Below are 112,854 nucleotides of genomic sequence, written 5' to 3' on the forward strand. Positions count from 1 at the left end.
TCCGGGCGGGCCTCGGCGATCTCGGTCGCGGCCTCGATGCCGGTGAGGCCGCCGCCGACCACGACCACGGACTCCCCGCCCGCCAGACGGGCGAGACGCTCGCGCAGCCGCAGCGCGCCGGGGCGGCTAGCGATCTGATGGGCGTGCTCGGCGGCGCCGGGGACGCCCTGGTCGTTCCAGGCGCTGCCGAGGGCGTACACGAGAGTGTCGTACGACAGCTGCTGCCCGGCGCCGTCGCCATCGACGACGGCGACGGTCCTGCGATCGGCGTCGACCGCGGTGACCTGCGCGAACTTCAGCTCGACGCCGGTGCCCGCGAACATCTCGGCGAAGGGCCGGGGCCTGAGGTCCTGGCCGGCCGCGAGCTGGTGCATCCGGACCCGCTCGACGAAGTCGGGCTCGGCGTTGACGAGGGTGATGGCGACGTCTTCGCGCCGCAGCCGCTTGGCGAGCCGTCCGGCGGCGATGGCTCCGCTGTATCCGGCTCCGAGGACGATGATGCGGTGCTGCATGTCCCTGCTCCTGTCTCGCACGGTTTCGCCCCTTGAACCGGGCAGCCCGCCGTTTCCTGACAGGAAGGTGATGTGAGCCGGCTCACAGCCGGGTCAGAAGGCCGTGAACAGGGGCTCTCCGTGTTCGCGGGCCGCCCACCGCTCGGTGGCCCGTCCGAGCTTGTCGGGGTTGACCTGGTTGCGGACGGCGGCGATGCCCTCGGAAGTGACCTCCAGGCACATGACGCCGACGATCCGGCCGTCGACGACCGCCACGACGGCGGGGCCGCCGTTGGCGGTGGCGGCGTAGACCTCGGCCGAGCCGCCGATCAGGTCACGCTTGGCCTTGCCGGGCTTGAACAGCCCCCGCAGGAACTTCGCGACCGCGACAGCACCCTCGAAGGCCTTCGCGCGGGCCGGGATCTTCCCGCCGCCGTCACCGACCGAGATGGCGTCCTGGGTGAGGAGCCGTACGAGCGGCTCGGTCCGGCCGCTGGTGGCGGCCGCGAGGAACTCGTCCACGATCCGCCGTGCGGCCGCCTCGTCGATCTCGGTACGGGTTTTGCCCTCGGCGATGTGCTTCTTGGCTCGGTGGAAGATCTGCTGGGCGGAGGCCTCGCTGATGTCGAGGATCTCGGCGATCTCCCGGTGCGCGTACGCGAACGCCTCCCGCAGCACGTACACGGCCCGCTCGTTGGGGGAGAGGCGCTCAAGCAGCGCGAGGACGGCGTACGACACGGACTCCCGCTGCTCGGCGGTGTCGGCGGGCCCGAGCATCGGGTCCCCTTCGAGCAACGGCTCGGGAAGCCACTGCCCCACATAGGTCTCGCGCCGCGCGCGGGCGGAGGTGAGCTGGTTGAGGCACAGGTTGGTGAGCACCTTCGTCAACCAGGCCTCGGGCACCTCGATCCGCCCGACGTCACCGGCCTGCCACCGCAGAAACGTCTCCTGCACAGCATCCTCGGCCTCGCCGGCGGAGCCGAGCATCCGATAGGCAATGGCCTCAAGCCGCGGCCTGGCCGCCTCGAACCGGTCGACGTCATCCATGGTCAGGGCCATGGGGGGAGCTTAGCTCGGGTGGGTGTGGGTGTGGGTGTGGGTGTGGGTGTGGGTGTGGGTGTGGGTGTGGGGTTGTGGGTGTGCGGTGCTCGGCCGTACGGAGCGAGCCCCGAGGTGGCTCACCGGCTTGCTCCCCGCAGCGGCAATCGCCTGGAACAGGGAACGGGCGCTCCAGGTCAGTCCTCGATGACCGGCCGGCACGGTGACAGGAACGGATCGAACTGGTCCTGGACCTCGCCCCTGGCCATGAGCCGGACCCGGAAGGCGCCCGGACTCGGCGGGTGCTCCAGGTCGGCGGAGCGTTCGTGGAGGAGTCCCCAGGATCCGGGGAAGCGGCGGGCGACGAAGTGGACCAGAGTGTCCAACCCCTCTGCCTCGTGCGGCGCCGGTTGACCAGGCCGTCGGTGCCGCGCCGTGACGCGATGGCGGGAACCTGCCAGGCGCCCTCAGTCCATCAACTCCGGCGCGAAGTAGTCCCGCAGCCGGGCGATCTTCCCGTCGCGGATGCGGAAGATCTGTACGAGCGAGACGCACACGTCGCCGTCGTCTCCGTCTTCCTCTCCGTCGAAGACCGTGTCGATTTCGGCGATGAACACGTCGGGGTCGGCGGTGGTGTGCAGGACGTAGCCGGACTTCTCGAGGTTCGGGGTGCGGCCGTCCTTGCCCTGCTGCTCGTAGTACGCGGCCATCGCACTACGGATCTCCTCGCGACCCGCCAGCCTCCTGGGGAAGGTGGCGCCGTCGGGCATGAGGGGCGCCTCGAAGACGCCGTCCGGGGTGAAGAGCTCGGCGAGGGCATCGGCATTCCGGGTCATGGCACCGGCGTAGACGCAACTCTGGAAGATCTCCTGGGCTGTTCGGGACACGGCGGGCTCCCTTGACTCGGGCACGGAAGACCACATCATCACAGTGCTGCTTCCGGGGATGCGGTTTTCGGGAACGATCACGTTCTGTCGGGTCAACTGCCCCGAGGATCGCTTCAGTTGAGGGACTCGTCGATGCGCATGGCGTGGATGACGTAGAAGGCGTGGAAAATGCCGAGCCGTTCCGCGGCGGACCCAGGCAGGATTCCTGCCATGAACCATCTCCTCCTCGGGCTCGCCGCCAATTCCGCCCTGCCCTCCGAGCTGGTCGATCGCCTGATCGGGATCGCCGACGCCGAGCTAGCTTCCGCCCTGGCCGGGCGCGCGGACCTCAGTCGGGCACAGGCGGTCGCGTTGGCCTCCCGATGCGGGGTGACTTCCCAACAGCTCGTGTATGAAGGGAAGTTGAGCGCCACCGACGTCGATCCCGTGACGCAGCCGGATGCCGCTCTCGCCCTGCTCGATGCGGGGGGCGGCCTGGAGGAGTGGGCGCTCCTCCTCGTAGCCGATCCGGATCATCGGCGCCGGGAGAAGCTGACCGGCTGCCGCGGGCTCCCGGCCGATGTGGTGGAGAGGCTGGCCTCGGACCCGGACGTCCGCGTCGTCGCGGAACTCGCCCTGTGGGCCACCCCTGAAGTGGCGGCCGGGCTCGCGTCGCACCCGCACGCCGAGGTCCGTCGCGCGGTGGCCGGCAACGAGGCGACGCCTCCGGCCGTACTGGCGGCGCTGCTCACCGGTGAGGGGGTGCCTCCCGCCGCGCGGTGTCTGGTCTGCGACCGCGAGGAGACGCCGTTCGTGCACGATTCGCAGTGCCAGAGGGTTGGCTGCGAAATGCTGCCCGGCGCTTCTTGCGACGGCTCACACGAGTCCACCCTGCACGACACGTGGCAGGCGGTTCTTCGGAACCCGGCCACGCCGACCGATGCCGTGGTCCCCTTCGCGCACCATCCTTCGGTGCTGCTGCGCTGGGCGCTCGCCGACCGCCCGGATCTGCCCCCGGAGGTGTGCGCGCTGCTCGCCGTGGACGCCACCCCCGGCATCCGGGCCGACCTCGCCGGGAATCCAGCGATCGACGACGACGTGATCCGTGTGCTGGCGGGCGACCGTGGCCACGACGTACAGCGCAAGCTGGCGCACAACCCGCGAGTGCCGCTCGACGTGCTCATCCGCCTGGTCGGCGTCGCCAAGATCGGCGCCACGTTGCTGCCACGGATCGCCGCGGCCTCTCCCCTGGAAGTCGAGCAGCTGGCAGAGTCGCCGAACGCAGCCGTACGGATGCTCCTGGCCCGGCGACGCGACCTGCCTCCCGGGTTTCGCGACGCGTTGGCTGCCGACCCGGACGCCAAAGTGGTCAAGGCCGTCGCCTCGCACCCGGGCCTCTCCGAGGCGCAGCTGCGGGCGATGGTCGAGCGGCACGGGGCTCAGGTCGTCGCCGCGGTCGCCGCCAACCCGGGTGCGACGGGGCCACTCCTTGAGGATCTGACCCGGCGCGAACCGTCCGTACGGAAGGTGTTCCGCGAGGTGGCCCGGCACCGCAACGCCACCGCCCCGGCGCTGCTCGCCTGCCTGGTGGACGACCGGGTGAGGCCGGTGGCCGCCGGTCATTCCGCGCTTCCGCCGCAGGCCGTCGCGGAGTTGCTCGCCGACGCCGACGGGGAGGTGGTCGAAGCGGCGGCCGCCAACCCGGCGCTGCCGGTCGCGGTGATGGCGGAGTTGGTGCCCTGACGGAGGGTTCCTCGCCAACGGAGACGGCTGGCCCATGATGTGGCTCGGTGGTGCCGGGCAGACGCGTCAACCGCTCGCCTCGATCCCCCAAGCCACCGCCCGCGCCGCGGCCGCCGCCCGGTTGGGGAGGTCCAGTTTCGCCAGGATGTGTTCTATGTGGGTGCCCACTGTGCGCGGGGTGATGTACAGGCGCTCTGCTATCTCGCGGTTGGTGCGGCCCGTCGTCAGTTCGGTCAGGACTTGGAGTTCCCGGGGGGAGAGCCCGCCGGGGCGGTTCTCGGCCGGGCGCGGGGTGACCGTCGCCGCCAGGGACTCCGTGAGCAGGGTGACCACCGCGCGGGCCGGGTCGGGGGTGTGCCGTGGCCGGCGGGTGCTGATGTTCAGCATGCCGACGTACCGGCCGTCCGTGGCGAACAGGCACTGGGCCACCCCGCCCTCGATGCCCAGGGGAGACAGGACCTCCTGGAAACCCGGCGATGCCGCCAGGAGCTGCGGCGGCACGTCCTGGAGCCAGAGGCCGTCCCGGGCCGGGCCGCGGAGCACGGGGAACACCGGGTCGTGGTGGAGGCGGGTCTCGATGTAGGCCGTGGCGTCGTCCGGGTAGCTCCCGGCCAGGGTGGTGTGGCGTCGGCGCAGTGGATCCCACCTGGTCAGGGAGGCGTGGTCGTAGTCCAGTACCTCCGACAGTGCCGCCAGGACCGTGTCGACGCCGGCCGCGCCGCTCGCCGCGTTCCTGGCAGCCTCCCGGACGTGGACCGCCGCGTCCAGGATGTCTGCCGTGCTCCGGTGCGCTGCCATCCGACAAGGATGATCATGAGCCCGGAATGCGTCAATCGCTCAGGGTGTCGTGCACGATCCGGCCGTCCATGACAGTGAGCACGACGGGCATGGACGGGATGTCGTGCGGGTCGGCGCCGAGCAGGTCCCCGCCCAGTACACACAGGTCGGCGACCTTGCCCGGCTCCAGGGAGCCCTTCCAGCCGTCGGCGAAGTCCTGCCAGGCCGCGTCGATCGTGTACGTACGGATCGCCTCGGCCAGCCCGATGCGCTGCTCGGGGCCGCTGACCCGGCCGGCCGCCTTCGACTCGCGCAGCACCATGGTGGCGACGCCCTGGCGCCAGTCCGGATACGTGACGGGGGCGTCGGACCCGCTCGCGACCCGTACGCCCGCGTCGATCGCGTCGCGGTAGGGCCACGCGTACGCGGCCCGCCCGGCGCCGACGAACTCCTCCTCCATGTCGGCTACGGTCCACTTGATGGTGGGGTTCATGTTGACGCCGAACCCGTGCGCGGCAAGGACCTTCATGCTGTGCGCGGTGAGGAAGTCGCCGTGGATGACGTAGTGGCGGGCGTCGGGCCGCGGGTGCTCGGCCACGGCCGCGGCGAAGGCGTCCGCGACGGTGTCGCAGGCGCGGTCGCCGGTGACGTGGACGCCCAGCTGGTGCCCGGCGGCGTGGGCCTGTCCGATCATGGCCTGGATCTCGGCGATCCGCTCGGCGTCGTTCTCGCCGCCGACACACAGCGAGCCGCAGCCGCCGCCGACGTACGGCTCGTGCATCCAGGCGGTCTTGTTGGGGACGATGCCGTCGGCGAAGATCTTGACCCCGTGGATCGCGAGCCGGCGCGGATCGGCGTCGCCGCACTCGTCCAGCCCGGTGAGCGTACGGGCGAACTCTTCGGCGGTGCTCGCCATTCCGGTGGGCAGGAGCAACACGCCTATGCGGGCGGTGAGTTCGTCGTCGGCGAGGAGGCGGCGGTACACGTCGAGGGTCTCGGCGCCGAGCGCGCCCCGCATGATGCCGTCGCCGCCGGGGCCGAGGCCGGGCTCGGTGTAGCTGGTCACGCCGAGCCGGGCGAGCGTGGCGAGGGTCGAGCGGACGGCGTCGGTCCGCTCCTGCCGGCCGAGCGGCGGCAGCGCGTTCTGGACCAGGGCCTGGGCCCCTTCGTGGAGCAGCCCGGTCGGCTCCCCGGCCGCGTCCACGACGATGGCCCCGCCGGGCGGCGCGACGGCGTGCCGGTCGATCCCGATGAGCTCCAGCGCCTTGGAATTGACCCAAGTGGCGTGCCCGGAGAAGGAGTACAGGACGACGGGGTGGTCCGGGCTCACGGCGTCGAGGTCGTGTCGCGAGGGCTGCCGCGACGGATCGGCCACGCACTCCTCCAGGTAACCGGTGTCCCAGCCGTGCCCCGTCACCCACTGCCCGTCCGGCACCCGCCCGACGGCCTCCGCCACCGCCGACGCCACGTCAGCCAGGGACGACACGGCGGGATGGCCGACGTCGAGCGAGAGCGGCGGCGTCGCCATCCCGAAGGCGCAGCCGTGCAGATGGGAATCGTTGATCCCGGGCAGCAGCGTCGCCCCGTCAAGGTCGACGACGCGGGTGCCGGGGCCGACGAGCGGCTCGACGTCGTCCCGCCCGCCGACGGCCGTGATGACGCCGCCGGTCACCGCCAGGGCCGAGGCGACCGAGAACTCCGCGTCGACCGTGACCACGTGCCCGCCGACCAACACCAGATCCGCATACGCGTCCACAGAGGATCCCTTCCAGAACCGGGCGCCCCCATGGCGACCCGCGAACGATCTCCGTGGACTATGGCCGGGCCGCCACCCCGCGCACATCGGTCGTTCCACCGATACGGGTGCCCGCGGTGGCCCGTCGGCGGCTCACGGCGGTCCGGGCCGCGCCCCGAGCGGGCCCGGACTCCGCGTCAGGACCCGCCCAGGACGCAACTCGTGGCCCTCGGGCGTCGCCACGCACGTCCACGAGACGTCGCCCCGGCCGAGGTCCACGTCGGTGGCGCCGAGGGCCCGCAGCCGGGCCACCTCCGCCTCCTGATCGCCGCCCGGGTACGGCAGCAGGTCGACATGGACGCGGTCCGGCACGGTGTGCCCGTCGCGCGCGGGCGGGTCCGGCCAGACGAAGCCGCCGCCGGGTTCGACGCTGGTCACGCCGGGTGCCTCGCTGGAAAGGCCCCGGCCGAGCGCTTGCGCCCGGAACCGGCCGACCGCCGTGTCATCAACGGCCTTGATGTTCACCTGAACAGGTCGCAGTGCCCTGCCGGCGACCCTGTGCACCGCGCAGTGGCATCCGCACCCCGGTTGTGACCGACCGGCCGCGCCGTGCGGTGGCCCGGTTCAGGAGGCGCTCGCTCCCACCTTTGCCGCTGCGGCCAGGTAGGCCAGGACCAGGGGCCGCGCGTCGTCCCGGCGGGCGGCGACCGCCAGTCGGGACGGGGAGATGCCCCGGACCGGCACGGCGATCACCTCGTCGCGGACGACCAGCGGGGCGTTGCCCGTGGCGAGCAGTGCCACGCCCTGGCCGTTGGCGACCGCCTCGTACGTCTCCTCGGCGCTGCCCACCACCCCGCCGATCCGCGGCGCGACACCGTCCCGGGCGTCCAGGGCCAGCCAGTGGTCGCGCAGCGGCCCGGCCTCGGAAGGGAGGGCGAGGATCGGCTCGTCCAGGAGGTCGGCGAAGTCGACCGCGCCCTCGTCGTCTGCCGCGGCCCGAGCGGCCAGGGGGTGCCCCTGCGGCAGTGCGACAAGGCGTGGCTCCTGGGCCACCACCGCGTACCGGTAGCGGTCGCCGTCCGGCAGCGGCAGCCACACGAAGGCGACATCGCTGGACCGGTCCGCCAGCCCGGCGCTTGGATCGGCCCAGTTGACCTGCCGCAGGACGGGCCGTGCGTGTGGATACCCGGAGATCAGCCGGGCGCGCAGGGCGGGCAGAAGCCCGCGGCCCGGGCTGGTGGACATGCCGATCACCAGGGTGTGCAGCTCGGCGGCCCGCGCCTCCTCCACCGCCGCCTCGGCGGCCTCCCACGCGGCAAGGATGCCGAGGGCGTGCGGCAGCAGGGCTTTCCCTGCCGCGGTCAGCCGCACCGCCCGCCGGTCCCGGTCGAACAGCCGCACCCCGACCTGCTTCTCCAGCATCCGTATCTGCTTGCTGAGCGCGGGCTGGGAGACGAAGAGCCGCTCGGCCGCCCGGGTGAAGTTCAGCTCTTCGGCGACCGCGGCGAAGTAGCGCAGATCGCGTCCATGGACGTCCATAACCCATGGCTATCACGACAGGTCTTGGACGTGATCCCGGATCCGGATGAAGGATGGGATCCGTCGACGGGCCCGTCCCGTACGGCAGTTGACCAAGGAGATGAAGAGATGACCGAGAACGGCAAGGTCTGGCTGGTCACGGGTGCGAGCAGCGGTTTCGGGCGGGCCATCGCCGAGGCCGCGGTCGCCGCGGGTGACACGGTGATCGGCACGGCCCGGCGGCCCGAGGCGCTGGCCGACCTGGTCGCCGCGCACCCCGACCGGGTGGAGGCGATCGTCCTGGACGTCACCGACGGCGGGCGGATCGACGCGGTGGCCGCCGACGTCCTGGCCCGCTACGGCCGGGTGGACGTGCTGGTGAACAATGCCGGGCGTACGCAGGTCGGGGCGTTCGAGGAGACCACGGACCGGGAGCTGCGCGATCTGTTCGAGCTGCATGTCTTCGGCCCGGCGCGGCTGACCCGGGCGCTGCTTCCGCAGATGCGGGAGCGGGGCAGCGGATCGATCGTGAACATGAGCAGCTTCGGCGGCCAGCTGTCCTTCGCCGGGTTCTCCGCGTACAGCGCGACCAAGGCGGCGCTCGAGCAGTTGTCGGAGGGGCTCGCCGACGAAGTGGCGCCGTTCGGCATCAAGGTGCTGATCGTGGAGCCCGGCGCGTTCCGCACCAACCTGTTCGGCAAGGGCGCGGCCCACCTCTCCCAGGAGCATCCGGCATACGCGGAGAAGGTCGGCGCCACCCGCAAAGCGGTGCAGGGCGGCGACGGCACCCAGCCCGGGGACCCGGCGAAGGCGGCGGCGGCGATCCGGCTTGCCCTGGACGCCGAGAACACCCCGCTGCGGCTCGCCCTCGGCAGCGACGCGGTGGACTCCCTCGTCGGGCACCTGGACTCGGTGCGGGCCGAGCTCGCCGCGTGGGAGAAGGTCTCGCGAGGAACGGACTTCGACCGATGACACCCCCGCCCGAGCCCTCAGCCGCATCCGAAGCGCGTGGACGGCCCTGGGGATCCACCGTGCAGTGAGTCGTGGACGGATGCGCCGAGAGCCGATGGACCGGCCCTTGCGCGCAGGGCCGCGTTTGACCTTGACACGGTGACAAGCCCTTCACTGCGTGCCAAGGAGGTGGTCTCGATGATGATCACGAGGCAGGACACGAATGCGGCCCGGGTGCTCCAAGGGCTGGAGGACGGCCGTCCGTCCGTGCGGCTGCGAGCCGCACTGGCGGTCGGCACGACGCCCGACCCGCGCTTCGTCGACGAGCTCGTCGAGCGATGCGCGGTCGAGCCCGAGTTCCTCGTCCGCGACATGCTGACCTGGGCCCTCACGCGCCACCCGGTGGCTGTGACCCTGCCCGCGCTGATCCGCGAAGTCCGCTCGGAGGGTGCGCAGGCTCGGAGCCAGGCGCTGCACACGCTGTCCAAGATCGGGGACCGGCGGGCGTGGCCGGCGATCACGCGGACGCTGTTGTCCGACGCCGACGACGAGGTCGCCCGGAGTGCCTGGCGGGCCGCGGTCATACTCGTACCGGAAGGCGAGGAGGCCACGCTGGCCGCGGTGTTGGCGACGCAGCTCGGGCGCGGTGAGCGGGAGACGCAGCTGAGTCTCAGCCGGGCACTGGTCGCGCTGGGGGATGTGATCGCGCCGGCTCTGCTCGCTGCGACGACGGCCCCCGACCCGCGCGTGCGCGCGCACGCACGCGCCACACGGCGGCTGCTGTGCGACCCGGACGCCGGATTCGAGTTCGCGATCGAGGAGGCGAAGCGGGTCGTGGCTCTCGGCGGGGGCGGCCAGGAGGGACGATGAGGCGTGTTGATCGGTGAGGTGGCGCGGCGGTCCGGGGTCAGTGCCCGCATGCTCCGGCATTACGAGTCGCTCGGTCTGGTGCGGCCCTCGGGCCGTACCGGCTCCGGCTACCGGGAGTACTCCGAGCAGGACATCCGGCGGATCTTCCACATCGAGAGCCTGCGGTCGCTGGGTCTGTCGCTGCGCGAGATCGGACGCGCGCTCGACGACCCCCACTTCACGCCCTCGGCGCTCGTCGACGACCTCATCGGCCGGACACGCGAACGCATCGCCGCCGAGTCCGAGCTGCTCACGCGGCTGTGCCGGATCGATGCCGCCGGCCCCGCCGGCTGGGAGGACGTCCTCCAAGTCGTCGCACTCCTCCAGGCCCTGGGGTCGAAGAGCGCCGACGTGCGCCAGCGCGCGGCCCTTTCCTCGGCCGACGAGGTGCCGGTGGACGCCCTGGTCGAGGCGGCACTGAACGAGACGGACCCGAACGTCGCCGGGGCCCTTCGATGGGCGCTGGCGCGATCGGGCGACGACGGCCCGGCCCTGCTGGCCCGAGGCCTCGGCTCACCAGTGCCCGCGGTGCGCGAACGCGCCGTTCGGTCCCTCGCCGAGATGCCCGAAGGAGAGGCCGGCCCGCACCTGCGCGATGCCCTCGCGAACTCCGACGCCGTGGTCCGCGGGTACGCGGCTCTGGCGCTCGGCACGCGTGGGGCGGCCGACGCGGTCCCGACGCTCATCGACATGATCGTCGAAGGCAGGAACGACACCGACGCCGCCGACGCACTGAGCATCCTGGCGAGCGACACCACGACGGCCGACCGGATCGCGACCGGGCTCGTCGACCGCATCGCCCGCGACACCACGCGAGCACCCGCACGCGGACGGCTGACCCAGGCACTCGCGGGCATCCCGGGCACCCGAGCCTCCCGCGCCCTCCTGGAGCTGTCGCACGACACGGACCGTGCCGTAGCGCTGACTGCGACGTACCTTCTTCACCTGCGCGACGCCCGGTGACGATCACCCCCCTCCGATGCGGTGGCCCGTCCTCTCCGCCGGAGCGTTCGGGGCTGCCGGATGATCACGCGCCGACGGCGGCGGCCGGGGCGCTGCCGGGGGCGAAGCCGGAGGCCATAAACCGGAGGGCATAAGGGGCAGCTCGGCCGCTCGGTCACGCTGCGATCCCCGGCGCCCCGAGTCATTGCATAAAACTGCATCACTGCGTATAGTCATGCCATCACCGAGGAGGAACGATGGCGGCGGTACGTGCGGCAGTGGCAGGGGCCAGTGGGTATGCGGGCGGGGAGCTTCTGCGCCTGCTGCTCGGGCATCCTGGGGTCGAGATCGGGGCACTGACCGCGAACTCCAACGCCGGGCAGCTGCTCGGTTCGCTTCAGCCGCATCTTGTTCCGCTGGCCGGGCGCACGCTTGAGCCGACCACCACCGAGGTGCTCGCCGGGCACGATGTCGTCTTTCTGGCGCTGCCGCACGGGCAGTCCGCGGCCGTGGCCGAGCAGCTCGGGCCGGACGTCCTCGTCGTCGACATGGGGGCCGACTTCCGGCTCCGGAACGCCGCCGACTGGGAGAAGTTCTACGGCTCGGCGCACGCCGGGTCCTGGCCCTACGGGCTGCCCGAACTGCCGGGCGCGCGGGCGGCGTTGGAGTCGACGCGGCGGATCGCCGTGCCGGGCTGCTACCCGACCGCCGTCTCCCTCGCGCTGTTCCCGGCGTACCAGAACGGCCTCGTGGAGCGCGACGCCGTGATCGTCGCCGCCACCGGCACCTCCGGCGCGGGCAAGGCGCTCAAGCCGCACCTGCTCGGCAGCGAGGTGATGGGCTCGATGTCCCCGTACGGGGTCGGCGGCGGCCACCGGCACACCCCCGAGATGATCCAGAACCTGAGCGCCGTGGCGGGCCAGGACGTCACCGTGTCCTTCACGCCCACCCTCGCGCCCATGTCCCGCGGCATCCTCGCCACCTGTTCCGCCAAGGCGAAGGACGGCGTCACCGCGGAGAGCGTACGGGCCGCGTACGAGAAGGCCTTCGCGGACGAGCCGTTCGTGCACCTGCTCCCCGCGGGGCAGTGGCCGGCCACCGCCTCCGTGTACGGATCCAACTCCGTTCAGGTGCAGGTGGCGTACGACGAGAGCGCCGGGCGGGTCATCGCCATCAGTGCCATCGACAATCTCACGAAGGGCACCGCCGGCGGCGCGGTGCAGAGCATGAACATCGCCCTCGGGCTCGACGAGTCGACGGGCCTTTCCACGATTGGAGTTGCGCCGTGAGCGTGACCGCAGCGCAGGGATTCACGGCGGCGGGCATCGCCGCCGGGATCAAGCAGAACGGCAACCCGGACCTGGCCCTCGTGGTCAACACCGGGCCCCGCCGCGCCGCCGCGGGCGTCTTCACCTCCAACCGCGTCAAGGCCGCCCCGGTCCTGTGGTCCGAGCAGGTTCTCAAGGGCGGCGAGGTGAGCGCCGTGATTCTCAACTCCGGTGGCGCCAACGCCTGCACGGGCCCCAAGGGCTTCCAGGACACCCACGCCACGGCCGAGAAGGTCGCCGAGGTACTCGACGGGCACAGCGCGGGCGAGGTCGCCGTCGCGTCCACCGGGCTCATCGGCGTGCTGCTCCCGATGGACAAGCTCCTGCCCGGCATCGAGCGGGCGGCCGCCGAACTCTCCCCGCACGGCGGCGAGAAGGCCGCCATCGCCATCAAGACCACCGACACCGTGCACAAGACCAGCGTGGTCACCAAGGACGGCTGGACCGTCGGCGGCATGGCCAAGGGCGCGGGCATGCTCGCACCCGGGCTCGCCACCATGCTCGTCGTACTCACCACCGACGCCGACCTCGACGCCGCCACCCTCGACAAGGCGCTGCGCGACGCGACGCGGCAGACCTTCGACCGGGTCGACTCCGACGGCTGTATGTCCACCAACGACACCGTGCTGCTGCTCGCCTCCGGTGCTTCTGAACTCGTCCCGGAATACGGGGACTTCGCCGAGGCCGTGCGGACCGTCTGCGACGATCTCGCACGCCAGCTCATCGGGGACGCCGAGGGCGCCTCCAAGGACATCCGCATCGAGGTCGTCAACGCCGCGAGCGAGGACGACGCCGTCGAGGTCGGGCGGTCCATCGCGCGGAACAACCTGCTCAAGTGCGCCATCCACGGCGAGGACCCCAACTGGGGCCGGGTGCTCTCCGCGATCGGCACCACGAAGGCCGCCTTCGACCCCGACCGGCTGAACGTCGCCATCAACGGCGTCTGGGTCTGCAAGAACGGCTCGGTCGGCGAGGACCGCGACCTCGTCGACATGCGCTACCGGGAGGTCAGGATCACCGCCGACCTCGCGGCCGGCGCGGCCGAGCCCGTCGTCATCTGGGCCAACGACCTCACCGCCGACTACGTCCACGAGAACAGCGCGTACAGCTCATGAGCGCCCACCCGTCTCCCACCACCACCCTTCCAAGGAATGGGCTGCGCCCATGAGTACCCGTAAACACACCGCACTGCCCAAGGCGCAGACCCTCATCGAGGCGCTGCCCTGGCTGACCCGTCACCACGGCAAGACCGTCGTGATCAAGTTCGGCGGCAACGCCATGGTCGACGAGGAACTGAAGGCCGCCTTCGCGCAGGACGTGGTGTTCCTGCGGCAGTCCGGCCTCAAGCCCGTCGTCGTGCACGGCGGCGGACCGCAGATCAGCGCCCAGCTCGACAAGCAGGGCCTGGTCAGCGAGTTCAAGGCGGGCCTCAGGGTCACCACGCCCGAGGCCATGGACGTCGTCCGGATGGTGCTCGCCGGGCAGGTGCAGCGCGAGCTCGTCGGGCTGCTCAACCAGCACGGGCCGCTCGCCGTCGGCATGACCGGCGAGGACGCCCACACCATCACCGCCACCCAGCACCGCCCCGAGATCGACGGCGAACTGGTCGACATCGGACGGGTCGGCCAGATCACCGCGATCGACCCGGGCGCCATCCAGGCGCTCCTGGACGACGGCCGGATCCCGGTCATCTCCTCGATCGCCCGCTCCCAGGACGACGGACATGTCTACAACGTCAATGCTGATACGGCGGCTGCGGCACTCGCTGCTGCGCTGGGCGCCGAGACCCTGATGGTCCTCACCGATGTCGAGGGCCTGTACGAGGACTGGCCCAACAGCGACGACGTCATCAGCAAACTGACGGCCAGTCAGCTGGAGAAGCTGCTTCCCGAGCTCTCCAGCGGCATGGTCCCCAAGATGGAGGGCTGCCTGTTCGCGGTGCGCAACGGGGTCAACACCGCGCGCGTGATCGACGGACGGGTCCAGCACTCCATCCTGCTGGAGATCTTCACCGACGAAGGCATCGGCACCATGGTCGTGCCCGACGGACAGGACGTAACGCACACACAAGGGGGAGTGCGGTGACCAACCAGGAGCTCGCACAGCGCTGGCAGCACGTCATGGCGGACAACTACGGCACGCCGAAGCTCTCGCTGGTACGCGGCGCGGGCGCGACGGTGTGGGACGCGGACGGCACCGCGTACGCCGACTTCGTGGGCGGCATCGCGGTCAACGCGCTCGGCCACGCCCACCCGGCCGTCGTGCAGGCCGTGACCCAGCAGATCGCCTCGCTCGGCCACGTCTCGAACCTGTTCGTGGCGGAGCCGCCAGTGGCGCTCGCCGAACGCCTCATCCAGCTCTTCGGCCGGCCCGGCCGCGTGTACTTCTGCAATTCGGGTGCCGAGGCCAACGAAGCCGCGTTCAAGATCGGCCGCCTTACCGGACGCACCCACATGGTCGCCACCCACGGCGGCTTCCACGGCCGGACCATGGGCGCGCTCGCGCTCACCGGCCAGCCCGGCAAGCAGGAGCCGTTCCGGCCGCTTCCCGGCGATGTCACCCACGTACCGTACGGAGACGTCGAGGCGCTGCGGGCGGCCGTCACCGAGGAGACCGCCCTCGTCGTCATCGAGCCCATCCAGGGCGAGAACGGCGTGGTCGTGCCGCCGGCCGGCTACCTCAAGGCCGCACGGGAGATCACCCGCGCCACCGGAACGCTGCTCGTCCTGGACGAGGTGCAGACCGGCATCGGGCGGACCGGCAGCTGGTTCGAGTACCAGCGGCACGAGGGCGTCGACCCGGACATCGTGACGCTGGCCAAGGGCCTCGGCGGCGGCCTGCCCATCGGCGCGACGGTCGCCTTCGGCGCCGCGGCCGAGCTGCTCAAGCCCGGGATGCACGGCACCACGTTCGGCGGGAACCCGGTCGCCTGCGCCGCCGGACTCGCCGTCATCGACACGCTGGCGGCCGACGGGGCGCTCGACCGGGTCAAGCGGACCGGCGAGAAGCTGCACGCTGGAATCGAGGCGCTGGGGCACCCGTTGGTCTCCCATGTCCGTGGTGCGGGGCTGCTGCTGGGTATCGTGCTCAACGAGCCCCTCGCGCCTCAGGTGCAGCAGGCGGCTCAGGATGCCGGCTTCCTGGTCAACGCGCCCGCCCCCGATGTCGTACGGCTCATGCCGCCGCTGATCATCGGTGACGCGGAGGCGGACGCGTTCCTCCAGGCCCTGCCCGGCGTTCTCGACACAGTCAACGGGGACGGACGATCCGGAGAATGAGACGACGATGACCGACGAGGCGCAGGACTTCGAGCCGGGCGGCCCCGCCGTACCGCAGACCCGCACCGCCCGCCACCGCCGGATCGTGGACATCCTCAACCGGCAGCCGGTGCGGTCCCAGAGCCAGCTCGCCAAGCTCCTCGCGGACGACGGGCTGAGCGTCACCCAGGCGACGCTCTCCCGCGACCTCGACGAGCTCGGCGCGGTGAAGATCCGCAATACCGGCGGCGAGCTGATCTACGCGGTGCCCAGCGAGGGCGGCTTCCGCACGCCGAAGGCGCCGCTCGGCGAGTCGGCGAAGGAGGAGCGGATGCGCAGGCTCTCCGCGGAACTCCTCATCTCCGCCGAGGCCTCCGCCAACCTGGTCGTGCTGCGCACCCCGCCCGGTGCCGCCCAGTTCCTCGCCTCGGCCATCGACCAGGCCGAACTGCACGACATCCTCGGCACGATCGCGGGCGACGACACGCTCATGCTGATCAGCCGCGACCCCTCGGGCGGCCAGGCCCTCGCGGACCATCTGCTGCGGCTCGCCCAGAACGACCACCGCTGAGGGGACCCAACTGCCGCGTGCGGCAAGCAGGTTCAGTACCGGGTGATCGCGGTCGGCCCGCTCGTCGTGCCGATCGCGATGTGCGGGCGCCGCAGGGGATGCACCCACATCAGCACCCGGTCCATCGCCTCGGCGGACACCGACACACAACCGGCCGTCGCGCCGCGCCCGTTGACGTGCAGGAAGATCCCGGCGCCCCGGCCGCGCACCGGCCGCCCGTAGTTGAAGCCGATGACGAGCGCCCGGGCGTACTGGCTCGCGTACGCCGTCAGATGCTCCGACTCGCCCGCCCGGCAGTCCCGGGGCAGGCCCTCCACCCAGCGGTTGTACCTGCGGGACTCGTTGTCCTGGCACCACCAGGACTGATCTGTCGCGCGCCGGTAGGGGTAGTGGATGCCGTGCGGCGCGGGCGCGACCCCGAAGGCGTACGGCAGCGTGAACAGGCCGGTCGGTGTGGTGTCGGTGCCCTGGACGCGCGATTCGCCCTCGGCCAGGCCCTTCGCGCCGAACCTGGCGGGCGCCGAGCCCGCCGCCACCCAGCGCCCGCCCCGCCGGTCCCACCAGGTGAGCGTGCCCGTGGTGGCCCCGGGGGAGGGCGCCTCGGCGGTGATCAGCTGGCTTCCGCCACCGGTGTACGCCATCCGCCCGGGCAGCGGCTGCCCGGGGTGCGCGGGCACGGCGAGCGGGACGAGCAGGGACGCGAGGAGCAGGGCAGCGATGCGCATGCTCCGGACCGTATGCTCAGCCGCCGCGCCCGGCCGCCCGAACCGGCGCGGGTTGCTCCGTACGCGCGATCCGGGTGACGCGTCGGACTGCGCGCCCCGGCAGCGGAAGCGGCAGCCCCGGCAGGCCGTCGACGCTGGTCGCGATGTGGTCCTTCTTCTCGAAGTACGCGCTCAGGCTGTCGTCGTCCTCGCGCGCGAACCGCTTGGCGTGCAGGTCGCGGTCCTCGTCGTACGTCATGTTCGGCACCGCGCATCCGCAGGTGTCGCCGAAGACCGGCTCGCCCCTGCCGTGCACGCGAAGGATCCCGGAAGGTCCTGAGGCGTCCGTCCATGCGTTCGTAGGTCCTGCCCACGGGCCGGATTGTCCGCCGCCAAGAGCGGGGGCGGCAGGGCATTTCAGCCCGTGGGATGCGGATGGGCCATGCAGTGCGTTGACAGAACATACGGAGCACTGCATAGTTATGCCTATCACCGAGATCGCCGCCAGGCGCGACTTCATGTGAGCGTGACCCGTTATACGGCCGCCTCCCCGTTCCTCCGCGGCGGGGAGGCGGTGGCACATCCATCCCTTCTGAGGAGCTTGAGCTGTGAGCAGCAACAACGGTGACGTCCGGCTCTGGGGCGCCCGGTTCGCCGACGGTCCCGCCGAGGCGCTGGCGAACCTGTCCGCGTCGGTCCACTTCGACTGGCGGCTCGCCCCGTACGACCTGGCGGGCTCGCGCGCGCATGCCCGAGTGCTCCACAAGGCGGGCCTGCTCACCGCCGACGAGCTCCAGCGGATGATCGCCGGCCTGGACCAGCTCGAAGCCGACGTCGCCGACGGCTCCTTCGTCGGCACCATCGCCGACGAGGACTGCCACACCGCCCTGGAGCGCGGTCTCCTGGAGCGCCTCGGCCCCGACCTCGGCGGCAAACTGCGCGCCGGCCGGTCCCGCAACGACCAGATCGCCACGCTCTTCCGGATGTACCTGCGCGACCACGCCCGCATCATCGGCGGCCTGATCGCCGAGCTCCAGGACGCCCTGGTCGGCCTCGCCGAGGCGCACGCGGACGTCGCCATGCCCGGCCGTACGCACCTCCAGCACGCCCAGCCCGTCCTCTTCGCCCACCACATGCTCGCCCACGTCCAGTCGCTGTCCCGGGACGCCGAGCGGCTGCGCCAGTGGGACACCCGTACGGCTGTATCGCCCTACGGATCGGGAGCGTTGGCCGGCTCCTCGCTCGGCCTCGACCCGGAGGCGGTCGCCGCCGACCTCGGCTTCGAGCGCGGCTCGGTGGGCAACTCCATCGACGGCACGGCCTCGCGGGACTTCGTCGCCGAGTTCGCCTTCATCACCGCGATGATCGGCGTGAACCTGTCGCGGATCGCGGAGGAGATCATCATCTGGAACACGAAGGAGTTCTCCTTCGTGACCCTGCACGACGCCTTCTCGACCGGCTCGTCGATCATGCCGCAGAAGAAGAACCCGGACATCGCCGAGCTGGCGCGCGGCAAGTCGGGCCGCCTCATCGGCAACCTCACGGGCCTGATGGCCACGCTGAAGGCGCTGCCGCTCGCGTACAACCGGGACCTCCAGGAGGACAAGGAGCCGGTCTTCGACTCCTGCGACCAGCTGGAGGTGCTGCTGCCCGCCTTCACCGGGATGATGGCCACGCTCACCGTCAACCGGGAGCGGATGGAGGAGCTCGCCCCGGCAGGCTTCTCGCTCGCCACCGACATCGCCGAGTGGCTGGTCAAGCAGGGTGTGCCGTTCCGGGTCGCGCACGAGGTCGCGGGCGGGTGCGTCAAGGAGTGCGAGGCGCACGGGATCGAGCTCGACCAGCTCACGGACGAGCAGTTCGCCAAGATCTCCGAGCACCTCGGGCCCGAGGTGCGTACGGTCCTCGACGTCAAGGGCGCGCTCGCCTCCCGCAACGGCCGCGGCGGTACGGCCCCCTCGGCGGTGGCCGCTCAACTCGCCGAGGTCAAGGCCGACTTGACCGTCCAGCACGACTGGGCGAACGCGAAGAAGTAGGTCCGTCGGGGGCGGCTGAATCGACAGCCCGAGTGAGACGTTTGTGTCTCACTCGGGCTATGGTTGTCTCATGACCGTGGATCGAGACCAGGTGCTCCGCACCGCCGCCGCCCTCCTCACCCGTAAAGCCACCGCCACCATGGACGAGGTGGCGCGCGCGGCCGGAATCGGCCGGGCCACCCTCCATCGCCACTTCGCCGGACGGGAAGCCCTGGTCAGAGCCCTCGAAGAGCTCGGCATCCGGGAGCTGGAGGGCGCCCTGGACAAGGCCCGGCTCGACGAGGGCGACGCCTCGGATGCGCTGCGTCGCATGGTCGCCGAGGTCGAGCCCGTCGCGGGCCTCCTCGCCTTCCTCGTCACCGAGAACCAGCTCTTCGAGGGCGAGCAGATGAACGCGGGCTGGGCCCGCATCGACGCCCGCGTCTCCGTACTCTTCAAGCGCGGCCAGGAGCGGGGCGAGTTCCGCATCGACCTCACCCCGGCCTGGCTCACCGAGGCCCTGTACGGGCTGATCGGCGCGGGCGCCTGGGCCGTGCAGGACGGCCGGGTCGCCGCCAAGGACTTCCAGTACATGATCGCCGAGTTGCTGCTCGGCGGCGTACGGCGGAGCGTGGAGAAGTGACCGCAACCGAACCGCGGGAGCACCACGCCGTCGGCCGGATGGGCCGCTGGCTCGCGCTCGCGGTGCTCGTCCTCGCCGTGCTGCTCGTGGCCGTCGACGCCACCGTGCTCGGCCTCGCCACGCCCTTCCTCAGCGAGGACCTCAAACCGTCCGGCACCCAGCTGCTGTGGATCGGCGACGTCTACTCGTTCATCATCGCCGGACTGCTCGTCTCGATGGGCAGCCTCGGCGACCGGATCGGCCGCAAGAAACTGCTGCTCCTGGGCGCCGTGGCGTTCGGTGCGGTGTCCGTGCTCAACGCGTACGCATCGAGCCCGGAGATGATGATCCTGGCGCGGGCGCTGCTCGGCGTCGCGGGCGCGACCCTGATGCCGTCCACGCTCGCCCTGATCCGCAACATCTTCCACGACCCCCGGGAGCGCAGCCTCGCCGTGGGCATCTGGGGCGCCGCCGCCTCCGCGGGCGCGGCGGTCGGCCCGGTCGTCGGCGGGTTCCTCCTGGAGAACTTCTGGTGGGGCTCGGTCTTCCTCATCAACCTGCCGGTGATGGCCGTCCTGGTCCTGGTCGGCATCAAGCTGCTCCCCGAGTCGCGCGACCCGAATCCCGGTCCCTGGGACCTCATCAGCGTCGGGCTCTCGATGGTCGGCATGGTCGCCGTGGTGTACGCGGTGAAGGAGGCCGCGGTCAACGGGTTCCGCTGGGACATCGCGGTGTCGGCCGTGCTCGGCATCGCGGCCCTCGTCTGGTTCGTACGCCGTCAGCGCACCCTGGATTCGCCGCTCCTGGACATCCGGCTCTTCCACCACCGGGGGTTCTCCGGGGCCGTACTGGCCGACCTGCTGACCATCCTCGGCCTGTCGGGGCTGGTGTTCTTCCTCTCCCAGTTCCTCCAGCTGGTCCAGGGGCGCTCGCCGTTGGAGGCCGGGCTCATCGAACTGCCCGCCGCCGTCGGCGCGGTGGGTGCGGGGCTCGCGGCCGGCACGATCGCCCGGCGGGCCTCCGTGCGCAGCGCGGTCTCCGGCGGCCTCACGGCGGTCGCCCTGGCGCTGGCCGCCTGTGTGGCGCTCGGCGCGGACACGCGGGTGGTGTCCCTGGGCATCGCCCTGTTCGTGGGCGGGCTCGGCGCGGGCCTCGCCTTCACGGTGACGGCCGACGTCATCCTCTCCAGCGTCCCCAAGGAGCAGGCGGGCGCGGCATCGGCGGTCTCCGAGACCGCGTACGAACTCGGTGCGGCTCTCGGGATCGCGCTGCTGGGTTCGGTGGTGACCGGCATCTACCGGGGCTTCGAGACCCCGCCGGGCGTCCCCGCGGACGTCGCCACCCAGGCCCACGACTCGCTCGGCGGCGCGGTGGAAGCGGCGGTACACCTCCCACCCGCACAGGCGTCGGCGATGCTGTCCGCGGCGCGGGACGCGTTCACGTCCGGCTTCCAGACGGCTGCGGCGGTGGGTTCGGTGGTCCTGTTCGCCACGGCGATCGCAGCGTGGTTCCTTCTGCGCGGCCAGAAACTCGCCGACGGAATCGAACACTGAGCCTGCCGGGTGCTGCTGGGGGTGCGTCCTGACCCCCCTGATCCAGCAGGGGGCGGGCAGAGCATCTTGCCGAGGGGCGCTCTCCAACTCGCCCGAACCCACCGGGGCGTGGGGCCGCCCCTGGCGGGGCCGGCCCCCAACTCCCCGTAAGGTCAAGGGAGTTCAGGGGGCACCCTGAGGTTCAGCCCCCGGAAAGCGGGGCTAGGCCGCCTTGGCCTTGGTGGCGTACATGTCTACGTACTCCTGCCCGGACAGCCGCATGACCTCCGCCATCACCGAGTCCGTCACCGCCCGCAGCACGTACCGGTCTCGGTCCATGCCCTCGTAGCGGGAGAACTCCATCGGCTCGCCGAAGCGGACCGTCACCTTGCCGGGACGCGGCATGCCCGCACCGCCCGGCTGGAGCTTGTCCGTGCCGACCACCGCGAAGGGCACGACGGGCGCGCCCGTCATCAGGGTGAGCCGTGCGACGCCCGTGCGGCCCCGGTACAGGCGGCCGTCGGGGGAGCGGGTGCCCTCCGGGTAGATGCCGAACATCTGCCCGGACTCCAGGACGCGGCGGCCCGTCATCAGCGCGGCCACACCGCCGTTGGCGCCGTCCCGGTCGACCGGGATCATGCCGACGCCGGTGAAGAACCAGGCCATGAGGCGGCCCTTGAACCCCTTGCCCGTGACGTACTCGTCCTTGCCGATGAAGGACACCTGCCGGTCGCACACGATGGGCAGCACGATCGAGTCGATGAACGTCACGTGGTTGCCGGCGAGGATCACTGGACCGGTGCCCGGGATGTTCTCGGCGCCTTCCACCTGTGGGCGGAACATCAGGCGCATGATCGGTCCGAGCACTGCCTTGATGAGCGCGAAGCGGGACAACGGGCCCTCCGGAGTCGTCTGGGTGGGGGTGGGATGTCTGTGCAGGTGAGGACGATACTCGCGGGCCGCCGCTGATCGCACATCGGGTTCACGAAGTGGATACGCACTGTTGACATGTGTTTGCGCCAGGTTCGGCCCGCCTTCGTCCCCGTGTACCCCCAAAGCATCCCGCTTTTCAGCTCGGTCCGCCTACGCTCGTCTCCTCGCTTTGACAGGTGCGGGACATATGCACAACACCAGTGGGAACAGACGACCGAGGAGTGTTCATGACTGACGGCGAGCGGATGAGCCCCGGACGGCGCACCGTGCTCGGGGCGGCGGGCGCGGCCGTCCTCGGCACCGCGGCCACCGGGCTCGCGGGGGCGCCGGCTTCGGCCGCCCAGCGCCACGGCGGCGGCCCGGCCGCCTACCGAGACCTGCCCGTTCCGTACGTCATCGGACACCGCGGCACCGCCGGTTACCGGCCCGAGCACACGCTCGGCTCCTACCAGCACGCCCTCGACCTCGGTGCCCATGTCATCGAGCAGGACCTGGTGCCCACCAAGGACGGCCACCTGGTGTGCCGCCACGAGAACGACATCTCGGCCACGACGAACGTCTCCGACCACCCCGAGTTCGCGTCCCGCAGGACGACCAAGACCGTCGACGGCACAGCCATCACCGGCTGGTTCACGGAGGACTTCACGCTCGCCGAGCTGAAGACCCTGCGCGCCAAGGAGCGCATACCGGGCAACCGCCAGCACAACACCCTGTACGACGGCCGCTGGGACGTGCCCACCTTCGAAGAGGTCCTGCGCTGGGCGCAGGAGCAGGGCCGCCGCCTCGGCCGCCGGATCTGGCTGCACTCCGAGACCAAGCACCCCACCTACTTCCGCGGCATCGGACTGCCCCTGGAGGACCGGGTCGCCGCCCTCCTGCGCCGCTACGGCCGCCACCGCGCCGACTCCCCGCAGTTCCTCGAATCCTTCGAGCCCAGCAGCATCCAGCGCCTGGCGAAGCTGGTCGGCACGCCTTCGGTGGTGCTGCTCTCCAACGCGGGCACCAAGCCCTGGGACTTCGTGGTCAGCGGCGACCCCCGCACCGTCGACGACCTGGTCGAGCCCGCCGGCCTGAAGTGGATCGCCTCGTACGCCCAGGGCATCGGCCCCACCCTGGACCTGATCATCCCCAAGGACGCGTCGGGCCGGCTGACCAAGCCCACCAGCCTCGTCCACGACGCTCACGCGCAGGGGCTGATCCTGCACCCGTACACGATGCGCAACGAGAACACCTTCCTGCCCGCCGACTTCCGGCGCGGCACCGACCCCAACGCCTACGGGGACGCTTTCGGGGCATTCAAGACGTACTTCGCGACCGGTATCGACGCGGTGTTCTCCGACAACGCGGACACCGCGCTGCTCGCCGCCGCCGACTTCCGCAAGCGCTGACGTTCCAACCCTCTTCACCCACGTACGAGTGAGAAGTGCCCGCCGCGGAAACCGGCTTCCGCGGCGGGTGCGTCCCGCCCGGCATGGATCTCGTCACAGAGCTCAGCCCGCTCGTCGCCGCCGAGGCCGCGGCCGAGGCGCCCGGCACCGGGATGGATGCCGCCGACCTCGAACAGGCCGTCTGGCTAAGGCTGTTGGAGCAGCACCCGGCGGACCCGGTGCACTGGGTCCGCACCGCCGTACGGGCCGAGGCGCGCCGCGCCCGCCGGCTGCGGCGCCAGGAACGGCCGTACGGCAGCGCCCCCGCCGCCGACCCGGACCCCGGGCCCGAACTCGCCGCCATCACCGCCGAGCGGCGCCGCATCCTGCACGCGGCGATCGGCCGCACTCCGGGCAACTGCCCCCGTCTGCTGGCCGCGCTGCTCTCGCCCGAGGACCCCACCTACCGGGAAATCGCAGGGGAGTTGGATATCTCACAGGGCAGCCTGGGGCCGATGCGTTCCCGTTGCCTGGGATGCCTGCGCAGAATGCTGGCGGCGGAGGTTGCCGCTCCTGAACTCGGGGGAAAGGAGCGGTAGACAACCGGGGACCAGTTGAGCGAGAGGCATGCACACATGGGCATGAGCGTGACCATCTCTGCGGCCGGCGCACAGGATGCCGAGCAGATACTGAAGCTGCAGTACCTCTGCTACCAGAGCGAGGCCGAGCTCTACGGCGACTACTCGATCGAACCCCTCACCCAGACCCTCGAAGGCCTTCGGGCCGAACTCTCCACGGGATACGCCCTGGTGGCGCGGCTCGGCGACGAGGTCGTCGCCTCGGTGCGGGGTTCTGTCGACGAGTCCGGCACCGGTCGCATCGACAAGCTGATCGTTCATCCCCGGATGCAGGGGCACGGGCTCGGCGGGCGCCTTCTCAACGCCATCGAGGCCCACTTCGCGGCTGAGTTCGCAGCGAAGCGGTTCCGGTTGTTCACCGGTCATCGCAGCGAGTCGAATCTGCGGCTGTACCTTCGGCACGGGTACGCGGCTGTCGGCAGGGAGCAGGTCAGCGCGCGGCTTTCCCTCATCACCCTTGAGAAGGATGCGGCGGCCCAGGAGTTCGCCGCGAGCGCCTAGCGCTTGGCGCGCCTCAGCCACAGCATCCCGAGGACCGGCAGGATCACCGGGATGAAGAGGTAGCCCATTCCGTAGTCCGACCACACCGTCGCGTCCGGGAAGGCCGAGGCGTCCGCCAGGGTCCAGGTGCCGACGATCAGGACGAAGAGGAGCTCCGCCGCGCAGCACACCAGCGCTGCCCGGCGGGCCTTCTCGCCGCCGCGCACCAGCGAGTACGTGATGAAGCCGTACACGCAGGCCGCGATCGCGGACAGGACGTACGCCAGGGGTGCCTTGCCGAAGTCCAGGACCGTCTGGACGATCGAGCGGGACGCGGCGGCCACGGTGAACACCCCGTAGAACCAGACAAGCACCCGGCCGGGCCCGGAGCCGAGCTTGTGGTCGGGCGTGGTGTCAGTGGCGGACTCGGTCACGGTCAGCCTCCCCAGATGTCGTAGAGACGCACTTCGAGCACCGCGAGGACCACCGCGCCGGCCGAGACCGTCACCGAGCCCCACTTGGTGCGCTCGGAGAGCGAGAGGAACCCGGCGGCCGGTACGGCCGCGAACGCGCCCGCCAGATAGGCGATGAAGATCGCGACGCCCTGCTCGGGCTTCTCGCCGCGTCCGAGTTGCACGAGCCCGACCACCAGCTGCGCAAGGGCGAGGACGGTGACCACGGCCATGCCGATGAAGTGCCAGTCCTTGGTGGGCTGGTCCCGGTAGGCGGCGAATCCGCACCAGGCTGCGAGGACGAGGGCCGCGGCGGCGACCGCGACCGTCAGGGCGTCGAGCATGGGGTCGAGGGTATTACGGGCCGAAAGGCCCGATGCGCCGACCCCCACCCCCGCACGTGGGGTCGGTCGGCATGAAGATCCATGCCGAAGCCCTCCTGTTCGACAATGACGGAACCCTCGTCTCCTCCATGGCGTCCGTCACCCGCTGCTGGACGACCTGGGCCCAGGAGTACGGGATCACCGCCGAGGACTTCGGGCGTGTGGAACTCCACGGCCGTCCGGCCGTCGAGATCGTGGCCGGTCTGCTGCCCGCCGACGTCGTACCCGAGGCGCTCGCCCGCATCGAGCAGCTGGAGGTCGAGGACGTCGCCGGGGGAGCGGTGCTGCTGCCCTGTACCGCCGCGCTGCTCGCCTCGCCTCCCTCCCCCAAGTTCTCGGCCTCGCTCGAACAGGGAGGTGCCCCCATCCGCTGGGCCGTGGTCACCTCGGCCACCCGCAGGCTGGGCGAGGCCCGGCTCACCGAGGCCGGCATCCGGCCCCAGAACCTGATATCCGCCGACGCCATCACCCGGGGCAAGCCCGACCCCGAGCCGTTCCTGCTCGCGGCGGCCCGGCTCGGCGTGGATCCGGCGCGCTGCGTGGTGTTCGAGGACGCCCCGGCCGGGCTCGCGGCCGGGCGCGCGGCGGGCATGACGACCGTGGCCTTGACCACAACGCACCGGGCCGAGGAGCTCGTCGCCGACGTGGTCGTGAAGGATCTCTCGGCGGTGTCCGCGCAGGCCACGGCCGGTGGCGTGGAGATCACCACGGCGGAGTGAGCCCGTCCGTATGGCAGTCCAGGGATGTCCGGTATTCGGACATCCCTGATCTGTTTCTGATCGCTTCTGCTTTACTTGCCCGCATGACCACGACGAGCAGCCGCACCCTTGCGACCGAGGCGAAGATGACGCCCGGTGCTCGTTGTATGTGTCGAATGTGCGCCTTCTGAGGGCCCCCGCCTGAGCCTCGCGCCCCGAAGCGAGACCATGTCGGCCGCGTCCGAATCCGTAGCACGACCTACGCATTCGGCCTGCCCCGCGCACACCGAGCCCCCGGTATCCACCGATGAGGCCGAGCCGCGCCCCGACGTTTGCCCCGTGCCCGGCATACCCCGCGCCGTGCACTCGACAGTGACGGAACTCCCTGTGATCACCACAACGGGCCTGACCAAGGTCTACCAGTCGCGCGGACGAGATATCACCGCGCTCGACGGCGTCGACCTGCACGTCCGCGAGGGCGAGGTGTACGGCGTCATCGGCCAGAGCGGCGCCGGCAAGTCCTCCCTCATCCGCTGCGTCAACCTCCTCGAGCGCCCTACCACCGGCACGGTGACCGTCGACGGCGTCGACCTCACCGCGCTCGCCGGGCGCGGCCGCCGGGCCGGCAAGGACCTGCGCCGGGCCCGCTCCCGCATCGGCATGGTCTTCCAGCACTTCAACCTGCTGTCCTCGCGCACCGTGCAGGACAACATCGAGCTGCCCCTGGAGATCCTCGGCGTCTCCGGCCAGGAGCGCTCCCGCAAGGCCCTCGAACTGCTCGACCTGGTCGGCCTCGCCGACAAGGCCAAGGCCTACCCCGCCCAGCTCTCCGGCGGCCAGAAGCAGCGCGTCGGCATCGCCCGCGCCCTGGCCGGCGACCCCAAGGTGCTGCTCTCCGACGAGGCCACCAGCGCACTCGACCCGGAGACGACCCGCTCGATCCTCCAGCTCCTGCGCGACCTCAACCAGCAGCTCGGCCTCACCGTCCTGCTCATCACGCACGAGATGGACGTCGTCAAGACGATCTGCGACTCCGCCGCGCTGATGAAGAAGGGGCGCATCGTCGAGTCCGGCACCGTCAGCGAACTGCTCGCCACGCCCGGCTCCGAGCTCGCCGCCGAACTGTTCCCGGTGACCGGCGAGGCCACCGGCCCCGAGCGCACCGTCATCGACGTCACCTTCCACGGTGAGGCCGCCACCCAGCCGGTCATCTCCCAGCTGGCGCGCACCTACAACATCGACATCTCGATCCTGGGCGCCGCCATGGACACCGTCGCCGGCAAGCAGATCGGCCGGATGCGGATCGAACTGCCCGGCGCGTACGAGGAGAACGTCGTCCCGGTCGGCTTCCTGCGCGAGCAGGGCCTCCAGGTGGACGTGGTGGACGACGTGGACGACAGCCAGGTGCTCGACCTGGTCGAGGAAGGTGCCAAGTGAGCTGGTCGGAAATGCAGCCGCTTTTGTCGCAGGGAACGTACGACAGCTTCTACATGGTGCTGTGGGCGACCGTCGTCACCATCGGGCTCGGCCTGCCGCTCGGTGTGCTGCTCGTGCTCACCGACAAGGGCGGCCTGCTGCAGAATCGCCCGGTCAACAAGGTCATCGGCGTGATCGTGAACATCGGCCGCTCGCTGCCCTTCATCATCCTGCTGATCGCCCTGATCCCCTTCACCACCTGGGCCGTCGGCACCTTCATCGGCCCCAGCGCCATGATCGTGCCGCTCTCCATCGGCGCCATCCCGTTCTTCGCGCGGCTGGTCGAGACGTCCGTCCGCGAGGTCGACCACGGGCTCGTCGAGGCCGTCCAGTCCATGGGCGGCGGCATCCCCACCATCGTGTGGAAGGTACTGCTCCCGCAGGCGCTGCCCTCCCTGGTCTCCGCGATCACCACCACCGTGATCACCCTGGTCAGCTACTCCGCGCTGGCCGGCGCGGTCGGCGGCGGCGGCCTCGGATCGGTCGCCATCACCTATGGCTACCAGCGCTTCGAGACCAACTTCATGCTCATCACGGTGGCCGTACTGATCGCCATCGTCACCGTGATCCAGCTGCTCGGCGACGGCGTCGTGCGCCTGCTCGCGCGCCGCGGCCGGACCTCCTGAACTTCTCTCCCCAGGGCCCGAACTCCTTGTCCGGGCGTCACACCGCACCACCGGAAAGAGGCACTTTTCGTGCGTAAGAACATCAAGATCACCGCTGCCGCCCTCGCCACCGCCGCGCTCGCCGTCGGCCTCACCGCCTGCGGCTCCTCCTCCGACCCGAAGCCGGCCGGAGCCAAGGCCGACGAGTCCAAGGCGCTGGTCGTCGCCGCGTCCCCGACGCCGCACGCCGACATCCTCAAGTTCGTCAAGGACAACCTGGCGGCCAAGGCCGGACTCAAGCTGGAGGTGAAGGAGTTCACGGACTACGTCCTGCCCAACACCGCCACCGAGCAGGGCCAGGTCGACGCCAACTTCTTCCAGCACAAGCCCTACCTGGACGACTTCAACAAGAAGAACGGCACCCACGTCGTGCCCGTCGTCGACGTGGAGCTGGAGCCGCTCGGCGTCTACTCCCACAAGGTCAAGTCGCTCAAGGACATCGCGTCCGGCCAGACCGTCGCCGTCCCCAACGACACCACCAACGAGGGCCGCGCCCTCCAGCTCCTCGCCTCCAACGGCCTGATCACGCTGAAGGACGGCGTGGGCGCCGGCGCCAAGCTCTCCGACATCAAGGACAGCAAGGGCCTGAAGTTCAAGGAGCTGGAGGCCGCCACGCTGCCCCGCGCCCTGAACGACGTCGACGCCGCGGTCATCAACGGCAACTACGCCATCGAGGCCGACCTCAAGCCCGCCAAGGACGCCCTCGCCCTGGAGAAGGCGGACGGCAACCCGTACGCCAACTTCCTCGCCGTCAAGCAGGGCAACGAGAACGACCCGCGCATCCAGAAGCTCGCGAAGCTCCTGAACTCCGACGAGGTCAAGAAGTTCATCAACGACAAGTACGCGGGCTCCGTCATCCCCGCGTTCGGACCCGCCAAGTAGCCCTTGCGGCACGGCAGTACGAAGGTCCCGGACACACCGTCAGGTGTCCGGGGCCTTCGTCGTAAACGCCCACCCGGCCATGCGCGCCGACGGCCCGATGCTGCATGCTGTGCCTTTACGGTCCTTATAGGTTGACGGGCCACGGAGGTTCCAGGGCCTTCGCGGCCCCCACGGCGGTCCACGGCATGGAGCGGCACATGACTACCCCCTTTCCGGTGTTCCCGGACATCTCCATCAGCACGGACCGCCTGGTGCTGCGCCCCTTCGAGGATGCCGACGGCCCCGCGCTCATCGAGATGATGAACGACGAGCAGGTCGTCGCCTGGACCGCGGTGCCCCACCCCTACACCGCCCGCGACGCCGAGGACTGGGTCCGCCACCTCGCCCCGCGCGAACGCACTGAGGGCCGAGGAATCGTTCTGGCGGTCACCGAATTCCTCACCCAGCGCCTCGTCGGCATCGTCCACCTCCAGAACACCAACTGGCGCACCCTGGCCACCGAGGTCGGCTACGTCGTGGCGCCCTGGGCGCGCGGCGAGGGCTACGCCACCGAGGCCGTGCTCGCCGCCGCCCAATGGCTGTTCAGGGACCAGCGGTTCGAGCGCCTCGAACTGCGCACCGCCGCCGACAACACCGCCTCCCAGCAGGTCGCCCAGAAGATCGGCTGCATCAGCGAGGGCGTGCTGCGCAACGCCTGGATAGCGCGGACCCAGACGGAGGACGGCGGCTGGGCGGACATCCGCACCGACCTCATCGTGTGGAGCCTGCTCCCCGAGGACCTCGACGGCGTCGCCGACCAGCTCGCGGACGCCGGATACGCCTCCTTCACCGACTGGAACTGATCCACGGCCAACGGCCGCACCGGAATTCCGGGGCTACCCTCACTGGTACCGGCATCTGCGCCGGACCGCCCCGAGCTGCGACAACACTGGAGACTGACGAAGATGGCCGACCGCGTCACGGTGATCGGCTGGGACGGCTCGCCCCTCACCCCCGCGGCCACCTCCGCCCTCTCCGCGGCCACCCTGGTGGCCGGCGCCGCCCACCACCTCGCACTCCCCGAAGTGCCGGCGGGCGCCGAGCGCATCCGGCTCGGCAGCGTGAGCCTGGCCGCCCGCCGCATCGCCGGGCACCGAGGCAGCGCGGTCGTCCTCGCCGACGGCGACCCCGGCTTCTTCGGCGTCGTCCGCACCCTCAGGGCTCCCGAGCACGGCCTGGAGGTCGAGGTCGTGCCCGCCGTCTCCGCGGTCGCGGCCGCCTTCGCGCAAGCCGGGATGCCGTGGGACGACGCCCAGGTCGTCGTCGCCCACCCCCGCACCCTGCGCCGCGCCGTCAACGTCTGCCGCGCCCACCCCAAGGTCGCCGTCCTCACCTCGCCCGGCGCCGGACCGGCCGAACTCGCACTGCTCCTCGACGGCGTCCACCGCACCTTCGTCATCTGCGAGGAGCTCGGCAGCGACCGCGAGCGGGTCACCGTCCTCACCTCCGAGAACGCCGCCGACCACGCCTGGCGCGACCCCAACGTCGTCGTCGTCCTCGGCGGCGGCCCCGCGACCGAGGGCGACGGCTGGCTCGCCGGGCCCCCGCCCGGCTACCCGTCCGCGCCACGCGGCTGGGCGCTGCCCGCCCGGGAGTACGGCGCGGGCCTCGGCCCCGGTGAGTCCACCGAGCTGCGCGCCGCCCAACTCGCCCGGCTCGGCCCGCGCATCGGCGACCTCGTCTGGGACATCGGCTGCGGCAGCGGCGCCCTCTCCGCGGAGGCGGCCCGGTTCGGCGCCGCCGTGATCGCCGTCGACGCGGACGCGGACGCCTGCTCGCGCACCGAAGCCACCGCCCGCCGCTTCGGAGTCCAGGTCCAGGTCGTCCGAGGCCGGGCCCCGCACGTCCTGGAGACGCTGCCCGAACCCGATGTCGTACGCGTCGGAGGCGGCGGCGCGGGCGTCGTCGAGGCATGCGCCGATCGCAGGCCGGAGCGCATCGTGGCGCACGCGGCCACCCGGGACGATGCGGAGGCCGTGGGCGCCGCATTGAGCGCCGGCGGTTACGAGGTCGAGTGCGCGCTCATCCAATCGGTCGACCTCGACACGAGCGCCTGGTCGGAGCGCGAACGCTCGGTCGCCTTCCTGCTCTCCGGAAGGCGGAAAGAGAGATCCCTGTGACCCTTCCGGCGCGCCGCTGGGGGTAGGCTGGCCGATCGTTGTACCGCTCCCGGCCGTTCGGCATTCCGCTCGCCAAGGGCCGGAAAAGGGGACCGTTTTGGGATCCGGTCGCGGTACGGCACATCCGGGGGATGCGCAACGTGGCGCAGCCCACACGGTCCGTGGCCGAGACTGACCGCCACGGCCGCGAAGGCCCGCGACAATGCATGGTGTCGTTGATGCCTGCGGGCCGTTCGCAACCGCGCGGCGCACACGTTCTGAGCGACGGTGCCTCACGCGTCCAGCGTGTGCGGCCCCGGGCGCAGGCCGAAGGAGCACTACAGATGGGCGAGGGGTACGCATGACTGACACCGGCCAGGTCCCGGGCGAGGGACTGCCGGAGAACGCAGGCATGGTGGAACAGCCGGGCGTTCCCGCTCCCGGTGCCTACACCTTCCTCGACCCCTCCGAGAACGCTGCGGACGACGACGATCTGCTGCTGATGCCGGGTGCCCAGGGCGCCTGGATCGACCCGCAGTCCGCGCCCGCCCCCACTCCCGTCGTGGCCCAGGCGCCCCCCGCGCCCGGCCAGGCCGAGCCCGGCGCGCACGAGGCCGGCGGCCGCGACTCCGGCTCCGTCGACCTCGGCGCCGTACGCGCCGCGGCCGCGCCCCCGCCGCCCCGCCGCCCGCTCCACCTCGGCCCGCAGGTGCCGGACGCCTCCGCCGGAGTCGTACGCTCCCTCGCCGACCGGGGTCCGGCCGGCGCCCCCGTGAATCCGGCGCCGGTGCGCACTCAGGGCCCGCCGACCACCGGACCCGAGTACCTGGACGTCCCGAGCGAGGAGCCCGTGGCGCAGGCCGCGGGACCGCAGCACGGGGAGTTCCCGCCGCAGTCCGGTATGGCATGGACGCCTCAGCAGCGAACGGCGCCCCACGAGTCACTCAACACACCCATGCCCCCTGCAGAAACGGTCGTCCCGGAACCGGCCGCTGCGGAATCGCCCGCTGCGGAATCGGTCGCCCCGGAGGAGTTCGCGGTCCAGGGGTCGGTTCCGGCCGCTCAGCCGCAGCCCGCCAAGGACGCGGCCCGGCCCGTGGCGCAGCCGGTCGCGCAGCCCGCCCTGCTCGTGGACCAGCTCGTCGCCCAGCAGGCCGTTCCGCAGGCGGCCCAGCAGGCGCAGCAGCCCGGACTGCCGCAGCCGGTGGGCCAGTTCGTGCCCGTCCAGGGCTCGGTCCCGACCGGCCCCCGCCTCGCGCCCGCGCCGGTGCCGGCCCAGGCCGTTCAGGAAGCGTCCGTTCCGCAGGCGCCCCGTGCGCAGGAGGTGCCGCAGCCCGCACCGGAGCCTGTTGCTCCGGTCGCGCAGCCGGTGGCCCCGGCCGCCGCCCAGCCGGAGCCGGCCGAGCCCGCTGCCCCGATCGCCGTCGAGCCCGTGGCCGCCGCGGCCCCGGCACCCGAGCCGGTCGTCGCGGAGCAGGCCCCGGCCGCGCCGGTCGCCGCCGAACCGGTCGCCGTCGGGCCCGTGGTGGCCGAGCCCCCCGTGGCCGAGCCCGCTCCCGCCGAGCCGGGTCCCCTGGCCGAGCCGGTCGCCGAGACCCCGCAGCCGGCCACCGAGATTCCGCAGCCCGTTGCCGAGGCCTCGCAGCCTGTTCCCGCGGCCCCGCAGCCCGTCGCCGTCGACCCCGCCGTGCCCGCTCCGGCCGCCGCGCCCGAGGCCCAGCCGGCCGTCGTGGCGCAGGGCGGGGCGACCACGCACGTCGCCGTCCCCGTGCCGCAGGCCGCTCCCGAGGAGCAGCCGGTGACCGTGCCCGAACCCGCCGCCGAGGCACCGGCAGCCGTCGCCGCCGAGCCGGTCCAGGCGCCCGTGCTCGTACCGCAGCAGGAGCAGCCCCCGGCGGCCGAACCGGTTGAGGAAGCGGTTGCGACGGCTGCCCCGGCCGAGGCTCCCGAGGCCGCCGCCGAAGAGCCGCTCGAAGTGATCAGCGCGCCGCGGCCCGCCGCCGTACCGGAAGCCGTCGCGGAGCCGGAAGCCGCCGCCGGGCCGGAGGCGCCCGCCGGGGCCGAGGAGCTCGCCGAGGTCCCCGAGGACCCGGAGCAGGCGCCCGCCGCCCCCGGCTACGCCGACGCCGAGCGCGAGGCCGTGCTCCGCGTCATGCGCGAGCGCCGCGACATCCGCAACGGCTTCCGCGGCGACCCGATCCCGCACGAGGTGCTGCTCCGCGTCCTGGAGGCGGCCCACACCGCGCCCTCCGTCGGCCACTCGCAGCCCTGGGACTTCGTGGTCATCCGGTCCGCCGAGACCCGCCGCACCATGCACGAACTCGCCCAGCGCCAGCGCGAGGCGTACGCCAAGTCGCTGCCCAAGGGCCGGGCCAAGCAGTTCAAGGAACTGAAGATCGAGGCCATCCTCGAAACCCCGGTGAACATCGTGGTCACCGCGGACCCGACCCGCGGCGGCCGCCACACCCTCGGCCGCTACACGCAGCCGCAGATGGCCCCGTACTCCTCGGCGCTCGCCGTCGAGAACCTGTGGCTCGCCGCGCGCGCCGAAGGCCTCGGCGTCGGCTGGGTCTCCTTCTTCGACGAGCGCGAGATGGTCCGCGCCCTCGGCCTGCCCGAGCACCTCGAAGTCGTCGCCTACCTCTGTGTCGGCTACGTCGACGAGTTCCCGGAGGAGCCCGAGCTGATGCAGGCGGGCTGGTCCAAGCGCCGCCCGCTCTCCTGGGTCGTCCACGAGGAGACGTACGGCCGCCGCGCGCTGCCCGGCGAGGACCCGCACGACCTCCTCGAGGAGACCGTCTCCAACATCCGCCCGCTTGACGCCAAGGCGCTCGGCGAGGCGTGGGAGCGCCAGAAGCGGATGACCAAGCCCGCGGGCGCGCTCGGCATGCTGGAGATCATCTCCGCGCAGCTGTCCGGCCTCTCGCGCAAGTGTCCGCCGCCCATCCCGGAGCCGGCCGCCGTCGCGATCTTCGCCGGCGACCACGGCGTGCACGCCCAGGGCGTCACCCCCTGGCCCCAGGAAGTCACCGGCCAGATGGTCGCCAACTTCCTCGGCGGCGGCGCGGTCTGCAACGCCTTCGCCAACCAGGTCGGCGCCGAGGTCTGCGTCATCGACGTGGGCGTCGCCTCCGAACTCCCGGCCACGCCCGGCCTGTTGCCCCGCAAGGTGCGCGCCGGCACGGCCGACATGACGGCCGGCCCCGCGATGACCCGCGAGGAGGCGGTCGCCGCCATCGAGGTCGGCATCGAGACCGCCCGCGACCTGGTGGCGGCCGGCAACAAGGCGCTCCTGACCGGCGAGATGGGCATCGCCAACACCACCGTGTCGGCCGCCCTGATCTCCCTCTACACGGGCGTCGACCCGGCCGAGGTCACCGGCCGCGGCACCGGCATCAACGACGAGACGCACGCCCGCAAGGTCGACGTCGTACGCCGCGCCCTCGAACTGCACCAGCCGGACCCGGCGGACCCGATCGGCGTCCTCGCCGCGGTCGGCGGCCTGGAGCACGCGGCCCTGGTGGGCTTCTTGCTCGGCGGTGCCTCGCTGCGTACGCCGGTGATCCTCGACGGCGTCAGCACCGGAGCCGCCGCCCTGGTCGCCCGCGCGATCGCCCCCGAGGTGCTCTCCGCATGCATCGCGGGCCACCGCAGCGCCGAGCCCGGCCACGTGGCCGCCCTCAACAAGCTGGGCCTGCGCCCCCTGGTCGACCTGGACCTGCGCCTCGGCGAGGGCACCGGTGCCCTGCTCGCCCTCCCGGTGGTGCAGAGCGCGGCCCGCGCGATGCACGAGGTGGCGACGTTCGACTCGGCGGGCGTCACCGAGAAGTAGCCCGTACGCACGAGCGGGGGCCGGGGTCACTGACCCCGGCCCCCGCTCGTGCCACAGCGCCCGCCCGCCCCTTAGGCTGTCCGCGGGACCGCAAACCCCCTCCCACCAGCCGCTTCACCGCAGCAGCGGCACACCGCACGTCACTCCGCCCGAGGAGCACCGCCGCCATGGTCGAACACCCCGCGTACCCCGTAGGCCTCCGCCTCACCGGCCGCCGCGTCGTCGTCGTCGGCGGTGGCCAGGTCGCCCAGCGCCGCCTGCCCGCCCTCATCGCCGCCGGGGCCGACGTCACCCTGGTCTCCCCGAGCGCCACCCCCTCCGTCGAGGCCATGGCGGACGCGGGCGAGATCCGCTGGGAGCGGCGCCGCTTCCAGGACGGCGACCTGGCCGACGCCTGGTACGCGCTGGTCGCGACCGCCGACACCGAGGCCAACGAGCGCATCTCCGCCGAGGCCGAGCGCTCCCGCGTCTGGTGCGTACGCTCCGACGACGCCGGCGCCGCCACCGCCTGGACCCCGGCCACCGGCCGCTCCGAGGGCGTCACGGTCGCCGTCCTCACCACCGACACCCCGGACCCGCGCCGCTCCGCCGCGATCCGCGACGCCGTCGTCGAGGGCCTGCGCGACGGCACGCTCGTCGCCCCCCAGCAGCGCACCCGCACCCCCGGCGTCGCACTGGTCGGCGGCGGCCCCGGCGACCCGGACCTGATCACCGTGCGCGGCCGCAGGCTGCTCGCCGAGGCGGACGTGGTCATCGCCGACCGGCTCGGCCCCCGCGACCTCCTCGACGAGCTCCCGCCGCACGTCGAGGTCATCGACGCCGCGAAGATCCCGTACGGCCGCTTCATGGCGCAGGAGGCCATCAACAACGCGTTGATCGAGCACGCGAAGGCCGGCAAGGCGGTCGTGCGGCTCAAGGGCGGCGACCCGTACGTCTTCGGGCGCGGCATGGAGGAGCTCCAGGCGCTCGCCGAGGCCGGCATCACCTGCACGGTGGTGCCCGGCATCTCCAGCTCCATCTCGGTGCCGAGCGCGGCCGGGATCCCGGTCACGCACCGGGGCGTGGCCCATGAGTTCACGGTGGTCAGCGGGCACGTGGCGCCCGACGACCCGCGCTCGCTCGTCGACTGGAAGTCGCTTGCGCAACTGCGCGGCACCCTGGTGATCCTGATGGGCGTCGACAAGATCGGCGCGATCGCGCAGGCGCTCGTCACGCACGGCAAGAACCCCGGGACCCCGGTCGCCCTCGTCCAGGAAGGCACCACCGCGGCCCAGCGCCGCGTCGACGCAACCTTGGGAAGCGTCGGCGAGGTGGCCAGGGCCGAGGACGTGAAGCCCCCGGCCGTGATCGTCATCGGCGACGTGGTGACGGTGAACTCCCGCGCATGACCCCACGCCCGTAACCGGCGCCCGAAGTCGTCACCCCTCCCCGTAACCACCGGTAACGGATCTCCGTCCCAGCCGTTGGCACCTCACCCAGGACAAGGCAGTATCACCCTGTGGCCGATCTCATCACCGTCGAAGACCCCGACGACCCCCGCCTGCGCGACTACACGGGCCTGACCGACGTGGAGCTGCGGCGCCGCCGCGAGCCCGCCGAAGGCCTCTTCATCGCCGAGGGCGAGAAGGTCATCAGACGGGCCAAGGACGCCGGCTACGAGATGCGCTCGATGCTGCTCTCGGCCAAGTGGGTGGACGTCATGCGGGACGTCATCGACGAGCTTCCGGCGCCCGTGTACGCGGTCAGCCCGGACCTCGCCGAACGTGTCACCGGCTACCACGTGCACCGGGGGGCGCTCGCCTCGATGCAGCGCAAGCCGCTGCCGTCCGCCGACGAACTCCTCACCACCGCCCGCCGGGTGGTGGTCATGGAGGCGGTCAACGACCACACCAACATCGGCGCGATCTTCCGCAGCGCCGCCGCGCTCGGCATGGACGCGGTCCTGCTCTCGCCGGACTGCGCGGACCCGCTGTACCGGCGCTCGGTGAAGGTGTCGATGGGCGCGGTCTTCTCGGTCCCGTACGCCCGCCTGGAGTCGTGGCCCAAGGGTCTGGAGTCGGTCCGCGAGGCGGGCTACAGGCTGCTGGCCCTCACCCCCGACGAAAAGGCCTCCAACATCGAGGACGCCGCCCCGCACAAGCTCGACAAGGTGGCCCTGATGCTGGGCGCGGAGGGCGACGGCCTCTCGACCCAGGCCCTGGTGGCCGCGGACGAGTGGGTACGCATCCCGATGGCCCACGGAGTCGACTCCCTGAACGTGGGCGCGGCAGCGGCAGTGGCGTTCTACGCGGTGGCCACGGGACGGCCGACGGCCTGACCCCCGAGCGTCATAGGGGTGGCCGCCCTCGAAGGGGCGCGGGGGCTGTGACATGGTGCGGCTCCGCCGCGATGGGGGTCCCCTGTTCGGGCGAAACCGAGAACTTGGGGGAGCCCCCAGCGGCACACCCTGAGGGCGCGGGGAACGGCGCGACCGGCCACAGCCGACCGGCAAGTCGAACAACAGCCCCAGCGGAGTGGGCTCAGCCCGACAGCCGAGCTCGGCAGCACTCCCTGGGGGCGCGGGGAACGGCGCGACCGGCCACGACGGCCCGCGGCCGAAGAACAATCCTCCCCCCCGGCACCCTCAGAACTGCTTAACCGCGGCAATCCCCAGCAGCACAATCAACGTAACCAGCACAAACACAGTGAGCCGCTGCCGCAGCAGCCGGGGGTTGGCGGGCCGCAGCCCGCCGGAGGTGCGGGGCCCGGGCCGAGTGCCCGGCCGCCCTCCGGGACGGGAGGCGGCGTTGCTGCGCGGCCCACCGGGACGCGAGCCCCCCGTGCGCGGCGCGGGCCGAGCCGCAGAGGCCCCCGTGGCCCGCCCGGCCTCGGTGTAGCGCTGGGTCCGGTCGTCGAGCCGCCCCGTGGGCCGGTCCAGCTCGACGCGCTCGCGCTGAGCCGGTGGCCGGGCCTCCGGAGCCTGCCCGTGCAGCCCGCCCTGGGCCTCCCGCGCGGCGATCTCCTTGAGCCGCATGGAGAGCTGGAGCGTGCTGGGCCGTTCCTCGGGGTCCTTCGCGAGGCAGGCCCGGACCAGCGGGGCCAGCGCGTCCGGCACGCCGCGCAGCTGCGCCTCCTCGTGCACCACGCGGTAGAGCATCACCTCGGAACTGCCGTGCCCGAAGGGCGAGTCGCCCATGGCGGCGTAAGCCAGCGTCGCGCCGAGCGAGAAGACGTCGGTGGCCGGGGTGACCGCGGCGCCGCGCACCTGCTCGGGGGCGAGGAAGCCGGGGGAGCCGACGGCCGTGCCGACATGGGTCAGCGTCGAGGCGCCGGTGGCCCACGCGATGCCGAAGTCGATGATCCTGGGCCCCTTCGGGGACAGCAGGATGTTGGACGGCTTGAGGTCCCGGTGGACGACGCCTGCCTCGTGCACCGCGACGAGCCCCTCGGACAGCGCGGCCCCGATCGCGGCGGCCTCCGCGGCCGTCAGCGGGCCCTCCTCGGCGACCTTGTCGTGCAGCGAGGGCCCGGGTACGTACTGGGTGGCGAACCAGGGCCGCTCCGCTTCCAGGTCGGCGGCGACGAGCCGGGCCGTGCAGCCGCCGCGGATCCGCCGCGCGGCCGAGACCTCGCGCGCGAACCGGGACCTGAACTCCTGGTCCTCGGCGAGGTCGGGCCGGATCACCTTCAGGGCCACCCGCTGCCCGCGCCGGTCGGAGCCCAGGTACACGACCCCCATGCCGCCCGCGCCGAGACGCCGGTGGAGCCTGAACGAGCCGACGACACGCGGGTCCTCGCGCCGGAGCCGCATCATCGCCATTTTCATCCCCGCTGCCAGTCCTGTTGACGTGGCACAGCTTACGTACCCGCCGCCCGGTGTGCTCATAGGCCGCGCCCTCGCGACCCGGACGATTGTCAGTGCCGGGTGGGAAACTTGAAGAGTGGTCAGCAACCCGTGGATCCAGGGCCGCTGACCCGTGCGAGATCTCAACGGTCCGTCGCAGAAGGGGGTTTGGATCTATGAAGGGTGACCGCGTGGAGATAGTGGTGGACGCGGGAGACACGACCCGGACGTACGAAGTGGTGGCAAGCCGGGCGGGGCGCAGGGTCGAGACGGCGGTCCGGCGCGGGGTGGTGGAAGTGAGCGAAGTCACGCGCAGCGGGACGGTCGTGCGCACGGCCCGCTTCATGGCGACACGGGTGCTCGCCCTGGTGGAGCAACCGGTCCCCAGGGAGGACGCGGGGTAGGCGGAGGCCCGCGCGCAGAGCCGACCCCTCCGGGAAGACCCCAGGGAGTAGGGGGTCCGTCTCCACCCAGGGGAGTACTCCCGGGGGTGACGGCTCATCCCCTGGGAGGCCAGCAGATAGGTACGAGGGCATGACGTCCGGCGCCGCGCGGCTCCCTACTGTTGAAGACAAGCGGCGGGTGGTGCACTCGTCCCCCGAGGTCAGACACCCGCCGCTGCCAACCACATCAAGGAACGAACAGGAGAGGACCATGGCGGACACGGCTGCGCGGACGATCATCCGCACGCAGGGACGCAGGGCGTACAGCGCCGCGTTCGGTGCCCGCCGATCCGGCCCGCGCCACCCCTTGGTGGCGACGGCCATGGTCCTTCCCCTGGCGGCCCTGCTCACAGTCGTCTTCGGCGGCTGGGACGCGGTGGTCACACAGGCGTCGTCCGTGGGCGTGATGCTGGGGCGCTGAGCGGCGCCCCGGACCCGGTAGAGCGGACCGGGTCGGGGACATCCGGCCATTACAGCCCCGTGGGGACGGGGGTGCGGCGGACGGCAGTGAAAGGCGTTGCCCGATCGGCTGGGGAGCCGATCGGGCAACGCCTTTTGCACACCCGGCCACCGCCCTCGCCCACCGGCCCGTACCCTCGCGCCCAGACGTACGCACCCCGGGGGAGAAGTGGCCGCATCCGTCGTCGACGCGCTGGCCGAGGCCGCCCGCCGGGCCCGGCCCTGCCGCGCCTGCGGGGCGGTGCCCGCGCACGACGCCGTGCTGGCGGACCGGCCCGACGCCACCGTCGTACGCCACGGGCCGGTGGTGGCCAAGGCGCACGACGGGCGCACCGACCCGGAGGCCCTCGCGGTCCGGCTCGCCGTAGCCGCGCATCCGCTGCTCGACGGCGTCCTCCTGGCGCCCCTGGACCGCCCCGCCCGCACCGTGCACGGCCGCCCCGTGACGCTCTGGCCGTACGGCAGCCCCGTCGCCCCGGACGGAGGGGAGGAAGCCGTGCCCTGGGAGGAGGCGGGCCGGCTGCTCGCGCGGCTGTGCCGTATACAACCGGCGGCCCTGCCCGGGCCGTTGCCCCCGGCGCGCGGCCCCGCGAAGGCCGCCTGCGCGCTGGCCCGGATGCGGGCGGCGGCCGTCGGGCCGGGAGCCGCCCCTGTGCTGCGTGCCTGAGCCCGGCTCCCGGCCTGGGCCCGCGCGGAAGCCCCCGCACCCGGCCCCGCCCGGCTCACTCACGGCGACTTCCACCTCGGGCAGCTCGTCCGGCATCCCGCCGGCACGGGCCCCTGGGCCCTGATCGACATCGACGACCTCGGACTCGGCGCCCCCCGCCTGGGACTTGGCCCGCCCGGCCGCCTGGTTCGCCGCCGGCCTGCTCGCCCCCGACACCTGGGCCCGCTTCCTCGCCGCATACCGAGAAGGGGGCGGCCCGGCAGTGCCGACGGAAGGAGACCCCTGGCCCCAACTGGACGTCCCGGCGCGGACGTTGACCGTACGGACCGGCGCCCTGGCGCTCGCCAAATGCGCCGAGCGGAGCCGTCTCCCGGACGAGGCGGAGCGCGCGATGCTGGAGGGCTGCACCCGAATCGCCGCAGTCCAGGACCAGTTGGGCACGTCCCCGACGTCGGGTGCTGAGGCCAGACCGGACCAGCGGCGAGGAGCTGAGCCGACGATGCAGTGTCCCGAGTGCCACGCGCCGATGCGCACGTACAACCGCAACGGCGTCCAGATCGAGCAGTGCAGCGGCTGCCGGGGGATATTCCTCGACTGCGGGGAGCTGGAGTCGCTGACGCGGCTCGATGGGCAGTGGTTTCAGCAGGGCTCGCCCCCGGGGCCCTACCCGCAGCAGGGCTACCCCGCCCCCGCCCCCCCGCCCCGTCCTGGGGCGCCCCGCAGCCCCACCACGGCGGACATCACGGCGGACACGACGAGTACTACGGCTACGACGACTACGGGCACCGGCGGCACAAGAGCTTCGGCCCCATGCTCTTCTCCTCCTGAACCTCACCTCGTCCTGAACCCCGCAAGGGGCCACGGACGACGGAACCCCCGGCCTTCGAGAAGGCCGGGGGTTCCGGGTGGTGCGCGATACTGGGATTGAACCAGTGACCTCTTCCGTGTCAGGGAAGCGCTCTCCCGCTGAGCTAATCGCGCGGGACGGTCCCAACCCTACGGGACCGGTTACTTCGTGTTACTGCGTGCGCGATACTGGGATTGAACCAGTGACCTCTTCCGTGTCAGGGAAGCGCTCTCCCGCTGAGCTAATCGCGCGGGACGGTCCCAACCTTACCGGACCGGTTACTTCGTGTTACTGCGTGCGCGATACTGGGATTGAACCAGTGACCTCTTCCGTGTCAGGGAAGCGCTCTCCCGCTGAGCTAATCGCGCTTGGAGGTGGAGACGGGATTTGAACCCGTGTAGACGGCTTTGCAGGCCGTTGCCTCGCCTCTCGGCCACTCCACCAGGAGTGCATATGAGGGTTCGGGAAGATCCCCCACATCGAGCGGACGACGAGATTCGAACTCGCGACCCTCACCTTGGCAAGGTGATGCTCTACCAACTGAGCCACGTCCGCTTGTCGTTTCCGTTTCGCTTGCGCGTCCCGGCGACGTGTTGAACTCTAGCGGATTCCGGGGCCAGTACAAAAACGCGTTTGTGCAGCGTGCTGCGTTGCGCCTGGTCGGGACCCCTGCCGGGGTCCGGGCGGGTGTTCGCTTCCAGGTCACTCAGGGGCACCCCACCTGCCCCGGCCCTAGACTCGCAACCGTGCACGACCTCGCTCCTCTGGCCCGCTTCGGCCACCTCGTCGCCTCGGACCTGCGTGATGTCACCAGTGACCCCGAGGCCCTCGACTCCTCCGGCTTCTGGGCCGTCTCCGCCGACTTCGAGGGCCGCCTCGTGTGCGCCCGCTTCGCGGACGTCCGCACTCAGCCGGTCCCCGAGCCCGTGCCCGGCGCCTGGCGCGGGCCCGCCACCGGCGACTGGACGTCCTCCCTGGACCGCGCCGCCTATACGGCCGGAGTGCGCCGCATTCGCGAGCACATCGCGGCCGGCGAGGTCTACCAGGCGAACCTCTGCCGCGTGCTGAGCGCGCCGCTGCCCGACCCCGCGGCGGCCGACGTGGACGCGCTCACCGCACTGCTCGCGCGCGGCAACCCCGCGCCCTATGCAGGAACGATCCGGCTGCCCGCGCACGGGGTCGAGATCGCGACCGCCTCGCCCGAACTGTTCCTCCGGCGTACGGGACGGGTCGTGGAGTCCGGACCCATCAAGGGGACCGGACGGACCGCGGCGGACCTGTTGGAGAAGGACCACGCCGAGAACGTGATGATCGTGGACCTCGTCCGCAACGACATGGGACGGGTCTGCGCCACCGGCTCGGTGACCGTGCCCGCGCTGTGCGCCGTCGAGGAGCACCCCGGCCTCGTCCACCTCGTCTCCACCGTGCGCGGCGAGCTGCGCGAGGGCGCGGGGTGGCGCGAGCTGCTCGACGCCACGTTCCCGCCGGGCTCGGTCACCGGGGCGCCCAAGTCCAGCGCGCTGCGGATCATCGAGGCGCTGGAGACCGCGCCCCGCGGCCCCTACTGCGGCGGCATCGGCTGGGTCGACGCCGACCGGGGCACCGCCGAGCTCGCCGTCGGCATACGTACCTTCTGGGTCGACCGGCCGCACGGCGTGCTGCGCTTCGGCACCGGGGCGGGCATCACCTGGGGCTCGGATCCCGAGCGGGAGTGGGAGGAGACCGAGCTGAAGGCCTCGCGTCTCCTGACGGTAGCGTCGGGCGCGTATGCCCACAGCGGGCACAGTGGAAGGACCGCGTAAATGCAGATCTGGGTCAACGGCGCACTGCGGGACGCCGACGCCGCGCAGGTGTCCGTCCTCGACCACGGGCTCACCGTGGGCGACGGCGTCTTCGAGACGGTGAAGGCGACCGGCCGGAGCACCTTCGCGCTCACCCGCCATCTCGACCGGCTGACCCGCTCGGCCCGCGGCCTCGGCCTGCCCGACCCGGACCTCGACGAGGTGCGGCGCGCCTGCGCGGCCGTCCTGGACGCGAACCCCATGGCGCTCGGCCGGCTGCGGATCACCTACACCGGCGGGCTCTCGCCGCTCGGCTCCGACCGGGGCGACGCGGGCCCGACCCTGGTCGTCGCGCTCGGCGAGAGCAGGCGCAGGCCCGACACCACCGCCGTGATCACCGTCCCGTGGACCCGCAACGAGCACAGCGCGGTGGCGGGCCTGAAGACCACGTCGTACGCCGAGAACGTCGTCGCGCTCGCCAAGGCGCACGGGGCGGGCGCCTCCGAGGCCCTCTTCGCGAACACCGCGGGGCAGCTCTGCGAGGGCACCGGCTCCAATGTCTTCGTGGTCCTCGACGGGCGCCTGCACACCCCGCCGCTCGCCTCCGGCTGCCTCGGCGGGATCACCCGCGCGCTGACCGTCGAATGGACCGGCGCGTACGAGACCGAGCTCTCGATGGACGTCCTGGAGAGCGCCGAGGAGATCTTCCTGACCTCCACGCTGCGCGACGTCCAGGCCGTAATCCGCGTCGACGGGCGGCAGTTGGCCGCCGCGCCCGGTCCGGTCACGGCCAAGGCCATGCGGATCTTCGACGAGCGGGCCGGATCGGATCTGGACCCGTAAAAGCTGATGACGGGCGGCGCCGGGGCAGGTACAACGGCCTTGATGACCACCACCATTCGGCCGACCGAGCCGCTCCAGCAGGGCGCCGACGGCGCCAAGTCGCGTACGTACGACGTGTGTGTGAACAGCCGACGCGTCGGACGAATCAAGATCGCCACCGATACGTCCTTCGGGCCCCGCATGGGCCGGATCGAAGAACTCCGGATCGACGAGGCGGACCGGGGCCGGGGTCGTGGCACCGTCGCGGCCCTGGCCGCCGAGGAGGTGCTGCGGGGCTGGGGCTGCGGCCAGGTCCGCCTCTCCGTCGCGGCCGGCGCCGATGCCGCGCTGCGGATGGCCGGCGCCCTCGGCTACGTGGAGCGCAGCCGCAACATGGCCAAGCAACTCCCGCCCGTGGAACCGGAGTTGCCCGCCGGGGTGACCGGCCGGCCGATGAGCGCGGAGGAGTTCGAGGGCTGGCTGCGCGACGAGGTCGAGAGCTACGCGCGCAGCTGGATCGAGCGGGGCGTGCCCGCGGCGGAGGCCCGTGCCAGGTCCGCGGCGGAGCATCGCACCCTGCTTCCGGACGGCGTCGCCACCGCCGGGGCGCACTTCCTGGTCCTCGAGGACCGGGGGAGCACGGTCGGGAGCGTGTGGGTGGCCCGGCGCGCAGAACCCGAGGAGTGCGCGTACGTCTACGACGTCGGGGTCGCCGAGGAGCACCGGGGCCGGGGCCACGGCCGCTCACTCATGCTGCTCGCGGAGCGGGTGGCGCTGGCCGACGGCATGGACACCATCGGGCTGCACGTCTTCGCGGACAACATCCCGGCGGTGCGCCTGTACGAGTCCCTCGGCTACCGGGTCACCGACTACAACCTCTACAAGCAGCTGCTCTGAGCCCCCCCGGAGCTGCTCGGCTACTCGGCGAGCAGCCGGTCCGCGATCGCCTCGATGCGCTCGCGCAGCCCCTCCTGGCTCTTGCCGCCGTCCAGGCGCTCGTCGCCGATGACATATGTCGGGGTGCCGGTCACGCCGATCGCCTTGCCCTCGGCCTGGTCGGCGTCGACGATCAGGATGTGCCGCCCGTCGATGAGGGCTGTCTCGAACTCGTCGGTGTCCAGGGCGAGTTCACCCGCCGCCTCGATGAGCGCGGGCTCGCCCTGTTCGGCGAGGTGCTCGGTGCGGGCGAGCACGGCCTCCACGTACGGCCAGCCGTGGCCCTGCTCGAAGGCCTCCTCGGCGGCCTGGGCCGCGGCGAAGGCGTGCTTGTGCTTCTCCAGCGGGAAGTGCCGCAGCCGGATGTCGAGGCGGTCGCCGTAGCGGGCGCGCAGCGCGCGGATGTCGTCGAGGGCGCTGCGGCAGTCGGGGCACTGCAGCTCGCACCAGACGTCGAGGACGACGGGGCCTGCGGTGCTCGAGGGGGTGGTGTCGCTCATGGGGTCCAGTCTCCCAGCAACCGGGACCTGGGGAGGATCCCGCCCCGGAGATCTCCCTGAGGTCGCGGCCGACCGTGGCCCGCGGGGCGGGTTCCGGTGCAGGATGGAAGAAGCCATACCCCCCATGCCTGGAGGAACCGGATGCTTGCCGAGACCGTCTGCTCCGCCGTTTCCGCGGCCGGACTGGGCATCGCTGCCGTCACGGCGTACCGCAAGCGCTTCCTCGCGGCTACGCGCATCGCCGCCTACTCCCTTGTCCCGGTCGGCCTCGTCATGACCGGCGTGGTGCAGTGGGTGTCCGGCATCGTCTTCAAGCCGAGCGTGTGGCTGGGCTTCGGGCTGCTCGGGGTCGCCTGGCTGCTGTTCATGACGACCCGGGCCATCGAGCGGCGCGGCGGCGGCACCCGCAGGGAACGCAAGGTCGCCGCGGCCGCCGCCCAGCGTGAGGCGGTGGCTCCCGCGGCGTCCGCCCCCTCGCTCGGCGCGGGCCGCACACCGGCCGCCCAGCCCGTACCGAAGGCGAAGGCCAAACCCGCCGCGAGCGAGGACTTCAGCGACATCGAGGCCATCCTGAAGAAGCACGGCATCTGACGTCACAAGCACGGCATCCGGCGTTCGCCGGGCGCGCGGGGGCGCGGGGGCGCGTCGCCCGCGCGCGTCGCTGCCTCCGCGCGCTGCAAGATCGGGTCCGCGCGTTACAAGATCGGGCGAACTCCCGCTTCCTATGGGCGTGTTGGTATACCCATGCGGTGCGACTGGGTCATCATCGCCCCGAGATGCTGGACACTTCCCAGGGCTCCACCCCTGCACCGACCGACAAGCCGAGCGCGCCCGACCCGCAGGCGCGGGGCTGTCTCTTCGCGCTCTCCCAACCGCCCCTGATGATTTTCCTGGGGGTGATCGGCTGCCTGCTGCTCATGGCGGCCGTGCACGACCTCTTCCTGCTCTGAGCGTTCGTGCTCCGAGAGCCGCTTCCCGCGGGTGCTCAGCCCGCGGCCTCCTTGCGCCGGGCCCGGTACGCGGCCACGTGCAGGCGGTTTCCGCAGGTGCGGCTGTCGCAGTAGCGGCGGGAGCGGTTGCGTGAGAGGTCCACGAAGGCCCGTCCGCAGTCCGGCGCCTCACATCTGCGAAGACGTTCCTGCTCACCGGTCACCACGATGAAGGCGAGCGCCATGCCGCCGTCGGCGGCCAGGTGGTCGGCCACCGAGGCGCCGGGCGCGAAGTAGTGCACGTGCCAGTCGTAGCCGTCGTGGTCGGTCAGCTGCGGGGTGGTGCCGGCCGCCGCGACCAGCTGGTTGACGAGCTCGGCGGCAGTGTGGGCGTCGGGCGCCGCGAAGATCTCGGCGAACCTGCTGCGGACGGCCTGGACGCCCAGGAGGTCACCGTTGGAGAGACGCTCCACACCGCTCACGCTGTGGTCCTGGACGAAGCCGTACAGCGCGTCCACGTCCGCGAGACGGTCGGTGTCCTCGCTCTCCGGCGCGGTGTTCACCAGATCGACCACCATGTCGAGCGCGATCCGGGTGTCGTGAGGGATCAGCACGATTCGCTCCCTGGCCTGCGGCGGGCGGGCGCCCGTCGATGCTGGCCGACTCTAGCGGCTCGCGTCACCAGCGCACCGGCGCCGTCCCCCACGACGGCTTTCGTGGGGGACGGCGCCGATGACTGCCGTTATGTGGTTGTCCGCGCGGCGCCGTCGCCCCGAGTCGGACGGCGCCGTGCGGCTCTCTGCCTGGCCTCAGTTGTTCTCGGCCAGGATGTGCGAGAGTTCCGTGTCGAGATCGAAGTGACGGTGCTCGGTGCCGGGCGGCACCGCGGCGTCAGTCCGTTTCAGGAACGACTCCAGGGCCCGCGCCGGGGCTTCGAGCAGGGCTTCTCCTTCCGGCGAGCTCAGGGCGATACAGACGACACCCTGGCCGTGGCTGCGTGACGGCCAGACTCTGACGTCGCCGGTTCCGGTGGGCCGGTGCAGGCCCTCGGCGAGGAGGTCGCGAGCGAAGACCCACTCGACGGTTTCCTCGGCTCCGGTGTGGAAGGTGGCGTGCACGGCATAAGGATCGGCCGTGTCATACCGCAGGCCCGCGGGTACAGGCAGTGAGGACTCGCTCGACACAACGAGGCGCAGGTGCAGCTCGCAGCTGACCGTGGTGTTCATAAGCGCCAGGGCCTTTCGCTCAGTGTGCGCTCGGGGATTCGCACGTCGGCGAAATCGACATGCCACCTACGGTGCCGTTGTAAACCCCTCTGACCGTTTTGCAGGCGTTCACGTAGCTCGTACGGCGGACTATTACTTTGCGTTATAGGTCCATTTCGGTGAACCCGTTTCAAGACACCCGTCCGGTAGGTTGGGGTGCATGGATACGGGGAGTGACGAACAGGCCGCCGCGGCCCTCGGCTCGCGGGCGCCGGCGTTCATCAAGGCGTCCAGGCCGCTGCATCTGAGCTGGCAGGTGGGCGTTTTCCTGGTGGGCCTCGCGGTCGTGGCCGCGGGCATCGTGATGCTGCCGCTGCCGGGCCCCGGCTGGCTGGTGATCTTCGGCGGCATGGCGATCTGGGCGACCGAATTCGTATGGGCCCAGCTGGTGCTCCGCTGGACGAAGCGGAAGGTCACGGAGGCTGCGCAGAAGGCACTCGACCCCAAGGTGCGGCGCCGCAACATCATCCTGACCACGGTCGGCCTGGTGATCGTCGCCACCCTCGTCGGCGTATACCTGTGGAAGTTCGGCATCGTCGTGCCGTGGAAGATCAACGAGTGACCACGCGTGGTCAAAGGCCCCGCTGACATGCGGTAATGTTTGCGGTGCGCCCGGGCGATTAGCTCAGTGGGAGAGCGCTTCGTTCACACCGAAGAGGTCACTGGTTCGAACCCAGTATCGCCCACCCGGACCGAAGGCCCGGAGATCATCTCGATCTCCGGGCCTTCGGCGTTTCCTGCCCGGCCGTCCAGCAGACTGGGGGCATGGACTGGTGCCGCTACCGCTTCCGCAGCGTCTGGGATCTGCCCGAGGCGCCCGCCGCCGTGTACGCGGTCCTGGAGCGCGCCGAGGACTACCCGCGCTGGTGGCCCGAGGTCCGCGAGGTCACGCCCCTCGACGGGCGCACCGCCACCGCCCGGCTCCGCTCGCTCGTCCCGTACGACCTGTTCGTCACCGCCCGCGAGAGCCGGCGCGATCCGGGGGGACGGGTTTTGGAGGTCGCGCTCAGCGGAGACCTCGAAGGGTGGGCGCGCTGGACGCTGTCCGCCCGCGACGGTGGAACGCGGGCCGTCTACGAGCAGGAGGTCGAGGTGCGCAAGCCGCTCATGCGGCGGCTCGCGGTGCCGGGCCGCCCGGTGTTCCGGGCCAATCACGCGCTGATGATGCGGTCCGGGAAGCGAGGTCTCGGGCGATGGCTGGATGCGGTTTGAAAGCTGGGCCCGGGGGACTGTATTGTTCAGTGCGTTCCCGGGCGATTAGCTCAGTGGGAGAGCGCTTCGTTCACACCGAAGAGGTCACTGGTTCGAACCCAGTATCGCCCACCGGGAAAGGCCGGTCCGTCCATGACGGACCGGCCTTTTTGCTGTCAACCATCAAGCCGCCGCCGGGAGTTCGGGCCGCAGTGGCCACGCCGTGTCCACCACCTCCGGGGTGCCCTGCCGGGTGAACCAGGCCTGCAGGCCGCGCGCCTGAGCCGCGTGCCAGGTCGCCTGGAGCGTGTGCAACTCGGTCGGCGTCAGCCGTTCCAGGCGGGACGCGTACCTGCGTCCCACGGCCCGGACGACCTCCAGGGCGGCCAGCGCGTCGGCCGCCGCGTCGTGCGCGCCCTCCAGCGTCACGCCGTAGTGCTCGCACAGATCGGTCAGCGTGCGGCGGCCCTTGCGGTAGCGGTCCAGGTGCTTGTCCAGGACCCGGGGATCGAGCACGCGCAGCGGGTTCTGGCCCAGGTAGTGGGACAGCGAGGCCGCGCGGTGGCGCTTCAACTCGCGGTCGAGCAGCGTCAGATCGAACGGCGCGTTCATGATGACCAGCGGCCGGCCCGCCGCACACTGCTCGGCCAGCGACCTCGCGACCTCCTCCATCACGGGGGCCGGCCAGCGCCCGTTCAGCTGGAGGTGCTCATCGGTCAGACCGTGGACCGCGGTGGCGCCCGCCGGGACGGGTACGCCCGGGTTGACCAGCCAGCGCGTGGAGCGCGGCCGGGCGTCCGGGCCGTCCTGGATCACCAGCGCGGCCGAAACTATCCGGTCCCCCTCGACGTCCACCCCGGTGGTCTCGGTGTCGAACGCCGCCAGGGGACCCTCGTACCAGCACGTCATGTCTACTCAACTCCTCGCACACTCCTGGCAGATGGCGTGCTTCCCCTGCCCGATTCCGTGATACCCGGGCCGTTTGCGACATACGCCGTTTGCGGGGACCCGAGTACGGAGACAACACTGGTGACGGGACTGGAGTTTGACGGGCCGTCACGGGGAAAGTTCGGCACAGTTCCGGAAGGCATACGACAGCCATGGCGCTCGCGCAGCCCGATCCGGCCGCGCCCGGGCACGGTCTGCTGCCCGAGCGGATCGCACCGCTGCGCGGCTCGCTCGCCACCACCGCCTGCATGGAGACCCTTCAGGTGGGCTACCTGCACGCGGTGGCGGCGGCAGCGGGGTGTTCGCTGTCGCAGCCCTTTCCGGACAACGGGATCGACTGGCACGTGAGCCACAGCGCTCCCGGGCACACGGTCGACGACGAAGTGACGATCAAGGTGCAGCTCAAGTGCACGTACCAGATACCGCCGCATCCGCCGGGCGGGGCCTTCTCCTTCACGCTGGACAACGCGCACCTGGTGAAGCTGGCCCGCACGCCCGTGTCGGTGCACAAGATCCTGGTCGTGATGCTGGTGCCGAGGAGTCAGGACGAGTGGCTGCGCGCGGGCCACGACCGCCTGGCGCTGCGGCACTGCTGCTACTGGACCAATCTGGCCGGACACCCGGTGACCGGCCGGCGCAGGACCACGGTGCGAATACCGACCTCGCGGATCTTCGACGACCGCGCGCTCTGCGAGATCATGACGCGGGTCGGGGTGGGAGGGAGGCCCTGATGCGCTGGTCCGACGATGAGCTCGGCGGGATTCTGCCGGGTCCCGGCCAGGTCGATCCGGCAGTGCTCGGGGTGCTGCTCCACCGGCACGGCTGGCAACGGCGCGGGGGAGCGGCGGGGCGCTACGCGCGCTGGACGCCGCCCGGGGCGATCGGCTCCGGCATGAGCCTCCTCGTCCCGGAGAGCCGGGCCTACCCCGACAGCGAGGACCTGCTCGGCGAGGCGCTCACCGCGCTCGCCCGCAGCGCCGCGCCCTCCGCACGCGAGGTGCTCGTCTCGCTCGCGGTGCCCAGCGACGAGGTGCGCTGGTGGCGCGAGGTGCCCGAGGGGCCGGCCGGCGCCGCCTCCTGGAGCGAGCAGGAACAACTGCGCGGCGCCGCCCACCGGATGCTGCTCGCGGGCGCGCTCGCCGTGCGCGGACCGGCCGGGTACTACGGGGCCCGCCACCGCAGGCAGGCCCTCGCCTCCCTGGAAGGCGTCCTCGTCGAGCCCGGCCCGGGCGGCGGGCTCACCGCGTTCGTACCGGTGGTGTCGGGGCGGCCCGCGGTGGTGTGCCTCTACGCGGCGCTCAACGCGGTGCGGGACGCGGTCGACTACCAGCGCACCACCGGCGGGATGGAGGCCTTCGACGCGGCCGTGCGCGCGGGCGTCAGCAGAGAGCTGACCGAGTCCGTGGTCGCCCTGGTGCGCGGTACCGAAGGCGTGCGCGTCGCCCTCGAATGGGCGCCGGCGGCCGGGGTGCCCGCCGGGTGTGCGGCCCGGCCCGAGCCCGTCGACTTCTCGCCCGGCGACCTGCCCGCCCTGCGCGAGGCCGGCGCCCGCTACCTCAGCGACGAGCCGTCCCTGCCGGTGCGGATCACCGGCGCCGTGGTGCGGCTGCGCCGCTCGGGACCGCGCGGCTCCGGCGTCGTACGGCTGCGGGTCCTTGCCGGGGCGGAGGTGCCCCACGTACGCATGGAGCTCGACGAGGAGGCGTACCGCATCGCCGGGCACGCGCATCTGGTCGGGCTGCCGATCCGGGTCGTGGGGCGCCTGGAGAGCCGGGGCGGATTCCGGCGCCTGTCCGCCGCCCGCGAGGTGACCCCGGTACAGGTGGACGACGCCGAGCGGGACCGCCTGATGAAGTCCCTCCAGGAGAACCTCGACTTCTTCGAGGAGGCCTGCGGAGCGGATGCCGACCCGGCGGCCGACTGAGTCGCCGTATCCGTTTCGCGGCGTACCCCACCGGCTCGGTAGGATCGTCTCGCGTACGCGACACGCTGCGCGCCCCCCTACGGCAGGAGAAGTCCGGTGTCAGACGTCCGTGTGATCATCCAACGCGATTCCGAGCGGGAAGAGCGCGTGGTGACGACGGGCACTACGGCCGCCGAGCTCTTCGCCGGTGAGCGCACCATCGTCGCGGCCCGCGTGGCCGGCGAGCTCAAGGACCTCGCGTACGAGGTGAAGGACGGCGAGGAGGTCGAGCCCGTCGAGATCTCCTCCGAGGACGGCCTCAACATCCTGCGCCACTCCACCGCGCACGTCATGGCCCAGGCCGTCCAGGAGCTCCACCCCGAGGCCAAGCTCGGCATCGGCCCGCCGGTCCGGGACGGCTTCTACTACGACTTCGACGTCGAGAAGCCGTTCACGCCCGAGGACCTCAAGGCCATCGAGAAGAAGATGCAGGAGATCCAGAAGCGCGGCCAGCGCTTCTCTCGCCGCGTCACCACCGATGAGGCCGCCCGGGTCGAGCTCGCCGACGAGCCGTACAAGCTGGAGCTCATCGGTCTGAAGGGCAACGCCGCGCAGGCCGCCGACGGCGCGGACGCGGAGGTCGGCTCCGGCGAGCTGACCATCTACGACAACCTCGACGCCAAGACCGGCGAGCTGTGCTGGAAGGACCTGTGCCGCGGTCCGCACCTGCCGACCACCCGCAACATCCCGGCGTTCAAGCTGATGCGCTCGGGCGGCGCGTACTGGCGCGGCAGCGAGAAGAACCCGATGCTGCAGCGCATCTACGGCACCGCCTGGCCGACCAAGGACGAGCTGAAGGCGCACCTCGACTTCCTCGCCGAGGCCGAGAAGCGCGACCACCGCAAGCTCGGTGCCGAGCTCGACCTGTTCTCCATCCCGGAGGAGCTGGGCTCCGGCCTCGCGGTCTTCCACCCCAAGGGCGGCATCGTCCGGCGGGAGATGGAGGCGTACTCGCGCAAGAAGCACGAGGACGCGGACTACGAGTTCGTGAACACCCCGCACATCTCGAAGGAAGAGCTCTTCGTCACCTCGGGGCACCTGCCGCACTACGGCGACGGCATGTTCCCGCCGGTGGAGTTCGACGGGCAGAACTACCGCCTCAAGGCGATGAACTGCCCCATGCACAACCTGATCTTCAAGGCGCGCGGCCGCTCCTACCGTGAACTGCCGCTGCGGCTCTTCGAGTTCGGCACGGTGTACCGGTACGAGAAGTCGGGTGTGGTGCACGGTCTGACCCGTGCGCGCGGCTTCACCCAGGACGACTCGCACATCTACTGCACCAAGGAGCAGATGCCCCAGGAGCTCGACTCGCTCCTGACCTTCGTGCTCGACCTGCTGCGCGACTACGGCCTGGACGACTTCGAGCTGGAGCTGTCCACCCGCGACCCGGAGTCGGACAAGTTCATCGGCTCCGACGAGGCCTGGGAGGAGGCCACCGACGCGCTGCGCCTGGCGGCCGAGAAGCAGGGCCTCCCGCTGGTCCCGGACCCGGGCGGCGCCGCGTTCTACGGGCCGAAGATCTCGGTGCAGGCCAAGGACGCGATCGGGCGGTCCTGGCAGATGTCGACCATCCAGGTCGACTTCAACCAGCCCGAGCGGTTCGGCCTGGAGTACACCTCGACCGACGGGTCGAAGCAGCAGCCGGTCATGATCCACCGCGCCCTGTTCGGCTCCATCGAGCGCTTCTTCGCCGTGCTCCTGGAGCACTACGCGGGCGCGTTCCCGGCGTGGCTGGCCCCGGTCCAGGCGGTCGGCATCCCGATCGGCGACGCCCACATCCCGTACCTCCAGGAGTTCGCCGCCGAGGCGAAGGCGAAGGGGCTGCGGGTCGAGGTCGACGCGTCCTCGGACCGGATGCAGAAGAAGATCAGGAACCAGCAGAAGCAGAAGGTTCCGTTCATGATCATCGTCGGTGACGACGACATGAACGCGGGCACGGTCTCCTTCCGTTACCGCGACGGGTCGCAGGAGAACGGCATTCCGCGCGACGAGGCGATCGCGAAGATCGTCGATGTGGTGGAGCGCCGCGTGCAGGTGTGACCCGCTCCCCGCACACGCGGGGGTGGTCCGCACCCGCCGACCGCGTTGTCCCCGCCGCCGCGGGGGTCGGCCCCCGGGGAGTGATCACTTCCCGGGGGCCTTTCTCGTCCCCGTACGCGAAGTCATATGCTTCCCACCATGACGAGTGAGCCGGAACAGCAGATCGGGGTCGGTGTCCAGGACGCGTTCCAGCGTCTGTGGACGCCCCACCGGATGGCATATATCCAGGGTGAGAACAAGCCGACCGGCCCGGACGGCGGTGACGGCTGTCCCTTCTGCTCGATTCCGGCCAAGTCCGACGAGGACGGGCTGGTCGTGGCCCGTGGCGAGCACGTGTACGCGGTGCTCAACCTGTACCCGTACAACGGCGGGCACCTCATGGTCGTCCCCTACCGGCACGTCGCCGACTACACCGAGCTGGACGCCACCGAGACCACCGAGCTGGCGGAGCTCACCAAGCAGGCGATGACGGCGTTGCGGACCGCTTCCGGGGCGCACGGATTCAATCTGGGCATGAACCAGGGCACCGTCGCCGGTGCCGGGATCGCCGCCCATCTGCACCAGCACATCGTGCCGCGCTGGGGCGGCGACACCAACTTCATGCCGGTCGTCGGCCACACCAAGGTGCTGCCCCAACTCCTCGCGGACACCCGCAAGATGCTGGCCGACGCCTGGCCGCAGGACTAGTCCTACGCGTCGTACAGGTCCGCCTTCCTCGGGGCCGCGTCCTGGACCATGCCGCTGAGGATCATCGAGCGGTTGGTGAAGCGGTCGGTGTTCACTCCGTGCTCGTCCAGCACCTTCATGGCGGCGGAGTGCACCACCCGCAGCACGGGGGTGGCGGCCCGCATCGCGTCGTCGGCCATGAAGCGGTGGCGCCAGGGCTTGTCGGCCCAGGCGTGCCGGAGGCCGAACGGCTCGGGCAGCGCTATCTTGCCGCCCAGGTAGTCGAGCAGCGGCGGGTACCAGGTCAGCGGAGCCCGCGCGGCCAGGCGCACCACTTCGGTGGCGTCGACCAGGGGGAGCGGGATCGTCTTCTTCTCCCAGAACTTGAAGGTCTTGTCGACCTCCTTGGTCTTGGGCGCCGGCTTGGTGGTGAACAGGGCGTGGACCGGGCCGAGCGCATGCCCGGTCACCTCGATCCGCAGCGTCTCGTGCAGCACGGTGACGGTGACCATCATGGTGATGACCAACTGGCCGTCCCAGAGCGTGAACTGGACGCCGAGGTAGTGCCGGTTGCCGCTGGAGAACTGCTGCTCGTTGCAGATCCGCTGGATCTCGTGGGCGCGTACCTGGAAGTTGTCGATGTCCTGGCCGCTGGGCCGTGACACCTCCTTGGCGCCCTCGCCGATGGGTGAGACCACCCAGTTCTTGATGGACGGGGTGGGGAAGCCGCCGGTGTGCAGGGGGCCGCGCTCCAGGAGCTGGAGGCGGTCCTGGATGGCCCGTATGACGTCCCAGCTGCGGAAGCCGTGGATTTCCTTGCCGGCTTCCTTGGGCTCCAGTTCCTCGGCGAGCTGCCAGCTGCCCCAGCGGGTGCCCATGCCCAGTATTCCCTTGGGCCCCGCGTAGAAGACGATGTTGCTCTGGTCCTCGGCGGCCAGCTTGACCAGGGACTGGCGCAGCTGTTCCGCGGAGCCCGCCGCCGAGCTCTTGGGCACCGCCTCGGGGATCTTGGCGCCGATGCCGCCGCCGCCCAGGAGGCTGTCCCAGCGCGAGCGCAGGTCCCGCGCGGTCTTCTCGCAGATGAGCTTCGACCAGTACCAGCCGACGATCGGGGCCACGATCATCGCGCGCAGGTAGAGGGCGAGGAAGCCGTGGAAGGGCAGTTTGATCAGGAAGATCACGGCGAGGATGCCGGCCGCCGCGAGCAGGATGGTGCCGAGCGCGCCGGCCCGCCGGTCCTTGGCCCCGGCCAGTGTGCGGCGCAGCTGGAAGAGGCCGAGCCAGAGCAGCAGGCCGGGCAGGAAGAGCAGCCCGAACACGACCATGACCAGGGTGAGTCTGGTGTCCCGCTCCTTGCGGATGCGGATCGAGGCCAGACAGTGCTCGACGATGGTCCCGGGCTCGGTGCCGAAGGACTGGATGATGCCCTTGCGGGTGGCGCCGAGCATCCGGGACTGCACGGCGCGCGAGAAGGCCTCGCCGAGGTTGGGTTCGAAGAGTGACAGCTTGCCCTTCTTCACCTCTGACTCGTGCCATTCGCTGTTGGCCTTGAGTATGTCCTCGACCGGGCTGTCCCGGTACGCGGCCGAGGCGAGCGCCTGGGTCGCGGCCGTCTGGCCGGCGGAGCCCTGGAGCGGCACCTGTGGCCTGGGCAAGAAGTCGAAGAATGGCTCTTCCGTCGTCACTGCCGCCCCCATCGCCGCACACCGTCGCTCTGCGACACGTTCCCGACTGCCGTACCCCGCACACCTGCTGAGCTGGGACCACAGCGTATCGGGGTCACAGGCTGCCCGTCAGGGGACGTCGGAATGCCGCCCACCGCAAGGAGATTGTGGTGGGCGGCATTCTGATGCTCTGTCAATTATCGCCCTTCTTCTGCCTGTTCGCGAATTTTGTCGGCGAGCTGGGGCGGCATCGGCTCGTGCCGGGCGTAGCTCCGGCTGAACCGTCCGGTGCCGTGGGAGAGGGACCTGAGGTCGAGCGCGTACCGGCCGATCTCGATCTCCGGGATCTCGGCGCGGACCAGCGTGCGGCCCGGGCCGGCCTGTTCGGTGCCGACCACCCGGCCGCGGCGGCCGGACAGGTCGCTCATCACGGGGCCCACGTAGTCGTCGGAGACCAGGACCTGGACCTCGGCGACCGGTTCGAGCAGATGGATACGGGCCTCGGCGGCCGCCTCCCGCAGGGCGAGCGCGCCGGCGGTCTGGAACGCCGCGTCGGAGGAGTCCACCGAGTGCGCCTTGCCGTCCAGGAGCGTGATCCGCACGTCGACCAGCGGATACCCCGCGGCCACGCCCTTGGCCGCCTGGGCCCGTACGCCCTTCTCCACGGACGGGATGAACTGGCGCGGGACCGAGCCGCCGACCACCTTGTCCACGAACTCGATGCCGCTGCCCGGAGGCAGCGGCTCCACGTCGATCTCGCAGATCGCGAACTGGCCGTGGCCGCCGGACTGCTTGACGTGCCGGCCGCGCCCCGCCGCCTTCGCGCCGAACGTCTCGCGCAGCGACACCTTGTGCGGCACGACGTCGACCTGGACGCCGTACCTGCTGCGCAGCCGCTCCAGGGCGACCTCCTTGTGGGCCTCGCCCAGGCACCACAGGACCAGCTGGTGGGTGTGCGGGTTCTGTTCGAGCCGCATCGTCGGGTCCTCGGCGACGAGGCGCGACAGGCCCTGCGAGAGCTTGTCCTCGTCGGCCTTGCTGTGCGCCTCGATGGCCAGCGGGAGGAGCGGGTCGGGCATGTCCCAGGGGGCCATCAGGAGCGGGTCGTCCTTGCCGGACAGGGTGTCGCCGGTCTCGGCCCGGGACAGCTTGGCCACACACGCGAGGTCGCCCGCGACGCACTTGGTGAGCGTGCGCTGCTGCTTGCCGAAGGGCGAGGACAGCGCGCCGATCCGCTCGTCGACGTCGTGGTCCTCGTGGCCGCGGTCCTCCATGCCGTGGCCGGACACGTGCACCGTCTCGTCGGGGCGCAGGGTGCCGGAGAAGACCCGTACCAGGCTGATCCGGCCCACGTACGGGTCGGACGAGGTCTTGATCACCTCGGCGACCAGCGGGCCCTCGACCGCGCACGAGGGCGTCGGGCGCGGCTTGCCCTGCGGGGTCGTGATCTCGGGGGCCGCCCGCTCCAGGGGGGAGGGGAAGCCGCCCGTGATGAGTTCGAGGAGTTCGATCGTGCCGAGGCCCTGCTTGGCACCCTCGGCGGCCGGAGCTGCGGCCAGGACCGGGTGGAAGGTGCCGCGCGCCACCGCCCGCTCCAGGTCCGCGACCAACGTCTTGAAATCGATGTCCTCGCCGCCGAGGTAGCGGTCCATGAGGGTCTCGTCCTCGCTCTCCGCGATGATCCCCTCGATGAGCCGGTTGCGGGCCTCCTCGATCAGCGGGAGCTGGGCCGCGTCCGGCTGGGTCTCCTTGCGCTCGCCGGACTCGTAGTCGAAGACCCGCTGCGAGAGCAGCCCGGTCAGGCCGGTCACCGGCGCGTGCCCGTCGGGGCCGGCCGGGCCGTGCACCGGGAGGTACAGCGGGAGCACCGCGTCGGGGTCGTCGCCGCCGAAGGCCTCGGCGCAGATCCCGGTCATCGCGTCGAAGTCGGCGCGGGCCGCCTCCAGGTGCGTGACCACGATCGCGCGCGGCATCCCGACGGCCGCGCACTCGTCCCAGACCATCCGGGTGGAGCCGTCCACGCCGTCGGCCGCCGAGACGACGAAGAGCGCCGCGTCCGCCGCTCGCAGACCGGCCCTGAGTTCCCCGACGAAGTCGGCGTATCCGGGGGTGTCCAAGATATTGATCTTGAAACCGCCCCATTCGACCGGAACCAGCGACAGCTGTACGGAGCGCTGCTGCCGGTGCTCGATCTCGTCGTAGTCGGAGACGGTCCCGCCGTCCTCGACCCGGCCCGCGCGGTTGACGGCCCCCGCCGCCAGCGCGAGCGCTTCCACCAACGTGGTCTTCCCGGATCCGGTGTGGCCGACCAGCACCACGTTCCGTACGGATGAGGGGTGGTCGGCCGCTGTAGCCCTGCCGGCGGCCCCGGGGTGTGCGTTTGCCTTGTCGCCCATGTCCGTTCCTCCCGGTTTCGTGCGCGGTGAGGTGGTGAGGGGGGCGCGGACACGCGGACTCCGCGTGCGGAGGCGGCATCTGCGACGCCCGCGGTAATTCGAGCTTTCCACTCCGGTCACTGTGCGTCCATACGTCGTACGGGATCGCACGCGGACAGTGGCCCGCCGGTCACGCGGCGGGTGCCCGGCGGTGCGGCCGCGCAGTCGTGGCTACGATGGGTCGGCCGGTGGCCAGCAGGGGCCGCGCGGCCACACCGACCCCTCGGGAAGGCCATGCTGAACAAGTACGCGCGTGCATTCTTCACGCGTGTCCTCACGCCGTTCGCCGCATTTCTGCTCCGCCGCGGAGTCAGCCCCGACGCGGTGACCCTCATCGGTACGGCCGGAGTGATGGCGGGTGCGCTGGTCTTCTTCCCCCGTGGAGAGTTCTTCTGGGGCACCATCGTCATCACCCTCTTCGTCTTCTCCGACCTGGTCGACGGCAACATGGCGCGCCAGGCCGGGATCTCCAGCCGCTGGGGCGCCTTCCTCGACTCGACGCTCGACCGGGTCGCCGACGGCGCGATCTTCGGCGGCTTCGCCCTCTGGTACGCCGGGCAGGGCGACGACAACGCGCTGTGCGCGGTGGCCATCTTCTGCCTGGCCAGCGGCCAGGTGGTGTCGTACACCAAGGCGCGCGGCGAGGCGATCGGGCTGCCGGTCGCGGTCAACGGCCTGGTGGAGCGGGCCGAGCGGCTCGTGATCTCGCTGGTCGCCGCGGGCCTGGCCGGACTGCACGCGTTCGGTGTGCCGGGCATCCAGGTGCTGCTGCCCATCGCGCTGTGGATCGTGGCCGTGGGCAGCCTCGTCACGCTGATCCAGCGCGTGGTGACGGTCCGCCGGGAGTCCGCCGAGGCCGACGCGCAGGCGGCCGGTGAGGCGGGCGCATGAAGGACAGGCTGACCGACGCGCTGTACGGCCTGGGCTGGGCCACCGTCAAAAAGCTGCCGGAACCCGTCGCCAACGGGCTCGGCCGGCGCATCGCCGACCAGGTGTGGAAGCGGCGCGGCAAGAGCGTGTTGCGCCTGGAGTCCAACCTGGCGCGCGTCGTTCCCGACGCCACCCCGCAGCGGCTCGCGGCCCTCTCGCAGGCCGGCATGCGCTCCTACATGCGGTACTGGATGGAGTCCTTCCGGCTGCCGTCGTGGAGCAAGGACCGGATGGCGAGCGGCTTCGAGCCCGAGGACGTCCACCACCTCGTGGACGGCCTCGCGTCCGGACGCGGAGTCGTCCTCGCCCTGCCCCACATGGGCAACTACGACCTCGCGGGCGCCTGGGTCACCACCAAGCTGGACACCCCGTTCACCACGGTCGCCGAGCGCCTCAAGCCCGAGACGCTGTACGACCGCTTCGTCGCCTACCGCGAGAGCCTCGGCATGGAGGTCCTGCCGCACGTCGGCGGCTCCGCCTTCGGCACGCTGGCCCGGCGGCTGCGCGCGGGCGGCCTGGTCTGCCTGGTCGCCGACCGCGACCTGTCGGCGTCCGGCGTCGAGGTCAAGTTCTTCGGCGAGACGACCCGGATGCCCGCCGGACCGGCCATGCTGGCCCAGCAGACCGGCGCGCTGCTGCTTCCGGTGACGCTCTGGTACGACGACTCGCCCATCATGAAGGGCCGGGTCCACCCGCCCATCGAGGTGCCCGAGACAGGTGACCGGGCCTCCAAGACGTCCTCGATGACACAGGCGCTGGCCGATGCCTTCGCCACCGGAATCGCCGACCACCCGGAGGACTGGCACATGCTGCAACGGCTGTGGCTCGCCGACCTCGAGGAGCGACGGCCGTGAAGATCGGCATCGTCTGCCCGTACTCGTGGGACGTCCCCGGCGGCGTCCAGTTCCACATCAGGGACCTCGCCGAGCACCTCATTCGCCTCGGCCACGAGGTCTCGGTGCTCGCCCCCGCCGACGACGAGACCCCGCTGCCGCCCTATGTCGTCTCGGCGGGCCGGGCCGTCCCGGTCCCGTACAACGGCTCGGTGGCGCGGCTCAACTTCGGGTTCCTGTCGGCCGCGCGGGTGCGGCGCTGGCTGCACGACGGCACCTTCGACGTCATCCACATCCACGAGCCGGCCTCGCCCTCGCTCGGGCTGCTCTCGTGCTGGGCGGCGCAGGGTCCCATCGTGGCGACGTTCCACACCTCCAACCCCCGATCGCGCGCGATGATCGCGGCGTACCCGATCCTGCAGCCCGCCCTGGAGAAGATCAGCGCGCGCATCGCGGTCAGCGAGTACGCGCGGCGCACCCTGGTGGAACACCTCGGCGGCGACGCGGTGGTGATCCCCAACGGCGTCGACGTCGACTTCTTCGCGAAGGCCGAGCCGAAGAAGGAGTGGCAGGGCCAGACCCTCGGCTTCATAGGGCGCATCGACGAGCCCCGCAAGGGCCTGCCGGTCCTCATGAAGGCGCTCCCCAAGATCCTCGCCGAGCGCCCGGAGACCCGGCTGCTCGTCGCGGGCCGGGGCGACGAGGAGGAGGCGGTCGCCTCCCTGCCGCCCGAGATGCGCTCGCGGGTCGAGTTCCTGGGCATGGTCAGCGACGAGGACAAGGCGCGGCTGCTGCGCAGCGTGGACGTGTACGTCGCGCCCAACACCGGCGGCGAGAGCTTCGGGATCATCCTGGTCGAGGCGCTGTCGGCGGGTGCCGCGGTCCTCGCCAGCGACCTGGACGCCTTCGCGCAGGTCCTGGACCAGGGCGCGGCGGGCGACCTCTTCGCCAACGAGGACGCCGACGCGCTCGCCTCGGCGGCCGTACGCCTGCTCGCCGACCCGGCGCGCCGCGCGGGCCTGAGCGAACGCGGTTCGGCCCATGTGCGGCGGTTCGACTGGGCGACGGTCGGCGCGGACATTCTCGCCGTGTACGAGACGGTGACGCACGGGGCGGCGGCGGTGGCCACGGACGAACGCACCGGATTCCGGGCGCGGTTCGGGCTGGCCAGGGACTGAACTCCGGCCGGATTGGGGGAGTGAGGCCCCGGGGCGCATCGCCGCCGGGTGCTGTCGGGCCGGGTCCGGGCCCGCCGTGTCAGGCCGGGGTCAGCAGCGGCCACACGTCGGCTGCGGCCGCGGTGCCCCACACCGGGTCGCCGTGTCCGTAGCCCGCCACCACGCGGAAACCGACCCGGTCGCTGCCGCCGGCCCGGATCAGCTCGGCGCCCCGGGGGTGGTCGCCCCGGCCGAGTTCCATGTTGACCCAGACCACCTCGGCCCGGATCGCCGCCCAGTCGATGACGTACCCCGTGCCGTCGGCGGCCCACACCGACATCAGGTCGCGGAGCAGCGCGTTCGGCACGAGCCCGCTGCCCAGCGCGGCGGTCGCCCCGGCCCAGACCCCCAGCGGGGTGCGGTCGAGCGCGAACCGGTCCTCGGCGGGGCTCGCCCCGAACGCGTACGTCCCCGCGCTGAAGCCCTGCCGGTAGATCCAGTTGGTGAGCCCGGGCAGTGAACTCGTGCGGATCAGCGCGAAGTGCGCGAGCCCCGCGTTGGTGAACCGGGCCGAGGGGCCGGGCGGCCACGGCACCGCGCTCGCTCCGCCGGGATCGGCCACGGCACGCCCCAACAGCCCTTTCAGGCCAGGGTCGTTGACGTAGGCGCCCTGGTCGATGAGCCCCTGGAGCGCGGTGCGCGACTGTGCGGCGCGTACCGCGAGATCACCTGTGTACGGGCCCGTCGTGTCGAGGGCGACCACCCGGCGCAGCCGGTGCGAGGTGTCCGTGGACGCCAGGTCCAGGGCGAGCACGGCCCCGGCCGAGTGGCCCACGAACTGGTGGGGGAGCGGAAGGACCCCGGTCACGGCGTCGATCACCGAGCGGGCGTCGCGGGCGTGTGCGGCGAGGCCCCGGTCGGCCGTGATGTCCGCGGCCGGGGCCAGGTCCTCGCGCGGGGAGATCCCCACCACCAGCCGGCCCGTGCCCCGCAGGTGGTGGGCGAGGTTGTGGTCGCGCGGAGTGAAGAAGTTCGCGGCGAAATTGAGCCCGCCACCGGGCAGCAGGAAGGCGATGCCGGTCGGCGGACGGCGGGTGTCGGCCACCACGTCGACGCCGAGCGGCACGCCCTGGCCGCCGGTCGTGAACCGGGTGTGCGCCCAGCCGTCCCCGTGCTCGACCCGCGCGTCCCGGCCGCCGAGCACCTCGGCGATCCGCCGTGCCGCGTCGCGCGGGACCGCAGCTCCCGCCATACTCCCGGTCACCAACTGGCGTGCTTTCACAGCCCGTTCCCCCTGCCTGTCCGATCGGCCCGTATCAAGGGATCCAGCCTTCCCTACGGCACCCCGCCTTCCAAGAGCGGGCCCGTCCCCCGGGCGGGACGGCCGCCCCCGGCGCCCCGGTAGCCTTGCGGCCCGTGACCGTAACCCTCATCTGGATCGTCGTCGCCCTCGTCGCGATCGGCCTCTATCTCAGCTGGACCGCCGGCCGGCTCGACCGGCTGCACACCCGCATCGACGCGGCCCGCGCCGCCCTGGACGCCCAACTGCTGCGCCGCGCCTCGGTCACCCAGGAACTGGCCACGAGCGGGGTGCTCGACCCGGCCGCCTCGATCGTCCTGTACGAGGCCGCGCACGCGGCACGGCAGGCGGAGGAGGAGCACCGGGAGGTCGCCGAGAGCGAGCTCAGCCAGGCGCTGCGGGCGGTCTTCGGGGAGCCCGCGCAGATGGAGGCCGTACGGGAGGCGCCGGGCGGTGTGGAGGCCGCCGAGGAGCTGGCGCAGGCGGTGCGCAGGGTGCCGATGGCGCGGCGCTTCCACAATGACGCCGTACGGGCGGCGAGGGCGCTGCGCAGGCACCGTACGGTGCGCTGGTTCCGCCTTGCGGGCCATGCTCCGTTCCCGCTGGCCTTCGAAATGGACGACGAGCCGCCGACGGCACTGGCCGACCGGCCGGGGACGTGATCCTGAGGCACCTTTGGAACGGCTGACCGGGGAAAACGATCCACCGGGTATGCATTGGCCCTTGATGTGGACTGGTTGTCCAGGGTTCTCTCGGGGCAGCAGAATCCCTTCTTCACTCAGTGAGGTCGCTCCGTGTCCAGCACGCCTTCCAGCACCCCCCAGTCCGACAGCCCCGCCCTCGGCACCGCCCGCGTCAAGCGCGGCATGGCCGAGCAGCTCAAGGGCGGCGTGATCATGGACGTGGTCAACGCCGAGCAGGCGAAGATCGCCGAGGACGCGGGCGCCGTCGCCGTCATGGCCCTGGAGCGGGTTCCGGCCGACATCCGCAAGGACGGCGGCGTGGCCCGGATGTCCGACCCGAACATGATCGAGGAGATCATCGGCGCGGTCTCCATCCCGGTGATGGCCAAGTCCCGGATCGGCCACTTCGTCGAGGCCCAGGTCCTGCAGTCGCTCGGCGTCGACTACATCGACGAGTCCGAGGTCCTCACCCCGGCCGACGAGGTCAACCACAGCGACAAGTTCGCCTTCACGACGCCGTTCGTGTGTGGTGCCACCAACCTGGGCGAGGCCCTGCGCCGCATCGCCGAGGGCGCGGCCATGATCCGCTCCAAGGGCGAGGCCGGCACCGGCAACGTCGTCGAGGCCGTCCGCCACCTGCGCCAGATCAAGAACGAGATCGCCAAGCTGCGCGGCTTCGACAACAACGAGCTGTACGCCGCCGCCAAGGAGCTGCGCGCCCCGTACGAGCTGGTCAAGGAAGTCTCCGAGCTCGGCAAGCTTCCCGTCGTGCTGTTCTCCGCCGGTGGCGTGGCCACCCCCGCCGACGCCGCGCTGATGCGCCAGCTCGGCGCCGAGGGCGTCTTCGTCGGCTCCGGCATCTTCAAGTCCGGCGACCCGGCCAAGCGCGCCGCCGCCATCGTGAAGGCCACCACCTTCTACGACGACCCGAAGATCATCGCGGACGCCTCCCGCAACCTGGGCGAGGCCATGGTCGGCATCAACTGCGACACCCTGCCCGAGACCGAGCGCTACGCCAACCGCGGCTGGTAGTCCCATCATGAACACCCCCGTGATCGGTGTCCTGGCCCTCCAGGGCGACGTACGGGAGCACCTCATCGCCCTGGCCGCGGCGGACGCCGTGGCCAGGCCGGTCAGGCGCCCCGAGGAGCTCGCCGAGGTGGACGGCCTGGTCATACCCGGCGGCGAGTCCACCACCATCTCCAAGCTGGCCGTGCTGTTCGGCATGCTGGAGCCGCTGCGCGAGCGGGTCCGCGCGGGCATGCCCGTGTACGGCACCTGCGCCGGGCTGATCATGCTCGCCGACAAGATCCTCGACCCGCGTTCGGGCCAGGAGACCATCGGCGGCATCGAGATGATCGTCCGCCGCAACGCCTTCGGCCGCCAGAACGAGTCGTTCGAGGCGACCGTGGAGGTTTTGGGCGTCGGCCCCGTAGAAGGCGTGTTCATCCGCGCGCCCTGGGTCGAGTCCGTCGGCGCCGAGACCGAAGTGCTCGCCGAGCACGGCGGCCACATCGTCGCCGTACGCCAGGGCAACGCGCTGGCGACCTCGTTCCACCCCGAGCTCACGGGCGACCACCGTATGCACGCGCTGTTCGTGGACATGGTGCGCGCCGCAGTGTGACTCGGTCCCGGTAGGATCTCTGCCGAACGACGCAGAATGGGTTACGCGAAGGAGACAGGCAGATGTCCGGCCACTCTAAATGGGCTACGACGAAGCACAAGAAGGCCGTGATCGATGCCAAGCGCGGCAAGCTCTTCGCGAAGCTGATCAAGAACATCGAGGTCGCGGCCCGCACCGGCGGCGCCGACATCGACGGCAACCCGACGCTCTTCGACGCCGTACAGAAGGCCAAGAAGCAGTCGGTGCCCAACAAGAACATCGACTCCGCGCTCAAGCGCGGTGCCGGTCTCGAGGCGGGCGGCGCCGACTACGAGACGATCATGTACGAGGGTTACGGCCCGAACGGTGTCGCGGTGCTCATCGAGTGCCTCACCGACAACCGCAACCGTGCCGCATCCGACGTACGTGTCGCGATGACCCGCAACGGCGGCAACATGGCCGACCCGGGCTCCGTTTCGTACCTCTTCAACCGCAAGGGCGTCATCGTCCTGCCCAAGGCCGGGCTCTCCGAGGACGACGTCCTGGACGCCGTCCTGGAAGCGGGTGCGGAGGAAGTCAACGACCTCGGTGAGTCCTTCGAGATCATCTCCGAGGCAACCGACCTGGTCGCGGTCCGCACCGCGCTCCAGGAGGCCGGCATCGACTACGACTCGGCCGACTCCAACTTCGTCCCGACCATGCAGGTCGAGCTGGACGAAGAGGGCGCGCGGAAGATCTTCAAGCTGATCGACGCGCTGGAGGACAGCGACGACGTGCAGAACGTCTTCGCCAACTTCGACGTCTCCGACGAGGTCATGGAGAAGGTCGACGCGTAGCACCGCCACGATGTGAGCGGTTCCGGCGGGCCGATGGGACACGTCCCATCGGCCCGCCGCCGTTGTCAGTGACAGCGGATAGCCTGGCAGCAGGTCAAAGATCACCGAGGGGAGGGGCCGTGCGCGTACTGGGGGTGGACCCAGGGCTGACCCGGTGTGGCGTCGGCGTGGTCGAAGGGGTCGCGGGCCGGCCCCTGACGATGCTCGGCGTCGGCGTCGTACGGACCCCGGCGGACGCCGAGTTGGGCCACCGCCTCGTCGCCATCGAGCGCGGCATCGAGGAGTGGCTCGATGCCCACCGGCCCGAATTCGTCGCCGTGGAGCGGGTGTTCAGCCAGCACAACGTGCGTACGGTGATGGGCACCGCCCAGGCCAGTGCGGTTGCCATGCTGTGCGCATCCCGGCGCGGCATCCCCGTCGCCCTGCACACGCCCAGCGAGGTCAAGGCCGCCGTCACCGGCAGCGGCCGGGCCGACAAGGCGCAGGTCGGCGCCATGGTGACGCGGCTCCTCCGGCTCGACGCCCCGCCCAAACCGGCCGACGCCGCCGATGCGCTCGCCCTCGCGATCTGCCACATCTGGCGCGCCCCCGCGCTCAACCGGCTCCAACAGGCCCACGCCCAGCACTCCGTACGGAAGGTCACCCGATGATCGCCTTCGTCAGCGGCCCGGTCGCCGCCCTCGCTCCCGACACCGCGGTGGTCGAGGTCGGCGGCATCGGCATGGCCCTCCAGTGCACGCCCAACACCCTGGCCGAACTGCGCGTCGGCCAGCACGCCAAACTCGCCACGTCGCTGGTCGTGCGGGAGGACTCGCTGACCCTGTACGGCTTCGCGGACGACGACGAGAAGCAGGTCTTCGAGCTGCTCCAGACCGCCAACGGCGTCGGCCCCCGGCTCGCCCAGGCCGTGCTTTCCGTGCACACCCCGGACGCGCTGCGCCGCGCGTTCGCCACCGGCGACGAGAAGGCGCTCACCGCGGTGCCCGGCATCGGCAAGAAGGGCGCCCAGAAGCTCCTGATCGAGCTGAAGGACCGGCTCGGCGCGCCCGTCGGCAACGCCCCGGCGGTCGGCGCGCCGGTCACCTCGGGCTGGCGCGACCAGCTGCACGCGGCCCTCATCGGCCTCGGCTACGCGACCCGCGAGGCCGACGAGGCGGTCACCGCCGTGGCCCCGCAGGCAGAGGCCTCGGACCAGCCGAACATCGGGGCCCTGCTCAAGGCCGCCCTGCAGACCCTGAACCGCGCCCGCTGAGCCCGGGAGGTCCTGGCCGACCGGACACCCGTACCACCCGCACCATCCATCGCGACCACGATCCGAGGCACACGTCATGAACTGGGAAGACAGCTCCGACACGGCGGATCTGTCCGCGACGGCCGGTGACCGCCTCGTCGGGGCCGACGCCGACGGCGAGGACACCGCCGTCGAAGCCGCCCTGCGCCCCAAGGACCTGGACGAATTCGTCGGCCAGGAGAAGGTCCGCGAGCAGCTCGACCTGGTCCTGCGCGCGGCCCGCGCCCGCGGCGCCACCGCCGACCACGTGCTGCTCTCGGGCGCCCCCGGCCTCGGCAAGACCACCCTCTCGATGATCATCGCGGCCGAGATGGGCGCCCCGATCCGCATCACCAGCGGCCCCGCCATCCAGCACGCCGGCGACCTCGCCGCGATCCTCTCCTCCCTCCAGGAGGGCGAGGTCCTCTTCCTCGACGAGATCCACCGGATGTCGCGGCCCGCGGAGGAAATGCTCTACATGGCGATGGAGGACTTCCGGGTCGACGTCATCGTCGGCAAGGGCCCCGGCGCCACCGCCATCCCGCTGGAGCTGCCGCCCTTCACCCTGGTCGGCGCCACGACCAGGGCCGGCCTGCTGCCGCCCCCGCTGCGCGACCGGTTCGGCTTCACCGGGCACATGGAGTTCTACGAGCCCTCCGAGCTGGAGCGGGTCATCCACCGCTCGGCCCGCCTGCTCGACGTGGAGATCGACACCGGCGGCGCCGCCGAGATCGCGGGCCGCTCGCGGGGCACCCCGCGCATCGCCAACCGCCTCCTGCGCCGCGTCCGCGACTACGCCCAGGTCAAGGCGGACGGCGTCATCACCCCGGAGATCGCCTCGGTGGCACTCGGTGTGTACGAGGTTGACGCCCGCGGCCTGGACCGCCTGGACCGGGCCGTCCTCCAGGCCCTCCTGAAGCTGTTCGGCGGGGGCCCGGTGGGCCTGTCCACACTGGCGGTCGCGGTGGGGGAGGAGCGCGAAACGGTGGAGGAGGTGGCCGAGCCCTTCCTGGTCCGCGAGGGCCTGCTCGCCCGCACCCCGCGCGGCCGGGTGGCCACGCCCGCCGCATGGGCCCACCTCGGCCTCGTACCGCCGCAGCAGGGCGGTGGCGCGGCAGGAAGCGGACAACAGGGTCTCTTCGGGGCGTGACGGCGCGGAGGGTCGCACCCCGAGGAACCCCGGTGGGATGCTGGGCGTTGTTCCATCTGTGCGGACTCGCTTAGACTCCGCCGATGCCGCCCTTCCAGGTTGGCGTACCCACCCCCGAAGATCAGGCCGCGATCCGTCGCGGTCGTGCGAAGGAAGTTCCCCCCGTGAGTCTCGTGACCCTCCTCCCCTTCATCGTGCTCATCGGGGCCATGTTCCTGATGACGCGGTCGGCGAAGAAGAAGCAGCAAGCGGCCGCGGCCATGCGCAACGAAATGCAGCCCGGCACCGGTGTCCGCACCATTGGGGGCATGTACGCGACCGTCAAGGAAGTCGGTGACGAGACCGTACTTCTGGAGGTGGCGCCCGGCGTTCACGCCGTCTACGCGAAGAACGCCATCGGCGCGGTCCTGGACGACGCGGAGTACAACCGCATCGTGCACGGCGACACCGAGGAGGAGCTCCCGGCGGTGCCGGACGACGCCTCTTCGCTGACCGAGGCCACCGAGGCCGCCGAGGCCGACGCCGAGGCTGCCGGCATCAAGGACGGCAAGGACGCCAAGATCGACCTGGGCAAGAAGGACGAGGCGGAGGACGCCGCCGAGCCCAAGGACGGCAAGGACGGCAAGGCCGACGGCGGGGCCGACGCGAAGTAGTCACGCACCGGGACCGCACGGCGCCCGACCGGCGCGGGCGGTCCCCGGAGCGCGCCCACTTCCGCGGGGGACGTCCCCACAACACTTCGTGGCCGCCCACGCGCATACCCGGCGCAGGGTGGTTGGACAGGGAGAAACGACAAGGTGGCAGCACCGAACAAGGGCCGAAGGCCGGCGGCGGGGGGTCAGAGCAAGCCGGGCCGTGCCCTGGCCTTGATCCTCATCGCCATGGTCGCGCTCACCGGTGGGATGTTCATTTCCCACAACACCACTCCGAGGCTGGGGATCGACCTCGCGGGTGGTACGAGCATCACGCTCAAGGCCAAGCCGGAGCCCGGCCAGGCGTCGGCGATCAACAAGAAGAACATGGACACGGCGGTCTCCATCATGGAGCGGCGTGTCAACGGCCTTGGTGTGACGGAGTCCGAGGTTCAGACCCAGGGCAGCGACAACATCATTGTCAACATCCCCAAGGGTACGAACTCCGAGCAGGCCCGCCAGCAGGTCGGCCAGACCGCCAAGCTGTACTTCCGGCCGGTCCTGACCGCCCAGCCCACCGCGGCTCCCACCCCGAGCGCTTCCCCGAGCGCCTCGACCAGCGGCAAGCCCACCCCCTCGGGCGCCCCCAGCGCCTCCGGCAAGGGCACGCCGTCCGGCGCGCCGAGCGCCTCCGGCTCGCCCAAGGGCCGTGCGCTCTCCGACGCGCTGAAGGCCTCGCCCACGCCCGGCGCGAGCAAGCCGGGCAGCCCCACGCCGAACCCGTCTGCCTCCTCCGGTGACGCGGCGGCCGCGGCCAAGCTCCAGGCCCAGTTCGCCGCGCTCGACTGCTCCACCAGGGAAGCCCGCTCCAAGGCCGGCGAGGGCGCCAAGTCCACCGAGCCGACCGTGGCGTGCGACAAGGACGGCGCGGAGAAGTTCATCCTCGGCCCGGCCGAGGTCGACGGCACGGACGTCTCCAAGGCGCAGGCCGTGATCAACCAGCAGAACGGTCAGTGGATCGTTCAGATGGACTTCACCGGCGGCGGCTCCAAGAAGTTCGCGGCCATCACCGGCAAGCTGTCGCAGCAGCAGTACCCGAACAACCGCTTCGCGATCGCGCTGGACAACCAGGTCGTCTCGGCCCCCACCGTGAGCACCACGCTCAGCGGTTCCGCCGAGATCTCCGGCAACTTCAACCAGACGACCGCGCAGGACCTGGCGAACGTGCTCTCCTACGGTGCGCTGCCGCTCACCTTCCAGGAGCAGAGCGTCACCACGGTGACCGCGGCCCTCGGCGCCGACCAGCTGCACGCCGGTCTGATCGCCGGTGCCATCGGTCTCGCGCTGGTCATCATCTACCTGGTCGCCTACTACCGCGGCCTCGCCCTGATCGCCATCCTCAGCCTCGTCGTCTCGGCGATCCTGACCTACACGATCATGGCGCTGCTCGGCCCGGGCATCGGCTTCGCGCTGAACCTGCCCGCGGTCTGCGGTGCGATCGTCGCCATCGGCATCACCGCGGACTCGTTCATCGTGTACTTCGAACGCATCCGGGACGAGATCCGCGAGGGCCGCACCCTGCGTCCCGCCGTCGAGCGGGCCTGGCCGCGCGCCCGGCGCACCATCCTGGTCTCCGACTTCGTGTCGTTCCTGGCCGCGGCGGTGCTGTTCATCGTCACCGTCGGCAAGGTCCAGGGCTTCGCGTTCACGCTGGGCCTGACCACCCTGCTCGACGTGGTCGTGGTGTTCCTCTTCACCAAGCCGGTGATGACGATCCTCGCCCGCAGGAAGTTCTTCGCGAGCGGCCACCCCTGGTCCGGTCTGGACCCGAAGCGGCTCGGCGCCAAGCCCCCGCTGCGCCGCGCCCGCCGCACCACCTCCGCCCCCGTCGACACCCCGAAGGAGGCGTGAGATGTCGAAGCTCGGCACTCTCGGCGCCAGGCTGTACCGCGGTGAGGTCGGTTACGACTTCGTCGGCAAGCGGAAGATCTGGTACGGCATCTCGATCCTGATCACCATCACGGCCATCGTCGGCCTGGCGGTACGGGGTCTGACGATGGGCATCGAGTTCCAGGGCGGCGCGGTCTTCACCACGCCCAAGACCTCGGTCTCCGCCTCGCAGGCGGAGGGCGCGGCCAAGGCCGCGTCCGGACACGACGCCATCGCCCAGAAGCTCGGCGACGGCACGATCCGCATCACCATCGGCGGGGTCGACACCGCCAAGTCCGACCAGATCAAGACGCAGCTCGCCAAGGACCTGAAGGTCAACGCGAACGACATCAACGCCGATCTGGTAGGCCCGAGTTGGGGTGAGACGATCGCCAACAAGGCCTGGACCGGCCTGATCGTCTTCATGATCCTGGTGGTGATCTACCTCGCCATCGCCTTCGAGTGGCGCATGGCGCTCGCGGCCCTGGTCGCCCTGATCCACGACCTCACGATCACGGTCGGCATCTACGCCCTGGTCGGCTTCGAGGTCACCCCGGGCACGGTGATCGGTCTGCTCACGATCCTCGGTTACTCCCTCTACGACACCGTCGTCGTCTTCGACGGACTCAAGGAGGGCCAGAAGGGGATCACCAAGCAGACCCGCGTCACCTACAGCGAGATGGCGAACAAGAGCCTCAACGGCACCCTGGTCCGCTCCATCAACACCACGGTCGTGGCGCTGCTCCCGGTCGCGGGCCTGCTGTTCATCGGTGGCGGCGTCCTCGGCGCCGGCATGCTGAACGACATCTCGCTCTCGCTGTTCGTCGGCCTCGCGGCCGGTGCGTACTCCTCGATCTTCATCGCCACTCCGCTGGTCGCCGACCTGAAGGAGACCATGCCGGAGATGAAGGCCCTCAAGAAGCGGGTGCTCGCCAAGCGCGCCGCGGCCGCCGCCAAGGGCGAGAGCGCGGAGCCGCAGGACGAGGCGCCGTTCGAGGACGCGGATGACGACGACGCGGCGCCCGCCGGTGCGGTCGTCGGCCAGCGCCGCCAGCCGAACCGCAACAACCGGGGGAAGCGCCGATGACCAGCGTTTCCACCGAGACCGTGGGGCTGCTGCTCAGCCGCATCCGTGACGTGCCGGACTATCCGAAGCCGGGCGTGATGTTCAAGGACATCACCCCGCTCCTGGCGGACCCGGAGGCGTTCACGGCCCTCACCGACGCGCTCGCCGCGCTGTGCGTCCAGCACGGCGCGACGAAGATCGTCGGCCTGGAGGCGCGCGGCTTCATCCTGGCGGCCCCCGTCTCGGTCCGCGCCGGGATCGGCTTCATCCCCGTACGCAAGGCGGGCAAGCTCCCCGGAGCGACGCTCAAGCAGGCGTACGAGCTGGAGTACGGCACCGCGGAGATCGAGGTGCACGCCGAGGACCTCAGCGCGGGCGACCGCGTCATGGTCATCGACGACGTGCTCGCCACCGGCGGCACCGCCGAGGCCTCCCTGGAGCTGATCCGCCGGGCCGGAGCCGAGGTCGCGGGTGTCGCGGTCCTGATGGAGCTCAGCTTCCTCAGCGGCCGGGAGCGCCTGGAGAGCGCCTTGCGCGGCGCCCCGCTGGACGCCCTGATCACGGTCTGAGCAGGCAGCAGAACACCGCCGAGGCGGGCCCGGAGGAATCCGGTGCCCGCCTCCGGTGTTTCTCCAGGCAGAGCCGTCACACCGGCCGAGGGCGAGCGGAGGCTCTTGGCTCGATACCATGGGTACTTCCGGGCCTGACCGGGGGACCCGGACCCTCCCCCAGACCCCGTCCGGGGGGACCCCCAGAGGAGCGCTTTTGCCAGACGAGGCCCAGCCACTCTCCGCCGCGCAGCCCGACCAGGAGCAGGCCGCACAGCCCGCGGCGGCCCCGGCCACGCCCCCCGAGCCCGCGGCGAAGCCGAAGCCCGCGGCGCCCGAGGGCGCGCCGGCCAAGGCACCGGCCAAAACACCCGCCCCGGCGCCGGTCGCCAAGCCCGTGGTGCCGGCCGGCTCCGTGTCGCGCTCCGGCGGCGGCTCCTCCAACCGGGTGCGTGCCCGCCTCGCCCGGCTTGGCGTACAGCGCTCCTCCGCGTACAACCCGGTGCTCGAACCGCTGCTGCGGATAGTGCGCAGCAACGACCCCAAGATCGAGACGGCGACGCTGCGCCAGGTCGAGCGTGCCTACCAGGTCGCCGAGCGCTGGCACCGCGGCCAGAAGCGCAAGAGCGGCGACCCGTACATCACGCACCCCCTCGCGGTGACGACGATCCTCGCCGAGCTCGGCATGGATCCGGCCACCCTGATGGCGGGCCTGCTGCACGACACCGTCGAGGACACCGAGTACGGCCTGGACACCCTGCGCCGTGACTTCGGCGACCAGGTGGCGCTGCTCGTCGACGGCGTCACCAAGCTCGACCGGGTGCAGTTCGGCGACGCCGCGCAGGCCGAGACCGTACGCAAGATGGTCGTCGCCATGGCCAAGGACCCCCGCGTCCTGGTCATCAAGCTCGCCGACCGCCTGCACAACATGCGCACCATGCGGTATCTCAAGCGCGAGAAGCAGGAGAAGAAGGCGCGCGAGACCCTGGAGATCTACGCGCCGCTCGCCCACCGCCTGGGCATGAACACGATCAAGTGGGAGCTGGAGGACCTCGCCTTCGCGATCCTCTACCCCAAGATGTACGACGAGATCGTGCGCCTGGTCGCCGAGCGCGCCCCCAAGCGCGACGAGTACCTCGCCATAGTGACCGACGAGGTCCAGTCCGACCTGCGCGCGGCCCGCATCAAGGCGACCGTCACCGGCCGCCCGAAGCACTACTACTCCGTCTACCAGAAGATGATCGTCCGCGGCCGTGACTTCGCGGAGATCTACGACCTGGTGGGCATCCGGGTCCTTGTCGACACGGTCCGCGACTGCTACGCGGCCCTCGGCACGGTCCACGCGCGATGGAATCCGGTCCCCGGCCGGTTCAAGGACTACATCGCGATGCCCAAGTTCAACATGTACCAGTCGCTGCACACGACGGTAATCGGCCCCAACGGCAAGCCGGTCGAGCTCCAGATCCGTACGTTCGACATGCACCGGCGCGCCGAGTACGGCATCGCCGCGCACTGGAAATACAAGCAGGAGGCCGTCGCCGGCGCCTCCAAGGTGCGCACCGACGTGCCGCGCAAGACCGGCAAGGACGACCACCTCAACGACATGGCGTGGCTGCGCCAGCTGCTCGACTGGCAGAAGGAGACCGAGGACCCCAGCGAGTTCCTGGAGTCCCTGCGCTTCGACCTGTCGCGCAACGAGGTCTTCGTCTTCACGCCCAAGGGCGACGTCATCGCGCTCCCGGCCGGCTCGACCCCGGTCGACTTCTCGTACGCCGTGCACACCGAGGTCGGCCACCGGACCATAGGCGCACGGGTCAACGGACGCCTGGTCCCGCTTGAATCGACCCTGGACAACGGCGACCTGGTGGAGGTCTTCACCTCCAAGGCGGCCGGTGCGGGCCCCTCGCGGGACTGGCTCGGCTTCGTCAAGTCGCCGCGCGCCCGCAACAAGATCCGCGCCTGGTTCTCCAAGGAGCGCCGCGACGAGGCGATCGAGCAGGGCAAGGACGCCATCGCGCGCGCCATGCGCAAGCAGAACCTGCCGATCCAGCGGATCCTCACCGGCGACTCGCTGGTCACCCTCGCCCACGAGATGCGCTACCCCGACATCTCCTCGCTGTACGCGGCGATCGGCGAGGGTCATGTGGCCGCCCAGGGCGTCGTCCAGAAGCTGGTGCAGGCGCTCGGCGGCGAGGAGGCCGCCAACGAGGACATCGCCGAGTCGGCGCCGCCCTCGCGGGGCCGCAGCAAGCGCCGCAAGAACGCGGATCCGGGCGTGGTCGTCAAGGGCGTCGACGACGTCTGGGTCAAGCTCGCCCGCTGCTGTACGCCCGTCCCCGGCGACCCCATCATCGGCTTCGTCACCCGGGGCAGCGGCGTCTCGGTGCACCGGGCGGACTGCGTGAACGTGGACTCGCTGTCCCAGCAGCCCGAGCGGATTCTCGAAGTGGAGTGGGCGCCGACCCAGTCCTCGGTCTTCCTGGTCGCCATCCAGGTCGAGGCCCTGGACCGCTCGCGCCTCCTCTCCGACGTCACCCGCGTCCTGTCCGACCAGCACGTCAACATCCTCTCGGCCGCCGTACAGACCTCCCGCGACCGCGTCGCCACGTCCCGCTTCACCTTCGAGATGGGCGACCCCAAGCACCTCGGTCACGTACTGAAGGCGGTCCGGGGCGTGGAGGGCGTGTACGACGTGTACCGCGTGACCTCGGCGCGCCGACCGTGAACTAGCCTTTCCCCAGGGCGAGTTCACGGGGGAGATGTCATGGCGCGGGGCGATCTGGTCGAAGGGCGCTACCGGTTGGTGGGACTCCTGGGCCGCGGTGGCATGGGCGAGGTCTACGAGGCCGAGGACATGCAGCTGGGCCGGCGGGTCGCGGTGAAGCTCCTGACCGCCGTCGGCGGAATGGAACCGGTCGGCGAGGAGGTCGACCGGTTCCGGCGGGAAGCGCGCGCGATGGCGAGGATCGAGCACCCCGGTGTCGTCACGCTGTACGACAGCGGGGTCCACCGGGGGGTCGCGTATCTGGTGATGCAGATCCTCGACGGGCGCAACCTCGCCCACCTGGTCGGCTCCACGGGCCAGTTGCCGGTCCGGGCCGCGTGCTGGATCGCTCTGGGCATGGCGGAGGCGCTCTCCGCCGCGCACCGGGCCGGGGTGATGCACCGGGACATCAAGCCCTCGAACGTCGGCCTCACCCGCGACGGCCGCGTCGTGCTGCACGACTTCGGTCTCGCCCGTCTCGCGGGCGAACGGGCGATCACGGCTACCGGCGTGGTGCTCGGCTCTCCGCAGTTCATGGCGCCGGAGGCCATGAAGGGCGGGCTCGCCGACACAGCGGCCGACCTGTACGGACTGGGGGCCTGCATGTACTTCATGCTCACGGGAGAGAGCCCGCTCGGCCCCGCCGTCGACGTCGGGGCCGTCGTGGAGCGGGCGCTGGGTCCCGGCATCCCCCGCCTCGCGGGGCGCACGCTGGGGCCACCCGCTGAACTGGCCCGTCTGGTCGACCGGTTGTGCGCGCAGGACGCGGCCGAGCGGCCGCGCGGCACGGCCGAGGTGGTGGAGGCGCTCGTGCCGCTGTCCGCCGGCGGCCAGGAGGTGGTGACCGATCTGCTCGGCAGGCTCCTGCGGGACCAGGCCGTACGGACGGCCCGGGGCGTGCGACTGCAGAAGGGGCCCGAGTACACATGGGACGAGGCCGTGGCGCCCGCCCTTCCACCCGAGAACCCCGTGTGGGCGGTGGAGCCCGCCCCGGCCCTCTCCCTCGGTGCGGGGCCCCCGACGCTCAGCGACAACACCCGGCGCATGGTGCTCGGCAGCATGACCCGCGAGACGGCTCTGTCCCGGCAGCGGGAGGCGGTCACCCTCGTCCAGCGAGGCGAACTCGAGTCGGCCGCCCGGATGCTGGCGACCGTCGTGCCGGTATGTGTCGCCCATCTCGGCCCCGACCATCCGACCACGCTGACAAGCCAGTACTGGCAAGCTGTATGCCTGGCCAGGCTGGACGCGGGGCGAGAGGCTCTGGAGCTCCTTGCCCGGGTGAACAAGTATGTCGACCGTCGCAAAGGAGCGGTAAGTGACTGACGTCTGCGTGGAGTTGGCGTCGGCGGACCGAGGTGCGGACGCCGAGAACGCCCTGCGGTCCCTGCGGCGCTGGCTGCACGAGGACGAGACGCTCGCCGGTGCGGTACGCGGCCGGTTCGCCGACCCTGCGGATCCGGTCGCGGAACACATGGGCGCCGGAGGCTTTGACATCCTTCAACTCGCCCTGGGCAGTGGTCTGTCCACCGCGTCGTTCGTCGTCTCCGTGCTCCAGTGGCAGCTCGCCCGCAACCGTGCGCCGGCCCTCGTCCTCAGCCGCGGGGAACTGCGCGTGGAGGTGTCCCCGGAAAGTGCCGGTGATGCCGAGACGCTGCGCAGGGTGGTGGAACTCCTCGACCGGCAACCGCCCGTCATAGACCAGGACGGGGAGCCCGATGGCGGCGGCGCTGCCTGACCCGAGTCTCTCGCGTGCCGTCCTGATCGGCACGGCCTCCTACCGGCACCTTGCCCAGCTCGCTGCGGTCGAGACGAACCTGGTGGACCTGGGGCGCGAGCTGTGCGACGCCACCGTCTGGGGCCTGCCCGTGCAGCACTGTGTCGTCGTCGCGGATCCACCGAGCGTGGCCGCCATGCTCGACCCCGTGCACCAGGCGGCCGGCGAGGCCACGGACACCCTGCTCGTGTACTACGCGGGGCACGGCATGCGCGACGCCGAGTCCGCCGATCTGTATCTGGCCCTCGGCGACTCCCGGGAGAACATGGGCTACACCGCCGTTGCCTACCAGCACCTGCGCGCGGTCCTGCGGGCCTCCCGGGCCCGCCGCAAGATCGTCATCCTGGACTGCTGCTTCAGCGGCCGGGCCGCACGTGCCCTGGGCGGCGACGACGTACTGGCCGCACAGGCGGCCGTCGACGGCGCGTACGTACTGACGGCCTCGCCGCGCGACCGGGTGGCGCTGGCCCCCGACGGCGAGCGGCACACCGCCTTCACCGGGGAACTCCTCGGGATTCTGCGCGACGGCGTACCGGACGGCCCCGAACTCATCGATCTGGAGACGCTGTACCGCGTCCTCGACGAGCGGCTGCGCGCCAAGAACCGCCCCCTGCCGCAGCGTTCGCAGGAGAACGGGGTCGGCCGGCTGCCCCTGGCCCGCAATCGAGCCCGCTCCGCCCGGAGCGTCCCGGCCGGGCCCGTCCTGCAGGCCGACGTGCGTGCCGCGATGGTCGCCACCGGCCTCAATCTGGCCCGGCTGCTGCGGGCGGAGGGCACGATCAAGGACGCGCTGCCGGTGCTGCGCCTCGCCCTGGAGGAGCAGACCACCAAGGGATCCGGTGAACTCCTCGCCGTACAGCTCGAGTTGTCGGAACTGCTCGCAGAGACCGGACAGAACAAGGAAGCCATCGAGATCCTGGAGTCCGCCTTCCAGCGCGTGCACAAGATGTACGGGCCAGAGGCCGTGCTCGTCTGCCGCCGGCTGGCCGAACTGCTCCAGGAATCCGGCAATCACATCGAGGCCTGTGAAGTCCTCAGGCACGCCCTGGACATCGCCGAGCACGAGGGCGCCGCCATCCGGTAGACGCGAAACGGCCCGGACCGCACGGATGCGGTCCGGGCCGTGACGTGTCCACGGCGGGTCAGCCGCCGAACTCCTCCAGGCCCTTCAGGGCCTGGTCGAGGAGGGCCTGGCGGCCTTCAAGCTCGCGGCCGAGCTTGTCGGCCTTCGCGTCGTTGCCGGCCGCGCGGGCCGCGTCGATCTGCTTCTGCAGCTTGTCGACGGCGTCCTGGAGCTGGCCCGTGAGGCCCGCGGCACGCGCCCGCGCCTCCGGGTTCGTACGACGCCAGTCGGCCTCCTCGGCCTCCTGGATCGCCCGCTCCACGGCGTGCATCCGGCCCTCGACCTTGGGACGCGCGTCCCTGGGTACGTGGCCGATGGCCTCCCAGCGCTCGTTGACCGAGCGGAACGCGGCGCGGGCCGCCTTCAGGTCGGTCACCGGGAGGATCTTCTCGGCCTCGACGGCCAGCTCCTCCTTGAGCTTCAGATTCTCGGTCTGCTCGGCGTCACGCTCCGCGAACACCTCGCTGCGCGCCGCGAAGAAGACGTCCTGGGCGCCGCGGAAGCGGTTCCACAGCTCGTCCTCGGCCTCGCGCTGGGCGCGGCCCGCCGCCTTCCAGTCCGCCATCAGATCGCGGTAGCGCGCCGCCGTCGTACCCCAGTCCGTGGACCCGGACAGGGCCTCGGCCTCGACGACCAGCTTCTCCTTGACCTTGCGGGCGTCCTCGCGCTGCGCGTCGAGCGACGCGAAGTGCGCCTTGCGGCGCTTGGAGAACGCCGAGCGGGCGTGCGAGAAGCGGTGCCACAGCTCGTCGTCGGACTTGCGGTCCAGGCGCGGCAGACCCTTCCAGGTGTCCACCAGGGCCCGCAGCCGCTCGCCCGCCGAGCGCCACTGCTCGCTCTGCGCCAGCTCCTCGGCCTCGGCGACCAGCGCCTCCTTGGCGTGCTTGGCCTCGTCGGTCTGCTTGGCCTTCTGGACCTTGCGCTCCTCGCGGCGCGACTCGACGGTCTGCACGAGCTTGTCGAGGCGTCCCCGCAACGCGTCGAGGTCACCGACGGCGTGATGCTCGTCCACCTGCGAACGCAGATGGGCGATCGCGGTCTGCGCGTCCTTCGCCGACAGGTCGGTGGTCTTCACCCGCCGTTCGAGGAGGCCGATCTCGACAACCAGGCCCTCGTACTTGCGCTCGAAGTAGGCCAGGGCCTCCTCTGGAGAGCCCGCCTGCCACGATCCGACGACCACTTCGCCCTCGGCTGTACGCACATACACGGTGCCCGTCTCGTCGACGCGGCCCCACGGGTCGCTGCTCACAGCGCCTCCTCCACATGATGCCTGCGCGGGGGGTTCGTCCCCCGGGGCATCGTCCACAGTTTCCCGGCGGGTCTCGCCCGCCCTCCACAGCGCGTACGAGCCCGCGCTGCACAACGCCAATCTAGGCGACCGGCCGCCCGGCTGTCCGCACTCAGCGCGGCCGAATTCAGCGGTTCACGCTCGGTGCCGGGCGCCCGGGGGCATCACTCTTTGGTGACGGCGGCCTTCTCGACGGTGACGGCCTTCTTGGGCGCCCCGTCGCCCGAACCGCCCTCGACACCCTCCTTGGCGACGTCCTCGACGGCCTTGAGGCCGGCCGCGTCCATCATGCCGAACGGCGTGTAGCTGGGCGGCAGCTTGGTGTCCTTGTAGACCAGGAAGAACTGGCTGCCGCCGGAGTGAGGCTGGCCGGTATTGGCCATCGCGACGGTGCCCGCCGGGAACGTCACGGAGCCGTCCGCGCCCGCCTTGCCGAGTGCGGTCAGGTTCTCGTCGGGGATCGTGTAGCCGGGGCCGCCCTGGCCGGTGCCCTGCGGGTCGCCGCACTGGAGCACGTAGATGTTCTGCGTGGTCAGCCGGTGGCACTTGGTGTTGTTGAAGAAGCCCTTGTCGGCGAGGTACTTGAACGAGTTCACGGTGTGCGGGGTCTTGGCCGCGTCCATCGCGATCTTGATCTCGCCGTCGTTGGTCTTCAGCGACATGTCGTACTTGGCCTTCGCGTCGACGGCCATCTTCGGCTCGGGCGACGCGCTGGGCTGCGCGGACGGGCTGTCCGAGGGGGAAGCGGCGTCCGGCTTCTTGTCGCCGTCGCCGGAGAAGGCGCCCGTGGCGAAGGCCGCGCCGCCCGCCGCCACGACCACCGCGAGAGCGGCCGCGATGACGGTGTTACGGCGCCTGGCCTTGCGCCGTGCTGCCTCCCGGCGCTGCTGCTGCCGCTCGAACTTCTCGCGCGCGAGCTGGCGCCGACGCTGTTCGCTGCTGACCACCGGTCGTCTCCTTGTGCGGTCTCAGGGGATACGGGTACGTGCGTACGAGCTGACTGTGCCCCGTACCGTATATGGGTTCGCTGTGACCGGAGCAGCGCCGGTAGGCTCTGAGCAGCCGTAATCACCCGCCGCGCAAGAAATCGAGGACGATCGTGCTGATTGCCGGGTTCCCCGCCGGGGCCTGGGGGACCAACTGCTACCTGGTCGCCCCCGCCGCAGGCGAGGAATGCGTGATCATCGACCCCGGCCACCAGGCCGCCCAGGGCGTCGAGGAAACGCTGAAGAAGCATCGGCTCAAGCCCGTCGCCGTCGTCCTCACCCACGGCCACATCGACCACTGCGCCTCGGTCGTCCCGGTCTGCGGAGCCCACGACGTACCCGCCTGGATCCACCCCGACGACCGCTACATGATGAGCGACCCCGAGAAGGCCCTGGGCCGGGCCATCGGCGCGCAGCTCATGGGCGAGCTCACGGTGGGGGAGCCGGACGACGTCAAGGAGCTCACCGACGGCGCCAAGCTGGCGCTCGCGGGCATGGAGCTCACCGTGTCGCATGCGCCCGGCCATACCAAGGGGTCGGTGACGTTCGGGCTGCCCGAGGCGGAGGACATCCCTCCGATCCTGTTCTCGGGCGACCTGCTCTTCGCCGGCTCCGTCGGACGCACCGACCTGCCCGGCGGCAGCCACGCCGAGCTCCTCGAGTCGCTGGGCCGTGTGTGCCTGCCGCTCGACGACTCGACCGTGGTGCTGTCCGGCCACGGCTCCCAGACGACCATCGGCCAGGAGCGCGCCACCAACCCGTATCTGCGGCAGGTGGCCGCCGGCCAGGGAGAGGGCATCGCCTCTCCCCGACGAGGAATGTGACGAGAAGTCTTCCCATGAGTACTTTCCAGGCCCCCAAGGGCACGTACGACCTGCTCCCGCCGGACTCGGCGCGCTTCCTCGCCGTGCGCGAGGCCATCGCGGCGCCCCTGAAGCGGTCGGGTTACGGCTACATCGAGACCCCGGGCTTCGAGAACGTCGAGCTCTTCGCGCGCGGTGTCGGCGAGTCCACCGACATCGTCACGAAGGAGATGTACGCCTTCACGACCAAGGGCAACGACAAGCTCGCGCTGCGCCCCGAAGGCACCGCGTCCGTGCTGCGCGCGGCCCTGGAGGCCAACCTGCACAAGGCGGGCAACCTCCCTGTCAAGCTCTGGTACTCGGGCTCGTACTACCGCTACGAGCGCCCGCAGAAGGGCCGTTACCGGCACTTCTCGCAGGTCGGCGCCGAGGCGATCGGCGCGGAGGACCCGGCGCTCGACGCCGAGCTGATCATCCTGGCGAACGACGCGTACCGCTCGCTGGGTCTGCGCAACTTCCGCATCCTGCTGAACTCGCTCGGCGACAAGGAGTGCCGTCCGGTCTATCGCGACGCCCTCCAGGACTTCCTGCGCGGGCTCGACCTGGACGAGGACACGCTGCGCCGGGCCGAGATCAACCCGCTGCGGGTGCTCGACGACAAGCGGGACGCGGTCCAGAAGCAGCTGACGGGTGCCCCGCTCCTGCGCGACTACCTCTGCGACGCCTGCAAGGCGTACCACGAGGAGGTGCGCGAGCTCCTGACGGCGGAGGGTGTCGTGTACGAGGACGACGCGCGGCTCGTGCGCGGCCTCGACTACTACACCCGCACGACGTTCGAGTTCGTCCACGACGGTCTGGGCTCGCAGTCCGCGGTCGGCGGCGGCGGTCGCTACGACGGCCTCTCCGAGATGATCGGCGGCCCCTCGCTGCCGTCGGTGGGCTGGGCGCTGGGCGTCGACCGTACGGTCCTTGCCCTGGAGGCCGAGGGCGTGACCCTCGAACTCCCCTCCACGACCAGCGTGTTCGCGGTTCCCCTCGGCGAGGAGGCCCGCCGCGTCCTCTTCACCAAGGTGACGGAGCTGCGCCGGGCGGGCATCGCGACGGACTTCAGCTTCGGAGCGAAGGGCCTGAAGGGCGCGATGAAGTCGGCGAACCGCTCTGGCGCGCGCTTCACGCTGGTCGCGGGAGAGCGGGACCTGGCGGAGGGCGTGGCCCAGCTGAAGGACATGGAATCGGGCGAGCAGACCCCCGTGCCGCTGGACTCGATCCTGGAAGCGGTACGTTCCCGCCTGGGCTGAAGGGGGGCAGAACTCCAGCCTGTCATGGGGGTCTTCCCTGGCCCTCAAGGCCTTGGGGGAGTTCGAGGACGAGCGCCCTCGAGGCGCGAACGGGGTCCGGGGCGGAGCCCCGAAGGGGGTGCGGGGGGCAGAGCCCCCGGCACCCCCTGACCTCAGCCCCCACCCACCCCCGGAGGGTCCAGGGAAGGGGCGGGGTGGGGGCTACAACAGGTCCAGGGCCATCGCTCGCGTAACCGCCGCCGTGCGGTCATCCACCCCCAGCTTCCCGAAGATCCGCACCACATGCGTCTTCACCGTCGACTCCGCGACGAACAACCGCCGCCCGATCTCGGCATTCGTGCACCCCTCGGCCACCAGCCGCAGCACGGAAACCTCCCGCTCGGACAGCCGCGGCCGCTCGGGCCGAGCACGGAGCTGGTCGACGAGCCGCCCCGCGACGGAGGGCGCGAGCACCGTCTCGCCCCGCGCGGCAGCCCGCACCGCCTGCGCCAGCTCCCCCCGCGCGAGGTCCTTGAGCAGATACCCCGCCGCCCCCGCCTCGACGGCCCGCAGAATGTCCCGGTCCGTTTCGTACGTGGTCAACACGATCACCCGGCACGGCAGCCCCGAGGCGGTGAGGCGGCCGATCGACTCGACCCCGTCGCCGCCCGGCATCCGCAGGTCCATCAGCACGATGTCCGGCCGCAGCTCCGCGCACAGCGCCTCGGCCTGCGGGCCGTTGGCGGCGTCGGCCACCACCTCCAGGTCGGGCTCGGCCGCGAGCATCCCACGCAGGCCCTCCCGTACCACCGGATGGTCGTCGGCGAGCAGGATGCGGATCACGGCGAACTCCTCAAGTGCGCTGTGGGGACGGGTAGTCGGACGGTGACCGAGGTGCCCGCGCCCGGCGCGCTGCGGATCTCGGCGGTGCCGCCCACCTCGGCGGCCCGGGCCCGGAGACCGGCGAGGCCGTACCCCGTGCGCGGCGCCGAGAGGTCGAAGCCGTCGCCCTCGTCCCGTACGGACACGGTCAACGAGGCCTCACCGTATGCGAGCGTGAGCCGCACCGGCGCCCCGGGGCCCGCGTGCTTGCGGGCGTTGGACAACGCCTCCTGGCAGGACCGCAGGGCGACCACTTCGATCCCGGCGGGCAACTCCCGTACGGTGCCCCTCACTTCGAGCCCGGCCGGTGCCTCGTGCCGGTCGGCGAGGCGGCGTACCGCATCGGGCAGGGAGCCGCCGTCCAGATCCGCGGGGGCGCCGCCGGCGACCAGGGCCCGGGCCTCCGCCAGGTTCTGGCGGGCGGTGGACTCCATGAGGTCGAGATGGCGCCGGGCCAGCGGAACGTCGTGGTCCAGTTCCGTCTGGACGGCCTGCACCAGCATCAACACGCTGGTGAAGCCCTGCGCGAGGGTGTCGTGGATCTCCCGCGACATCCGCTCCCGCTCGGTGAGCGCGCCGCGCTCCGCCGAGAGCCGGGCCACCTCCTCGCGGCTCGCCTCCAGCTCGCCGATCAGGGAGGCCCGTTCCTTGCTCTGCTCGATGATCCGGATGACCCAGACGCCGAAGAAGCCGGAGAAGGCGAGCGTGGCCACCGCGAAGACGGAGTTGAAGAAGACCACCTGGGACTCGGGCCGCCAGATCAGCGCCCAGCCCGCCACGGGCACGACGTTCACGACACCCATCGTGATCATCGCCTTGCGCACCGGCAGGAGCATGAAGCAGGGCGGCGCGAGCGCGAACGTGATCAGCCGGGTCTCGCCGACCAGGAACGCGGGCGGCAGGAAGATCACCACCGAGGCCACGACGTAGCGCAGGGACTGCCGCTCGTCCGCGCCGCCGTCCAGCATCGCCGGCCGCCCGGCCCGCAGGTACCAGGGGATGAGCAGCGACATCAGCGCCACCGCGGTGATCCGGTACGGCAACGACGGCAGGTCGGCGCCGAGCACGAACACCGCCGTGGCCAGCCACACCACCGCGAAGTAGGCGTCCCATGGCAGGAACGAGCGGTCCCACACATGGGTGTCGCGCGCTCCGGCCGCGGCCGCGAACTCCGTCAGCCGTCGCGGCGGCTCTTCCACCTGAACGTCAGCAGACACAGGACCAATCCTCCGATGCACCACGCGCCGAGCACCAGCGCGATCCGTCCGAACTCCCAGTCGCCCGCCTGCTCCAGCACGGCGGCGGACTGCGGCAGGAACACCCCGCGGAAGCCCTGGCACATCCACTTCAGCGGGAAGAACGCGCTGATGTCGAGCAGCCAGTCCGGCAGCGTACCCACCGGAATGTAGACACCGGAGATGAACTGGAGCACCAGGAAGGGCAGTACGACCACCGAGCTCGCGCTCTTGCCCGACTTCGGCAGGCTGCTGATCGCGATGCCGAGCAGGGCGCAGCCGGTGATGCCGAGGACGAAGATCCACGAGAACTCCAGCCACTTCGTCGCCGTCGTCGGCAGGTCGAGGTCGAACAGGGTCGCCCCGAAGAGCAGCAGTACGGCCGTCTCGGCGATGCCCGTGGCGAGCACCAGCCAGACCTTGCCGAGGAAGTACGCGGCGGGTGGCATCGGCGTACCGCGGAGCCGGCGCAGCACCTTCTCGTCCCGCTCGATGGCGATCGAGATGCCGAGCGACTGGAAGCTGACCGACATGATGCCCGCCGCGATCATGCCCGCGGCGTACAGCTGCGAGGCCGTGATCCCGGCGTTCTCGACCTGGCCGCTGAAGATCGACGCGAACAGGGCGAGGAAGACGACCGGGAAGGCGAAGGTGAAGATCACCTGGTCCCGCCGGCGGACGAACTGCTTGATCTCCAGTGCGCCGCGGCGCAGGCCGAGGGACCAGGTGCCGGGCAGTCGGGGAGCCCCCGCACGGGAGGAAACGAGGGTGTCGGTGGTGGTGGTCATCGTGCTTCCTCCCCCTGCGGGTCCAGCTGGCCGGTGAGCCGCAGGTAGACGTCCTCAAGGGTGGGCCGGCCGATCCTGAGGCCGGGGATCTCGCCGTCGAAGCGGTGCATCAGCTCGGCGACGGTGCGGGTCGGCGTCTCGGTGCGCAGGGTGCGCGGCGAGCCGTCGACCTCGGTCCACTCGACGGTGGCGCCGGTGCCGAGGCTCTGCCGCAGCGCGGCGGGCTCGCCCTCGGCGACGACCTTGCCGCCCGCGATCACCGCGAGCCGGTCGGCGAGGGCTTCGGCCTCCTCCAGGTAGTGCGTGGTCAGGACGATGGTGGTGCCCTCGCGCGCGAGCAGCCGGATCAGCTCCCAGAACTGGCGCCGGGCCGCCGGGTCGAAGCCGGTCGTGGGTTCGTCCAGGAGCAGCAGTTCGGGTCCGCCGATCACGCCGAGCGCGACATCGAGGCGCCGCCGCTGGCCGCCCGAGAGGCCCTTGATCCGGGCCGACGCCTTCTTCTCCAGGCCGACCAGGGCGATGACCTGCTCCGGGTCGCGCGGGTTCGGGTAGTAGCGGGCGAAGTGGTGCACGGTCTCGCGGACCGTGAGCTCGGCGGGAGCCGACTCGTCCTGCCACACGATGCCGACCCGCGAGCGCCAGGCGCGCCCGGCACTCGCCGGGTCGGCCCCGAGGACCGACACCTCGCCGCCGTCCCTGCCGCGGTGGCCCTGCAGGATCTCCACCGTGGTGCTCTTGCCGGCCCCGTTGGGGCCGAGGATGCCGAAGACCTCTCCGTGCCGGATGCCGAGGTCCAGTCCGTCGACCGCGGTGACCTCGCCGTACTGCTTGCGAAGTCCGCGTACATCAACCGCCAGTTGTGTCATGGCAAAGAGCGTCCCGCGCAACCGTCGGCCCGGGCACCCTCGTGCGGACCTCCTTATGTCCATCGAACGGTGGACAGCGTGCTCCGTGCGGCAGAATGAGGCGGCGGCAGGACAGGCAACCACGATGACGGGATGACGGAACGGCGCTATGACCACAACACTTGACGACGTCTCCTCCGACTCCGGCCATCAGGAGGTGAGCAGCAAGGGGGCGATCGGCGGCAGCCGCGCCTTCGCCTGGCTGCTCGTGATCACCGGCGCGGCCGGACTCGTGGCGGCCTGGGTCATCACGCTCGACAAGTTCAAGCTCCTCGAGAACCCGAACTTCGTGCCGGGCTGCAGCCTCAACCCGGTCGTGTCCTGCGGCAACATCATGAAGAGCGACCAGGCGGCCGCGTTCGGCTTCCCGAATCCGATGCTGGGTCTGGTCGCGTACGGCATCGTCATCTGCGTCGGCATGAGCATCCTGGCGGGCGGCCGGTTCCGCCGCTGGTACTGGCTGACCTTCAACGCGGGCACGCTGTTCGGCGTCGGATTCGTCAGCTGGCTCCAGTTCGAATCGCTGTACCGCATCAACTCGCTGTGCCTGTGGTGCTGCCTGGCGTGGGTCGCCACGATCTTCATGTTCTGGTACGTGACGTCCTTCAACATCCGCAGGGGCCTGCTGCCCGCGCCGGACTGGGCGAAGAAGTTCCTGTCCGAGTTCACCTGGGTGCTGCCGGTCCTGCACATCGGGATCATCGGCATGCTGATCCTGACCCGCTGGTGGGACTTCTGGACCAGCTGACCGGCATCGCCGCAGCTCGGCGGCGTTGTCAGTGGCGTGTCATAGGCTCGTTGACGTGGAACCCGATCTCTTCACCGCAGCCGCAGAGGACCGCCAGGAGAAAGACCCGGCGGGCAGCCCTCTGGCCGTACGGATGCGCCCGCGCGTCCTCGACGAGGTGGTCGGCCAGCAGCACCTCCTGAAGCAGGGCTCGCCGCTGCGGCGCCTGGTGGGGGAGGGCGCCGGCGGCCCGGCCGGACCGTCCTCGGTGATCCTGTGGGGCCCGCCGGGCACGGGCAAGACGACGCTCGCGTACGTCGTCTCCAAGGCGACCAACAAGCGATTCGTCGAGCTCTCGGCGATCACGGCCGGGGTGAAGGAGGTCCGCGCGGTCATCGACGGCGCGCGCCGCGCCATCGGCGGCTTCGGCAAGGAGACCGTCCTCTTCCTCGACGAGATCCACCGCTTCTCCAAGGCCCAGCAGGACTCGCTGCTCCCCGCGGTCGAGAACCGCTGGGTCACCTTGATCGCGGCGACCACGGAGAACCCGTACTTCTCGGTGATCTCCCCCCTCCTGTCGCGCTCCCTCCTGCTCACCCTCGAACCGCTCACCGACGACGACCTGAAGGCGCTCGTCCGGCGGGCGCTCACCGAGGAGCGCGGTCTGGGCGGCGCGGTCACCCTGCCCCCGGACGCCGAGGCCCACCTGCTGCGCATCGCGGGCGGCGACGCACGCCGGGCACTGACCGCCCTGGAGGCGGCGGCCGGCTCCGCGCTCGCCAAGTCGGAGCAGGAGATCACGCTCCAGACGCTTGAGGAGACGGTCGACCGGGCGGCGGTGAAGTACGACAAGGGCGGTGACCAGCACTACGACGTGGCGAGCGCCCTGATCAAGTCGATCCGCGGCTCCGACGTCGACGCGGCGCTGCACTATCTGGCCCGGATGATCGAAGCGGGCGAGGACCCCCGCTTCATCGCCAGGCGCCTGATCATCTCCGCGAGCGAGGACATCGGCCTCGCCGATCCGACCGCGCTGCCCACGGCGGTGGCGGCAGCCCAGGCGGTGGCCCTCATCGGCTTCCCCGAGGCGGCCCTGACCCTGAGCCACGCCACGATCGCGCTGGCGCTCGCCCCGAAGTCCAACTCCGCGACGACGGCCATCGCGGCGGCGATGGAGGACGTCCGGGGCGGCCTGGCGGGGCCCGTCCCGCCGCACCTCCGCGACGGCCACTACAAGGGCGCGGCCAAGCTGGGGCACGCGCAGGGCTATGTCTACCCGCACGACGTGCCGGGCGCGATCGCCTCCCAGCAGTACGCGCCGGACGCGGTGGCGGACCGGCGCTACTACGAGCCGACGCGGTACGGGGCGGAGGCGCGGTATGCGGATGTGGTGGAGCGGGTGCGGGAGCGTCTGGGCAGGACCGAGGACTAGCTCCCACCCCGCCCTGGGGTTCGGCTTGAGGTCCGTTGCCCGGGGCGCTGCCCTCCGGCCCCGCTCCTCAAAGGCCGGAGGGGCTTCACCATGTGGCTCGTCGGGTGCGGACCGTGCGTGGCCGGTCGCGCAGTTCCCCGCGCCCCTGGCAGCCGGCACCGCACCTTCAGCCCAGCGGGCTAGCGGGCTGCCGCCTCGAAGAGCTGGTGCATGGCTCGGCGCAGGGCCGTGATGTCCTCGACCGGGTCGGGGAAGTCGAAGCGCGCGTCGAAGGTGTGGCCGTCGGCCCGGCGGAAACGTACCCGCAGACCGAACCGGTCGAGCGCCAGCGGGGTGACCCCGACGACACCGTCCCGCTCCACGAGCCCGCACAGCAGCCGCACCCGCTCGCCGTGGGCGGAGTCGAGATGCTGGAGGAGCTCGGTCTCGTGCCGGACGAGGGGATCGGGGGTGGCCCGCGCGAAGTCCTCGGGGTCCACCGCGCTCGCGCCCCACAGGTCGTCCACGTACGCCTCGCCCACTTCGAGGCGGAGCATCATGCGGCCGGGCGCAGCCTGCCCCGGCACCAGGGTCAGCCAGCCGGAGACCCAGGCGCGGCCCCGGATGCGGTGGGGGACGGAGACCGGAGCCACGTCCGTGATCTCAAGGACGGCCCGGACCTCGTCGTCCTGGGCGTGGGTGGCGGCCCGTACGACCGGGGAGTCGGCGGGGAAGACCAGGAACAGGTCGCCGTCGGGACCGACGCTGCGGACGTCGGCGATCAGCTGCTCCGGGCGGGCCGACACAAGGCCCGGTACGAGCAGCACCGCCGAGCAGGTACTATGTACGAGAGTTCGTGTGCGCTCGGCTGCTGACGGCATCCGCGCGATTTCAAGTCCGCTGGGACGCGGCTGACCACGATCTGATCGGACCTCCGTCACGTGCCCGGCTCCAGGGGAGTCGGGAGAGTCGGCCTCCCGTGAAAGCGGCGTTTGGCCGGCCTTCTTCGTGCTGTCCGTGATGTGACTGGTGTTCCCCGGACGAGACATGCGATCTCCTTGAGTAAGGTGAGCCTAACCTAACCCAACCATGGAGGTTTGGAGAACGTGCCTAACCAGTCGCGTCCCAAGGTCAAGAAGTCTCGTGCGCTCGGCATCGCGCTGACGCCGAAGGCCGTCAAGTACTTCGAGGCCCGCCCCTACCCGCCGGGCGAGCACGGCCGTGGCCGCAAGCAGAACTCGGACTACAAGGTCCGTCTGCTCGAGAAGCAGCGTCTGCGCGCCCAGTACGACATCAGCGAGCGCCAGATGGCGCGTGCCTACGACCGCGCCAAGAAGGCCGAGGGCAAGACGGGCGAGGCGCTGGTCGTCGAGCTCGAGCGCCGCCTCGACGCCCTGGTTCTGCGTTCGGGCATCGCCCGCACCATCTACCAGGCCCGCCAGATGGTCGTGCACGGTCACATCCAGGTCAACGGTGGCAAGGTCGACAAGCCGTCGTTCCGCGTCCGTCCGGACGACGTCGTGACCGTCCGCGAGCGCAGCCGCGAGAAGGTCCCCTTCCAGGTTGCCCGCGAGGGTGGCTACGCCGGCGAGGGCGAGACCCCGCGCTACCTCCAGGTGAACCTGAAGGCCCTGGCCTTCCGCCTGGACCGCGACCCGAACCGCAAGGAAATCCCGGTCATCTGCGACGAGCAGCTCGTCGTCGAGTACTACGCCCGCTGATCCAGGCGTAACACCGGAGCCTCAGCGCTTCAGCCCGCCGTCCCCCCGCTCCGCACGGAGCGGGAGGCGGCGGGCTTTCGCGTGTGCGCCCCCTCGTGCGGCTGACCCTCGCGCCCGTGCGCCGACTCCCGCACGCCGTCGGCCACTTGACCCCGCGCCCGGGCCACCATGGCGGGGCAGCGCCCCGCGCCCGCCCCCGGTGAGCAGCCGGAACCGGTCGTCCAGGCGGCGCAGCAACTGCTCCACCGAGAGCGTGCCGAGCCGGCCGGCCGCCAGCTCCAGGGCCAGCGGGATCCCGTCGAGCCGACGGCACAGCCCGGCGGCGGCCACTTCGTGCCCCTCGACCGACCGCTCGCCGGCCCGGACGCCGGCCGCGCGCTCCGTGAAGAGCCGCAGCGCGTCCTCGTCGCCCATCGGAGCCAGCGGGAAGACCCGCTCGCCGTCGATCCTGAGCGGCAGCCGCCCGGCGGCGAGGACCCGAAGGTCCGGGCAGGCCCGCAGCAGCTCCCGCAAGAGCTCGGCGCAGGAGTCCACCAGCTGCTCGAAACCGTCGACCACCAGCAGGATCCGGCGTTCGGCGAGGTGGTCGAGCAGCAGCCTGCGCGGCGGTCTCGCCGTGTGATCGGTCAGGCCGAGCGCCTCGACGAACGCGTGGCCGAGCAGGCCAGGATCGTCCAGAGCGGACAGCTCGACCAGCCGGACCCCGTCGCAGTACCGTTCCTGCTCCGCCGCGGCGGCCGCGGCCCGCAGTGCGATACGTGTCTTGCCGACCCCGTCCACGCCGGTCACGGTGACCATGCGCGCCTCGCGGAGCCGGCGGGCCAGGCGTTCCAGTTCTCGGTCTCGCCCGACGAAGCGGTTCAACTCTGCGGGCAGACGGGAGCGCATGGAACACGCGGCGTACTCAAGTGTATGCAATGCGTACAATCGGGTTGCGTCCCTCCGTTTGTGACGGCCCGGAATGCGGTACGGGGAGCCATCCCCGGCGCGATAGGGTCGGAGGACTACCTTTTTCGAGGTTTTCGAGTTCCGACGGGTTGCGGGGAGCGGTGCAAGTGTCCGGTGGAGAGGTGGCCGGGATCCTGGTGGCCGTCTTCTGGGCGATCCTGGTGTCCTTCCTCGCGGTCGTTCTCGTGAGGCTGGCCCAGACGCTGAAGGCGACGACCAAGCTGGTCGCGGACGTCACCGACCAGGCCGTCCCCCTGCTCGCGGACGCCTCCACCGCGGTGCGCTCCGCCCAGACCCAGCTGGACCGGGTCGACGCCATCGCCTCGGACGTCCAGGAGGTCACCTCCAACGCGTCCGCGCTGTCCACCACCGTCGCCTCCACCTTCGGCGGCCCGCTGGTGAAGGTGGCGGCCTTCGGGTACGGGGTGCGCCGGGCGATCGGCCGCAAGGGCGCCGCCCCGGCCGATGTGCCCGCTCGGGAGAGCCGACGTAACGTGATCGTCGGGCGGACCGTGCCGTCCGCGCGGCGGTCGAAGCGAAAGGGCTGACGCTGCGATGTTCCGCCGTACGTTCTGGTTCACCGCGGGCGCGGCCGCCGGAGTCTGGGCCACCACCAAGGTGAACCGGAAGCTGAAACAGCTCACCCCGGAGAGCCTGGCCGCGCGCACCGCCGACAAGGCGGTCGAGGCCGGCCACCGGCTCAAGGACTTCGCCCTCGACATCAGGTCCGGCATGGCGCAGCGCGAGGCCGAACTCAATGACGTCCTGGGCATCGGCGAGAGCGAGCCGCCGCGCGAACTTCCCGCGCAGCGCCGCCTCGTCGCCATCGAGACCACACAACAGCAGTACCCCAAGCATTCGTACAACCGGAATGAGGACCACTGATGGAGTCGGCCGAGATTCGCCGCCGCTGGCTGAGCTTCTTCGAGGAGCGCGGGCACACCGTCGTCCCTTCGGCGTCGCTCATCGCGGACGACCCGACTCTGCTGCTCGTCAACGCGGGCATGGTCCCCTTCAAGCCGTACTTCCTCGGTGAGACCAAGCCCCCCGCGCCGCGCGCCACCAGCGTGCAGAAGTGCGTGCGCACGCCGGACATCGAGGAGGTCGGCAAGACCACCCGGCACGGCACGTTCTTCCAGATGTGCGGCAACTTCTCCTTCGGGGACTACTTCAAGGAAGGCGCCATCAAGTACGCCTGGGAGCTGCTCACCAGCTCCGTGGCGGACGGCGGATACGGCCTGGAGCCCGAGAAGCTCTGGATCACGGTCTACCTCGACGACGACGAGGCCGAGCGCATCTGGCACGAGGTCGTCGGTGTGCCGAAGGAGCGCATCCAGCGCCTGGGCAAGAAGGACAACTTCTGGTCCATGGGCGTGCCCGGACCGTGCGGCCCCTGCTCCGAGATCAACTACGACCGCGGCCCCGAGTTCGGCGTCGAAGGCGGCCCGGCCGTCAACGACGAGCGGTACGTGGAGATCTGGAACCTGGTCTTCATGCAGTACGAGCGCGGCGCCGGCGAGGGCAAGGAGGACTTCCCGATCCTCGGCGACCTGCCCTCCAAGAACATCGACACCGGCCTCGGCCTCGAACGCCTCGCGATGATCCTGCAGGGCGTGCAGAACATGTACGAGACCGACACCCTGCGCGTCGTCATGGACAAGGCCACCGAGCTGACGGGCGTGCGCTACGGCGACAAGCACGAGTCCGACGTCTCGATGCGCGTCGTCGCCGACCACATCCGTACGTCCGTGATGCTCATCGGCGACGGTGTGACTCCGGGCAACGAGGGCCGCGGCTATGTGCTGCGCCGCATCATGCGCCGCGCCATCCGCAACATGCGCCTCATGGGCGCCACCGGCCCGGTCGTCCAGGACCTGATCGACGTCGTCATCAAGACGATGGGCCAGCAGTACCCGGAGCTCGTCACCGACCGCAAGCGCATCGAGACGGTCGCCCTCGCCGAGGAAGCCGCCTTCCTCAAGGCGCTGCGCGGCGGCACCAACATCCTGGACACCGCCATCACCGAGACCAAGGCCACCGGTGGCACGGTCCTGGCCGGCGACAAGGCGTTCCTGCTCCACGACACCTGGGGCTTCCCGATCGACCTCACCCTGGAGATGGCCGCCGAACAGGGCCTCTCCGTGGACGAGGACGGCTTCCGCCGCCTGATGAAGCAGCAGCGGGACCAGGCCAAGGCCGACGCCCGCGCCAAGAAGACCGGCCACGCCGACCTGTCCGCCTACCGCGAGGTGGCCGACGCCTCGGGCGAGACCGACTTCACCGGCTACGGCTCCACCGAGAACGAGTCGACCATCGTCGGCCTGCTCGTCGACGGCGTGCCCTCGCCCGCCGCCACCGAGGGCGACGAGGTCGAGGTCGTCCTCGACCGCACCCCCTTCTACGCCGAGGGCGGCGGCCAGCTCGCCGACCAGGGCCGGATCAAGCTCGACACCGGCGCGGTCATCGAGATCCGCGACGTACAGAAGCCGGTCCCGGGCGTGCACGTGCACAAGGGCGTCGTCCAGGTCGGCGAGGTGACGGTCGGCGCGTCCGCGTACGCCGCCATCGACACCAAGCGCCGCCGCGCGATCGCCCGCGCCCACTCCGCGACCCACCTCACCCACCAGGCGCTGCGCGACGCGCTCGGCCCGACGGCCGCCCAGGCCGGCTCCGAGAACTCGCCGGGCCGCTTCCGCTTCGACTTCGGCTCGCCGAACGCCGTTCCCGGCACGGTCCTCACCGACGTCGAGCAGAAGATCAACGACGTGCTCTCGCGCGAGCTGGACGTGCAGGCCGAGGTCATGTCGATCGACGAGGCCAAGAAGCAGGGCGCCATCGCCGAGTTCGGCGAGAAGTACGGCGAGCGGGTCCGCGTCGTCACCATCGGCGACTTCTCCAAGGAGCTGTGCGGCGGCACCCACGTCCACAACACCGCCCAGCTGGGTCTGGTGAAGCTGCTCGGCGAGTCGTCCATCGGCTCGGGCGTACGCCGCATCGAGGCGCTGGTCGGCGTGGACGCGTACAACTTCCTGGCCCGTGAGCACACGGTCGTCGCCCAGCTCCAGGAGCTGGTCAAGGGCCGTCCCGAGGAGCTGCCGGAGAAGATCTCCTCCATGCTCGGCAAGCTGAAGGACGCCGAGAAGGAGATCGAGAAGTTCCGCGCGGAGAAGGTGCTGCAGGCCGCCGCCGGTCTCGTCGACTCCGCCAAGGACGTGCGGGGAACCGCCCTTGTCACCGGTCAGGTGCCGGACGGCACCTCCGCCGACGACCTGCGCAAGCTGGTCCTGGACGTGCGTGGCCGCATTCCTGGCGACCGCCCCGCCGTGGTCGCGCTGTTCACCACCGCCAACGGCCGCCCGGTGACCGTCATCGCCACCAACGAGGCCGCCCGCGAGCGCGGTCTCAAGGCCGGTGAGCTGGTCCGCACCGCCGCCAAGACGCTCGGCGGCGGCGGTGGCGGCAAGCCGGACGTCGCCCAGGGCGGCGGCCAGCACCCGGACGCGATCGGCGACGCCATCGACGCCGTCGAGCGCCAGGTCGCAGAGACCGCGTGATGCGACGAGGACGCCGACTGGCGATCGATGTCGGTGACGCCCGGATCGGGGTCGCGTCCTGCGACCCCGACGGGGTCCTCGCCACGCCGGTGGAGACCGTGCCGGGACGCGATGTCCCGGCCGCCCACCGGCGGTTGCGGCAGCTCGTCGAGGAGTACGAGCCGATCGAGGTGGTCGTCGGACTGCCCCGCTCCCTCAACGGGGGCGAGGGCCCGGCGGCGGCCAAAGTCCGTGTGTTCACCCAGGAGTTGGCGCGCGGCATCGCCCCGATCGGGGTGCGGCTCGTCGACGAACGGATGACGACGGTCACCGCGAGCCAGGGGCTGCGCGCCTCCGGAGTGAAGTCCAAGAAGGGACGGTCCGTCATCGATCAGGCAGCCGCCGTGATCATTCTTCAGAACGCGCTTGAGGCCGAACGGGTGTCGGGCAACCCTCCCGGCGAAGGCGTCGAAGTGGTTATCTGATCGCGATACGGTAACGTTCCGGCCGATGCGGAGGCATTCGAACAGTCGCCGCACAGTAAAAGAGGCGGACCGTCCGGATGCCTCGCGGCTCTAGGGGACCGATGACTGAGTATGGCCGGGGCGCAGGCTCCGAACCGTGGCACCCGGAGGATCCCCTCTACGGGGACCAGGGGTGGGGAGCGCAGCAGGCTGCCTCCGGTCAGGTTCCGTACGGCGGTCCCGAGCAGCAGCCGCAGCAGTACCAGCAGCACCCACAGCAGCAGTACTACCCGCAGCAGCCGCACGACCCGTACGCGCCGCAGCCGCAGTACGCCGAGCAGCAGGTCCAGCAGGGCTACGTCGAACAGCCCCAGCAGGGCTACCCGCAGCAGCAGTACGCGGCCCAGCCCGCCGAGGCCCAGCAGCCCCAGCAGGCCCAGCAGTACAACGGGGGCGGGGGCGGGGGCTGGGACGCCACGGGCCAGCAGGCCGCCATGCCGTACGCGGGCCAGCAGCCCGACCCGTACAACAACGGCTACGCCGACGAGGGCAACGACCTCTACAGCACCCCCGAGGCGTATCCGCCGCCGCAGCCGCCCGGCCAGCGACAGTCGCCCGCCGTGCCCGGGGTGCCGGAGCAGGGCGGTGAGTGGGACGCCGAGCCGCAGGAGGAGAACCACCCGTTCTTCACGGGCTCCGGCGATGGCGAACGCGAAGACGACGAGCCGCGTGAGTCCCGCCGCAGCAAGGGAGACGGCGGTGGCCGCGACCGGCGCGGCAAGACCAAGAAGAAGGGCAAGAGCGGGCGCGCCTGCCTGGTCCTCGCGGTGATCTTCGCCGTCGGCGTCGGCGGGGTCGGCTACGTGGGCTACGACTTCTACCAGAAGAAATTCGGCACGGCCCCCGACTACGCAGGTGAGGGCACCAGCGAGACCGTCACCGTCGAGATCCCGACGGGCGCGGGCGGCTCCGAGATCGGCCAGATCCTCAAGCAGGCCGGTGTCGTCAAGAGCATCGACGCCTTCGTCCAGGCCCAGAACGACGACCCCAAGGGCAAGACGATCCAGGCCGGCGCCTACACGCTGAAGAAGGGCATGTCCGCGGCCAACGCGGTCAAGCTCATGCTCAACCCGAGCAGCCGCAACTCCCTCATCATTCCCGAAGGCAAACGCAACTCCTGGGTGTACGAGGCGATCGACACCCGGCTCGGCCTGCCCGTGGGCACGACCAAGGGCATCGCGCTCAAGAAGGCCGACAGCATGGGCCTGCCCGACTGGGCCAAGGGCCACAAGAACGTCAAGGACCCGCTGGAAGGATTCCTCTACCCGGCGAGCTACCCGGTCGCCAAGGGCATGAAGCCCGAGGACGTCCTGAAGAAGATGGTCAACCGGGCCAGCTCCGAGTACGGCAAGCAGGACCTGACAGCCGAGGCCAAGAAGCTCAACCTGGACGGCCCCTGGCAGCTCATCACCGTGGCCAGCCTCGTGCAGGCCGAGGGCAAGACGCACGACGACTTCCGCAAGATGTCCGAGGTCGTCTACAACCGCCTCAAGCCGGACAACACCCAGACCAACCAGAAGCTCCAGTTCGACTCGACGTACAACTACCTCACCGGCAAGAGCAACATCAAGATCGGCCTGGCCGAGATCAACGCCAACCCGGACCCGTACAACACGTACAAGTGGAAGGGCCTGACTCCCGGGCCCATCGGCAACCCCGGCACCGAGGCGCTTGCCGCCGCACTGAACCCGACGTCGGACGGCTGGATGTACTTCGTGGCCACCGATGGCAAGCAGAAGACCGAATTCGCCAAGAACCTGGCCGAGTTCAACAAGCTGAAGGAAGAGTTCAATGCCCAGTCCGGCCAGTGAGGGCGCGCGCAGGGCGGCCGTGCTCGGGTCGCCCATCGCACACTCGCTGTCCCCGGTCCTGCACCGGGCCGCGTACGCCGAACTGGGCCTCGCCCACTGGTCCTACGACCGGTTCGAGGTCGACGAGGCGGGCCTGTCCCGCTTCTTCGCGGGGCTCGACACGTCCTGGGCGGGCCTGTCCCTCACGATGCCGCTGAAGCGGGCGGTCATCCCGCTGCTCGACGCGGTGAGCGCGACGGCGGCCTCGGTCGAGGCGGTCAACACCGTCGTCTTCACGGACGACGGCCGCCGCCTCGGCGACAACACCGACATCCCCGGCATGATCGCGGCCCTGGGCGAGCGAGGGGTGACCCGGGTCGAGTCCGCCGCCGTCCTCGGCGCGGGCGCGACCGCCTCCTCGGCCCTCGCCGCGCTCGCCCGGATCTGCACGGGGCCGGTCACGGCGTACGTACGCTCCGAGGCCCGGGCCGAGGAGATGCGCGGCTGGGGCGAACGGCTCGGCGTCGACGTCCGCACCGCCGACTGGTCGCGGGCGGCCGACGCCTTCGAGGCGCCTCTCGTCGTCGCCACCACCCCGGCCGGCACCACCGACGCCCTGGCCGCGGCCGTCCCCGAACGGCCCGGCACCCTCTTCGACGTCCTGTACGAGCCCTGGCCGACGGCGCTCGCGGCCGCCTGGGCGGGACGCGGGGGAGCGGTCGTCGGCGGCCTCGACCTCCTCGTGCACCAGGCGGTGCTCCAGGTCGAGCAGATGACGGGCTGCGACAAGGCCCCGCTGGAAGCCATGCGCAAGGCGGGCGAGTCGGCCTTGGCAGGCCGCTGAGTCTCATCGCGGTGCGCGACCTCCGTCGCCCGGGCCGCACGCACGGGGGTGCGCCACCTACAGGGGTGCGGGGATCTGCGCGAGCAACCCACCACGGCCCGCACCGGACGAGATCACAGTCCGCCAGCTGGACCACGTCCCGGCCCACCATCCGGGACGTGGGAGGATCAGTGGTGGCGGGCCAGGGCCGCGCACCCCGGCCGCGCCGTCGGATTACCAGGACGCGCGAGCAACGAGGAGCACCGTTGAGCAGGTTGCGTTGGCTGACCGCTGGGGAGTCCCACGGACCCGCACTTGTCGCGACGCTGGAGGGCCTTCCCGCCGGCGTGCCGATCACCACCGAGCTGGTGGCCGACCACTTGGCCCGGCGGCGGCTCGGCTATGGACGCGGCGCCCGTATGAAGTTCGAGCGTGACGAGGTGACCTTCCTCGGTGGCGTGCGGCACGGCCTGTCGATGGGCTCGCCGGTCGCGATCATGGTGGGGAACACCGAGTGGCCCAAGTGGGAGCAGGTCATGTCGGCCGATCCCGTGGCCCCGGAGATCCTCGCCGAGCTGGCCCGCAACGCCCCGCTGACCCGTCCGAGGCCCGGCCACGCCGACCTCGCCGGCATGCAGAAGTACGGCTTCGACGAGGCCCGGCCGATCCTGGAGCGCGCCAGTGCCCGGGAGACCGCGGCCCGCGTCGCGCTCGGCGCGGTGGCCCGCTCCTACCTGAAGGAGACGGCCGGCATCGAGATCGTCAGCCATGTGGTGGAGCTGGCCGCGGCCAAGGCCCCGTACGGCGTCTACCCGACTCCCGCCGATGTCGAGAAGCTGGACGCCGACCCGGTGCGCTGCCTGGACGCGGACGCGTCGAAGGCGATGGTCGCCGAGATCGACCAGGCCCACAAGGACGGCGACACCCTCGGCGGAGTCGTCGAGGTCCTCGCCTACGGCGTGCCGGTCGGCCTCGGCTCGCACGTGCACTGGGACCGCCGTCTTGACGCCCGTCTCGCCGCGGCCCTGATGGGCATCCAGGCGATCAAGGGTGTCGAGGTCGGCGATGGTTTCGACCTGGCCCGGGTGCCCGGCTCCAAGGCGCACGACGAGATCGTGAACACCGCCGAGGGCGTCAAGCGCACCTCCGGCCGCTCCGGCGGCACCGAGGGCGGCCTGACCACCGGTGAACTGCTGCGTGTACGGGCCGCGATGAAGCCCATCGCGACCGTGCCGCGTGCGCTCGCCACCATCGACGTCGCCACCGGCGAGGCCGCCAAGGCCCACCACCAGCGCTCCGACGTGTGCGCCGTGCCGGCTGCGGGCATCGTCGCCGAGGCCATGGTCGCGCTCGTCCTCGCGGACGCCGTCGCCGAGAAGTTCGGCGGCGACAGCGTCCCCGAGACCCGCCGCAACGTCGAGTCCTACCTCGACCACCTGCAGATCCGGTGAGCAGCGGACCGCTGGTCGTCCTGGTCGGGCCGATGGGCTCGGGCAAATCCACCGTGGGCGCACTGCTCGCCGAGCGGCTCGGCGCGCCCTACCGGGACACCGACGCCGACATCGTGGCCGCCGAGGGCCGCGCGATCTCCGACATCTTCATCGAGGACGGCGAGCCGCACTTCCGCGCCCTGGAGCGGGAGGCGGTGCGCGTCGCCCTCGCCGAGCACACCGGCGTCCTCGCCCTCGGGGGCGGTGCGGTCCTCGACGAGGGCACCCGCGCGCTGCTCGCGCCGCACCCCGTCGTCTATCTCTCGATGGACGTCGAGGAGGCGGTCAAGCGCGTCGGCCTGAACACCGCGCGCCCCCTGCTCGCGGTCAACCCGCGTCGGCAGTGGCGCGAGCTGATGGACGCGCGGCGCCATCTGTACACCGAAGTCGCCCGTGCGGTCGTCGCGACCGACGAGCGCACCCCCGAAGAGGTCGCCCAGGCGGTCCTCGACGCACTGGAGTTGAAGGACGCATGACGGAGCAGGCACCCACCCGGATCCAGGTCGGCGGCGCCGCGGGGACGGACCCGTACGAAGTGCTCGTCGGCCGCAACCTGCTGGGCGAACTCGCCGGACTCATCGGCGACCGGGCCAAGCGGGTCGCGATCATCCACCCGGAGGCCCTGGCCGGCACCGGTGACGCGATCCGCCAGGACCTCGCCGCCGAGGGCTACGAGGCCATCGCCATCCAGGTGCCGAACGCCGAGGAGGCCAAGACCGCCGAGGTCGCCGCCTACTGCTGGAAGGCGCTCGGACAGTCGGGCTTCACCCGCACCGACGTCGTCATCGGCGTCGGCGGCGGCGCCACCACCGACCTCGCGGGCTTCGTCGCGGCCACCTGGCTGCGCGGGGTGCGCTGGATCTCGGTGCCGACCACCGTGCTCGGCATGGTGGACGCGGCCGTCGGCGGCAAGACCGGCATCAACACCGCCGAGGGCAAGAACCTGGTGGGCTCGTTCCACCCGCCCGTCGGTGTCCTGTGCGACCTCGCCGCGCTCGACTCGCTGCCGGTCAACGACTACGTGTCGGGCATGGCCGAGGTCATCAAGACCGGCTTCATCGCCGACCCGGTCATCCTCGACCTCATCGAGTCCGACCCGGCCGGCGCCCGCAGCCCCGAGGGCCCGCACACCGCCGAGCTCATCGAGCGCTCCATCCGGGTCAAGGCCGAAGTCGTCTCTGGCGACCTGAAGGAATCGGGTCTGCGCGAGATCCTCAACTACGGCCACACCCTCGCCCACGCCATCGAGAAGAACGAGCGCTACAAGTGGCGGCACGGCGCGGCCGTCTCCGTCGGCATGGTCTTCGCGGCCGAACTCGGCCGGCTGGCAGGGCGGTTGGACGACGCGACCGCGGACCGGCACAGCGCGATCCTCAAGTCGGTCGGCCTGCCGCTCACCTACCGCGGCGACCAGTGGCCCAAGCTCCTGGAGAACATGAAGCTGGACAAGAAATCCCGCGGCGACCTCCTGCGCTTCATCGTCCTGGACGGCCTCGCCAAGCCGACCGTCCTGGAGGGCCCCGACCCCGCGGTGCTGCTCGCCGCCTATGGCGAGGTCTCCGCATGACCCGGCGGGTGTTCGTCCTCAACGGCCCCAATCTGGGCCGCCTCGGCTCGCGCGAGCCCGACGTGTACGGCGCCACCACCTACGCCGGCCTCGTCGAGGTCTGCGAGGCGCTCGGCAAGGAGCTCGGCTTCGACGTCTCGGTCCGCGAGACCAACGACGAGGGCGAGCTCATCCGCTGGCTGCACGAGGCCGCGGACGGCCGGATTCCGGTCGTCATCAACCCGGGCGCCTTCACCCACTATTCGTACGGAATGCGCGACGCGGCCGCCCAGCGCACCGCGCCGCTCATCGAGGTGCACATCTCGAACCCGTACGCCCGTGAGGAATTCCGCCACACCTCGGTGATCGCACCCGTCGCCACCGGCACCGTCGCCGGCTTCGGTATCGGCTCCTACCGTCTGGCGCTGCGCGCGCTCGCCGACGAACTGGCCGACGAACTCGGCTGACGGGCACTGTTGCCGCTCCCCGGCCGTTCACACTGTGGCGGCCGGGAGAGGTACGGTTCTGCACCGGGCCGCCCGACGGGCGCCCGACCAGCGCCAGTTGCCTGTACGAGACGGAGTGGCACCGGATGCAGCACGCAGGGGGGGCTCCACTGCCGCCGCCCCACGCCCCGGGGCAGACCCCGCACGACTGGGCGCAGCCGATCGAGCCGGAGGCGACGGCTCCGCTGCGTCCCGGCGCGCCCCCGCCCGCGCCGGGAGCCCCGCCCTACCAGCCCGGGCCCCCGCCCGGCTCCGGGCCCGCGACCGCCCAGCTCCCCGCCCACCCGCAGTCGCCACCCGCGCCGGCCCATCACCCGGGGGCCCTGCACACGGCGGGCACCCAGCAGCCGCCCGGCCAGGGCTGGCACGGGCCCGCCCCGCAGCACGCCTCGGCCCGGCCGCCGTCCCGGGACACCACCGGTCACGTCGCCCTGCCGCCCGGCGGGCCGGTACCGATGCCGCAGGCCCCCGAGGGGACCGGCGCCACCACGCTCGCGGTGCTCCTCATCGGCCCCGCAGGAGCCGGCAAGACGACCGTGGCCCGGTACTGGGCGCAGCACCGCCGGGTGCCCACCGCCCACATCAGCCTCGACGACGTACGCGAATGGGTGTGCTCGGGGTTCGCCGACCCGCAGTCGGGCTGGAACGACCACTCCGAGGCCCAGTACCGCCTGGCCCGCCGCACCTGCGGCTTCGCCGCGCGGAACTTCCTGGCCAACAACATCTCGTGCATCCTCGACGACGCGGTGTTCCCCGACCGGCCGGTCGTCGGCCTCGGCGGCTGGAAGCGGCATGTGGGCCCCGGCCTGCTGCCGGTCGTGCTGCTGCCGGGCCTCGAAGTGGTCCTGGAGCGCAACGCGGAGCGCAGCGGCAACCGCCGCCTCTCGGACGAGGAGGTGGCCGGCATCCACGGCCGCATGGCCGGCTGGTACGGCTCGGGCCTGCCGATCATCGACAACTCCCAGTACGACGTGCCCACCACGGCCCGCCTCCTGGACGACGTCCTGGCCAGAACGATCGCCAGCCCGCCGAGCTGGTAGACCGGAGCACGCGGCGCGTGGCTCGGGGGAGCTACTCCAGCCCGTCATGGGGTCCCCTGGCCCTTGAGGCCTTGGGGGGCGAGGACAAGAACGGACCGACCACCGGGGCGGCCCCCGGTCGGACGCGCTGAACCGGCCGACCGGGCGCCCCGCTCATACGCTCGGGGCATGTCAGAGGTGTTCGCGGTGCGCCGCGGCTGGCTGCGGGACCGCTGCGCGGCCGCAGGAAGCGCGGCCGCCCTGGTCTCCCGCCCGGCCAACGTCCGCTACCTCGCGGGCGGCGCACCGCCCGGCGCCGTCCTGCTCGTCGGCCCGGCCGAGGACGTACTGCTGTGCCCGCAGACGCCGTCGGGCGACCTCATCGAGGGGCACCTCGACGAGCAGCTCCGGATCACCGTGCTGCCCGCCCCCGGCGGCGACCCGGCCGTCGCGGCCGCCGACCTCGCCCAGACCAGCGGCGCCGACTCGCTGGCCGTCGAGGAGCACCACCTGTCCGTGGCCCGCCACCGCGCGCTCGGCTCGGTGGCGCCCCGGCTGCTCCTGAGTGACCTGGGCGGGGCCGTCGAGCAGCGCCGCCTGGTCAAGGACGAGGACGAGATCGCCTGTCTGCGGATCGCCGCCGAGATCACCGACCAGGCCTTGGGCGAGCTCCTGGAGTCGATCCTGGTGGGCCGCACCGAGCGCCACCTCGCCCTGGAACTGGAGCGCCGCCTGGTCGACCACGGCGCGGACGGGCCCGCCTTCATGACCTCGGTCGGCACCGGCCCCAACTCCGGCCGGGCCGGCCACCGCCCGGCCGACCGCCGGGTCGAGGAGGGCGACTTCCTCTCGGTCTGCCTGGGTGCCACCTACCGCGGCTACCGCTGCGAGATCGGCCGCACCTTCGTGATCGGCACCACCCCGGCCGACTGGCAGATCGAGCTGTACGACGCCGTTTTCGCAGCCCAGCGGGCAGGCCGGGAGGCCCTCGTACCGGGCGCCGAGTACCGCGCGGTGGACCGCGCGGCCCGCCAGGTGCTGGACTCGGCGGGTCACGCGGAGGCCTTCGGACCGCTCACCGGACACGGCGTCGGGATCGAAATCGACGAGGAGCCGCAGCTCGCACCTGGAGCCATGGGTAAACTGGACACTTGCGTGCCGGTCACCGTCGAACCGGGGGTCCACCTCCCGGGCCGGGGCGGCGTCCGGATCGATGACACGCTCGTCGTACGCCCCGAGGCGGACGGCGGCCCCGAGCTACTCACCATCACGACCAAGGAGCTGCTAGCGCTCTAGCACGCGTACGTGCCCCGTGTACGTACCCTCGGTCGTCCACCAGCTTTCAGTCCAGGAGATTCCGCAACCGTGGCTTCCACGAACGACCTCAAGAACGGCCTGGTGCTCAAGCTCGACGGAGGCCAGCTCTGGTCCGTCGTCGAGTTCCAGCACGTCAAGCCCGGCAAGGGCCCGGCCTTCGTGCGCACCAAGCTCAAGAACGTGCTCTCCGGCAAGGTGGTCGACAAGACCTTCAACGCCGGTGTGAAGGTCGAGACGGCCACCATCGACCGCCGCGACATGCAGTTCTCGTACATGGACGGCGAGTACTTCGTCTTCATGGACATGGACACGTACGACCAGCTGATGGTCGACCGCAAGGCCGTCGGCGACGCCGCCAACTTCCTGATCGAGGGCTTCACCGCCTCGGTCGCGCAGCACGAGGGCGAGGTGCTCTACGTCGAGCTCCCCGCCGCCGTCGAGCTGGTCATCCAGCACACCGACCCGGGCGTCCAGGGCGACCGCTCCACCGGCGGCACCAAGCCGGCCACCCTGGAGACCGGTTACGAGATCGGCGTCCCGCTCTTCATCACCACCGGTGAGAAGATCAAGGTCGACACCCGCACCGGCGACTACCTCGGCCGGGTGAACAGCTAACCGTGGCTGCCCGGAACAAGGCCCGCAAGCGCGCCTTCCAGATCCTCTTCGAGGCCGACCAGCGCGGTGAGTCCGTGCAGACGGTCCTCGCGGACTGGGTGCGGCACTCGCGGTCCGACGACCGTCAGCCGCCGGTCGCCGAGTACACGATGCAGCTCGTCGAGGGGTACGCGGGCCATGTGGACCGCATCGACGACCTGATCTCCACGTACGCGGTGGGCTGGACGCTCGACCGGATGCCGGTCGTCGACCGGAACATCCTGCGGCTCGGCGCGTACGAGCTCGTCTGGGAGGACGAGACGCCCGACGCGGTCGTCATCGACGAGGCCGTCCAGCTGGCGAAGGAGTTCTCCACGGACGACTCGCCGGCCTTCGTGAACGGGCTCCTCGCCCGTTTCAAGGACCTCAAGCCGAGCCTGCGCCGCGACTAGCCTCCGGCAGGGACAAGGCCTACGAAGGGCCCGCAGCGCCACGTGTGCTGCGGGCCCTTCGGCGTGTTCGGGCGACCGTATGACCGCATACACAAATGCCGTCGGGCCCGGTGGGAGCGGAGTGCTCCCACCGGGCCCGACGGCACGTTTCTGCTGAAGGGGCGTCAGCCCTCTTCGTGGGCGACCGCGCGGCGCGCGTCCGCGTCCAGGACGCCCCAGCTGATCAGCTGCTCGGTCAGCACCGAGGGCGACTGGTCGTAGATCACGGCAAGGGTGCGCAGGTCGTCCTGGCGGATGGAGAGGACCTTGCCGTTGTAGTCGCCGCGCTGCGACTGGATGGTCGCCGCGTAACGCTGCAGCGGGCCCGCCTTCTCCGGCGGGACGTGCGCGAGGCGCTCAAGATCGAGAACCAGCTTCGGCGGCGGCTCGGCGGCTCCGCCCGGCGTGGTGCCCGGCAGCAGTTCCTGCACCGGAACGCCGTAGAAGTCCGCCAGCTCGGCAAGGCGCTGTACGGTCACGGCGCGGTCGCCGCGCTCGTACGAGCCGACCACGACGGCCTTCCAGCGGCCCTGGGACTTCTCCTCCACACCATGGAGGGAGAGGCCCTGCTGGGTGCGGATGGCGCGGAGCTTGGCCCCGAGCTGTTTTGCGTATTCGCTGGACATATAGCTCCCCGGACGCTGTGACAACGTGCGGCTCCGCCGCGCGGCTGTAACTCACTGTGAGGTTACGCAGCGTTACTTGGCCGCGTCAAGCCGAATGGTCCACACCCTGACCCCGGAGGAGTGACAGGCTCCGCGTGTGCCGGGCCCTACAGGCCACGGCGATTCGTCGGGCGCACTCACCCGTTCGAGTGATGGCCCGGTGTCGGGTGCCTCCTGGCCCCTGGTACCGTTGGTGACGCAATTCCGACGTCCTTTAAGATCCGTCCCGTGAGGCGGAGAAGGAGGTCCGTTTCATATGGACACGCAGCACCCGCAGAACCAGCAGGATCCGGCGCACCCCGATGCGGCGCGGCCCGTTCTCGAAGGCCCCGACATCGCCCGCGTCCTGACCCGTATCGCCCACGAGATCGTCGAACGTGCCAAGGGCGCCGACGACGTGGTGCTCCTCGGTATCCCGACCCGCGGCGTCTTCCTCGCCGAGCGGCTCGCCGTGAAGCTGGAGGAGATCACCGGGCGCAAGACCCCGGTCGGCTCCCTCGACATCACCATGTACCGCGACGACCTGCGGATGAAGCCCGCCCGGGCGCTCGGCCGCACGGAGATCCCCGGCGACGGCATCGACGGGCGCCTCGTCGTCCTCGTCGACGACGTGCTCTTCTCCGGCCGCACCATCCGCGCCGCCCTCGACGCGCTCGGCGACATCGGCCGCCCCCGCGCCGTCCAGCTCGCGGTCCTCGTCGACCGCGGCCACCGCGAACTCCCGATCCGCGCCGACTACGTCGGCAAGAACCTCCCCACGTCGCTGCGGGAGACGGTCAAGGTCCAGCTCGCCGAGGAGGACGGCCGCGACGCCGTGCTGCTCGGTGTCAAGCAGACCGCCCCGGCCGGCGAGCAGTAGGCCCCACCCGACCCCGTACGGCCCGACCGGACCCGTACGGCCTGCTTCTGCGCGCCCGCATGCCCAAACCTCCACCACACCTGGAGAACCCCCAGATGATGCGTCACCTCATCTCGGCCGCCGACCTCACCCGCGACGACGCCGTCCTCGTCCTCGACACCGCCGAGGAGATGGCCCGCGTCTCCGACCGGCCGATAAAGAAGCTCCCCGCGCTGCGCGGCCGGACGATCTGCAACCTGTTCTTCGAGGACTCCACCCGCACCCGGATCTCCTTCGAGGCGGCCGAGAAGCGTCTGTCGGCCGATGTCATCAACTTCGCCGCCAAGGGCTCCTCGGTCTCCAAGGGCGAGTCCCTGAAGGACACCGCGCAGACGCTGGAGGCGATGGGCGTCGACGCCGTCGTCATCCGGCACAGCGCGTCCGGCGCCCCCTACCGCCTGGCCACCTCCGGCTGGATCGACGCCCCGGTCATCAACGCGGGCGACGGCACCCACCAGCACCCCACCCAGGCGCTGCTCGACGCGTTCACCATGCGCCGCCGCCTGGTCGGCAAGGACGCGCTCGGCCAGGACCTGGCCGGCAAGCGCATCACCCTCGTCGGCGACGTGCTGCACAGCCGGGTGGCCCGCTCCAACGTCGACCTGCTGCACACGCTGGGCGCCGAGGTCACCCTGGTGGCCCCGCCGACGCTGCTCCCGGTCGGCGTCGAGCACTGGACCTGCGACGTGTCGTACGACCTGGACGCCGTGCTGCCGAAGTCCGACGCGGTGATGATGCTGCGTGTGCAGCGCGAACGCATGAACGCCGCCTTCTTCCCGACCGAGCGCGAGTACTCGCGGCGCTACGGGCTCGACGGCGACCGCATGGCCAAGATGCCCGAGCACGGCATCGTCATGCACCCCGGCCCGATGGTCCGCGGCATGGAGATCACCGCCGAGGTCGCCGACTCCGACCGCTGCACGGTCGTCGAGCAGGTCGCCAACGGCGTCCACACCCGCATGGCGGTCCTGTACCTGCTGCTCGGCGGCAACGAGCCCGCCGTCAGCCACGCCCGTCCCACCGATTCGGAGAACAAGTAACCATGAGCAAGATCCTTATCCGTGGTGCGAAGGTCCTCGGCGGCGACGTCCAGGACGTCCTGATCGACGGCGAGACGATCGCCGCCGTCGGTAGCGGCCTCGACGCCGGGGACGCGACCGTCGTCGACGCCGAGGGCCAGATCCTGCTGCCCGGTCTCGTCGACCTGCACACCCACCTGCGCGAGCCCGGCCGCGAGGACTCCGAGACGGTCCTCACCGGCACCCAGGCGGCCGCACGTGGCGGGTTCACCTCGGTCTTCGCCATGGCCAACACCTTCCCCGTCGCCGACACCGCGGGCGTCGTCGAGCAGGTCTGGCGGCTCGGCAAGGAGTCCGGCTACTGCGACGTGCAGCCCATCGGCGCCGTCACCGTGGGCCTCGAGGGCAAGAAGCTCTCCGAGCTCGGCGCCATGCACGACTCCGCCGCCGGCGTCACCGTCTTCTCCGACGACGGCAAGTGCGTCGACGACGCCGTGATCATGCGCCGCGCCCTGGAGTACGTGAAGGCCTTCGGGGGCGTCGTCGCCCAGCACGCCCAGGAGCCCCGCCTGACCGAGGGCGCCCAGATGAACGAGGGCGTCGTCTCGGCCGAGCTCGGCCTCGGCGGCTGGCCCGCCGTCGCCGAGGAGTCGATCATCGCCCGCGACGTGCTGCTCGCCGAGCACGTCGGCTCCCGCGTGCACATCTGCCACCTCTCGACCGCCGGCTCCGTCGAGATCGTCCGCTGGGCCAAGTCCCGCGGCATCGACGTGACCGCCGAGGTCACCCCGCACCACCTGCTCCTCACCGACGAGCTGGTCCGCTCGTACAACCCGGTCTACAAGGTCAACCCGCCGCTGCGTACGGAGAAGGACGTCATGGCGCTGCGCGAGGCGCTCGCCGACGGCACCATCGACATCGTCGCCACCGACCACGCCCCGCACCCGCACGAGGACAAGGACTGCGAGTGGGCCGCGGCCGCCATGGGCATGGTCGGCCTGGAGACCGCGCTCTCCGTCGTCCAGCACACGATGGTCGAGACCGGCCTGCTCGACTGGGCCGGCGTCGCCGACCGCATGTCCCACAAGCCCGCCGAGATCGGCCGGGCGACCGGCCACGGACGCCCCGTCTCGGCAGGCGAACCCGCCAACCTGACCCTGGTGGATCCGGCATACCGTGGAGAGGTGAACCCCGCGGGCTTCGCCTCCCGCAGCCGCAACACCCCCTACGAGGGCCGCGAGCTGCCCGGACGCATCACCCACACCTTCCTGCGGGGCCGGGCAACGGTCGTGGACGGGAAGCTGGCGTGACGTACGCATCACTGATCAATCTGGCCGCCGAGGAGAAGTCCGCCGAGGTGACCAACTGGGGCGGACGGATCGGCTGGCTCGTCGGGCTCGCGCTCTTCGTGGCGCTCGTCTACTGGCTGATGCGCCAGGGCTGGCAGTGGCGCGGCCGCCTCCAGGCCGACCTCCCCGCCCTCCCCACCGCGCCCGAAGCGCCCGGCGAGGCGAAACTGAAGCTGAGCGGCCGCTACCACGGCTCCACCACCGCCGGGCAGTGGCTCGACCGCATCGTGGCGCACGGCCTGGGCGTACGCAGCAAGGCCGAGCTCACCCTGACGGACGCGGGCCTGGACGTCGTACGCCCCGGGGCGGACGACTTCTTCGTCCCGGCCGCGCAGCTCCGCGAGGCCCGGCTCGACAAGGGCATCGCGGGCAAGGTCCTCACCGAGGGCGGCCTGCTCGTCGTCACCTGGCAGCACGGCGACAAGCTCATCGACTCGGGCTTCCGCTCCGACCGGGCCGAGCAGCACCCGGCCTGGGTCGAAGCCATCAACTCCATGACCGAGACCTCCGAACAACCCACCGACACGACGGAAGGCGCCGCACGATGACGACCTCCACCCGGGGAGCCGCCAAGACTCCCGCCGTACTCGTCCTGGAGGACGGCCGTATCTTCCGCGGCCGCGCCTACGGGGCCGTGGGGGAGACCTTCGGCGAGGCCGTGTTCTCCACCGGCATGACCGGCTACCAGGAGACCCTGACCGACCCGTCGTACCACCGCCAGGTCGTCGTGATGACCGCCCCGCACGTCGGCAACACCGGCGTCAACGACGAGGACCCCGAGTCCTCGCGCATCTGGGTGGCCGGATACGTCGTGCGCGACCCCGCGCGCGTCCCGTCCAACTGGCGCTCGCGCCGCTCCCTGGACGAGGAACTCGTCAAGCAGGGCGTCGTCGGGATCTCCGGCATCGACACCCGCGCGCTCACTCGCCACCTGCGCGAGCGCGGCGCCATGCGCGTGGGCATCTTCTCCGGCGACGTCTGGGAGGGCGTCCGCGACGAGGCCCTGCTGGCCCGTGTGAAGGAAGCGCCCCAGATGATCGGCGCGAACCTCTCCGCGGAGGTCGCCACCAAGGAGACCTACGTCGTCCCCGCGATCGGTGAGAAGAAGTTCACCGTCGCCGCCGTCGACCTGGGTATCAAGGGCATGACCCCGCACCGCATGGCCGAGCGAGGCATCGAGGTGCACGTGCTGCCCGCGACCGCCACCGCCGAGGACGTGTACGCGGTCAACCCCGACGGCGTGTTCTTCTCCAACGGCCCGGGCGACCCGGCCACCGCCGACGGCCCCGTCGCCGTGATGCAGGCCGTCCTGGAGCGCAGGACGCCGCTGTTCGGCATTTGCTTCGGCAACCAGATCCTGGGCCGCGCGCTCGGCTTCGGCACGTACAAGCTGAAGTACGGCCACCGCGGCATCAACCAGCCGGTGCAGGACCGTACGACCGGCAAGGTCGAGGTCACCGCGCACAACCACGGCTTCGCCGTCGACGCGCCGCTCGACAAGGTCTCCGAGACGCCCTACGGGCGCGCCGAGGTCTCCCACGTCTGTCTGAACGACCAGGTCGTCGAAGGCCTCCAGCTGCTCGACCAGCCGGCCTTCAGCGTCCAGTACCACCCCGAAGCGGCAGCCGGCCCGCACGACGCCGCCTACCTCTTCGACCGCTTCGTAACCCTGATGGAGGGCCAGCGTGCCTAAGCGCTCCGATATCCAGTCCGTCCTGGTCATCGGCTCCGGTCCGATCGTCATCGGCCAGGCCGCCGAGTTCGACTACTCCGGCACCCAGGCCTGCCGCATCCTCAAGGCGGAGGGACTCAGGGTCATCCTGGTCAACTCCAACCCGGCCACGATCATGACCGACCCGGAGATCGCCGACGCCACCTACGTCGAGCCGATCACCCCCGAGTTCGTCGAGAAGATCATCGCCAAGGAGCGCCCCGACGCCCTCCTGCCCACCCTCGGCGGCCAGACCGCGCTCAACACCGCGATCTCCATGCACGAGCAGGGCGTCCTGGAGAAGTACGGCGTCGAGCTGATCGGCGCCAACGTCGAGGCCATCAACAAGGGCGAGGACCGCGACCTGTTCAAGGGCGTCGTCGAGGCCGTCAAGGCCAAGATCGGCTACGGCGAGTCCGCCCGCTCGGTCATCTGCCACTCCATGGACGACGTCCTGGGCGGCGTCGACGAGCTCGGCGGCTACCCGGTCGTGGTGCGCCCCTCCTTCACCATGGGCGGCGCCGGCTCCGGCTTCGCGCACGACGAGGAGGAGCTGCGCCGCATCGCAGGGCAGGGCCTCACGCTCTCGCCGACCACCGAGGTGCTCCTGGAGGAGTCCATCCTCGGCTGGAAGGAGTACGAGCTGGAGCTCATGCGCGACAAGCACGACAACGTCGTGGTCGTCTGCTCCATCGAGAACTTCGACCCGATGGGCGTGCACACCGGCGACTCGATCACCGTCGCCCCGGCGATGACGCTGACCGACCGCGAGTACCAGCGCCTGCGCGACATCGGCATCGCGATCATCCGCGAGGTCGGCGTCGACACCGGCGGCTGCAACATCCAGTTCGCGATCAACCCGGACGACGGCCGCGTCATCGTCATCGAGATGAACCCCCGCGTCTCGCGGTCCTCCGCGCTCGCGTCGAAGGCCACCGGCTTCCCGATCGCCAAGATCGCGGCCAAGCTCGCCATCGGCTACACGCTCGACGAGGTCCCCAACGACATCACCGAGAAGACGCCGGCGTCCTTCGAGCCGACGCTCGACTACGTCGTCGTGAAGGCCCCGCGCTTCGCCTTCGAGAAGTTCCCCTCCGCCGACTCCACCCTCACCACCACCATGAAGTCGGTGGGCGAGGCCATGGCGATCGGCCGGAACTTCACCGAGGCCCTCCAGAAGGCGCTGCGCTCCCTGGAGAAGAAGGGCTCGCAGTTCGACTTCACGGGCCCGGTCGGCGCCAAGGAGGTCCTCCTCGAAGAGGCCCGGCGCCCCACCGACGGCCGCATCAACACCGTCATGTACGCGATCCGCGCGGGCGCCACCCAGGAAGAGGTCTTCGAGTCCACGAAGATCGACCCCTGGTTCGTCGACCAGCTCTTCCTCATCAAGGAGATCGCCGACGAGCTGGCCGCCGCCGACAAGCTCGGCCCCGAGCTGCTCGCCGAGGCCAAGCGGCACGGCTTCTCCGACGCCCAGATCGCCGACATCCGCGGCCTGCGCGAGGACGTCGTCCGCGAGGTCCGGCACGCGCTTGGAGTGCGCCCGGTCTACAAGACGGTCGACACCTGCGCCGCCGAGTTCGCCGCCAAGACGCCGTACTTCTACTCCTCGTACGACGAGGAGAGCGAGGTCGCGCCGCGCACCAGGCCCGCCGTGATCATCCTGGGTTCGGGCCCGAACCGCATCGGCCAGGGCATCGAGTTCGACTACTCCTGCGTCCACGCCTCCTTCGCGCTGAGCGACGCGGGCTACGAGACCGTGATGGTCAACTGCAACCCGGAGACCGTCTCGACGGACTACGACACCTCCGACCGCCTGTACTTCGAGCCTCTCACGCTCGAAGACGTGCTGGAGATCGTCCACGCCGAGACGCTCGCCGGCCCGGTCGCGGGCGTCGTCGTCCAGCTCGGCGGCCAGACCCCGCTCGGCCTGTCCCAGGCGCTCAAGGACAACGGCGTCCCGGTGGTCGGCACCCCGCCCGAGGCCATCCACGCCGCCGAGGACCGCGGCGCGTTCGGCCGCGTGCTCGCCGAGGCCGGCCTGCCCGCGCCCAAGCACGGCACCGCCACCACCTTCGCGGGCGCCAAGGCCATCGCCGACGAGATCGGCTACCCCGTCCTCGTACGCCCCTCGTACGTGCTCGGCGGCCGCGGCATGGAGATCGTCTACGACGAGGAGCGGCTGGCCTCGTACATCGCCGAGTCCACCGAGATCTCGCCGACCCGCCCGGTGCTCGTCGACCGCTTCCTGGACGACGCGATCGAGATCGACGTGGACGCCCTCTACGACGGCACCGAGCTCTACCTCGGCGGCGTCATGGAGCACATCGAGGAGGCCGGCATCCACTCCGGCGACTCCGCGTGCGCGCTGCCCCCGATCACGCTGGGCGGCTTCGACATCAAGCGCCTGCGCGCCTCGACCGAGGCCATCGCCAAGGGAGTCGGCGTCCGCGGACTGATCAACATCCAGTTCGCGATGGCGGGCGACATCCTGTACGTCCTCGAAGCCAACCCGCGCGCCTCGCGCACCGTGCCCTTCACCTCGAAGGCGACCGCGGTGCCGCTCGCGAAGGCCGCCGCCCGCATCTCGCTCGGCGCGACCGTTGCCGAGCTGCGCGCCGAGGGCATGCTCCCCAAGGAGGGCGACGGCGGCACCCTGCCGCTGGACGCGCCGATCTCCGTCAAGGA

At 71.3% G+C, this 112,854-nt stretch carries 108 protein-coding genes, 7 tRNA genes and 4 pseudogenes (2 of these 119 only partly in view); 84 read left to right on the forward strand and 35 right to left on the reverse strand.

The window, feature by feature from the left end:
• The 4 genes from IE206_RS12275 to IE206_RS12290 all read right to left on the reverse strand — a co-directional run.
• Positions 1-512: the beginning of an NAD(P)/FAD-dependent oxidoreductase gene (locus tag IE206_RS12275; RefSeq protein WP_189962140.1), read on the reverse strand. Its footprint begins 691 nt before the window's first position; only the first 512 of its 1,203 coding nucleotides appear in the window; its start codon is at positions 510-512; the stop codon falls past the left edge of the window.
• 93 nt (positions 513-605) lie between these two features.
• Complete coding sequence (locus IE206_RS12280; protein WP_189962141.1) at positions 606-1,550, reverse strand: RNA polymerase sigma-70 factor; 945 nt, start codon at positions 1,548-1,550, stop codon at positions 606-608.
• Between the two features lie 176 nt (positions 1,551-1,726).
• Entirely contained in the window at positions 1,727-1,915 is a 189-nt protein-coding gene (locus tag IE206_RS12285; RefSeq protein ID WP_226598740.1) for an Imm7 family immunity protein, read from the reverse strand.
• An 81-nt stretch (positions 1,916-1,996) separates the two neighbouring features.
• Complete coding sequence (locus IE206_RS12290; RefSeq protein WP_226598739.1) at positions 1,997-2,416, reverse strand: nuclear transport factor 2 family protein; 420 nt, start codon at positions 2,414-2,416, stop codon at positions 1,997-1,999.
• 210 nt (positions 2,417-2,626) lie between these two features.
• Here IE206_RS12290 and IE206_RS12295 point away from each other — a divergent pair, with 210 nt between their 5' ends.
• A complete protein-coding gene (locus IE206_RS12295; protein ID WP_189962143.1) occupies positions 2,627-4,138 on the forward strand; it encodes a hypothetical protein in 1,512 nt (503 codons plus the stop codon).
• Positions 4,139-4,204: 66 nt separating this feature from the next.
• On the opposite strand, the gene IE206_RS12300 is transcribed toward IE206_RS12295, so the two are convergent.
• The 4 genes from IE206_RS12300 to IE206_RS12315 all read right to left on the reverse strand — a co-directional run bounded on the left by IE206_RS12300 (position 4,205) and on the right by IE206_RS12315 (position 8,189).
• Entirely contained in the window at positions 4,205-4,936 is a 732-nt protein-coding gene (locus IE206_RS12300; RefSeq protein WP_189962144.1) for a helix-turn-helix transcriptional regulator, read from the reverse strand.
• A gap of 31 nt (positions 4,937-4,967) precedes the next feature.
• A complete protein-coding gene (locus tag IE206_RS12305; protein WP_189962145.1) occupies positions 4,968-6,671 on the reverse strand; it encodes an amidohydrolase in 1,704 nt (567 codons plus the stop codon).
• 132 nt (positions 6,672-6,803) lie between these two features.
• Entirely contained in the window at positions 6,804-7,175 is a 372-nt protein-coding gene (locus IE206_RS12310; protein WP_226598738.1) for a VOC family protein, read from the reverse strand.
• Positions 7,176-7,274: 99 nt separating this feature from the next.
• The gene (locus tag IE206_RS12315) at positions 7,275-8,189 is read right to left on the reverse strand and encodes a LysR family transcriptional regulator (protein WP_189962147.1); all 915 of its coding nucleotides are present in this window, start codon (positions 8,187-8,189) and stop codon (positions 7,275-7,277) included.
• Between the two features lie 108 nt (positions 8,190-8,297).
• Here IE206_RS12315 and IE206_RS12320 point away from each other — a divergent pair, with 108 nt between their 5' ends.
• The 8 genes from IE206_RS12320 to IE206_RS12355 all read left to right on the forward strand — a co-directional run bounded on the left by IE206_RS12320 (position 8,298) and on the right by IE206_RS12355 (position 16,126).
• On the forward strand, positions 8,298-9,140 hold the full coding sequence (locus tag IE206_RS12320; RefSeq protein WP_189962148.1) for an oxidoreductase: 843 nt from the start codon (positions 8,298-8,300) through the stop codon (positions 9,138-9,140).
• Between the two features lie 177 nt (positions 9,141-9,317).
• Positions 9,318-9,989 carry a HEAT repeat domain-containing protein gene (locus tag IE206_RS12325; protein WP_189962149.1) on the forward strand — a complete coding sequence of 224 codons (672 nt, stop codon included), beginning with the start codon at positions 9,318-9,320 and terminating at the stop codon, positions 9,987-9,989.
• A gap of 3 nt (positions 9,990-9,992) precedes the next feature.
• Entirely contained in the window at positions 9,993-10,991 is a 999-nt protein-coding gene (locus IE206_RS12330) for a MerR family transcriptional regulator (RefSeq protein ID WP_189962150.1), read from the forward strand.
• 236 nt (positions 10,992-11,227) lie between these two features.
• Positions 11,228-12,259, forward strand: a complete 1,032-nt coding sequence (gene argC / locus IE206_RS12335; protein ID WP_189962151.1) for an N-acetyl-gamma-glutamyl-phosphate reductase — start codon at positions 11,228-11,230, stop codon at positions 12,257-12,259.
• Positions 12,256-13,413, forward strand: a complete 1,158-nt coding sequence (gene argJ, locus IE206_RS12340) for a bifunctional glutamate N-acetyltransferase/amino-acid acetyltransferase ArgJ (protein WP_189962152.1) — start codon at positions 12,256-12,258, stop codon at positions 13,411-13,413. Before argC ends, argJ begins: the two co-directional genes overlap by 4 nt.
• A gap of 49 nt (positions 13,414-13,462) precedes the next feature.
• Positions 13,463-14,383, forward strand: coding sequence for an acetylglutamate kinase (gene argB / locus IE206_RS12345; RefSeq protein ID WP_189962153.1), 921 nt, complete (start codon positions 13,463-13,465; stop codon positions 14,381-14,383).
• Positions 14,384-14,418: 35 nt separating this feature from the next.
• On the forward strand, positions 14,419-15,576 hold the full coding sequence (locus tag IE206_RS12350) for an acetylornithine transaminase (RefSeq protein WP_229853189.1): 1,158 nt from the start codon (positions 14,419-14,421) through the stop codon (positions 15,574-15,576).
• 7 nt (positions 15,577-15,583) lie between these two features.
• The gene (locus tag IE206_RS12355; protein ID WP_053723584.1) at positions 15,584-16,126 is read left to right on the forward strand and encodes an arginine repressor; all 543 of its coding nucleotides are present in this window, start codon (positions 15,584-15,586) and stop codon (positions 16,124-16,126) included.
• Between the two features lie 32 nt (positions 16,127-16,158).
• Here the strand turns inward: IE206_RS12355 and IE206_RS12360 are convergent, their stop codons facing one another.
• Both IE206_RS12360 and IE206_RS12365 read right to left on the reverse strand, forming a co-directional pair.
• Positions 16,159-16,851 (reverse strand): L,D-transpeptidase family protein, encoded by a 693-nt coding sequence (locus IE206_RS12360; protein ID WP_189962155.1) that lies wholly within the window; start codon positions 16,849-16,851, stop codon positions 16,159-16,161.
• Positions 16,852-16,867: 16 nt separating this feature from the next.
• Positions 16,868-17,191, reverse strand: a pseudogene (locus tag IE206_RS12365) (hypothetical protein); the annotation flags it as partial.
• A 247-nt stretch (positions 17,192-17,438) separates the two neighbouring features.
• Here IE206_RS12365 and argH point away from each other — a divergent pair.
• The 3 genes from argH to IE206_RS12380 all read left to right on the forward strand — a co-directional run bounded on the left by argH (position 17,439) and on the right by IE206_RS12380 (position 21,020).
• The gene (gene argH, locus IE206_RS12370; protein WP_189962156.1) at positions 17,439-18,866 is read left to right on the forward strand and encodes an argininosuccinate lyase; all 1,428 of its coding nucleotides are present in this window, start codon (positions 17,439-17,441) and stop codon (positions 18,864-18,866) included.
• A gap of 70 nt (positions 18,867-18,936) precedes the next feature.
• Complete coding sequence (locus IE206_RS12375; RefSeq protein WP_189962157.1) at positions 18,937-19,488, forward strand: TetR/AcrR family transcriptional regulator; 552 nt, start codon at positions 18,937-18,939, stop codon at positions 19,486-19,488.
• Positions 19,489-19,526: 38 nt separating this feature from the next.
• On the forward strand, positions 19,527-21,020 hold the full coding sequence (locus IE206_RS12380) for an MFS transporter (RefSeq protein ID WP_189962329.1): 1,494 nt from the start codon (positions 19,527-19,529) through the stop codon (positions 21,018-21,020).
• Positions 21,021-21,221: 201 nt separating this feature from the next.
• On the opposite strand, the gene IE206_RS12385 is transcribed toward IE206_RS12380, so the two are convergent.
• Positions 21,222-21,851, reverse strand: coding sequence for a lysophospholipid acyltransferase family protein (locus tag IE206_RS12385; protein WP_226598834.1), 630 nt, complete (start codon positions 21,849-21,851; stop codon positions 21,222-21,224).
• Positions 21,852-22,159: 308 nt separating this feature from the next.
• Here IE206_RS12385 and IE206_RS12390 point away from each other — a divergent pair, with 308 nt between their 5' ends.
• The 3 genes from IE206_RS12390 to IE206_RS12400 all read left to right on the forward strand — a co-directional run bounded on the left by IE206_RS12390 (position 22,160) and on the right by IE206_RS12400 (position 24,438).
• Positions 22,160-23,320, forward strand: coding sequence for a glycerophosphodiester phosphodiesterase (locus IE206_RS12390; protein WP_189962158.1), 1,161 nt, complete (start codon positions 22,160-22,162; stop codon positions 23,318-23,320).
• A gap of 83 nt (positions 23,321-23,403) precedes the next feature.
• Positions 23,404-23,898, forward strand: a complete 495-nt coding sequence (locus IE206_RS12395; protein ID WP_189962159.1) for a sigma-70 RNA polymerase sigma factor region 4 domain-containing protein — start codon at positions 23,404-23,406, stop codon at positions 23,896-23,898.
• A gap of 36 nt (positions 23,899-23,934) precedes the next feature.
• Entirely contained in the window at positions 23,935-24,438 is a 504-nt protein-coding gene (locus tag IE206_RS12400; RefSeq protein WP_189962160.1) for a GNAT family N-acetyltransferase, read from the forward strand.
• On the opposite strand, the gene IE206_RS12405 is transcribed toward IE206_RS12400, so the two are convergent.
• On the reverse strand, positions 24,435-24,851 hold the full coding sequence (locus tag IE206_RS12405) for a hypothetical protein (protein ID WP_189962161.1): 417 nt from the start codon (positions 24,849-24,851) through the stop codon (positions 24,435-24,437). The two genes, IE206_RS12400 and IE206_RS12405, sit on opposite strands and share 4 nt — an antisense overlap.
• A gap of 2 nt (positions 24,852-24,853) precedes the next feature.
• The gene (locus IE206_RS12410) at positions 24,854-25,213 is read right to left on the reverse strand and encodes a hypothetical protein (protein WP_189962162.1); all 360 of its coding nucleotides are present in this window, start codon (positions 25,211-25,213) and stop codon (positions 24,854-24,856) included.
• A 71-nt stretch (positions 25,214-25,284) separates the two neighbouring features.
• Here IE206_RS12410 and IE206_RS12415 point away from each other — a divergent pair, with 71 nt between their 5' ends.
• The 9 genes from IE206_RS12415 to IE206_RS12455 all read left to right on the forward strand — a co-directional run bounded on the left by IE206_RS12415 (position 25,285) and on the right by IE206_RS12455 (position 37,260).
• Positions 25,285-25,971, forward strand: coding sequence for an HAD-IA family hydrolase (locus IE206_RS12415; protein ID WP_189962163.1), 687 nt, complete (start codon positions 25,285-25,287; stop codon positions 25,969-25,971).
• Positions 25,972-26,289: 318 nt separating this feature from the next.
• The gene (locus IE206_RS12420) at positions 26,290-27,387 is read left to right on the forward strand and encodes a methionine ABC transporter ATP-binding protein (RefSeq protein WP_189962164.1); all 1,098 of its coding nucleotides are present in this window, start codon (positions 26,290-26,292) and stop codon (positions 27,385-27,387) included.
• A complete protein-coding gene (locus IE206_RS12425; RefSeq protein WP_053723597.1) occupies positions 27,384-28,052 on the forward strand; it encodes a methionine ABC transporter permease in 669 nt (222 codons plus the stop codon). Before IE206_RS12420 ends, IE206_RS12425 begins: the two co-directional genes overlap by 4 nt.
• 69 nt (positions 28,053-28,121) lie before the next feature.
• The gene (locus IE206_RS12430; RefSeq protein ID WP_189962165.1) at positions 28,122-28,973 is read left to right on the forward strand and encodes a MetQ/NlpA family ABC transporter substrate-binding protein; all 852 of its coding nucleotides are present in this window, start codon (positions 28,122-28,124) and stop codon (positions 28,971-28,973) included.
• A gap of 185 nt (positions 28,974-29,158) precedes the next feature.
• Entirely contained in the window at positions 29,159-29,815 is a 657-nt protein-coding gene (locus IE206_RS12435) for a GNAT family N-acetyltransferase (RefSeq protein WP_189962166.1), read from the forward strand.
• A 102-nt stretch (positions 29,816-29,917) separates the two neighbouring features.
• On the forward strand, positions 29,918-31,132 hold the full coding sequence (gene cbiE / locus IE206_RS12440) for a precorrin-6y C5,15-methyltransferase (decarboxylating) subunit CbiE (RefSeq protein ID WP_189962167.1): 1,215 nt from the start codon (positions 29,918-29,920) through the stop codon (positions 31,130-31,132).
• A gap of 340 nt (positions 31,133-31,472) precedes the next feature.
• Positions 31,473-34,943 carry a nicotinate-nucleotide--dimethylbenzimidazole phosphoribosyltransferase gene (gene cobT, locus IE206_RS12445; protein WP_189962168.1) on the forward strand — a complete coding sequence of 1,157 codons (3,471 nt, stop codon included), beginning with the start codon at positions 31,473-31,475 and terminating at the stop codon, positions 34,941-34,943.
• Between the two features lie 167 nt (positions 34,944-35,110).
• On the forward strand, positions 35,111-36,331 hold the full coding sequence (gene cobA, locus IE206_RS12450) for a uroporphyrinogen-III C-methyltransferase (RefSeq protein ID WP_189962169.1): 1,221 nt from the start codon (positions 35,111-35,113) through the stop codon (positions 36,329-36,331).
• Positions 36,332-36,441: 110 nt separating this feature from the next.
• Positions 36,442-37,260: a TrmH family RNA methyltransferase gene (locus IE206_RS12455; RefSeq protein WP_189962170.1), complete on the forward strand. Its 819-nt coding sequence runs from the start codon at positions 36,442-36,444 to the stop codon at positions 37,258-37,260.
• A gap of 306 nt (positions 37,261-37,566) precedes the next feature.
• On the opposite strand, the gene IE206_RS12460 is transcribed toward IE206_RS12455, so the two are convergent.
• The gene (locus IE206_RS12460) at positions 37,567-38,742 is read right to left on the reverse strand and encodes a serine/threonine-protein kinase (protein ID WP_189962331.1); all 1,176 of its coding nucleotides are present in this window, start codon (positions 38,740-38,742) and stop codon (positions 37,567-37,569) included.
• A gap of 200 nt (positions 38,743-38,942) precedes the next feature.
• Here IE206_RS12460 and IE206_RS12465 point away from each other — a divergent pair, with 200 nt between their 5' ends.
• From IE206_RS12465 to IE206_RS12480, 4 genes and pseudogenes are all read left to right on the forward strand, one after another.
• A complete protein-coding gene (locus IE206_RS12465) occupies positions 38,943-39,170 on the forward strand; it encodes a DUF8836 family protein (RefSeq protein WP_189962171.1) in 228 nt (75 codons plus the stop codon).
• Between the two features lie 250 nt (positions 39,171-39,420).
• Entirely contained in the window at positions 39,421-39,630 is a 210-nt protein-coding gene (locus IE206_RS12470) for a hypothetical protein (RefSeq protein ID WP_189962172.1), read from the forward strand.
• 207 nt (positions 39,631-39,837) lie between these two features.
• A pseudogene (locus IE206_RS12475) lies at positions 39,838-40,783 on the forward strand (phosphotransferase family protein); the annotation flags it as partial.
• 51 nt (positions 40,784-40,834) lie between these two features.
• Positions 40,835-41,163, forward strand: a pseudogene (locus tag IE206_RS12480) (TFIIB-type zinc ribbon-containing protein).
• Positions 41,164-41,241: 78 nt separating this feature from the next.
• Here the strand turns inward: IE206_RS12480 and IE206_RS12485 are convergent.
• The 5 genes from IE206_RS12485 to IE206_RS12505 form a co-directional block, all read right to left on the reverse strand.
• Positions 41,242-41,316 (reverse strand) — tRNA-Val (locus tag IE206_RS12485).
• A gap of 45 nt (positions 41,317-41,361) precedes the next feature.
• Positions 41,362-41,433 (reverse strand) — tRNA-Val (locus IE206_RS12490).
• Positions 41,434-41,478: 45 nt separating this feature from the next.
• Positions 41,479-41,550 (reverse strand) — tRNA-Val (locus IE206_RS12495).
• Position 41,551: 1 nt separating this feature from the next.
• Positions 41,552-41,625 (reverse strand) — tRNA-Cys (locus IE206_RS12500).
• Between the two features lie 39 nt (positions 41,626-41,664).
• A tRNA-Gly gene (locus tag IE206_RS12505) sits at positions 41,665-41,737 on the reverse strand.
• Positions 41,738-41,928: 191 nt separating this feature from the next.
• Here IE206_RS12505 and IE206_RS12510 point away from each other — a divergent pair.
• Genes IE206_RS12510 through IE206_RS12520 form a run of 3 tightly spaced genes read left to right on the forward strand, consistent with a single transcriptional unit; the run spans position 41,929 to position 44,682 of the window.
• Positions 41,929-42,984, forward strand: a complete 1,056-nt coding sequence (locus tag IE206_RS12510) for a chorismate-binding protein (protein WP_189962173.1) — start codon at positions 41,929-41,931, stop codon at positions 42,982-42,984.
• Positions 42,985-43,806: an aminotransferase class IV gene (locus IE206_RS12515; RefSeq protein ID WP_189962174.1), complete on the forward strand. Its 822-nt coding sequence runs from the start codon at positions 42,985-42,987 to the stop codon at positions 43,804-43,806.
• A 42-nt stretch (positions 43,807-43,848) separates the two neighbouring features.
• Positions 43,849-44,682 (forward strand): GNAT family N-acetyltransferase, encoded by an 834-nt coding sequence (locus IE206_RS12520; protein ID WP_189962175.1) that lies wholly within the window; start codon positions 43,849-43,851, stop codon positions 44,680-44,682.
• 20 nt (positions 44,683-44,702) lie between these two features.
• Here IE206_RS12520 and IE206_RS12525 read toward each other — a convergent pair whose 3' ends face one another.
• Complete coding sequence (locus IE206_RS12525; protein ID WP_189962176.1) at positions 44,703-45,221, reverse strand: DsbA family protein; 519 nt, start codon at positions 45,219-45,221, stop codon at positions 44,703-44,705.
• 141 nt (positions 45,222-45,362) lie between these two features.
• Here IE206_RS12525 and IE206_RS12530 point away from each other — a divergent pair, with 141 nt between their 5' ends.
• Together IE206_RS12530 and IE206_RS12535 are read left to right on the forward strand one after the other, a co-directional pair.
• The gene (locus IE206_RS12530) at positions 45,363-45,812 is read left to right on the forward strand and encodes a hypothetical protein (protein ID WP_189962177.1); all 450 of its coding nucleotides are present in this window, start codon (positions 45,363-45,365) and stop codon (positions 45,810-45,812) included.
• 185 nt (positions 45,813-45,997) lie between these two features.
• Positions 45,998-46,171, forward strand: a complete 174-nt coding sequence (locus IE206_RS12535) for a hypothetical protein (protein WP_162952646.1) — start codon at positions 45,998-46,000, stop codon at positions 46,169-46,171.
• Between the two features lie 35 nt (positions 46,172-46,206).
• Here the strand turns inward: IE206_RS12535 and IE206_RS12540 are convergent, their stop codons facing one another.
• Positions 46,207-46,764, reverse strand: a complete 558-nt coding sequence (locus IE206_RS12540) for a CGNR zinc finger domain-containing protein (protein WP_189962178.1) — start codon at positions 46,762-46,764, stop codon at positions 46,207-46,209.
• Between the two features lie 195 nt (positions 46,765-46,959).
• The gene (locus tag IE206_RS12545; RefSeq protein ID WP_053723613.1) at positions 46,960-47,376 is read right to left on the reverse strand and encodes an SsgA family sporulation/cell division regulator; all 417 of its coding nucleotides are present in this window, start codon (positions 47,374-47,376) and stop codon (positions 46,960-46,962) included.
• A gap of 199 nt (positions 47,377-47,575) precedes the next feature.
• On the opposite strand from IE206_RS12545, the gene IE206_RS12550 reads away from it, so the two are divergent.
• The 4 genes from IE206_RS12550 (at position 47,576) to IE206_RS12565 (ending at position 48,738) form a co-directional block, all read left to right on the forward strand.
• Positions 47,576-47,977, forward strand: coding sequence for a TIGR02611 family protein (locus tag IE206_RS12550; protein ID WP_189962179.1), 402 nt, complete (start codon positions 47,576-47,578; stop codon positions 47,975-47,977).
• Positions 47,978-48,029: 52 nt separating this feature from the next.
• Positions 48,030-48,101: transfer RNA gene (locus IE206_RS12555), tRNA-Val, on the forward strand.
• Positions 48,102-48,180: 79 nt separating this feature from the next.
• Positions 48,181-48,627, forward strand: a complete 447-nt coding sequence (locus IE206_RS12560; RefSeq protein ID WP_189962180.1) for an SRPBCC family protein — start codon at positions 48,181-48,183, stop codon at positions 48,625-48,627.
• 39 nt (positions 48,628-48,666) lie between these two features.
• Positions 48,667-48,738, forward strand: a tRNA-Val gene (locus tag IE206_RS12565).
• A gap of 51 nt (positions 48,739-48,789) precedes the next feature.
• On the opposite strand, the gene IE206_RS12570 is transcribed toward IE206_RS12565, so the two are convergent.
• Positions 48,790-49,515, reverse strand: a complete 726-nt coding sequence (locus IE206_RS12570; protein WP_189962181.1) for a 3'-5' exonuclease — start codon at positions 49,513-49,515, stop codon at positions 48,790-48,792.
• A gap of 191 nt (positions 49,516-49,706) precedes the next feature.
• Here IE206_RS12570 and IE206_RS12575 point away from each other — a divergent pair, with 191 nt between their 5' ends.
• The 4 genes from IE206_RS12575 to IE206_RS12590 all read left to right on the forward strand — a co-directional run bounded on the left by IE206_RS12575 (position 49,707) and on the right by IE206_RS12590 (position 54,244).
• Positions 49,707-50,285 carry a DUF4365 domain-containing protein gene (locus IE206_RS12575; protein ID WP_053723617.1) on the forward strand — a complete coding sequence of 193 codons (579 nt, stop codon included), beginning with the start codon at positions 49,707-49,709 and terminating at the stop codon, positions 50,283-50,285.
• Entirely contained in the window at positions 50,285-51,478 is a 1,194-nt protein-coding gene (locus IE206_RS12580; RefSeq protein ID WP_189962182.1) for a hypothetical protein, read from the forward strand. The genes IE206_RS12575 and IE206_RS12580 overlap by 1 nt, the downstream gene beginning before the upstream one ends.
• 96 nt (positions 51,479-51,574) lie before the next feature.
• Entirely contained in the window at positions 51,575-53,557 is a 1,983-nt protein-coding gene (thrS, locus tag IE206_RS12585) for a threonine--tRNA ligase (protein ID WP_189962183.1), read from the forward strand.
• A gap of 126 nt (positions 53,558-53,683) precedes the next feature.
• Positions 53,684-54,244, forward strand: coding sequence for an HIT family protein (locus tag IE206_RS12590; RefSeq protein ID WP_189962184.1), 561 nt, complete (start codon positions 53,684-53,686; stop codon positions 54,242-54,244).
• 2 nt (positions 54,245-54,246) lie between these two features.
• Here the strand turns inward: IE206_RS12590 and IE206_RS12595 are convergent, their stop codons facing one another.
• Positions 54,247-55,920: an AbeC-like domain-containing protein gene (locus IE206_RS12595; RefSeq protein ID WP_189962185.1), complete on the reverse strand. Its 1,674-nt coding sequence runs from the start codon at positions 55,918-55,920 to the stop codon at positions 54,247-54,249.
• Between the two features lie 164 nt (positions 55,921-56,084).
• Positions 56,085-58,283, reverse strand: coding sequence for an elongation factor G-like protein EF-G2 (locus IE206_RS12600; RefSeq protein ID WP_189962186.1), 2,199 nt, complete (start codon positions 58,281-58,283; stop codon positions 56,085-56,087).
• 273 nt (positions 58,284-58,556) lie between these two features.
• Here IE206_RS12600 and pgsA point away from each other — a divergent pair, with 273 nt between their 5' ends.
• The 3 genes from pgsA to IE206_RS12615 are packed head-to-tail and all read left to right on the forward strand — an operon-like array spanning position 58,557 to position 61,263.
• Entirely contained in the window at positions 58,557-59,213 is a 657-nt protein-coding gene (gene pgsA / locus IE206_RS12605) for a phosphatidylinositol phosphate synthase (RefSeq protein ID WP_189962187.1), read from the forward strand.
• Positions 59,210-60,106, forward strand: a complete 897-nt coding sequence (locus IE206_RS12610) for a phosphatidylinositol mannoside acyltransferase (protein WP_189962188.1) — start codon at positions 59,210-59,212, stop codon at positions 60,104-60,106. The genes pgsA and IE206_RS12610 overlap by 4 nt, the downstream gene beginning before the upstream one ends.
• Entirely contained in the window at positions 60,103-61,263 is a 1,161-nt protein-coding gene (locus tag IE206_RS12615) for a glycosyltransferase family 4 protein (protein ID WP_189962189.1), read from the forward strand. The genes IE206_RS12610 and IE206_RS12615 overlap by 4 nt, the downstream gene beginning before the upstream one ends.
• 79 nt (positions 61,264-61,342) lie before the next feature.
• Here the strand turns inward: IE206_RS12615 and IE206_RS12620 are convergent, their stop codons facing one another.
• Positions 61,343-62,494, reverse strand: a complete 1,152-nt coding sequence (locus IE206_RS12620) for a hypothetical protein (RefSeq protein WP_189962190.1) — start codon at positions 62,492-62,494, stop codon at positions 61,343-61,345.
• A gap of 164 nt (positions 62,495-62,658) precedes the next feature.
• On the opposite strand from IE206_RS12620, the gene IE206_RS12625 reads away from it, so the two are divergent.
• The 15 genes from IE206_RS12625 to IE206_RS12695 all read left to right on the forward strand — a co-directional run bounded on the left by IE206_RS12625 (position 62,659) and on the right by IE206_RS12695 (position 77,881).
• A complete protein-coding gene (locus IE206_RS12625) occupies positions 62,659-63,204 on the forward strand; it encodes a LemA family protein (RefSeq protein ID WP_189962191.1) in 546 nt (181 codons plus the stop codon).
• A 132-nt stretch (positions 63,205-63,336) separates the two neighbouring features.
• Complete coding sequence (gene pdxS, locus IE206_RS12630; RefSeq protein WP_189962192.1) at positions 63,337-64,257, forward strand: pyridoxal 5'-phosphate synthase lyase subunit PdxS; 921 nt, start codon at positions 63,337-63,339, stop codon at positions 64,255-64,257.
• 7 nt (positions 64,258-64,264) lie between these two features.
• Positions 64,265-64,849, forward strand: coding sequence for a pyridoxal 5'-phosphate synthase glutaminase subunit PdxT (pdxT, locus tag IE206_RS12635; protein ID WP_189962193.1), 585 nt, complete (start codon positions 64,265-64,267; stop codon positions 64,847-64,849).
• A 62-nt stretch (positions 64,850-64,911) separates the two neighbouring features.
• A complete protein-coding gene (locus tag IE206_RS12640; protein ID WP_189962194.1) occupies positions 64,912-65,664 on the forward strand; it encodes a YebC/PmpR family DNA-binding transcriptional regulator in 753 nt (250 codons plus the stop codon).
• 119 nt (positions 65,665-65,783) lie between these two features.
• The gene (gene ruvC, locus IE206_RS12645) at positions 65,784-66,314 is read left to right on the forward strand and encodes a crossover junction endodeoxyribonuclease RuvC (RefSeq protein ID WP_189962195.1); all 531 of its coding nucleotides are present in this window, start codon (positions 65,784-65,786) and stop codon (positions 66,312-66,314) included.
• On the forward strand, positions 66,311-66,916 hold the full coding sequence (gene ruvA, locus IE206_RS12650; RefSeq protein ID WP_189962196.1) for a Holliday junction branch migration protein RuvA: 606 nt from the start codon (positions 66,311-66,313) through the stop codon (positions 66,914-66,916). Before ruvC ends, ruvA begins: the two co-directional genes overlap by 4 nt.
• A gap of 76 nt (positions 66,917-66,992) precedes the next feature.
• On the forward strand, positions 66,993-68,084 hold the full coding sequence (gene ruvB / locus IE206_RS12655; protein WP_189962197.1) for a Holliday junction branch migration DNA helicase RuvB: 1,092 nt from the start codon (positions 66,993-66,995) through the stop codon (positions 68,082-68,084).
• Between the two features lie 164 nt (positions 68,085-68,248).
• Positions 68,249-68,737, forward strand: a complete 489-nt coding sequence (gene yajC / locus IE206_RS12660) for a preprotein translocase subunit YajC (protein WP_189962198.1) — start codon at positions 68,249-68,251, stop codon at positions 68,735-68,737.
• A gap of 144 nt (positions 68,738-68,881) precedes the next feature.
• Entirely contained in the window at positions 68,882-70,627 is a 1,746-nt protein-coding gene (gene secD, locus IE206_RS12665) for a protein translocase subunit SecD (protein WP_189962199.1), read from the forward strand.
• Between the two features lies 1 nt (position 70,628).
• Positions 70,629-71,732, forward strand: a complete 1,104-nt coding sequence (gene secF / locus IE206_RS12670; RefSeq protein WP_189962200.1) for a protein translocase subunit SecF — start codon at positions 70,629-70,631, stop codon at positions 71,730-71,732.
• Complete coding sequence (locus IE206_RS12675; protein ID WP_189962201.1) at positions 71,729-72,280, forward strand: adenine phosphoribosyltransferase; 552 nt, start codon at positions 71,729-71,731, stop codon at positions 72,278-72,280. The genes secF and IE206_RS12675 overlap by 4 nt, the downstream gene beginning before the upstream one ends.
• A 196-nt stretch (positions 72,281-72,476) precedes the next feature.
• Positions 72,477-74,984 carry a RelA/SpoT family protein gene (locus IE206_RS12680; protein ID WP_189962202.1) on the forward strand — a complete coding sequence of 836 codons (2,508 nt, stop codon included), beginning with the start codon at positions 72,477-72,479 and terminating at the stop codon, positions 74,982-74,984.
• 39 nt (positions 74,985-75,023) lie between these two features.
• Positions 75,024-76,346 (forward strand): serine/threonine-protein kinase, encoded by a 1,323-nt coding sequence (locus IE206_RS12685; protein WP_189962203.1) that lies wholly within the window; start codon positions 75,024-75,026, stop codon positions 76,344-76,346.
• A complete protein-coding gene (locus IE206_RS12690) occupies positions 76,339-76,758 on the forward strand; it encodes an effector-associated constant component EACC1 (protein ID WP_189962204.1) in 420 nt (139 codons plus the stop codon). Before IE206_RS12685 ends, IE206_RS12690 begins: the two co-directional genes overlap by 8 nt.
• Positions 76,739-77,881, forward strand: a complete 1,143-nt coding sequence (locus IE206_RS12695; RefSeq protein ID WP_189962205.1) for a caspase family protein — start codon at positions 76,739-76,741, stop codon at positions 77,879-77,881. The genes IE206_RS12690 and IE206_RS12695 overlap by 20 nt, the downstream gene beginning before the upstream one ends.
• 58 nt (positions 77,882-77,939) lie before the next feature.
• Here the strand turns inward: IE206_RS12695 and IE206_RS12700 are convergent, their stop codons facing one another.
• Both IE206_RS12700 and IE206_RS12705 read right to left on the reverse strand, forming a co-directional pair.
• On the reverse strand, positions 77,940-79,169 hold the full coding sequence (locus tag IE206_RS12700) for a DUF349 domain-containing protein (protein ID WP_189962206.1): 1,230 nt from the start codon (positions 79,167-79,169) through the stop codon (positions 77,940-77,942).
• A gap of 203 nt (positions 79,170-79,372) precedes the next feature.
• Complete coding sequence (locus IE206_RS12705) at positions 79,373-80,155, reverse strand: peptidylprolyl isomerase (RefSeq protein WP_189962207.1); 783 nt, start codon at positions 80,153-80,155, stop codon at positions 79,373-79,375.
• 152 nt (positions 80,156-80,307) lie between these two features.
• Here IE206_RS12705 and IE206_RS12710 point away from each other — a divergent pair, with 152 nt between their 5' ends.
• A complete protein-coding gene (locus IE206_RS12710; protein WP_189962208.1) occupies positions 80,308-81,018 on the forward strand; it encodes an MBL fold metallo-hydrolase in 711 nt (236 codons plus the stop codon).
• 14 nt (positions 81,019-81,032) lie between these two features.
• Positions 81,033-82,295 (forward strand): histidine--tRNA ligase, encoded by a 1,263-nt coding sequence (hisS, locus tag IE206_RS12715; protein ID WP_189962209.1) that lies wholly within the window; start codon positions 81,033-81,035, stop codon positions 82,293-82,295.
• 201 nt (positions 82,296-82,496) lie between these two features.
• On the opposite strand, the gene IE206_RS12720 is transcribed toward hisS, so the two are convergent.
• From IE206_RS12720 to IE206_RS12735, 4 genes are read right to left on the reverse strand one after another with little or no spacing between them, the layout of a single operon-like run.
• Positions 82,497-83,117: a response regulator gene (locus tag IE206_RS12720; RefSeq protein WP_189962210.1), complete on the reverse strand. Its 621-nt coding sequence runs from the start codon at positions 83,115-83,117 to the stop codon at positions 82,497-82,499.
• Entirely contained in the window at positions 83,114-84,373 is a 1,260-nt protein-coding gene (locus IE206_RS12725) for a sensor histidine kinase (protein WP_189962211.1), read from the reverse strand. Before IE206_RS12725 ends, IE206_RS12720 begins: the two co-directional genes overlap by 4 nt.
• Positions 84,331-85,179, reverse strand: a complete 849-nt coding sequence (locus IE206_RS12730; protein WP_189962212.1) for an ABC transporter permease — start codon at positions 85,177-85,179, stop codon at positions 84,331-84,333. The genes IE206_RS12725 and IE206_RS12730 overlap by 43 nt, the downstream gene beginning before the upstream one ends.
• On the reverse strand, positions 85,176-86,045 hold the full coding sequence (locus IE206_RS12735) for an ABC transporter ATP-binding protein (protein WP_189962213.1): 870 nt from the start codon (positions 86,043-86,045) through the stop codon (positions 85,176-85,178). Before IE206_RS12735 ends, IE206_RS12730 begins: the two co-directional genes overlap by 4 nt.
• A 148-nt stretch (positions 86,046-86,193) precedes the next feature.
• Between IE206_RS12735 and IE206_RS12740 the strand changes: the two genes are divergently transcribed.
• Both IE206_RS12740 and IE206_RS12745 read left to right on the forward strand, forming a co-directional pair.
• On the forward strand, positions 86,194-86,832 hold the full coding sequence (locus IE206_RS12740) for a vitamin K epoxide reductase family protein (RefSeq protein WP_189962214.1): 639 nt from the start codon (positions 86,194-86,196) through the stop codon (positions 86,830-86,832).
• A 55-nt stretch (positions 86,833-86,887) separates the two neighbouring features.
• Entirely contained in the window at positions 86,888-88,243 is a 1,356-nt protein-coding gene (locus IE206_RS12745) for a replication-associated recombination protein A (RefSeq protein WP_189962215.1), read from the forward strand.
• Positions 88,244-88,422: 179 nt separating this feature from the next.
• Here the strand turns inward: IE206_RS12745 and IE206_RS12750 are convergent, their stop codons facing one another.
• Positions 88,423-89,103, reverse strand: coding sequence for a DUF2470 domain-containing protein (locus IE206_RS12750; protein ID WP_189962216.1), 681 nt, complete (start codon positions 89,101-89,103; stop codon positions 88,423-88,425).
• Positions 89,104-89,328: 225 nt separating this feature from the next.
• Here IE206_RS12750 and rpsD point away from each other — a divergent pair, with 225 nt between their 5' ends.
• Positions 89,329-89,943: a 30S ribosomal protein S4 gene (gene rpsD, locus IE206_RS12755; RefSeq protein ID WP_053723667.1), complete on the forward strand. Its 615-nt coding sequence runs from the start codon at positions 89,329-89,331 to the stop codon at positions 89,941-89,943.
• A gap of 168 nt (positions 89,944-90,111) precedes the next feature.
• On the opposite strand, the pseudogene IE206_RS12760 reads toward rpsD, so the two are convergent.
• A pseudogene (locus tag IE206_RS12760) lies at positions 90,112-90,831 on the reverse strand (ATP-binding protein); the annotation flags it as partial.
• Positions 90,832-90,998: 167 nt separating this feature from the next.
• On the opposite strand from IE206_RS12760, the gene IE206_RS12765 reads away from it, so the two are divergent.
• The 14 genes from IE206_RS12765 (at position 90,999) to nusB (ending at position 104,485) form a co-directional block, all read left to right on the forward strand.
• A complete protein-coding gene (locus IE206_RS12765) occupies positions 90,999-91,439 on the forward strand; it encodes a DUF948 domain-containing protein (RefSeq protein ID WP_053723652.1) in 441 nt (146 codons plus the stop codon).
• A 7-nt stretch (positions 91,440-91,446) separates the two neighbouring features.
• Positions 91,447-91,776, forward strand: a complete 330-nt coding sequence (locus tag IE206_RS12770; protein WP_189962218.1) for a DUF6167 family protein — start codon at positions 91,447-91,449, stop codon at positions 91,774-91,776.
• Positions 91,776-94,445 (forward strand): alanine--tRNA ligase, encoded by a 2,670-nt coding sequence (alaS, locus tag IE206_RS12775; RefSeq protein WP_189962219.1) that lies wholly within the window; start codon positions 91,776-91,778, stop codon positions 94,443-94,445. Before IE206_RS12770 ends, alaS begins: the two co-directional genes overlap by 1 nt.
• Positions 94,445-94,909 carry a Holliday junction resolvase RuvX gene (gene ruvX, locus IE206_RS12780; protein ID WP_189962220.1) on the forward strand — a complete coding sequence of 155 codons (465 nt, stop codon included), beginning with the start codon at positions 94,445-94,447 and terminating at the stop codon, positions 94,907-94,909. Before alaS ends, ruvX begins: the two co-directional genes overlap by 1 nt.
• Positions 94,910-95,010: 101 nt before the next feature.
• Complete coding sequence (gene mltG, locus IE206_RS12785) at positions 95,011-96,759, forward strand: endolytic transglycosylase MltG (RefSeq protein WP_189962221.1); 1,749 nt, start codon at positions 95,011-95,013, stop codon at positions 96,757-96,759.
• Positions 96,740-97,582: a shikimate dehydrogenase gene (locus IE206_RS12790; protein WP_189962222.1), complete on the forward strand. Its 843-nt coding sequence runs from the start codon at positions 96,740-96,742 to the stop codon at positions 97,580-97,582. The genes mltG and IE206_RS12790 overlap by 20 nt, the downstream gene beginning before the upstream one ends.
• Before the next feature lie 245 nt (positions 97,583-97,827).
• Positions 97,828-99,012 carry a chorismate synthase gene (aroC, locus tag IE206_RS12795; protein WP_189962223.1) on the forward strand — a complete coding sequence of 395 codons (1,185 nt, stop codon included), beginning with the start codon at positions 97,828-97,830 and terminating at the stop codon, positions 99,010-99,012.
• A complete protein-coding gene (locus IE206_RS12800; RefSeq protein ID WP_308433924.1) occupies positions 99,009-99,527 on the forward strand; it encodes a shikimate kinase in 519 nt (172 codons plus the stop codon). The genes aroC and IE206_RS12800 overlap by 4 nt, the downstream gene beginning before the upstream one ends.
• Positions 99,524-100,618: a 3-dehydroquinate synthase gene (aroB, locus tag IE206_RS12805; RefSeq protein WP_189962224.1), complete on the forward strand. Its 1,095-nt coding sequence runs from the start codon at positions 99,524-99,526 to the stop codon at positions 100,616-100,618. The genes IE206_RS12800 and aroB overlap by 4 nt, the downstream gene beginning before the upstream one ends.
• Positions 100,615-101,064: a type II 3-dehydroquinate dehydratase gene (gene aroQ / locus IE206_RS12810; RefSeq protein ID WP_189962225.1), complete on the forward strand. Its 450-nt coding sequence runs from the start codon at positions 100,615-100,617 to the stop codon at positions 101,062-101,064. Before aroB ends, aroQ begins: the two co-directional genes overlap by 4 nt.
• A gap of 125 nt (positions 101,065-101,189) precedes the next feature.
• A complete protein-coding gene (locus IE206_RS12815; protein ID WP_189962226.1) occupies positions 101,190-102,143 on the forward strand; it encodes a Pro-rich N-terminal domain-containing protein in 954 nt (317 codons plus the stop codon).
• 168 nt (positions 102,144-102,311) lie between these two features.
• Complete coding sequence (locus IE206_RS12820) at positions 102,312-103,418, forward strand: aminopeptidase P family protein (RefSeq protein ID WP_189962227.1); 1,107 nt, start codon at positions 102,312-102,314, stop codon at positions 103,416-103,418.
• A gap of 69 nt (positions 103,419-103,487) precedes the next feature.
• Positions 103,488-104,054, forward strand: coding sequence for an elongation factor P (efp, locus tag IE206_RS12825; RefSeq protein ID WP_053724515.1), 567 nt, complete (start codon positions 103,488-103,490; stop codon positions 104,052-104,054).
• A 2-nt stretch (positions 104,055-104,056) separates the two neighbouring features.
• Positions 104,057-104,485 (forward strand): transcription antitermination factor NusB, encoded by a 429-nt coding sequence (gene nusB, locus IE206_RS12830; RefSeq protein WP_189962228.1) that lies wholly within the window; start codon positions 104,057-104,059, stop codon positions 104,483-104,485.
• Positions 104,486-104,649: 164 nt separating this feature from the next.
• Here the strand turns inward: nusB and bldD are convergent, their stop codons facing one another.
• Complete coding sequence (bldD, locus tag IE206_RS12835; RefSeq protein WP_014044812.1) at positions 104,650-105,150, reverse strand: transcriptional regulator BldD; 501 nt, start codon at positions 105,148-105,150, stop codon at positions 104,650-104,652.
• Positions 105,151-105,445: 295 nt separating this feature from the next.
• On the opposite strand from bldD, the gene pyrR reads away from it, so the two are divergent.
• The 6 genes from pyrR to carB all read left to right on the forward strand — a co-directional run.
• Complete coding sequence (gene pyrR / locus IE206_RS12840) at positions 105,446-106,048, forward strand: bifunctional pyr operon transcriptional regulator/uracil phosphoribosyltransferase PyrR (RefSeq protein ID WP_189962229.1); 603 nt, start codon at positions 105,446-105,448, stop codon at positions 106,046-106,048.
• A 95-nt stretch (positions 106,049-106,143) separates the two neighbouring features.
• Positions 106,144-107,127 carry an aspartate carbamoyltransferase catalytic subunit gene (locus IE206_RS12845; RefSeq protein ID WP_189962230.1) on the forward strand — a complete coding sequence of 328 codons (984 nt, stop codon included), beginning with the start codon at positions 106,144-106,146 and terminating at the stop codon, positions 107,125-107,127.
• 2 nt (positions 107,128-107,129) lie between these two features.
• Entirely contained in the window at positions 107,130-108,416 is a 1,287-nt protein-coding gene (locus IE206_RS12850) for a dihydroorotase (RefSeq protein ID WP_189962231.1), read from the forward strand.
• On the forward strand, positions 108,413-109,003 hold the full coding sequence (locus IE206_RS12855; protein ID WP_189962232.1) for a PH-like domain-containing protein: 591 nt from the start codon (positions 108,413-108,415) through the stop codon (positions 109,001-109,003). Before IE206_RS12850 ends, IE206_RS12855 begins: the two co-directional genes overlap by 4 nt.
• Complete coding sequence (carA, locus tag IE206_RS12860; protein WP_189962233.1) at positions 109,000-110,148, forward strand: glutamine-hydrolyzing carbamoyl-phosphate synthase small subunit; 1,149 nt, start codon at positions 109,000-109,002, stop codon at positions 110,146-110,148. Before IE206_RS12855 ends, carA begins: the two co-directional genes overlap by 4 nt.
• Positions 110,141-112,854 carry the 5' portion of a carbamoyl-phosphate synthase large subunit gene (carB, locus tag IE206_RS12865; protein WP_189962234.1) on the forward strand. Its footprint extends 595 nt past the window's final position, so only the first 2,714 of its 3,309 coding nucleotides appear in the window; its start codon is at positions 110,141-110,143; its stop codon lies beyond the right edge, outside the window. The genes carA and carB overlap by 8 nt, the downstream gene beginning before the upstream one ends.

It is taken from the genome of Streptomyces violascens (assembly GCF_014649955.1).
In the GTDB taxonomy this organism is placed as follows: Bacteria; Actinomycetota; Actinomycetes; order Streptomycetales; family Streptomycetaceae; genus Streptomyces; species Streptomyces violascens.

Bases quoted from the DNA above. Each gene is read 5' to 3' on its own strand.
- IE206_RS12280 (WP_189962141.1), bottom strand. From the start codon at position 1,550: ATGGCCCTGACCATGGATGACGTCGACCGGTTCGAGGCGGCCAGGCCG.
- IE206_RS12295 (WP_189962143.1), top strand. From the start codon at position 2,627: ATGAACCATCTCCTCCTCGGGCTCGCCGCCAATTCCGCCCTGCCCTCC.
- IE206_RS12300 (WP_189962144.1), bottom strand. From the start codon at position 4,936: ATGGCAGCGCACCGGAGCACGGCAGACATCCTGGACGCGGCGGTCCAC.
- IE206_RS12315 (WP_189962147.1), bottom strand. From the start codon at position 8,189: ATGGACGTCCATGGACGCGATCTGCGCTACTTCGCCGCGGTCGCCGAA.
- IE206_RS12320 (WP_189962148.1), top strand. From the start codon at position 8,298: ATGACCGAGAACGGCAAGGTCTGGCTGGTCACGGGTGCGAGCAGCGGT.
- IE206_RS12325 (WP_189962149.1), top strand. From the start codon at position 9,318: ATGATGATCACGAGGCAGGACACGAATGCGGCCCGGGTGCTCCAAGGG.
- argC (WP_189962151.1), top strand. From the start codon at position 11,228: ATGGCGGCGGTACGTGCGGCAGTGGCAGGGGCCAGTGGGTATGCGGGC.
- argB (WP_189962153.1), top strand. From the start codon at position 13,463: ATGAGTACCCGTAAACACACCGCACTGCCCAAGGCGCAGACCCTCATC.
- IE206_RS12350 (WP_229853189.1), top strand. From the start codon at position 14,419: ATGGCGGACAACTACGGCACGCCGAAGCTCTCGCTGGTACGCGGCGCG.
- IE206_RS12355 (WP_053723584.1), top strand. From the start codon at position 15,584: ATGACCGACGAGGCGCAGGACTTCGAGCCGGGCGGCCCCGCCGTACCG.
- IE206_RS12360 (WP_189962155.1), bottom strand. From the start codon at position 16,851: ATGCGCATCGCTGCCCTGCTCCTCGCGTCCCTGCTCGTCCCGCTCGCC.
- IE206_RS12375 (WP_189962157.1), top strand. From the start codon at position 18,937: ATGACCGTGGATCGAGACCAGGTGCTCCGCACCGCCGCCGCCCTCCTC.
- IE206_RS12380 (WP_189962329.1), top strand. From the start codon at position 19,527: ATGGGCCGCTGGCTCGCGCTCGCGGTGCTCGTCCTCGCCGTGCTGCTC.
- IE206_RS12385 (WP_226598834.1), bottom strand. From the start codon at position 21,851: ATGCGCCTGATGTTCCGCCCACAGGTGGAAGGCGCCGAGAACATCCCG.
- IE206_RS12390 (WP_189962158.1), top strand. From the start codon at position 22,160: ATGACTGACGGCGAGCGGATGAGCCCCGGACGGCGCACCGTGCTCGGG.
- IE206_RS12395 (WP_189962159.1), top strand. From the start codon at position 23,404: ATGGATCTCGTCACAGAGCTCAGCCCGCTCGTCGCCGCCGAGGCCGCG.
- IE206_RS12400 (WP_189962160.1), top strand. From the start codon at position 23,935: ATGGGCATGAGCGTGACCATCTCTGCGGCCGGCGCACAGGATGCCGAG.
- IE206_RS12410 (WP_189962162.1), bottom strand. From the start codon at position 25,213: ATGCTCGACGCCCTGACGGTCGCGGTCGCCGCCGCGGCCCTCGTCCTC.
- IE206_RS12415 (WP_189962163.1), top strand. From the start codon at position 25,285: ATGAAGATCCATGCCGAAGCCCTCCTGTTCGACAATGACGGAACCCTC.
- IE206_RS12435 (WP_189962166.1), top strand. From the start codon at position 29,159: ATGGAGCGGCACATGACTACCCCCTTTCCGGTGTTCCCGGACATCTCC.
- cbiE (WP_189962167.1), top strand. From the start codon at position 29,918: ATGGCCGACCGCGTCACGGTGATCGGCTGGGACGGCTCGCCCCTCACC.
- cobT (WP_189962168.1), top strand. From the start codon at position 31,473: ATGACTGACACCGGCCAGGTCCCGGGCGAGGGACTGCCGGAGAACGCA.
- cobA (WP_189962169.1), top strand. From the start codon at position 35,111: ATGGTCGAACACCCCGCGTACCCCGTAGGCCTCCGCCTCACCGGCCGC.
- IE206_RS12460 (WP_189962331.1), bottom strand. From the start codon at position 38,742: ATGGCGATGATGCGGCTCCGGCGCGAGGACCCGCGTGTCGTCGGCTCG.
- IE206_RS12465 (WP_189962171.1), top strand. From the start codon at position 38,943: ATGAAGGGTGACCGCGTGGAGATAGTGGTGGACGCGGGAGACACGACC.
- IE206_RS12470 (WP_189962172.1), top strand. From the start codon at position 39,421: ATGGCGGACACGGCTGCGCGGACGATCATCCGCACGCAGGGACGCAGG.
- IE206_RS12515 (WP_189962174.1), top strand. From the start codon at position 42,985: ATGCAGATCTGGGTCAACGGCGCACTGCGGGACGCCGACGCCGCGCAG.
- IE206_RS12520 (WP_189962175.1), top strand. From the start codon at position 43,849: ATGACCACCACCATTCGGCCGACCGAGCCGCTCCAGCAGGGCGCCGAC.
- IE206_RS12525 (WP_189962176.1), bottom strand. From the start codon at position 45,221: ATGAGCGACACCACCCCCTCGAGCACCGCAGGCCCCGTCGTCCTCGAC.
- IE206_RS12530 (WP_189962177.1), top strand. From the start codon at position 45,363: ATGCTTGCCGAGACCGTCTGCTCCGCCGTTTCCGCGGCCGGACTGGGC.
- IE206_RS12535 (WP_162952646.1), top strand. From the start codon at position 45,998: ATGCTGGACACTTCCCAGGGCTCCACCCCTGCACCGACCGACAAGCCG.
- IE206_RS12545 (WP_053723613.1), bottom strand. From the start codon at position 47,376: ATGAACACCACGGTCAGCTGCGAGCTGCACCTGCGCCTCGTTGTGTCG.
- IE206_RS12550 (WP_189962179.1), top strand. From the start codon at position 47,576: ATGGATACGGGGAGTGACGAACAGGCCGCCGCGGCCCTCGGCTCGCGG.
- IE206_RS12560 (WP_189962180.1), top strand. From the start codon at position 48,181: ATGGACTGGTGCCGCTACCGCTTCCGCAGCGTCTGGGATCTGCCCGAG.
- IE206_RS12570 (WP_189962181.1), bottom strand. From the start codon at position 49,515: ATGACGTGCTGGTACGAGGGTCCCCTGGCGGCGTTCGACACCGAGACC.
- IE206_RS12575 (WP_053723617.1), top strand. From the start codon at position 49,707: ATGGCGCTCGCGCAGCCCGATCCGGCCGCGCCCGGGCACGGTCTGCTG.
- IE206_RS12580 (WP_189962182.1), top strand. From the start codon at position 50,285: ATGCGCTGGTCCGACGATGAGCTCGGCGGGATTCTGCCGGGTCCCGGC.
- IE206_RS12590 (WP_189962184.1), top strand. From the start codon at position 53,684: ATGCTTCCCACCATGACGAGTGAGCCGGAACAGCAGATCGGGGTCGGT.
- IE206_RS12595 (WP_189962185.1), bottom strand. From the start codon at position 55,920: ATGGGGGCGGCAGTGACGACGGAAGAGCCATTCTTCGACTTCTTGCCC.
- IE206_RS12600 (WP_189962186.1), bottom strand. From the start codon at position 58,283: ATGGGCGACAAGGCAAACGCACACCCCGGGGCCGCCGGCAGGGCTACA.
- pgsA (WP_189962187.1), top strand. From the start codon at position 58,557: ATGCTGAACAAGTACGCGCGTGCATTCTTCACGCGTGTCCTCACGCCG.
- IE206_RS12610 (WP_189962188.1), top strand. From the start codon at position 59,210: ATGAAGGACAGGCTGACCGACGCGCTGTACGGCCTGGGCTGGGCCACC.
- IE206_RS12620 (WP_189962190.1), bottom strand. From the start codon at position 62,494: ATGGCGGGAGCTGCGGTCCCGCGCGACGCGGCACGGCGGATCGCCGAG.
- pdxT (WP_189962193.1), top strand. From the start codon at position 64,265: ATGAACACCCCCGTGATCGGTGTCCTGGCCCTCCAGGGCGACGTACGG.
- IE206_RS12640 (WP_189962194.1), top strand. From the start codon at position 64,912: ATGTCCGGCCACTCTAAATGGGCTACGACGAAGCACAAGAAGGCCGTG.
- ruvA (WP_189962196.1), top strand. From the start codon at position 66,311: ATGATCGCCTTCGTCAGCGGCCCGGTCGCCGCCCTCGCTCCCGACACC.
- ruvB (WP_189962197.1), top strand. From the start codon at position 66,993: ATGAACTGGGAAGACAGCTCCGACACGGCGGATCTGTCCGCGACGGCC.
- secF (WP_189962200.1), top strand. From the start codon at position 70,629: ATGTCGAAGCTCGGCACTCTCGGCGCCAGGCTGTACCGCGGTGAGGTC.
- IE206_RS12675 (WP_189962201.1), top strand. From the start codon at position 71,729: ATGACCAGCGTTTCCACCGAGACCGTGGGGCTGCTGCTCAGCCGCATC.
- IE206_RS12685 (WP_189962203.1), top strand. From the start codon at position 75,024: ATGGCGCGGGGCGATCTGGTCGAAGGGCGCTACCGGTTGGTGGGACTC.
- IE206_RS12695 (WP_189962205.1), top strand. From the start codon at position 76,739: ATGGCGGCGGCGCTGCCTGACCCGAGTCTCTCGCGTGCCGTCCTGATC.
- hisS (WP_189962209.1), top strand. From the start codon at position 81,033: ATGAGTACTTTCCAGGCCCCCAAGGGCACGTACGACCTGCTCCCGCCG.
- IE206_RS12730 (WP_189962212.1), bottom strand. From the start codon at position 85,179: ATGACCACCACCACCGACACCCTCGTTTCCTCCCGTGCGGGGGCTCCC.
- IE206_RS12735 (WP_189962213.1), bottom strand. From the start codon at position 86,045: ATGACACAACTGGCGGTTGATGTACGCGGACTTCGCAAGCAGTACGGC.
- IE206_RS12740 (WP_189962214.1), top strand. From the start codon at position 86,194: ATGACCACAACACTTGACGACGTCTCCTCCGACTCCGGCCATCAGGAG.
- IE206_RS12750 (WP_189962216.1), bottom strand. From the start codon at position 89,103: ATGCCGTCAGCAGCCGAGCGCACACGAACTCTCGTACATAGTACCTGC.
- IE206_RS12770 (WP_189962218.1), top strand. From the start codon at position 91,447: ATGTTCCGCCGTACGTTCTGGTTCACCGCGGGCGCGGCCGCCGGAGTC.
- alaS (WP_189962219.1), top strand. From the start codon at position 91,776: ATGGAGTCGGCCGAGATTCGCCGCCGCTGGCTGAGCTTCTTCGAGGAG.
- ruvX (WP_189962220.1), top strand. From the start codon at position 94,445: ATGCGACGAGGACGCCGACTGGCGATCGATGTCGGTGACGCCCGGATC.
- mltG (WP_189962221.1), top strand. From the start codon at position 95,011: ATGACTGAGTATGGCCGGGGCGCAGGCTCCGAACCGTGGCACCCGGAG.
- IE206_RS12790 (WP_189962222.1), top strand. From the start codon at position 96,740: ATGCCCAGTCCGGCCAGTGAGGGCGCGCGCAGGGCGGCCGTGCTCGGG.
- aroB (WP_189962224.1), top strand. From the start codon at position 99,524: ATGACGGAGCAGGCACCCACCCGGATCCAGGTCGGCGGCGCCGCGGGG.
- aroQ (WP_189962225.1), top strand. From the start codon at position 100,615: ATGACCCGGCGGGTGTTCGTCCTCAACGGCCCCAATCTGGGCCGCCTC.
- IE206_RS12815 (WP_189962226.1), top strand. From the start codon at position 101,190: ATGCAGCACGCAGGGGGGGCTCCACTGCCGCCGCCCCACGCCCCGGGG.
- IE206_RS12820 (WP_189962227.1), top strand. From the start codon at position 102,312: ATGTCAGAGGTGTTCGCGGTGCGCCGCGGCTGGCTGCGGGACCGCTGC.
- bldD (WP_014044812.1), bottom strand. From the start codon at position 105,150: ATGTCCAGCGAATACGCAAAACAGCTCGGGGCCAAGCTCCGCGCCATC.
- pyrR (WP_189962229.1), top strand. From the start codon at position 105,446: ATGGACACGCAGCACCCGCAGAACCAGCAGGATCCGGCGCACCCCGAT.
- IE206_RS12845 (WP_189962230.1), top strand. From the start codon at position 106,144: ATGATGCGTCACCTCATCTCGGCCGCCGACCTCACCCGCGACGACGCC.
- IE206_RS12850 (WP_189962231.1), top strand. From the start codon at position 107,130: ATGAGCAAGATCCTTATCCGTGGTGCGAAGGTCCTCGGCGGCGACGTC.
- carA (WP_189962233.1), top strand. From the start codon at position 109,000: ATGACGACCTCCACCCGGGGAGCCGCCAAGACTCCCGCCGTACTCGTC.